This window comes from Marinomonas sp. TI.3.20 (assembly GCF_038155025.1).
Taxonomy (GTDB): Bacteria; Pseudomonadota; Gammaproteobacteria; order Pseudomonadales; family Marinomonadaceae; genus Marinomonas; species Marinomonas flavescens.
Genome location: NZ_JBAKAS010000003.1, coordinates 1 through 115,343 on the forward strand (window position 1 = coordinate 1; position 115,343 = coordinate 115,343).

The 115,343-nt window shown below is 42.1% G+C and carries 111 protein-coding genes (1 of these 111 running past the window's edge); 34 read left to right on the forward strand and 77 right to left on the reverse strand.

Translation table 11 applies throughout. From position 1 onward, the window contains the following. Window positions 1–345: 345 nt before the first annotated feature. From V6259_RS04175 to V6259_RS04205, 7 genes are all read right to left on the reverse strand, one after another. Window positions 346–951, reverse strand: a complete 606-nt coding sequence (locus V6259_RS04175) for a sulfite oxidase heme-binding subunit YedZ (RefSeq protein WP_341583433.1) — start codon at window positions 949–951, stop codon at window positions 346–348. A 1-nt stretch (window position 952) separates the two neighbouring features. Continuing rightward, window positions 953–1,942 carry a protein-methionine-sulfoxide reductase catalytic subunit MsrP gene (msrP, locus tag V6259_RS04180; protein ID WP_341583434.1) on the reverse strand — a complete coding sequence of 330 codons (990 nt, stop codon included), beginning with the start codon at window positions 1,940–1,942 and terminating at the stop codon, window positions 953–955. 115 nt (window positions 1,943–2,057) lie between these two features. After that, complete coding sequence (pssA, locus tag V6259_RS04185) at window positions 2,058–2,798, reverse strand: CDP-diacylglycerol--serine O-phosphatidyltransferase (RefSeq protein WP_445928501.1); 741 nt, start codon at window positions 2,796–2,798, stop codon at window positions 2,058–2,060. A 68-nt stretch (window positions 2,799–2,866) separates the two neighbouring features. Further along, a complete protein-coding gene (hemL, locus tag V6259_RS04190) occupies window positions 2,867–4,150 on the reverse strand; it encodes a glutamate-1-semialdehyde 2,1-aminomutase (protein WP_341583435.1) in 1,284 nt (427 codons plus the stop codon). Window positions 4,151–4,177: 27 nt separating this feature from the next. Next, window positions 4,178–4,600, reverse strand: coding sequence for a protoporphyrinogen oxidase HemJ (hemJ, locus tag V6259_RS04195; RefSeq protein WP_240537047.1), 423 nt, complete (start codon window positions 4,598–4,600; stop codon window positions 4,178–4,180). Window positions 4,601–4,602: 2 nt separating this feature from the next. Further along, the gene (locus tag V6259_RS04200; RefSeq protein ID WP_341583438.1) at window positions 4,603–6,309 is read right to left on the reverse strand and encodes a chloride channel protein; all 1,707 of its coding nucleotides are present in this window, start codon (window positions 6,307–6,309) and stop codon (window positions 4,603–4,605) included. 100 nt (window positions 6,310–6,409) lie between these two features. Next, window positions 6,410–6,871: an Lrp/AsnC family transcriptional regulator gene (locus V6259_RS04205; RefSeq protein ID WP_341583439.1), complete on the reverse strand. Its 462-nt coding sequence runs from the start codon at window positions 6,869–6,871 to the stop codon at window positions 6,410–6,412. Between the two features lie 115 nt (window positions 6,872–6,986). On the opposite strand from V6259_RS04205, the gene yjeH reads away from it, so the two are divergent. The 3 genes from yjeH (at window position 6,987) to V6259_RS04220 (ending at window position 10,052) form a co-directional block, all read left to right on the forward strand. Beyond that, window positions 6,987–8,261 carry an L-methionine/branched-chain amino acid transporter gene (gene yjeH / locus V6259_RS04210; RefSeq protein WP_341583440.1) on the forward strand — a complete coding sequence of 425 codons (1,275 nt, stop codon included), beginning with the start codon at window positions 6,987–6,989 and terminating at the stop codon, window positions 8,259–8,261. A gap of 57 nt (window positions 8,262–8,318) precedes the next feature. Next, window positions 8,319–8,831: an S-ribosylhomocysteine lyase gene (gene luxS / locus V6259_RS04215; protein ID WP_341583441.1), complete on the forward strand. Its 513-nt coding sequence runs from the start codon at window positions 8,319–8,321 to the stop codon at window positions 8,829–8,831. Window positions 8,832–9,170: 339 nt separating this feature from the next. Continuing rightward, a complete protein-coding gene (locus V6259_RS04220; RefSeq protein ID WP_341583442.1) occupies window positions 9,171–10,052 on the forward strand; it encodes a DMT family transporter in 882 nt (293 codons plus the stop codon). Here the strand turns inward: V6259_RS04220 and V6259_RS04225 are convergent. The 3 genes from V6259_RS04225 to V6259_RS04235 form a co-directional block, all read right to left on the reverse strand. Beyond that, window positions 10,049–10,495 carry an Lrp/AsnC family transcriptional regulator gene (locus tag V6259_RS04225; RefSeq protein WP_133011884.1) on the reverse strand — a complete coding sequence of 149 codons (447 nt, stop codon included), beginning with the start codon at window positions 10,493–10,495 and terminating at the stop codon, window positions 10,049–10,051. The two genes, V6259_RS04220 and V6259_RS04225, sit on opposite strands and share 4 nt — an antisense overlap. 90 nt (window positions 10,496–10,585) lie before the next feature. Then, window positions 10,586–11,077, reverse strand: a complete 492-nt coding sequence (gene ilvN, locus V6259_RS04230) for an acetolactate synthase small subunit (protein ID WP_133011885.1) — start codon at window positions 11,075–11,077, stop codon at window positions 10,586–10,588. Window position 11,078: 1 nt separating this feature from the next. After that, on the reverse strand, window positions 11,079–12,791 hold the full coding sequence (locus V6259_RS04235; protein WP_133011886.1) for an acetolactate synthase 3 large subunit: 1,713 nt from the start codon (window positions 12,789–12,791) through the stop codon (window positions 11,079–11,081). Window positions 12,792–13,220: 429 nt separating this feature from the next. Between V6259_RS04235 and V6259_RS04240 the strand changes: the two genes are divergently transcribed. Beyond that, window positions 13,221–13,481, forward strand: coding sequence for a hypothetical protein (locus V6259_RS04240; RefSeq protein ID WP_133011887.1), 261 nt, complete (start codon window positions 13,221–13,223; stop codon window positions 13,479–13,481). Window positions 13,482–13,546: 65 nt separating this feature from the next. Further along, window positions 13,547–14,632 carry a tRNA epoxyqueuosine(34) reductase QueG gene (queG, locus tag V6259_RS04245; protein ID WP_341583443.1) on the forward strand — a complete coding sequence of 362 codons (1,086 nt, stop codon included), beginning with the start codon at window positions 13,547–13,549 and terminating at the stop codon, window positions 14,630–14,632. Window positions 14,633–14,691: 59 nt separating this feature from the next. Here queG and V6259_RS04250 read toward each other — a convergent pair whose 3' ends face one another. Further along, entirely contained in the window at window positions 14,692–15,555 is an 864-nt protein-coding gene (locus V6259_RS04250) for an acyl-CoA thioesterase (RefSeq protein WP_341583444.1), read from the reverse strand. A 193-nt stretch (window positions 15,556–15,748) separates the two neighbouring features. Here V6259_RS04250 and moaA point away from each other — a divergent pair, with 193 nt between their 5' ends. The 3 genes from moaA to V6259_RS04265 are packed head-to-tail and all read left to right on the forward strand — an operon-like array spanning window position 15,749 to window position 18,488. Further along, window positions 15,749–16,738 carry a GTP 3',8-cyclase MoaA gene (gene moaA / locus V6259_RS04255; protein WP_133011890.1) on the forward strand — a complete coding sequence of 330 codons (990 nt, stop codon included), beginning with the start codon at window positions 15,749–15,751 and terminating at the stop codon, window positions 16,736–16,738. 13 nt (window positions 16,739–16,751) lie between these two features. Then, complete coding sequence (gene moaB, locus V6259_RS04260; RefSeq protein ID WP_341583445.1) at window positions 16,752–17,291, forward strand: molybdenum cofactor biosynthesis protein B; 540 nt, start codon at window positions 16,752–16,754, stop codon at window positions 17,289–17,291. 3 nt (window positions 17,292–17,294) lie between these two features. Then, entirely contained in the window at window positions 17,295–18,488 is a 1,194-nt protein-coding gene (locus V6259_RS04265; RefSeq protein ID WP_341583446.1) for a molybdopterin molybdotransferase MoeA, read from the forward strand. A gap of 49 nt (window positions 18,489–18,537) precedes the next feature. On the opposite strand, the gene V6259_RS04270 is transcribed toward V6259_RS04265, so the two are convergent. After that, window positions 18,538–19,431, reverse strand: coding sequence for a LysR family transcriptional regulator (locus tag V6259_RS04270; protein WP_341583447.1), 894 nt, complete (start codon window positions 19,429–19,431; stop codon window positions 18,538–18,540). A gap of 78 nt (window positions 19,432–19,509) precedes the next feature. Continuing rightward, the gene (gene serB, locus V6259_RS04275; RefSeq protein WP_341583448.1) at window positions 19,510–20,427 is read right to left on the reverse strand and encodes a phosphoserine phosphatase SerB; all 918 of its coding nucleotides are present in this window, start codon (window positions 20,425–20,427) and stop codon (window positions 19,510–19,512) included. Between the two features lie 146 nt (window positions 20,428–20,573). On the opposite strand from serB, the gene V6259_RS04280 reads away from it, so the two are divergent. Continuing rightward, window positions 20,574–21,992 carry an AhpA/YtjB family protein gene (locus V6259_RS04280; RefSeq protein WP_341583449.1) on the forward strand — a complete coding sequence of 473 codons (1,419 nt, stop codon included), beginning with the start codon at window positions 20,574–20,576 and terminating at the stop codon, window positions 21,990–21,992. An 85-nt stretch (window positions 21,993–22,077) separates the two neighbouring features. Here the strand turns inward: V6259_RS04280 and rpoS are convergent, their stop codons facing one another. From rpoS to V6259_RS04335, 11 genes are all read right to left on the reverse strand, one after another. Further along, window positions 22,078–23,076 (reverse strand): RNA polymerase sigma factor RpoS, encoded by a 999-nt coding sequence (rpoS, locus tag V6259_RS04285; protein ID WP_341583450.1) that lies wholly within the window; start codon window positions 23,074–23,076, stop codon window positions 22,078–22,080. Window positions 23,077–23,104: 28 nt separating this feature from the next. Further along, window positions 23,105–23,881 (reverse strand): peptidoglycan DD-metalloendopeptidase family protein, encoded by a 777-nt coding sequence (locus V6259_RS04290; RefSeq protein WP_341583451.1) that lies wholly within the window; start codon window positions 23,879–23,881, stop codon window positions 23,105–23,107. A 108-nt stretch (window positions 23,882–23,989) separates the two neighbouring features. Continuing rightward, a complete protein-coding gene (locus tag V6259_RS04295) occupies window positions 23,990–24,910 on the reverse strand; it encodes a DUF368 domain-containing protein (protein ID WP_341583452.1) in 921 nt (306 codons plus the stop codon). Then, window positions 24,903–25,568 carry a protein-L-isoaspartate(D-aspartate) O-methyltransferase gene (locus tag V6259_RS04300; protein WP_341583453.1) on the reverse strand — a complete coding sequence of 222 codons (666 nt, stop codon included), beginning with the start codon at window positions 25,566–25,568 and terminating at the stop codon, window positions 24,903–24,905. Before V6259_RS04300 ends, V6259_RS04295 begins: the two co-directional genes overlap by 8 nt. Then, a complete protein-coding gene (gene surE, locus V6259_RS04305; RefSeq protein ID WP_341583455.1) occupies window positions 25,565–26,311 on the reverse strand; it encodes a 5'/3'-nucleotidase SurE in 747 nt (248 codons plus the stop codon). The genes V6259_RS04300 and surE overlap by 4 nt, the downstream gene beginning before the upstream one ends. Next, a complete protein-coding gene (gene truD / locus V6259_RS04310; protein ID WP_133011901.1) occupies window positions 26,289–27,383 on the reverse strand; it encodes a tRNA pseudouridine(13) synthase TruD in 1,095 nt (364 codons plus the stop codon). Before truD ends, surE begins: the two co-directional genes overlap by 23 nt. Beyond that, window positions 27,380–27,871: a 2-C-methyl-D-erythritol 2,4-cyclodiphosphate synthase gene (ispF, locus tag V6259_RS04315; RefSeq protein ID WP_133011902.1), complete on the reverse strand. Its 492-nt coding sequence runs from the start codon at window positions 27,869–27,871 to the stop codon at window positions 27,380–27,382. The genes truD and ispF overlap by 4 nt, the downstream gene beginning before the upstream one ends. A 21-nt stretch (window positions 27,872–27,892) precedes the next feature. Continuing rightward, on the reverse strand, window positions 27,893–28,585 hold the full coding sequence (gene ispD / locus V6259_RS04320) for a 2-C-methyl-D-erythritol 4-phosphate cytidylyltransferase (protein ID WP_341583456.1): 693 nt from the start codon (window positions 28,583–28,585) through the stop codon (window positions 27,893–27,895). Then, the gene (locus V6259_RS04325) at window positions 28,582–28,857 is read right to left on the reverse strand and encodes a septum formation initiator family protein (RefSeq protein ID WP_133011904.1); all 276 of its coding nucleotides are present in this window, start codon (window positions 28,855–28,857) and stop codon (window positions 28,582–28,584) included. Before V6259_RS04325 ends, ispD begins: the two co-directional genes overlap by 4 nt. A gap of 102 nt (window positions 28,858–28,959) precedes the next feature. Further along, window positions 28,960–30,261 carry a phosphopyruvate hydratase gene (eno, locus tag V6259_RS04330; RefSeq protein ID WP_133011905.1) on the reverse strand — a complete coding sequence of 434 codons (1,302 nt, stop codon included), beginning with the start codon at window positions 30,259–30,261 and terminating at the stop codon, window positions 28,960–28,962. Between the two features lie 52 nt (window positions 30,262–30,313). Continuing rightward, window positions 30,314–31,948, reverse strand: coding sequence for a CTP synthase (locus V6259_RS04335; RefSeq protein WP_133011906.1), 1,635 nt, complete (start codon window positions 31,946–31,948; stop codon window positions 30,314–30,316). A 525-nt stretch (window positions 31,949–32,473) separates the two neighbouring features. On the opposite strand from V6259_RS04335, the gene V6259_RS04340 reads away from it, so the two are divergent. Further along, window positions 32,474–33,154 carry an AAA family ATPase gene (locus V6259_RS04340; RefSeq protein ID WP_133011907.1) on the forward strand — a complete coding sequence of 227 codons (681 nt, stop codon included), beginning with the start codon at window positions 32,474–32,476 and terminating at the stop codon, window positions 33,152–33,154. A 42-nt stretch (window positions 33,155–33,196) separates the two neighbouring features. Here V6259_RS04340 and V6259_RS04345 read toward each other — a convergent pair whose 3' ends face one another. The 22 genes from V6259_RS04345 to rpsB all read right to left on the reverse strand — a co-directional run bounded on the left by V6259_RS04345 (window position 33,197) and on the right by rpsB (window position 57,545). Continuing rightward, window positions 33,197–35,242, reverse strand: a complete 2,046-nt coding sequence (locus V6259_RS04345; protein ID WP_341583457.1) for an FUSC family protein — start codon at window positions 35,240–35,242, stop codon at window positions 33,197–33,199. Window positions 35,243–35,251: 9 nt separating this feature from the next. Continuing rightward, window positions 35,252–36,112 (reverse strand): HlyD family secretion protein, encoded by an 861-nt coding sequence (locus V6259_RS04350; protein ID WP_341583458.1) that lies wholly within the window; start codon window positions 36,110–36,112, stop codon window positions 35,252–35,254. Between the two features lie 5 nt (window positions 36,113–36,117). Beyond that, complete coding sequence (locus tag V6259_RS04355; RefSeq protein ID WP_341583459.1) at window positions 36,118–36,321, reverse strand: DUF1656 domain-containing protein; 204 nt, start codon at window positions 36,319–36,321, stop codon at window positions 36,118–36,120. Between the two features lie 147 nt (window positions 36,322–36,468). After that, entirely contained in the window at window positions 36,469–37,404 is a 936-nt protein-coding gene (locus V6259_RS04360; protein ID WP_341583460.1) for a D-2-hydroxyacid dehydrogenase family protein, read from the reverse strand. Window positions 37,405–37,426: 22 nt separating this feature from the next. Further along, entirely contained in the window at window positions 37,427–38,734 is a 1,308-nt protein-coding gene (tilS, locus tag V6259_RS04365) for a tRNA lysidine(34) synthetase TilS (protein WP_341583461.1), read from the reverse strand. A 117-nt stretch (window positions 38,735–38,851) separates the two neighbouring features. After that, on the reverse strand, window positions 38,852–39,799 hold the full coding sequence (accA, locus tag V6259_RS04370; RefSeq protein WP_341583462.1) for an acetyl-CoA carboxylase carboxyl transferase subunit alpha: 948 nt from the start codon (window positions 39,797–39,799) through the stop codon (window positions 38,852–38,854). A gap of 114 nt (window positions 39,800–39,913) precedes the next feature. Further along, a complete protein-coding gene (dnaE, locus tag V6259_RS04375) occupies window positions 39,914–43,390 on the reverse strand; it encodes a DNA polymerase III subunit alpha (protein ID WP_341583463.1) in 3,477 nt (1,158 codons plus the stop codon). A gap of 4 nt (window positions 43,391–43,394) precedes the next feature. Then, the gene (gene rnhB / locus V6259_RS04380) at window positions 43,395–43,994 is read right to left on the reverse strand and encodes a ribonuclease HII (protein WP_341583464.1); all 600 of its coding nucleotides are present in this window, start codon (window positions 43,992–43,994) and stop codon (window positions 43,395–43,397) included. Next, window positions 43,994–45,142, reverse strand: coding sequence for a lipid-A-disaccharide synthase (gene lpxB / locus V6259_RS04385; protein WP_341583465.1), 1,149 nt, complete (start codon window positions 45,140–45,142; stop codon window positions 43,994–43,996). Before lpxB ends, rnhB begins: the two co-directional genes overlap by 1 nt. Window positions 45,143–45,218: 76 nt before the next feature. After that, window positions 45,219–45,995, reverse strand: a complete 777-nt coding sequence (lpxA, locus tag V6259_RS04390; protein ID WP_207923236.1) for an acyl-ACP--UDP-N-acetylglucosamine O-acyltransferase — start codon at window positions 45,993–45,995, stop codon at window positions 45,219–45,221. After that, entirely contained in the window at window positions 45,995–46,435 is a 441-nt protein-coding gene (fabZ, locus tag V6259_RS04395) for a 3-hydroxyacyl-ACP dehydratase FabZ (protein WP_341583466.1), read from the reverse strand. The genes lpxA and fabZ overlap by 1 nt, the downstream gene beginning before the upstream one ends. Before the next feature lie 6 nt (window positions 46,436–46,441). Continuing rightward, window positions 46,442–47,473, reverse strand: coding sequence for a UDP-3-O-(3-hydroxymyristoyl)glucosamine N-acyltransferase (gene lpxD, locus V6259_RS04400; protein ID WP_341583467.1), 1,032 nt, complete (start codon window positions 47,471–47,473; stop codon window positions 46,442–46,444). A gap of 3 nt (window positions 47,474–47,476) precedes the next feature. Beyond that, window positions 47,477–47,971, reverse strand: a complete 495-nt coding sequence (locus tag V6259_RS04405; RefSeq protein WP_341583468.1) for an OmpH family outer membrane protein — start codon at window positions 47,969–47,971, stop codon at window positions 47,477–47,479. A 34-nt stretch (window positions 47,972–48,005) separates the two neighbouring features. Then, window positions 48,006–50,324 (reverse strand): outer membrane protein assembly factor BamA, encoded by a 2,319-nt coding sequence (gene bamA / locus V6259_RS04410; RefSeq protein WP_341583469.1) that lies wholly within the window; start codon window positions 50,322–50,324, stop codon window positions 48,006–48,008. Between the two features lie 10 nt (window positions 50,325–50,334). Further along, the gene (gene rseP, locus V6259_RS04415) at window positions 50,335–51,681 is read right to left on the reverse strand and encodes an RIP metalloprotease RseP (RefSeq protein WP_341583470.1); all 1,347 of its coding nucleotides are present in this window, start codon (window positions 51,679–51,681) and stop codon (window positions 50,335–50,337) included. Continuing rightward, entirely contained in the window at window positions 51,678–52,853 is a 1,176-nt protein-coding gene (gene ispC / locus V6259_RS04420; protein ID WP_341583471.1) for a 1-deoxy-D-xylulose-5-phosphate reductoisomerase, read from the reverse strand. The genes rseP and ispC overlap by 4 nt, the downstream gene beginning before the upstream one ends. Further along, on the reverse strand, window positions 52,853–53,656 hold the full coding sequence (locus V6259_RS04425) for a phosphatidate cytidylyltransferase (protein ID WP_133011924.1): 804 nt from the start codon (window positions 53,654–53,656) through the stop codon (window positions 52,853–52,855). Before V6259_RS04425 ends, ispC begins: the two co-directional genes overlap by 1 nt. Before the next feature lie 3 nt (window positions 53,657–53,659). Beyond that, window positions 53,660–54,391: an isoprenyl transferase gene (locus V6259_RS04430; protein ID WP_133011925.1), complete on the reverse strand. Its 732-nt coding sequence runs from the start codon at window positions 54,389–54,391 to the stop codon at window positions 53,660–53,662. Window positions 54,392–54,443: 52 nt separating this feature from the next. Next, a complete protein-coding gene (gene frr, locus V6259_RS04435; protein ID WP_133011926.1) occupies window positions 54,444–55,001 on the reverse strand; it encodes a ribosome recycling factor in 558 nt (185 codons plus the stop codon). 7 nt (window positions 55,002–55,008) lie between these two features. Continuing rightward, window positions 55,009–55,731 (reverse strand): UMP kinase, encoded by a 723-nt coding sequence (pyrH, locus tag V6259_RS04440; RefSeq protein ID WP_133011927.1) that lies wholly within the window; start codon window positions 55,729–55,731, stop codon window positions 55,009–55,011. Window positions 55,732–55,861: 130 nt separating this feature from the next. After that, the gene (gene tsf, locus V6259_RS04445; protein ID WP_341583472.1) at window positions 55,862–56,722 is read right to left on the reverse strand and encodes a translation elongation factor Ts; all 861 of its coding nucleotides are present in this window, start codon (window positions 56,720–56,722) and stop codon (window positions 55,862–55,864) included. 85 nt (window positions 56,723–56,807) lie between these two features. Beyond that, complete coding sequence (gene rpsB / locus V6259_RS04450; RefSeq protein WP_133011929.1) at window positions 56,808–57,545, reverse strand: 30S ribosomal protein S2; 738 nt, start codon at window positions 57,543–57,545, stop codon at window positions 56,808–56,810. A gap of 323 nt (window positions 57,546–57,868) precedes the next feature. Here rpsB and map point away from each other — a divergent pair, with 323 nt between their 5' ends. The 5 genes from map to V6259_RS04475 all read left to right on the forward strand — a co-directional run bounded on the left by map (window position 57,869) and on the right by V6259_RS04475 (window position 64,186). Further along, the gene (gene map, locus V6259_RS04455; protein WP_341583473.1) at window positions 57,869–58,726 is read left to right on the forward strand and encodes a type I methionyl aminopeptidase; all 858 of its coding nucleotides are present in this window, start codon (window positions 57,869–57,871) and stop codon (window positions 58,724–58,726) included. Between the two features lie 81 nt (window positions 58,727–58,807). Beyond that, window positions 58,808–61,501, forward strand: a complete 2,694-nt coding sequence (glnD, locus tag V6259_RS04460) for a [protein-PII] uridylyltransferase (protein WP_341583474.1) — start codon at window positions 58,808–58,810, stop codon at window positions 61,499–61,501. An 8-nt stretch (window positions 61,502–61,509) separates the two neighbouring features. After that, entirely contained in the window at window positions 61,510–62,712 is a 1,203-nt protein-coding gene (gene dapC / locus V6259_RS04465; protein ID WP_341583475.1) for a succinyldiaminopimelate transaminase, read from the forward strand. A gap of 29 nt (window positions 62,713–62,741) precedes the next feature. After that, on the forward strand, window positions 62,742–63,779 hold the full coding sequence (gene dapD / locus V6259_RS04470) for a 2,3,4,5-tetrahydropyridine-2,6-dicarboxylate N-succinyltransferase (RefSeq protein WP_341583476.1): 1,038 nt from the start codon (window positions 62,742–62,744) through the stop codon (window positions 63,777–63,779). 59 nt (window positions 63,780–63,838) lie between these two features. Next, entirely contained in the window at window positions 63,839–64,186 is a 348-nt protein-coding gene (locus tag V6259_RS04475; RefSeq protein WP_341583477.1) for an ArsC family reductase, read from the forward strand. On the opposite strand, the gene V6259_RS04480 is transcribed toward V6259_RS04475, so the two are convergent. Next, window positions 64,179–64,379: a hypothetical protein gene (locus tag V6259_RS04480; RefSeq protein ID WP_133011935.1), complete on the reverse strand. Its 201-nt coding sequence runs from the start codon at window positions 64,377–64,379 to the stop codon at window positions 64,179–64,181. The genes V6259_RS04475 and V6259_RS04480 overlap by 8 nt on opposite strands. A 76-nt stretch (window positions 64,380–64,455) precedes the next feature. Here V6259_RS04480 and dapE point away from each other — a divergent pair, with 76 nt between their 5' ends. Genes dapE through panD form a run of 4 tightly spaced genes read left to right on the forward strand, consistent with a single transcriptional unit; the run spans window position 64,456 to window position 66,689 of the window. Beyond that, on the forward strand, window positions 64,456–65,607 hold the full coding sequence (dapE, locus tag V6259_RS04485; protein WP_341583478.1) for a succinyl-diaminopimelate desuccinylase: 1,152 nt from the start codon (window positions 64,456–64,458) through the stop codon (window positions 65,605–65,607). After that, entirely contained in the window at window positions 65,604–65,876 is a 273-nt protein-coding gene (locus tag V6259_RS04490; protein ID WP_133011937.1) for a hypothetical protein, read from the forward strand. Before dapE ends, V6259_RS04490 begins: the two co-directional genes overlap by 4 nt. 3 nt (window positions 65,877–65,879) lie before the next feature. After that, window positions 65,880–66,254: a hypothetical protein gene (locus V6259_RS04495; RefSeq protein ID WP_341583480.1), complete on the forward strand. Its 375-nt coding sequence runs from the start codon at window positions 65,880–65,882 to the stop codon at window positions 66,252–66,254. Window positions 66,255–66,308: 54 nt separating this feature from the next. Continuing rightward, on the forward strand, window positions 66,309–66,689 hold the full coding sequence (panD, locus tag V6259_RS04500; RefSeq protein WP_133011939.1) for an aspartate 1-decarboxylase: 381 nt from the start codon (window positions 66,309–66,311) through the stop codon (window positions 66,687–66,689). A gap of 107 nt (window positions 66,690–66,796) precedes the next feature. Here the strand turns inward: panD and tpx are convergent, their stop codons facing one another. Both tpx and V6259_RS04510 read right to left on the reverse strand, forming a co-directional pair. Then, window positions 66,797–67,294, reverse strand: coding sequence for a thiol peroxidase (tpx, locus tag V6259_RS04505; protein ID WP_341583481.1), 498 nt, complete (start codon window positions 67,292–67,294; stop codon window positions 66,797–66,799). Window positions 67,295–67,325: 31 nt separating this feature from the next. Next, on the reverse strand, window positions 67,326–67,796 hold the full coding sequence (locus tag V6259_RS04510) for a cold-shock protein (protein ID WP_276312845.1): 471 nt from the start codon (window positions 67,794–67,796) through the stop codon (window positions 67,326–67,328). Window positions 67,797–68,074: 278 nt separating this feature from the next. Between V6259_RS04510 and V6259_RS04515 the strand changes: the two genes are divergently transcribed. After that, window positions 68,075–68,296 carry a SlyX family protein gene (locus tag V6259_RS04515; protein WP_240537050.1) on the forward strand — a complete coding sequence of 74 codons (222 nt, stop codon included), beginning with the start codon at window positions 68,075–68,077 and terminating at the stop codon, window positions 68,294–68,296. Between the two features lie 25 nt (window positions 68,297–68,321). On the opposite strand, the gene V6259_RS04520 is transcribed toward V6259_RS04515, so the two are convergent. The 8 genes from V6259_RS04520 to cysM form a co-directional block, all read right to left on the reverse strand. Next, window positions 68,322–69,107 (reverse strand): class I SAM-dependent methyltransferase, encoded by a 786-nt coding sequence (locus V6259_RS04520; protein ID WP_341583483.1) that lies wholly within the window; start codon window positions 69,105–69,107, stop codon window positions 68,322–68,324. A 147-nt stretch (window positions 69,108–69,254) separates the two neighbouring features. Next, window positions 69,255–69,962: a tRNA (adenosine(37)-N6)-threonylcarbamoyltransferase complex dimerization subunit type 1 TsaB gene (tsaB, locus tag V6259_RS04525; protein ID WP_341583484.1), complete on the reverse strand. Its 708-nt coding sequence runs from the start codon at window positions 69,960–69,962 to the stop codon at window positions 69,255–69,257. A 6-nt stretch (window positions 69,963–69,968) separates the two neighbouring features. Further along, window positions 69,969–70,625 carry an adenylate kinase gene (gene adk, locus V6259_RS04530; RefSeq protein WP_341583485.1) on the reverse strand — a complete coding sequence of 219 codons (657 nt, stop codon included), beginning with the start codon at window positions 70,623–70,625 and terminating at the stop codon, window positions 69,969–69,971. Between the two features lie 225 nt (window positions 70,626–70,850). Then, window positions 70,851–73,481, reverse strand: coding sequence for a phosphoenolpyruvate carboxylase (gene ppc / locus V6259_RS04535; RefSeq protein ID WP_341583486.1), 2,631 nt, complete (start codon window positions 73,479–73,481; stop codon window positions 70,851–70,853). A gap of 62 nt (window positions 73,482–73,543) precedes the next feature. Then, window positions 73,544–74,350, reverse strand: a complete 807-nt coding sequence (gene mazG, locus V6259_RS04540; RefSeq protein WP_341583487.1) for a nucleoside triphosphate pyrophosphohydrolase — start codon at window positions 74,348–74,350, stop codon at window positions 73,544–73,546. After that, window positions 74,347–76,596: a GTP diphosphokinase gene (relA, locus tag V6259_RS04545; RefSeq protein ID WP_133011946.1), complete on the reverse strand. Its 2,250-nt coding sequence runs from the start codon at window positions 76,594–76,596 to the stop codon at window positions 74,347–74,349. Before relA ends, mazG begins: the two co-directional genes overlap by 4 nt. Before the next feature lie 16 nt (window positions 76,597–76,612). After that, window positions 76,613–77,929, reverse strand: a complete 1,317-nt coding sequence (gene rlmD / locus V6259_RS04550; RefSeq protein ID WP_341583488.1) for a 23S rRNA (uracil(1939)-C(5))-methyltransferase RlmD — start codon at window positions 77,927–77,929, stop codon at window positions 76,613–76,615. A 102-nt stretch (window positions 77,930–78,031) separates the two neighbouring features. Continuing rightward, window positions 78,032–78,928, reverse strand: coding sequence for a cysteine synthase CysM (cysM, locus tag V6259_RS04555; RefSeq protein WP_133011948.1), 897 nt, complete (start codon window positions 78,926–78,928; stop codon window positions 78,032–78,034). A 135-nt stretch (window positions 78,929–79,063) separates the two neighbouring features. Here cysM and V6259_RS04560 point away from each other — a divergent pair, with 135 nt between their 5' ends. Both V6259_RS04560 and V6259_RS04565 read left to right on the forward strand, forming a co-directional pair. After that, the gene (locus V6259_RS04560; RefSeq protein WP_341583490.1) at window positions 79,064–79,288 is read left to right on the forward strand and encodes a hypothetical protein; all 225 of its coding nucleotides are present in this window, start codon (window positions 79,064–79,066) and stop codon (window positions 79,286–79,288) included. 141 nt (window positions 79,289–79,429) lie between these two features. Then, complete coding sequence (locus tag V6259_RS04565) at window positions 79,430–82,111, forward strand: response regulator (protein ID WP_341583491.1); 2,682 nt, start codon at window positions 79,430–79,432, stop codon at window positions 82,109–82,111. Here the strand turns inward: V6259_RS04565 and acpS are convergent. The 8 genes from acpS to glgC all read right to left on the reverse strand — a co-directional run bounded on the left by acpS (window position 82,089) and on the right by glgC (window position 90,087). After that, window positions 82,089–82,475, reverse strand: coding sequence for a holo-ACP synthase (acpS, locus tag V6259_RS04570; protein WP_133011951.1), 387 nt, complete (start codon window positions 82,473–82,475; stop codon window positions 82,089–82,091). The genes V6259_RS04565 and acpS overlap by 23 nt on opposite strands. A 62-nt stretch (window positions 82,476–82,537) precedes the next feature. Beyond that, the gene (gene recO, locus V6259_RS04575) at window positions 82,538–83,278 is read right to left on the reverse strand and encodes a DNA repair protein RecO (protein ID WP_341583492.1); all 741 of its coding nucleotides are present in this window, start codon (window positions 83,276–83,278) and stop codon (window positions 82,538–82,540) included. Between the two features lie 27 nt (window positions 83,279–83,305). Continuing rightward, the gene (gene era / locus V6259_RS04580; RefSeq protein WP_133011953.1) at window positions 83,306–84,208 is read right to left on the reverse strand and encodes a GTPase Era; all 903 of its coding nucleotides are present in this window, start codon (window positions 84,206–84,208) and stop codon (window positions 83,306–83,308) included. Beyond that, entirely contained in the window at window positions 84,208–84,885 is a 678-nt protein-coding gene (gene rnc, locus V6259_RS04585; RefSeq protein WP_133011954.1) for a ribonuclease III, read from the reverse strand. Before rnc ends, era begins: the two co-directional genes overlap by 1 nt. Window positions 84,886–84,901: 16 nt before the next feature. Beyond that, window positions 84,902–85,726: a signal peptidase I gene (lepB, locus tag V6259_RS04590; RefSeq protein ID WP_133011955.1), complete on the reverse strand. Its 825-nt coding sequence runs from the start codon at window positions 85,724–85,726 to the stop codon at window positions 84,902–84,904. A 53-nt stretch (window positions 85,727–85,779) separates the two neighbouring features. Next, window positions 85,780–87,585: a translation elongation factor 4 gene (gene lepA, locus V6259_RS04595; RefSeq protein ID WP_341583494.1), complete on the reverse strand. Its 1,806-nt coding sequence runs from the start codon at window positions 87,583–87,585 to the stop codon at window positions 85,780–85,782. A gap of 288 nt (window positions 87,586–87,873) precedes the next feature. After that, window positions 87,874–88,506 carry a riboflavin synthase subunit alpha gene (locus V6259_RS04600; protein WP_133011957.1) on the reverse strand — a complete coding sequence of 211 codons (633 nt, stop codon included), beginning with the start codon at window positions 88,504–88,506 and terminating at the stop codon, window positions 87,874–87,876. 324 nt (window positions 88,507–88,830) lie between these two features. Then, complete coding sequence (gene glgC / locus V6259_RS04605; protein WP_133011958.1) at window positions 88,831–90,087, reverse strand: glucose-1-phosphate adenylyltransferase; 1,257 nt, start codon at window positions 90,085–90,087, stop codon at window positions 88,831–88,833. 90 nt (window positions 90,088–90,177) lie between these two features. Between glgC and glgA the strand changes: the two genes are divergently transcribed. Then, window positions 90,178–91,611 carry a glycogen synthase GlgA gene (gene glgA, locus V6259_RS04610; RefSeq protein WP_341583495.1) on the forward strand — a complete coding sequence of 478 codons (1,434 nt, stop codon included), beginning with the start codon at window positions 90,178–90,180 and terminating at the stop codon, window positions 91,609–91,611. A 50-nt stretch (window positions 91,612–91,661) separates the two neighbouring features. Here the strand turns inward: glgA and V6259_RS04615 are convergent, their stop codons facing one another. Together V6259_RS04615 and V6259_RS04620 are read right to left on the reverse strand one after the other, a co-directional pair. Next, entirely contained in the window at window positions 91,662–92,504 is an 843-nt protein-coding gene (locus V6259_RS04615) for a substrate-binding periplasmic protein (protein WP_341583496.1), read from the reverse strand. Between the two features lie 126 nt (window positions 92,505–92,630). Next, complete coding sequence (locus tag V6259_RS04620) at window positions 92,631–94,904, reverse strand: transglycosylase domain-containing protein (RefSeq protein WP_341583497.1); 2,274 nt, start codon at window positions 94,902–94,904, stop codon at window positions 92,631–92,633. Between the two features lie 372 nt (window positions 94,905–95,276). On the opposite strand from V6259_RS04620, the gene V6259_RS04625 reads away from it, so the two are divergent. From V6259_RS04625 to V6259_RS04645, 5 genes are all read left to right on the forward strand, one after another. After that, window positions 95,277–95,636 carry a Rieske (2Fe-2S) protein gene (locus V6259_RS04625; protein WP_341583498.1) on the forward strand — a complete coding sequence of 120 codons (360 nt, stop codon included), beginning with the start codon at window positions 95,277–95,279 and terminating at the stop codon, window positions 95,634–95,636. 445 nt (window positions 95,637–96,081) lie between these two features. Continuing rightward, window positions 96,082–96,870 (forward strand): molybdate ABC transporter substrate-binding protein, encoded by a 789-nt coding sequence (gene modA, locus V6259_RS04630; RefSeq protein WP_341583499.1) that lies wholly within the window; start codon window positions 96,082–96,084, stop codon window positions 96,868–96,870. A 12-nt stretch (window positions 96,871–96,882) separates the two neighbouring features. Then, entirely contained in the window at window positions 96,883–97,578 is a 696-nt protein-coding gene (gene modB, locus V6259_RS04635) for a molybdate ABC transporter permease subunit (protein WP_133011962.1), read from the forward strand. A 1-nt stretch (window position 97,579) separates the two neighbouring features. Continuing rightward, window positions 97,580–98,659 carry a molybdenum ABC transporter ATP-binding protein gene (gene modC, locus V6259_RS04640; RefSeq protein ID WP_341583500.1) on the forward strand — a complete coding sequence of 360 codons (1,080 nt, stop codon included), beginning with the start codon at window positions 97,580–97,582 and terminating at the stop codon, window positions 98,657–98,659. Between the two features lie 215 nt (window positions 98,660–98,874). Then, entirely contained in the window at window positions 98,875–99,327 is a 453-nt protein-coding gene (locus tag V6259_RS04645) for a MarR family winged helix-turn-helix transcriptional regulator (RefSeq protein WP_341583501.1), read from the forward strand. A 14-nt stretch (window positions 99,328–99,341) separates the two neighbouring features. Here the strand turns inward: V6259_RS04645 and V6259_RS04650 are convergent, their stop codons facing one another. Then, window positions 99,342–99,980 carry an HD domain-containing protein gene (locus V6259_RS04650; RefSeq protein ID WP_341583502.1) on the reverse strand — a complete coding sequence of 213 codons (639 nt, stop codon included), beginning with the start codon at window positions 99,978–99,980 and terminating at the stop codon, window positions 99,342–99,344. 152 nt (window positions 99,981–100,132) lie between these two features. On the opposite strand from V6259_RS04650, the gene V6259_RS04655 reads away from it, so the two are divergent. Then, window positions 100,133–101,071, forward strand: coding sequence for a nucleoside recognition domain-containing protein (locus tag V6259_RS04655; protein WP_133011966.1), 939 nt, complete (start codon window positions 100,133–100,135; stop codon window positions 101,069–101,071). Here V6259_RS04655 and V6259_RS04660 read toward each other — a convergent pair. Then, window positions 101,057–101,314, reverse strand: coding sequence for an MFS transporter (locus tag V6259_RS04660; protein ID WP_133011967.1), 258 nt, complete (start codon window positions 101,312–101,314; stop codon window positions 101,057–101,059). The two genes, V6259_RS04655 and V6259_RS04660, sit on opposite strands and share 15 nt — an antisense overlap. 205 nt (window positions 101,315–101,519) lie before the next feature. Then, window positions 101,520–102,131 carry an OmpW family outer membrane protein gene (locus V6259_RS04665; protein WP_341583503.1) on the reverse strand — a complete coding sequence of 204 codons (612 nt, stop codon included), beginning with the start codon at window positions 102,129–102,131 and terminating at the stop codon, window positions 101,520–101,522. Window positions 102,132–102,441: 310 nt separating this feature from the next. Here V6259_RS04665 and V6259_RS04670 point away from each other — a divergent pair, with 310 nt between their 5' ends. Next, window positions 102,442–103,323 carry a carboxylate/amino acid/amine transporter gene (locus V6259_RS04670; RefSeq protein ID WP_341583504.1) on the forward strand — a complete coding sequence of 294 codons (882 nt, stop codon included), beginning with the start codon at window positions 102,442–102,444 and terminating at the stop codon, window positions 103,321–103,323. A gap of 87 nt (window positions 103,324–103,410) precedes the next feature. On the opposite strand, the gene V6259_RS04675 is transcribed toward V6259_RS04670, so the two are convergent. From V6259_RS04675 to V6259_RS04690, 4 genes are all read right to left on the reverse strand, one after another. Beyond that, the gene (locus V6259_RS04675; protein WP_341583505.1) at window positions 103,411–104,145 is read right to left on the reverse strand and encodes a YccT family protein; all 735 of its coding nucleotides are present in this window, start codon (window positions 104,143–104,145) and stop codon (window positions 103,411–103,413) included. Window positions 104,146–104,358: 213 nt separating this feature from the next. Further along, a complete protein-coding gene (locus tag V6259_RS04680) occupies window positions 104,359–104,604 on the reverse strand; it encodes a hypothetical protein (protein WP_341583506.1) in 246 nt (81 codons plus the stop codon). A 175-nt stretch (window positions 104,605–104,779) separates the two neighbouring features. Next, window positions 104,780–106,384, reverse strand: coding sequence for an isocitrate lyase (locus V6259_RS04685; RefSeq protein WP_341583507.1), 1,605 nt, complete (start codon window positions 106,382–106,384; stop codon window positions 104,780–104,782). Window positions 106,385–106,503: 119 nt separating this feature from the next. Beyond that, entirely contained in the window at window positions 106,504–108,717 is a 2,214-nt protein-coding gene (locus V6259_RS04690; RefSeq protein ID WP_445928499.1) for a malate synthase G, read from the reverse strand. 131 nt (window positions 108,718–108,848) lie between these two features. On the opposite strand from V6259_RS04690, the gene V6259_RS04695 reads away from it, so the two are divergent. After that, window positions 108,849–110,372, forward strand: coding sequence for a DUF3612 domain-containing protein (locus tag V6259_RS04695; protein WP_341583508.1), 1,524 nt, complete (start codon window positions 108,849–108,851; stop codon window positions 110,370–110,372). 93 nt (window positions 110,373–110,465) lie between these two features. Here the strand turns inward: V6259_RS04695 and V6259_RS04700 are convergent, their stop codons facing one another. Together V6259_RS04700 and V6259_RS04705 are read right to left on the reverse strand one after the other, a co-directional pair. Beyond that, window positions 110,466–110,666 carry a DeoR family transcriptional regulator gene (locus tag V6259_RS04700; RefSeq protein ID WP_341583509.1) on the reverse strand — a complete coding sequence of 67 codons (201 nt, stop codon included), beginning with the start codon at window positions 110,664–110,666 and terminating at the stop codon, window positions 110,466–110,468. Continuing rightward, complete coding sequence (locus V6259_RS04705; RefSeq protein WP_341583510.1) at window positions 110,666–111,847, reverse strand: MFS transporter; 1,182 nt, start codon at window positions 111,845–111,847, stop codon at window positions 110,666–110,668. The genes V6259_RS04700 and V6259_RS04705 overlap by 1 nt, the downstream gene beginning before the upstream one ends. A 102-nt stretch (window positions 111,848–111,949) precedes the next feature. Between V6259_RS04705 and V6259_RS04710 the strand changes: the two genes are divergently transcribed. From V6259_RS04710 to V6259_RS04720, 3 genes are all read left to right on the forward strand, one after another. Then, window positions 111,950–112,972, forward strand: coding sequence for an AraC family transcriptional regulator (locus V6259_RS04710; protein ID WP_341583511.1), 1,023 nt, complete (start codon window positions 111,950–111,952; stop codon window positions 112,970–112,972). A 180-nt stretch (window positions 112,973–113,152) separates the two neighbouring features. Beyond that, window positions 113,153–114,367 (forward strand): phosphoribosyltransferase family protein, encoded by a 1,215-nt coding sequence (locus tag V6259_RS04715; protein WP_341583512.1) that lies wholly within the window; start codon window positions 113,153–113,155, stop codon window positions 114,365–114,367. Window positions 114,368–114,427: 60 nt separating this feature from the next. Then, window positions 114,428–114,883 carry a MarR family winged helix-turn-helix transcriptional regulator gene (locus V6259_RS04720; protein WP_133011975.1) on the forward strand — a complete coding sequence of 152 codons (456 nt, stop codon included), beginning with the start codon at window positions 114,428–114,430 and terminating at the stop codon, window positions 114,881–114,883. 80 nt (window positions 114,884–114,963) lie between these two features. Here the strand turns inward: V6259_RS04720 and V6259_RS04725 are convergent, their stop codons facing one another. After that, window positions 114,964–115,343, reverse strand: partial view of an alpha/beta fold hydrolase gene (locus V6259_RS04725; RefSeq protein ID WP_133012069.1) — the final stretch only. It continues 388 nt past the right edge of the window; only the last 380 of its 768 coding nucleotides appear in the window; its start codon lies beyond the right edge, outside the window; the stop codon is at window positions 114,964–114,966.

Sequence of the window (115,343 nt, forward strand, 5' to 3'; positions counted from 1 at the left end):
TCAGTTAAAGAACTTGCTCACTCAAATCGTATTACACTAACTATAACTTAATCGATTCGTCACCTAAGCAACAAACCAACATAAAGCGATTGCCGTGTAGACTCTCGTAAGACTTCAATTTTTTTGACCAACTACCTTCCGGTAAACCGAACGGCGATGATCTTCTGAAGACTCCAATGAGCGCCCACACAAATTATCTGATTATCTATTTTAAAGAGCGTCTGACGTATCGGTCGACTTACTTAGCAAGCTAAGTTGCAAACTGTTGTTTGCGTCGTTGTCCGTGTCAGTGGGTGCGTATAATACATCGTAAAAATTCTAGCGCAAGGGCTTTTTTAAAGTTTCTTAGCTTTTTTTGAAAAGACGCTTTATCAGTGGAAATTGATCCCATCGAACAGCCAGCAAAGGAACCAAAAATACCGTGAACCAAAGCGCTGTTGATGCATCACTTTTTACTTGCCACCATAGATGAGCTATCACGGCTAGCGCAGCCAGATAAATAAAGCGATGTAGTTTTTTCCAATTACGCCCTAACCGACGCATCATTTTTTTAGTACTGGTAATAGCCAATAAGAAGAAGATCAAAAGCGCCAGCACACCAGCATAAATATAAGGTTTATCAATGAGATCTGAGCTAATCCAAGACCAACTTAGCCCCGCAAATAATACGAGATAAATAACTAGGTGTAGCAGCGTATAAAAGAAAGCAGTTAGCCCTACAAAACGACGATAACGAGATAATACTTTTAGCGCTTTGATTTTTGCCAATGGCGTCAATGCTAATACTGAGACAACACACACACCAGCCCAAGAACCGCTTAACGGCATCAGTAATTTTCCAGGATCAGGAAAGTATCGCCCCATCAGCAAGGAAACAAACATCCAAACAAACGGCAACGTAAATACCAAGGCAACAATCGGCTTTTCTTTTCGATCCCAAAAAGTAGTCACACTAAAAGAACCTCTTCAAATCCATCCCAGAATATAAGCTGGCAACTTCATCTTCATAACCATTGAACATTTGTGTATCGATCACATTAGGAAACAGCAAGCCACCTGGCAAGCGGCGCTCTTGACCTTGAGACCAACGAGGATGATCTACATTCGGATTCACATTTGCATAGAACCCATACTCACTGGCTGCCAACGAACTCCACGTGGTTTGCGGCATAGTTTCAACAAAGCGTATTTTGACAATCGATTTGATACCTTTAAAACCGTATTTCCATGGTAAAACCAATCTTACGGGAGCACCATTTTGATTGGGCAAAATACTTCCGTACATACCTACAGCAAACATTGCTAAGGAGTTCATCGCCTCATCGATCCTTAACCCTTCCCGATAAGGCCAATCTAAACTGCCACCATTTTGTCCTGGCATTTGCGCAGGATCATAAAGAGTTTCGAAATATACATATTTGGCTTTTGAGGTTGGCTTAAAGCGCTTTAACACATCGCCCAATGACACCCCAACCCAAGGAATAACCATCGACCATGCTTCAACACAACGATGTCGATAAATTCGCTCTTCAAGTGCAGAGCTTTTAATGATGTCGTCTAAATCAAACGTTCCGGTATTTTCTGCTTCTCCCTCAACAGTAATTGTCCAAGGTCGAGTCCTAAAGTTACCCGCACGCTCAGCGGGATCTCCTTTTCCGTAACCAAACTCGTAAAAATTATTATAGGTTGTTGCGACATCGTAAGGCGCTGGAGTTTCATTCTTACCATATGGAGTTTGGATAATTTGACTAAACGCTTCTTTCAGCGGCGCTGGAGGCACTAGAGAATTTCCACTCTGCAGCCCTGCAAATACATTACCAGCGCCTACTCCAAGCACAACACCACCAGAGACTTTCATAAATTGGCGGCGGTTCAGGTAGATAGATTTAGGGGTGACATCTGATTCCGAACAATCAGATCGTTTCTTATTTTTAATCAACATCGCTAAGCTCCTCTAATAATGAAAAATAGACTTCCCTCTTGTGAACTAGTTCCTAAAAACGCAAAAAGGCCCAGTTTATTGCACAAACTGGACCTTTCGATACGCCGACTAGTAACTAACGGAATCTCTCAGACACAATCCCAAGCAACCCCCAAAGCCCATAAAGGCAAAAGACGCCCATCAGCACAATGGCTGGCTCTAGAGCAACGAAGACTAAAACTAACACAGCAATAAGTAACACAACAAAGGGTACCCGGCCTTTTACGTCTAAATCTTTAAAGCTGCGAAACTTAACATTACTCACCATCAACAAACCGGTGATAGGAACCAATAACGCCATCACAGTAGCAAGACTTATTCCTGTTACACCACTGTCATTGGCCGCCCAAATAACACTCGCAACAATCGCTGCCGCTGCAGGGCTAGGTAACCCAGTAAAGTAACGCTTGTCTTCAATACCTATCATGGTATTAAAGCGAGCTAAACGTAATGCTGCACCAACGGCGTAAATGAAAGCAGCAATCCAGCCAACTTTACCTAATGGTGCTAAGGCCCAAGTAAAAGCAACTAAGGCAGGCGCGATACCGAAAGACACCATGTCTGCAAGCGAATCGTATTCCGCACCAAATGCACTTTGTGTTCGTGTTAAACGAGCCACTCGTCCATCTAATCCGTCAAACACCATCGAGATAAAAATCGCTACCGCAGCATGAGTAAAATCACCATTCATTGCAGCGATAATAGAATAGAAACCAGAAAATAAGGCTGCTGTCGTAAACAGGTTCGGCAACAAATATACGCCTCGATGTGGCTGTTTTTGCTCACCATCCACCGCGTCATCCATATCCTCGTCCATCCCTTCTATAGGGCTTTTTTCCGTCTCTTCTACGGGCATATCAAATACCTTTTCAATCTTTTTCTTCATTATAGTAACTTTGCGAATGAACGTTTCGCAGCCTCAATAGTAAAGTCGATATCATCTTCTGTATGCGCTTGAGAAACAAATCCAGCCTCAAAAGCTGCAGGCGCGAAATACACACCCTCTTTCAACATATGATGAAAAAAAGCACCAAAACGTTCAATATCACACTTTTGCACATCGGCGAAACACGTCACTTTCTCTGCATCCGTAAAGAAGAAACCGAACATCCCCCCTTCATTTACCACACAAAAAGGAACACCGACTTCATCTGCAGCGGCCTTTAAACCAGCCACTAAGCGATTGGTTTTTTCCCCTAGCGTTTTATGAAAGCCTGGCTCACTAATTTTATTCAATACCGCAAGACCGGCCACCATAGCTACCGGATTACCAGACAATGTTCCCGCTTGATACACAGGACCTAAAGGAGAAATATGCGACATAATCTCTCGCTTACCACCAAAGGCACCAACAGGCATGCCTGCACCAATAATTTTCCCTAACGTGGTTAAATCTGGTGTAATGGAAAAGCGTTCTTGAGCACCACCTAGCGCCACTCGAAAGCCTGTCATTACCTCATCAAAGATAAGCACAGCGCCGGATTCATCACAAACCTCTCGAAGAGCCTCCAAGAACCCTGCAACGGGTGGAACACAGTTCATATTGCCAGCAATTGGCTCAACAATAATACAAGCAATTTGATCGCCCAACTCTGCAAAGCACTGCTTCACTTCTTCGATATTATTGTATTGCAAGGTAAGCGTAAGCTTTGCTAAATCGGCTGGCACACCTGGTGAATTTGGCACACCCAATGTCAATGCGCCTGAGCCAGCTTTCACCAACAAAGAGTCTGAATGACCATGATAACAACCTTCAAACTTGACGATTTTATCGCGACCGGTATAACCACGCGCCAAACGAATCGCACTCATGGTGGCTTCAGTACCTGAGTTCACCATACGAACCATGTCCATAGAAGGAACCAGTTCACAGACCTTTTCAGCCATGGTGATTTCAACTTCTGTTGGCGCACCAAAGCTTAAACCTAGCTCTAATTGCGCGCGCACGGCATCTAGAACATCTGGATGCGAGTGACCTAAAATCATCGGCCCCCATGATCCGACATAATCTATATAGCGCTTTTTATCTTCATCAAAAAGGTAAGCCCCTTCTCCTTTATGAAAAAAGACAGGAGTTCCACCGACACCATTAAATGCTCTTACTGGGGAGTTAACGCCACCAGGAATACGGTGCTGTGCTCTTGCGTATAAATCTTCTGAACGACTCATAATATATCTCGACTCTACAAATCAAAGTTAAAAAGGTTTAACAATCACTAAAATAACAATAGCGATGAGAATGATGACTGGGAATTCGTTAAACCAACGATAAAAAACATGCCCTCGTGTATTTTGATCTGCGGCGAACTTTTTCAACAAACGCCCACAGGCATGATGGTAACCTAATAAAATAATAACTAAGGTGATTTTAGCGTGAAACCATGCCGCTCCCATATAATAAGAGGGATTGTAAGTTACCAACCAAACACCGAAAACAATTGTCGCAACCGCTGCGGGGGTCATAATACCCCGATATAATTTGCGCTCCATGATTTTAAAACGCTCAATACTCGCTTGGTCTGTGCTGCTTGCATGATAAACAAACAACCTAGGAAGATAAAAAAGTGCTGCAAACCAACACACTAAAGAAATCACATGGAACGCTTTTATCCACAACATAATCAACTATCCTTTAATAAAAATTGATCTAACCGACGACGAGATACTAAACATATTTTACCTGCCCTCTTGAGATCCACCAACACATCCGAACTGCCCGATATTTGAAACCAAGCTAACATATCTTCTAATGAGGCAGGCTCAGAAATAAAAGGGGATTGCTCACAATCTAATGCTTTCAACAAATCCATTAATACCCGATCATCATCGACAACTAGCCATGGTGGAGGACCAAAATTAATAGATTGCAGTGCGTCTAACACAGATTCCCGACGCGCTAACAACCAACGATCCTCAGATTGAAAAGCCACGTATTCTACCATACTTGAACCAAGATCCTTTAGTCGCTCCATAGAAGCATGAGCAGGAACAATGGTCACAGGTTCCGCCACGGATTGTACCGTATGATGTCGCAAGTAACGTTGAAAAGGACTTGGTGACGAAGATAACCCAGAAAAACGTAAACGCTGAACAAACGCAGAATCTTGTTTGAATAACCTCATAATCAAACACGACAAAACAATAACTAACATCGCAGGAACAATAACTTCAGAAGTGTGCGTCATTTCAATAATGGCGATCAGAGCAGTTAGTGGTGCCTGAAAACAAACCGCCATCATCGCTGACATACCTAATAAGATAAACAGCGTCATTTCATGTTCATAGGTCAGAGAGCTATTGAAAAGGAAAGCCACCTGAGCGCCAGCCAAGCCACCTATAACAAAGGTAGGTCCAATCATGCCTCCGGGAATACCTAAACCAATAGACGCAGATGTTAGCAGCGTTTTTACAACGATGATTACAAGCAGTGAACTTACAAGCACCTGCCCTGATAAAAGTGAAACAATCGAGTCATAGCCACCACCCAACGCTTCCGGCACATAAATAGCGGCAATAGAAGTAGCCAGCGCAACCAAAGCAAAGCGCCACCATACGGAAAGACTTCCTTGGCTCCACAATACTTTTTGTACTTTCAGAAAAAGAAAAGCGAGCATTACAATGAAGAGAACTAAAGCGAGGCAGGCCAAGAAAAACTCTGGTGTAAATTGCGCCGTTGATAATTTGGCAATATCAAAAACTTCAATACGGCCCAACAAAAACTCACTCACCAGCATGCCAACAACAGAAGACATAACAACCGGCAGTACAATCCCCATACGGTATTCAATAAAAATCACTTCAAAAGCAAACAAAACCCCTGCCAAAGGCGTTTGAAACGCAGCAGCAATCGCACCAGAAACCCCACAGGCCAACAAAGTTTCAACACCGTACTGAGGTAAACGGGCTTTTTGAGCAAGATAACTTCCGAAAGTAGCCCCAAGATGAACGGCAGGACCTTCTTTACCAATAGACAAACCGCCAACCAAGCTAATCGCAGCAGTAAAGAATTGTGTTACCGCATTTGCAAAAGGCAACACACCTTGATGATAATTCAAACGCTCAACAACAAAAGGAATACCCACATTATTTATTTTAGCGGGCAATACAGTAAAAATGGTCGCAAGAATAAAGCAGGCGACCACAGGGATAGTGGCACGCTGCCACACCGCCAAACTTTCAAATGCTTCACCGCCACCAGCCATAAAAAAATGACTTGATGTAACAATCAACCAATACAGCAAAGCCATTACCAAGGCAGCAAGCAAACCACATACAGCACCGAGTATGGCTAAGACAAACAAATCATCATTTGAGCGCCTTTGCTTCAACCATTTTTCCTTTAAATTTAATTCACTCAGAGCGGAACCTCACTTTCAAAACAATAAATTTTCAGGCTATTTAAGATGTTTTATCATCCATTAATAATTATCAAAAGCGCTCGAGTCGAGAGGATAAGCACATATGAGTGACAATCTTTTCTAGATTTGGCCATTGATCCATAGCACCACGAATTTCACTTAATCTAGACATACTAGGCGCATCAACCAGTAACAGTAGATCGACATCACCGCTAATTGAATGGGCAAGTTTTATCTCTGGAACAGCGTTGATATATGGTTGTATTAATTCACAAGATAACGGTCGAAAGGTAACTGCAAAATACGCACTTACTGCCTGCTCAGTGTTATGAGCAATATGGGCATGGTAACCCGTAATATAGCCTTTCTCTTCCATACGTTTTATTCTGTCCGTTACAGCAGATCTAGAAAGATTCACCTTGCGTGCGATGTCAGAAACAGACTGCCGTGCATCTTCCACTAATAATGCGGCTATTTTTTTATCGTATTTATCCAGTTGCATATTGCCTTCTTCATTACATAAAAACGCCACAGATTGCGCTTACAACAAGCACTTTGACAGCCTAAAACCTCATTGTGCTAGGTATGCACAACAACAGAATATCGTATTCTATCCAAAATTGGCCCACATTATCAGGATTAACTCAATGGAATACCAGCGTACATTAGGACCTATACAAGGCATAGCAATGACAGTCACTACCTTTGTCGGCACTGGGCTAATGTTACTGCCTGCTTTATCTGTTAGCCAATCCAGTAATTTTGCGATTTATGCCTGGCTCATTACCACCGCTATTATACTCCCAGTGGCGTTTGTCTTTGCACTTTTAGGTAGCCGCTTCCCTTCTGCGGGAGGTGCTTCTCATTACATTGGAAGAGCATTTGGGAAGAGCGCTGAAAAGGCCGTTGGCTGGCTCTTTCTTAGTATTTTATTGGTTGGCCCAGCTGTAGCGGTAAAAATAGCAGCCGCTTATCTTGCTGTTGCGCTTAACCTTTCGCAAAATTATGTTTTTATACTCAGCATAATCACAATTTTAGCGACCGCTTTTTACGCATTAGCTGGAATAAAAAATTCCTCGCACTTTCAATTTATTGTCGTCATTGGGCTAATCGTCGTCATTCTCCTTTTATCATGGAAGGGCAACATTGGTGGAGCAACCGAAAATATCGAAATACCTACATCATGGACAGAATGGCAAACGACCTTCCTTGCCGTTGGGACTATTTTTTGGTGCTTCATCGGTATTGAAGTAATGGCTCATATGGGCGCTGAATTCAAAAACCCAGCCCGAGATTTCCCCATCGCATTATTGGGCGGCATAAGCATTGTAATTGCTCTGTATCTCGCACTCGTTCTGTTAATTACTCAACATCATACTTATGGTGATGAGATCACTAATAGCCAATCATTAGCTCTTTTAGTTGGAATCATTTTTGGCGAAAATTCAAAAAGACTATTTGCAGTGGGTGCTTTTATACTCGCTTTTGCCAACACTGGAATGTACCTACTCGGTTTTGCACGCATGGTGCAATCCATGTCTTCACACGGTGCATTACCTCAAACCTTTTCAAGACTATCAAAGCATGGAACGCCAGTGCGCGCTGTCTACCTAGTGACAAGTTTAACACTAGGCTCTATTTTACTCGGCCACTTCTCTGGCTGGTCATTACATTGGTTTATAGAAATGACTAACGGTGCTTTTTTACTCATCTATACACTCACCTGCTTCACTTCCCTAAAACTCCTTCCAAACCAACAGAAATGGTTAGGAGCTACCGCCTTTGCAACCTGCTTACTAATGACTATTTTCGTTGGCATGAGCATGCTTTTTGCTTTCTGTATTTTTACTATTGCCCTTTGCTTTGAGTGCTACAAGAATAAGAAAAACCTCATTCCGAAACATGAAATTCATGTACAATGAGCCGATTAATTCATATATAAAAGACGTTAACGCTTTTATAGTACAAGGAGACAACAGATGCCATTACTAGACAGTTTTCGAGTTGACCACACACGCATGGACGCACCAGCCGTTCGTGTTGCAAAATCCATGGCGACACCAAAAGGTGACGACATCACTGTTTTTGACTTACGTTTTTGCGTACCAAATGAAGAAATTCTTTCAGAAACAGGTATCCATACATTGGAACACTTGTTCGCTGGCTTCATGCGCAATCACCTAAACAGTGACAGTGTAGAAATTATAGACATTTCTCCAATGGGTTGTCGTACGGGGTTTTACATGAGCTTAGTTGGAACACCAACAGAAGACACAGTAGCGGCTTCTTGGAAAGCGGCGATGACTGACGTATTAGCAGTAAAAGCGAAGGAAGACATTCCTGAGCTAAACGAATACCAATGCGGCACATACGAAATGCACTCTCTAGAAGAAGCGAAGAAAATCGCCCAAATGATTCTAGACCGTGATGTGAAAGTAAACTCTAACGAAGAGCTTTACCTGAGCGAAGAATTCTTAAAAGAACACAGCTAATGCCAGGCTTGCTCAAGCAAGTGGATTATTAGCCTAATAAAAACGGAGCATCATGCTCCGTTTTTTATTTCTATCTGCTATTAAATTCGAGATTCTGCTGCCAGAAAGGCGCTTAACACCACACACCTTGCCACGATTTATATACACCCAAGCCTAGAAATTGAATCTAGCACACTTAGAAACAGGCTACTTATTACGCAATCGAATAAAACAATGTAAAAACAAGATATTACTTTAAAATTCAAAGTCAAAAGGCAAAAAAACCATTCTTTCCTGCTGTTGATAAAAACGTAAGGTCCGTAAAATTCCTCCAGCAAACTAAGATACTAAAGGATAGTTATGTCTATTTCTCATCTGTTTTTATGGACCACTGCAGCAATTTGGGGATTCGCTTTTGTCGCTCAAAGCGTCGGAATGCAGAACCTCGGCCCTTATAGCTTTAATGCTGCACGCTTTACTCTAGCCGCGCTGTCGATGCTACCACTGGTTTATATTTTTGACAGGCACAGAGTTTCGGATCTCAGACTCACATTAAAAGCAGCCGCAATGACAGGCTTAGTCTTATTTTGTGGGGCTACATTACAGCAGATAGGCCTACTTTATACGACAACAGCCAACGCGGGATTCATCACTACTATGTATATGCTATTTGTCCCCATTATTGGTTTATTTTTAAAACACACCATTAGCCGTAAAACATGGATAGGCATATTATTATCCTTAGTGGGTTTATACACATTAACGGTGGGCCCTAATTTATCCATACAATATGGCGACTCTCTAGAGTTATTAGGCGCTATTTTCTGGGCGGGACACGTTCTTATTGTAGGTTTCTATTCACGAAAGATTCCGATCGTTAGCTTTTCTGTCGTTCAATTGGTCGTGGTCGCTATATTATCTTGGATAATGTCATTAACGACCGAACAACCCTCCTGGCAAGCGATTGAAAACAGTTGGCTACCCTTGCTTTATGCCGGTATTGCTTCTTCTGCAATCGCTTACACTTTGCAAGCCATTGGTCAGAAAAATGTCGCCCCAAGTTCCGCTGCTCTTATTTTATCCACAGAGGCTGTGTTTGCTGCTCTCGGTGGATGGTTATTTATGGAGGAAACCTTGTCACAAAGAGAGTTAATGGGGTGTGCGCTTGTCTTTTTCGGCATGATCATCAGCCAGTGGCCTCGCAAACCTTCAGTAAATAAAGCCACTCCTGTGGCGAGTTAATCCTGCTGGGCGATATTCAATGGCATGGTTCGGTCAACGGGCTGCGACATTATCATCATGGTATTGGTATCGCTCAAATCAATTAAACGCTCAAGCAAAGCATCGAGTTTAGACATAGACTTCACTCCGACTTTTAGCATAAAAGCGTATGGTCCTGTCACGTTATAGCACTCAATCACCTCATCCACTTCCATAATAAGCGCCTTAAACTCGCGCTCCTTGGTTCGATAAACCTGACAACCTATTAAAGCAGTAATTGGAATACCGGCTTTTTCTAAGTTTACCTGTACACCATACCCAGTTATCACCCCCAGCTCTTCTAACTTTCGTACACGCTCCGCAACAGCGGGTGCTGAGAGATGCACTAATTTCGCCAGCTCGGCATAAGTCAAACGGCCGTTTTGCGAAAGCAATGTAAGTAATTTCCAATTAATTTTATCCAAGCCCATCCCCTTGCCACTATATGTTAATCAGTCTTCCACAAAAAAGGCCACACCTAAGCGCAGCCTTTTTTTATCACTCTATGGCTAATATCACAAAGACAAGGTCTTCTCGCCTCGAGCTACACCAGAAACACCAGTACGAACAACCTCAAGAAGATGAGCACCACCTAACGCTTGAAGGAAGCCATCTAACTTATCGGATTCACCCACAATCTGCACTGTGTAGATAGAAGGCGTCATATCAATGATATTTCCACGGAAAATATCCACTGTACGCTTCACTTCTGCACGTTGAGCGCCTGTTGCACGCACTTTAACAAGCATCAATTCACGTTCGATGTGCTGGCCTTCCGTTAAATCAACCAGCTTAATGACATCAATCAGCTTGTTAAGCTGTTTTGTAATTTGCTCTACCACCTGATCAGAACCAAACGTAGTCAAGGTCAAACGAGACAAAGTTGCATCATCGGTTGCCGCTACGTTTAATGACTCGATGTTAAAGTTTCGCTGTGAAAACAAACCTACAACACGTGACAAAGCACCAGGTTCGTTTTCCATTAATACAGAAATAATATGTCTCATGTTAGGTACGCTCCGTTTTACTCAAGAACATATCGCGCATAGAGCCACGAGGCACTTGCATCGGATAAACGTGCTCTTCTGGATCCACATGACAATTAATGAAGACCAATTGATCTTTCATTGCAAAAGCTTCTTCCATCTTGGCATCAAGCTCATCTTTACTGCGAATTTCAACATATTTGTGACGATATGCATCCATCAACAATTTAAAGTCAGGCAAAGATTCCATATAAGAACTAGAGTAACGACCTTCGTAGTTCATGTCTTGCCACTGACGAACCATACCAAGATAACCGTTATTCAAACACAAGATCTTAACGGGCAAACCGTATTGCAAGCAGGTCGAAAGTTCTTGAATATTCATCTGAATACTACCTTCACCTGTGACACATACAACGGTCTCTTCAGGGAAGCTCAACTTAACACCCATCGCCGCTGGCAAACCAAATCCCATTGTGCCAAGACCACCGGAGTTAACCCAACGGTTAGGCTTATCAAATTTATAGTATTGCGCGGTAAACATTTGATGTTGACCAACATCGGAGGCGACATAAGCATCTCCTTTTGTTGCACGCCAGCACGCTTCAACAGCCGCTTGCGGTTTGATCTTCTCACTAGAAGTGTCGTAATGCCCTGCATGAACAAGACGCCACTCTTCTATTTGTTTCCACCAATTACCTACCGCCTCTACATTAGAACTTGCCCCTTCTATAAGCGACAGCATTTCTTCTAATACTTGATCAACAGGCCCAACAATTGGCACATCAGATCGAATCGTTTTTGAGATAGCGGCTGGATCAATGTCAATATGAACGATTTTTGCACTTGGACAAAATTTATCAGGATCATTCGTTACACGATCATCAAAACGCGCCCCTATCGCTAAAATCAAATCACTATGATGCATTGTCATGTTTGCTTCATAAGCACCGTGCATGCCTAACATACCGACAAATTGACGATCAGTACCAGGGTAAGAACCCAGTCCCATCAAGGTATTAGTCACTGGGAAATTAAGCGACTTAGCCAGTGTTGTCAGCAAATCGGACGCACCGCCTAAGATAACACCACCGCCGGCATATATAACGGGGCGTTTAGCCGCAAGCATTAAATCAACGGCTTTTTTAATTTGACCGCTATGCCCTTTTGCTGGTGGCGTATAAGAACGTAAAGACACTGATTCAGGGTACTTATACTCAAATTTCTCACTCGGCATCGTCATATTTTTTGGAATATCAACGACGACAGGACCCGGACGACCCGTACTGGCAATGTAATAGGCCTTTTTGAGAACCATTGGAATTTCAGAAGGGTGCTTAATCGTAAAGCTGTGTTTCACAATCGGCCGAGAGACACCAATCATATCGGTTTCTTGGAACGCATCTTCACCAATCAGATAGCTCGGCACCTGACCGCAAATCACGACCATAGGAATAGAGTCCATATACGCCGTTGCAATACCCGTTACCGTGTTCGTCGCACCTGGACCAGAAGTCACAAGAACGGTACCTGCTTTACCTGTTGCACGTGCATAGCCATCGGCCATGTGTGTTGCAGCTTGCTCATGCCTAACCAAGATATGCTTTACATCAGATTGACGATGCAAGGCATCGTAAATATGAAGAACGGCACCACCTGGATAACCATAGATATACTCAACCCCCTCATCTTTGAGAAAGCGGGCGATCATTTCACCACCGGATAATAACTCCACCTTGTTACCCTCTATAGTATTTATCTGTCTGCTAGTTTTGTGCAGTCATTGTAACCGCATACGCTAAGCAGATAAAAGTTGATAGAACGAAGTTTGCAAAACTAATGAGGAAACCTGAAACAAAGGAAAACTCAAACGCAATAAATCGCAGTGTTAACACTGCCCGCGTTTTTTCGCGAGGAAAATACAATACAACGAAAATCTAGTCGTATTCTATCTGTGCTTATCAGAATTAAATCTGACTGGTGGGGCTGATGGCCCACATATAAGGACGTATTCGGCATGGGTAGCGCCGAAAATTACTGATCTAGCATTCTCGCAATCAGACCAAAAACTGTCAACCAAAACTCTCAATTTTGTAGGATAAAACTTGCTCTGATGCACACTTCGTGGTGTTATAGCGAGATAATTTGATTAGGAGTTTTACCCATGGCGAATGAGCTCAACCAACAGCGTATTATTGATGAATTTCTACGCTGCTTTCGTAAAATGTTGATGGATCCAGAACTAGCAGGAGAGTTGGTTCGCATCGCAAAAGAAAATATCAGTGAACCCAATGCCTATCAACGCATTGCCGAAGAAGTGTCTAATCAGACTACACTTAAAATCCAAGAAGAGCATACAGAAGCAGATCGCATGTTTATCAAACTGCTAATGGACGTCGTAAAGGGCGATTCACAACTGTACTGATTTATTCTTCAACTAGGTGCCTGTTGCTACAGGTATCTAGTTAGACCATCACTCTGGTAATACTTTTGCTTCCTCCTTCTCTTTCAGATCCTCAGAGCCTAACAGCGCTGGTAAGCGACATAAAATCATGGGCGCTTGATTTTGGCTTTGCGGAAGCGCGCATCGTCGAGCCTGACCTTGAGCAATATCGCGACGACTTCAATAACTGGCTCGCAAAAGACTATCATGCGGGTATGGATTATCTTGCCAACCACGGTGACATCCGCTTTCAGCCTGAAAAACTTCACCCTGGCACCCGCCGAGTCATTTCTTTGCGCATGCATTATTTGCCGCAGTCAGTGGCCACAGTCGAGCGCCTTAAAACCAAAGACAAAGCGTACATCGCACGTTATGCACTGGGTCGTGACTATCACAAACTGATCCGTAAACGCTTAACCCAACTGGCAAAAAAGATAGAAGAACAGGTTGGCGAGCATGGCTACCGTGCCTTTGTCGACAGCGCTCCTGTATTAGAACGCCAAGTAGCCGAACAAGCGGGCATGGGTTGGATTGGCAAAAACACCCTACTACTTACGCCAAAAGCCGGCAGCTGGTTTTTATTAGGTGAAATTTTCACCAACTTACCTCTTCCCGTTGATCCACCGACAACGACGCGTCATTGTGGCAGCTGTGATGCTTGCCTGACTCAGTGCCCAACCGATGCGTTTGTCGAGCCTTGGGTGTTAGACGCAGGTAAATGTATTTCGTATCTCACTATTGAACACAAGGGTGCCATTCCTGTTGAACTAAGATCTAAAATGGGGAACCGTATTTTTGGCTGTGATGATTGCCAGCTGGTTTGCCCATGGACAAAGTTTGCTAAACACACCACGGAACAAGACTTTCAACCAAGACATAATCTAGACTCGGAAGATCTCGTTAGTTTATTTTTGTGGGATGAAGCCACTTTTTTAAGCAATACCGAAGGCTCACCTATACGCCGTACAGGGTATGAAAATTGGCGCAGAAACATCGCCGTAGCACTAGGCAATGCTCCTACAGAAGAGGCTATTATAAAGGCATTGGAAGGTTCTAAAAATTCAACTTCTGAGCTAGTAAACGAACATGTTCGCTGGGCATTAGAGCAACACAATCACTCTAACCCCCTCTAGGATTCGCCATAAACGCGTTAGCAGCACGAAGCGATGCGATTACATTTGAAACAATGTGACTACATTTTTTTGTTATAACGAAGCAATCCTTCTTGCGCAGTAGACGCCACCAGCTCACCAGACAGATTAAATATCTGCCCTCTCACGAAGCCTCGAGAATGGCTTGTTGATGGAGAATCAGCAACGTACAAAAGCCACTCATCTAACCGAAAAGCCCGATGAAACCAGATAGAGTGATCTAAGCTAGCAACATTTAAATAAGGGTTACCAATAGAAATACCATGTGGCATTAATGCCGTTTCTAAAAAACCATAATCTGTCGTATAAGCTAACATAGACTGATGGATCAAAGGTTCATCAGGCAGCACATCAACACTTCGAATCCACATATGTCGCTTCGCAATACCTGGACGAGGTCTGAATGGGTTTTGATTTTCAACAATTCGATATTCTATAGGGCGATCTGCAACGAATAGCTCTCTGACTTTTTGTGGAATCTCTCCAGCATGCTCTTGGTAAAGACTTAACTCTGATTTGAACGACTCAGGCCCCGGCACATTCGGCATCACTTCTTGATGATCAAAACCGCTCTCTTCTATTTGAAAAGAGATAGTCATCACAAGAATACTTTTTCCAAATTGTGAGGCTGTCACGCGACGCACACTAAAACTTCCACCATCACGAACCACCTCTACATCGTATTCAATAGGATGATTAGAATCCCCTGGACGAAGAAAGTAACAATGTAATGAATGTGGGTGTCTTGCCTCAACCGTTTGGGTCGCAGCACTCAAACTTTGACCAACAACTTGACCACCAAATACTTTAGGGAAGCCAATATCTTGACTTCGGCCTATAAATTTAGTGCTTGATAGACGCTCAAGTCTCAAGAGGTCGATTAGGTTGTGTACTACTTTCTTCATTTTTAGGCCTTCTTAAATGTTATATCGACAGTTATGTAAATGAACGATAGACGAATTTAGCTATAATTATGCAGTTATCTAGGAACCTAGTCACTCTATGACTTATAAACTCTCGTAACCCCGTTTAGATTTTGCCAAACGTCCGTTTTTTTGTTTTGATGGACACTCACTTAAAAAGGTAATTTTCTGAGCAATGTCATCTTTAATTGATCCATACGATCGTAAAATCGACTATCTTCGCATTTCTGTTACAGACAAGTGTGACTTTCGTTGCACCTATTGCATGGATGAAGACGTTACCTTTTTACCAAAAAATCAAATTCTGTCTTTAGAAGAAATCGTTCTGGTGGCCAAAACATTCATTTCAATGGGCACCAAGCGAATTAGAATCACTGGTGGTGAACCACTAGTCCGTAAAAATTTGCTATGGGCATTAGAGCAAATTGCAAACGAACCAGGGCTCGAAGAGCTGACTATTACCACGAATGGCTCTCAGCTCTACAAAATGGCAAACGACCTTCTAAACGTAGGTGTCTCTCGAATCAACATCAGCTTAGACACGCTAAAAGCTGACCGATTCTATGCGTTAACTCGACGAGACAAGTTCCAACAAGTCATGGATGGCATTGACAAAGCTGTCGCATTAAATTTTAAAAGACTGAAAATAAACAGTGTTATGCTCAAACATCACAACGATGATGAATTACATCACCTAGCTCAATTTGCACTAGATCGCGAGATGGACATTAGCTTTATTGAAGAAATGCCATTAGGGATAATAACAGACCATGATCGAGCCGCCGCTTATCTTTCAAGCGACGAAGTAATTGAACGCCTTTCATCTACGTTCCTCTTAACTGAAAGCCAACAAGTTACTAGCGGCCCAACTCGTTACTACGATGCACAAGGCTATAGAAATAAAATTGGGGTCATTTCACCTCACAGCCATAATTTTTGCGATACTTGCAATCGAGTGAGATTAACCGCTGAAGGCCGATTACTTCTTTGTCTAGGTAACGAACATTCAAAAGATCTTAAACCTTTTTTACGAGCGCCATTACAGCAGTCATTATCGCTAGAAGAAGGCATTATTGAAGCACTGGCTTTAAAACCTCTTAAGCACCACTTTAATCTTGAAGAAGCTCCTCAAATACTTCGCTTCATGAGCGCGACTGGGGGCTAAATAAGGAACACTAATGAGCAAAATTCCAACACCCTTTAGACCCTTACAAATTAGCGTATTGACCGTATCAGATACTCGATCACTCGCAGAAGACACATCAGGTGATGCTCTAGTCACCAAATTAACCACCGCAGGCCATTTTCTTTATGAACGAGAGCTGGTAAAAGATGATGTTTATGCCATGCGCGCAGTCGTGTCAAAATGGATAGCGGACAATGAAAATCATGTCGTCTTGATCACAGGAGGAACAGGTTTTTACTCTCGTGACAGCACTCCTGAAGCGATGATTCCACTTTTTGATAAGCAAATTGATGGTTTTGGTGAGCTATTTAGACAAATATCCTATGAAGAAATCGGCACCTCCACCATTCAATCTCGAGCGGTAGCTGGACTAGCGAATAACACGTTAATTTTTTGCCTTCCTGGCTCAACAGGTGCTTGCCGTACCGCTTGGAACGGCATATTAAAAGAGCAATTAGATGCCACTCATCGCCCTTGCAACTTCGTCGAACTACTTCTCGGCGCGTATGAACCTAAGTTGCACGAGGTATAAAATATGTCTGAATTACTGCCCTTTGAAGACGCTCTAAAAGCCATTGATAATATTCAGGACATCCTAGTTGGCATCGAAGAAATTGCAGTGAACAATGCATTAGGCCGCATTGTCTCAGAAGACATTATTGCGCGCTCTTTTGTCCCTCCACATGACAACAGTGCAATGGATGGCTATGCTTTTTGCCTCGCTGATTGGAGTAAAGACAAAGTATTTCAGATCAGTCAGCGCATTCCTGCAGGCAGTTCACCCGCACCTTTGCAAAAAGGCACTTGTGCTCGCATTTTTACAGGTGCCAACATCCCAAATGACGCCGATACCGTGATTATGCAAGAGGAAGCAACGCTTCATGAAAAAGGCGTTTCTTTTCAAAAAGCCCCCACAGTAAAAAGTAATATCCGCCCAAAAGGACAGGACATTACGAATGGGGACGTTATCATTAAAAAAGGCACAAAGATCACGCCAATGCACATTGGATTACTCTCAAGCTTAGGTAATACGCAAGTCAGCGTTTTCGAGCTTCTAAAAGTTGGAATCCTAACCACTGGCGATGAACTAATCCTCCCTGGGAACACATTAGAAGAAGGCCAAATATTCAATTCAAATGGGCCCATGCTTGAAGCTTTAGTTAACCAAGCAGGCTACCAAGTGTCGCAATGTCTTCATGCAAAAGATACTCCTGAAGAAACAGAATATGCTATTAACACCCTCTTAACATGCAGCGATGTTATCGTGTCTTCTGGTGGAGTTTCCGTAGGCGAAGAGGATCATGTAAAGGCTATATTGGAAAAACTTGGCAAAGTACATCTTTGGAAAATTGCGATTAAACCTGGAAAACCCTTAGTTCATGCATCACTTGGCAACACGCCATTCTTAGGACTTCCTGGAAACCCGAGCTCTACCTTGGTGACTTTTCACTGGTTTGCACGTCGCCTACTAGCTCGCTGTGCGGGCCAAACTAGGTTATTAGATGTATCTTATCTCGTTGATGCGGGGTTTAGCCGCACTACAACAATCAAACGAGATGAGTTTTTGCGAGTATCTCTTGGAGCGGATGGTCTTGCATACGCTCATCCTCAGCAAAGCTCTGGGGCTCTTATGGCCGCCTGTGAAAGCCAAGGCTACCTTCGTATCAAAGCGCACAGCACAATTGAATACGGTTGCTCCTACCCTTTCTACCCTTTCACTGGCTTCTAACCATTAGTTTTGCAGAAACTCTTTTCATATAGTCTAGCTAGACACGCTTTTATTCACTTTCTTCCTCAATAAAAGCGTGTCTTAATAACCCTCGAAACCATTGATGCGCAGGGTCATGCTGAAACCTTTCATGCCAAATCATAGAATAATCAAAGGAACGACTAGAGAAAGGCAACTCATAAAGTGCCAGCCCTGAAGCGGTCGCCACCATGTCTTCAGCAAACAATCGTGGCACTGTCAGTAACAAATCACTGTCCATCACGACCCTTGCTGCTGGCACAAACGTCGGTAACTGAACAGTAACATGGCGTTTATGACCCAATTTATCTAGCTCTTTATCTACCGCAAAATAAGCTCGTCGACCTAATACGACTTGCACATGATTTGATTGTAGATAATTTTCTAATGTAAGCTTACCTTGAATATTAGGGTGATCTTTTCGAGCTAAGCAAACCATATAATCACTTTTCAAGCGCATTGCCCGAATGCCACCCGGCGGTTCTTTAGACAACACCGCCACCGCTAAATCCACATCCATGTGATCTAATTCATTGGCAGTTTCTTCATCCCACGCTTTCACGTCCAGTATCGCGTTTGGCGCGGCTCGCTGAAAACAATCCAACATTTTTGGCAACACGGTTAAGGTGCCAAAATCCGTTGTAGAAAGGACAAAACGCCGCTTACTAGTAAGCGGTTTAAATTCGCTGGGCTGAATTAAACTTTCCAACCCCTTAAGCATATCTATTAATAGCGGCGTTAATGACTGTGTCTTTTTTGTCGGAGATAGACCATGTGACGTACGAACAAATAAAGGATCATCAAAAATATCCCTAAGCCTGGAAAGCGAACGACTGACAGCCGGCTGCGACACGTCAAGCCGGGCCGCGGCTTTTGTAACGTTCAATTCTTCAATAAGAACTCGAAATATATATAATAAGTTCAAGTCTATATCTGACAATCTTATCTCAGACAAATGCCCACTCCAGCTAGTGAATCTAACGACATTACGTCGTAGTACAGATTACGCAACGATGTCACGAATTTGTACAGAAGAAAGTCCTAACAAATACAAAATACCATCCAATCCTAAATTATTCATTGGACATGGCGACTTCTCTCTTACTAGTGGCTTAGCATGCAAAGCCACGCCTAGTGCTGCTTTATTAAGCATCAGAAGGTCATTAGCACCATCGCCACAAGCAATTGTTTGCCCCCAACTTACTCCGGTATTAGTCACAATTTCAGACAACAAAAGCTGCTTACGCTCAGCATCTACAATTGGTCCAATATGCTTGCCTGTTAAATGTCCAGATTCAATTTCAAGTACGTTTGCATGCACTTCCGTGATTCCATATTGACCCTGTACACGATCTGCAAAATACGTAAAACCACCAGATAGTATAGCCGTATGCCAGCCAAAGTGATGTAAGACTTTCATCAAAGTTTCGATGCCATCCATGTGGACAATACGCTGGTAAACTCCATCCATTAAATCGCTACTTAGGCCGTCTAATAAAGAAAGTCGCTGAACAAAACTCTCAACAAAATCAATTTCTCCGCGCATTGCGCTTGCAGTTACCGCTGAAATTTGTTCACCAATGCCTGCTTCTACGGCTAATTCATCCATCACTTCAGCTTTAATAAGTGTTGAATCCATATCAAATACAGCGACTCCTTTTTGATACAGGTTTGGAGATGTAGACTGATAAATATGGTCGATTTTTGTTTCATCCGAAAGAACCAAAAGAGCTTTTTTCATCGGCTCTAATTGCTTATCAGAAAATGGTTGACTTAATGTCACCCGAACAACATCGTTAGCATCTAACTCATCTGTCAAAGTTTGAAAAACACCTTCTAAAGAATGGTCATTCAACCACGCCCTAAACTGACTAAGGTATGGCGCACTCAAAGAGCCAATTAAAGTAATGCTGGCAGACATAAAAACTCCTAATACATTGATCGCGCTACTATAGCAAATCACTTTGTAGAAACTAAGTATTGCTTGTACTTTAAAGAATTAAGAAAAACACCGATACGATGTGTATACTTTAGCGATTATTTTACGGGTGAGTCTGAAGGACGTAAATGGAGACGAACATTAAAACCAACAAACTAGCGCTTTTTCTAAAGAAAAAGCTCACGGCATCTATTATAACTATCACGGTTTTTATGACCTTGATGATACTTACTGTTAGCCTTATTTGGTTTACCATGACACAAGCCTTGGGCAACTATTTAAACCAACAAACAGATGTATTAGGCAGTAGCTTAGCCACTCAAGCCGCATTCAATGCGACGCAGTCTATTCTAACTAATGATTTATTAAGCCTAAATGTGCTACTTAACCGCCTTGTGGTTGATGATAATATTTTAAGTGCTCGTGTTTATAACAAGAAAGATGAATTACTCGCTGAAGCCGATAGCGGCAATTCTGATGTCTCTAAAACGGTTGACTTAAGGCCCTCAGATAAGCATCGAGTATATAGCTCTAGCATTCGTTTTCGAGATGATGTTGTTGGTCACGTATTGATCACACTTGATCGAACACCGACACAATCAACACTTAAACATCTGAATAATCTATTAATTGGCGTCTCTATCTTTATTTGTGCAGTGACTCTATTGCTCGTTGTCCTTTTAACGCGCTGGCTCTTCTCCCCAATAAATCAAGCAACAGATGTTCTAAAAGACCTAGCCAAAGGACACCTAGACAGTCAGCTTCCAAGCCCTCTATTCAAAGAAGGAAGAAGCCTCTGCCAATCTATTCAAGAGCTTCAAGCGCTTGATTGGCCAAAAATAGAAAAACCACCAATAGAAGAGAAAACGAATCCAGAGATTACAACAAAAACTCAAATAGAAATTGATTTTGATAAGATTTTTGAAGAATCCAATAAGCGCAGCTGCTTATTGTATTTTGACATATTGAATCTAGAGAACTGGCACGACGAAATGACACCGCTGCAGGTTGCTAACTTACTAACGCCAATTTATCGCGCTATTTTTCAATCTAGTGAAGCATTCATGGGGCAAGTTCATCAATATGATAACGACTCTGTGGTCATCTTTTTTAGTGCGCAAACCAGTCAAGACAACTTATATATCAATGCCATAAGTGCCGCTCAGCTATTTCTAGGGCTTGTAGAGCAGTTATTAGACAATGATCTGTATCATGACGCCCCATCATTAAACTTCCACCTTGGACTGCATAAGGGAGGCCCTGAAATCACAGACATGATGCTCAACAACGAATTTGATATACAACGAATTCAAGCACTATTAGAGCAAGCTTCTCATCTTAGCCAATCACAAAGCCAAAATAAGTTAGTCATTAGTGATGCTATTTTCACATTGAATGATATACAAAACCGCGTCTTTACTAGCCTACCAGAGGTCATCGAAATAGAAGGTGAAGAAATACTTGCCTACGAAGTAAAAGGTATTGCGGATAAATATCAAGATAAAGTAAATCAAAAAATATTAGACATGAGTAAAGGCGACATTTAGTAGTTACTGAATTAGCAATAAGACAAAGACAAAAACAACAAAGCCAGCTGATTGCTGGCTTTGTTGTTTATTGGTCAAAAAAGAGCTAACTATCGAATCGAATCACATCATCTAAAGAAAGACCTTGTCTATCCATCATCATTCTTAACTTACGTAAAGCCTCTACCTGAATTTGCCTAACACGCTCACGAGTTAAACCAATTTCAGCACCAACGCCCTCTAATGTACTAGCTTCATGACCACGCAAACCAAAACGACGTATTATCACTTCACATTGTTTCTCATTGAGCTCACATAGCCAGCCTTCAATACTCTGAAGCACATCACCGTCTTGACGATCTTCTTCTGGACCTTGCTGATGAGTGTCTGCCAGTATTTCCACCAAACTTTTGTCACTATCAGCACCACCGATAGGTGAATCAATCGAGCGAACTCGTTCATTCAAACCCAGCATCTTTTGGACATCTGCTACAGGCCGATCAAGCATTTCTGCAATTTCTTCCGCATTTGCCTCATGATCAAGTTTCTTAGTGAGTTCGCGTGCTGCTCTAAGGTAGACGTTAAGTTCTTTAACGACGTGTATCGGTAAACGAATGGTTCGAGTCTGATTCATAATGGCTCGTTCAATAGTCTGACGAATCCACCATGTGGCGTAAGTTGAGAATCGAAAACCGCGCTCTGGATCAAACTTTTCTACCGCTCGAATTAATCCTAAGTTGCCCTCTTCAATAAGGTCTAACAAAGATAAGCCGCGATTCAAATATCGACGTGAAAACTTCACCACCAATCGTAGATTGCTTTCAATCATTCGTTTACGCGCTTTTTCATCACCTTTTAATGCAAGCCTAGCAAAATGCACTTCTTCCTGGGCTGAGAGCAAAGGAGAAAAACCAATTTCACTCAAATACAACTGAGTAACATCTAAAACTTTTCCATTGTCTTCTGCGGCGTATCTCGCATGAACAGCAGACTCGAACTCTTCATTAATGGAGTCTTCAATTTCATTGTCATCAACTATATCCAAATCGTAATTTGACGCATCTGGAATTTGCTTTGCTGTATTATTCATATTAATTGCTTTCATATTCCCTCCTTGTCCCCAGCTATTTTTATTATTTTCGGGGGAGCACTTTGAGCGGATCAATTGGTTGGCCATCGCGACGTACTTCAAAATGAAGCAATGACTTCTCACTTCCCTTACCACCGATTACAGCCAATGCATCTCCTGCACGAACTTTTTGCTGCTCCTTAACCAAAATCCTTTGGTTATATGCGTAAGCGCTTAAATAAACATCGTTATGTTTCACTATTACCAAATTACCATAACCAATTAAACCACTACCGGCATAAACAACAGTTCCATCTGCGGCGGCTTTTACTAAATTGCCTTTTTGACCTTTAATGTCTATACCTTTACTACTAACCCCATCGTTTGAAAAGCCCTTCACCACGGGACCATCAATTGGCCAGTGCCAAGATGAGACTTTTTCAGAATTATTTGACGACGAGTCCGAAGCAATGACTGGTGCAATTTTTTTCTTTTGAAGCTGTATATCAGAAGCCGTTTTTGAAACAACTTTTACTCTAGGCGTAGGTTTTGAAGCGACTGATCTGACTCTTTTTGTAACAGTTTCTCGCTTATTTTTTAACCAAATTTTTTGCTTCGGATAGATAGTATACGGTGAACTTATTCTATTTAATTTAGCCACTTCTCGATAATCAAGACCATAGCTAAATGCGATAGAAAACAATGTCTCACCTCTTTTAACTCGATGATAACCAGAAGAAGGAACTGAGGAAACACTGGCATTATTAGAGTTGTAGGACTGACCATTTTTGTCTGGAAAGTTAATGACCTGATAAGAACAACCAGAAATAAAAAGGCACATCGACGCTACCAACATAAAAAGCCATGATGGAGATAGCGGAAATACCTTTTTAAATGCAAATTTATTGATAACCTACAACCTTAAAAGTCACCTGAAAAGTAAAAATCATTATTTGTATATTTTTCGTAAAGAAACGTAAGAAATAAGAAAAACACTAAAAAAACCTAACAAGATAAACACCAATGGAAGCAATAAATCAGTACTGATTTGATAGTTCATCAACTGCCAAGGAAGAATCAAATGCTCTTCTACTGGTAGCTTTTTATCGCCAATAATGACCCAACTATCCGTCACTTTCCAAGGCCATACTTTGACTAAAGCGCCTAGCATGATGCCTGTTAAAGCAGAAAGTGTAACCTGTTTAGCGTGTTTAAGCAGATAATTAAGTACTTTAGAAAAGCTCAACAACCCAATCAAGGCCCCGCAAGCAAAGATAGCTATAATCAAAAGATCAAAGCTTTTAACAGCCCCTAAAATAAAACCGTACATCCCCATCATCAGCAATAAAAAACTGCCTGAAATGCCTGGTAATATCATTGCGCAAATAGCAATCATCCCAGATACAAACACCATAGGATAAGAAGTGTTTAACTGTGTTGGCACAATTAAAGAAATCGCAGCGCCTACGGCTATTCCGACCACAAGACAAGCAAAATGACGAGATGAGAACGCGTGTATTTGGCTAATTAAAAAATACGCTGAGGCTAAAATCAAACCAAAGAAGAAACTCCACAAATACTCAGGATACGTTGCTAACAAATGGGTAATCAGTCCTGCAATTGCAAAAATACTGGTTAAAATACCCAGTCCAAGTGGTAATAAAAAACGCCCATCAAAATGCCCCCAAAGCCCCTTAAAATCACCTTTTAAAAGCAATTTTATGCTGTCTTTGTTAACGCCACTTAACGCATTAATCAAACGGTCATACAAACCTAAGATAAAAGCAATAGTACCACCAGATACTCCAGGGACAACATCCGCAGCCCCCATCATTACGCCACCCAGATACACTTTTAGCCAATTAGGCATATTCTTTACCTTCTAATAATGGAACAAAGTTCGCAGACGTTGTTCCTAAACATTTCCAATGTTGACCTTTTTTTTGCCAACACCCTATACAAGAGCTAGGCCTATCGATTGGCATAATAAGAATGCCATTTTCTTTAAGACAATCCGTTAACGCAACCGGGACTTTACTCGCCATGGCGGTAATGATAACGGCATCCATGTCGATTTTATGTGGCCAACCCATCTGACCATCACCAAAATAGAACTCGACGTTTTTGATATTCATTCTATTAAGTCGGTCTTTGGCCAATTGATAGAGAGATTCTTGTCGCTCAATGGTATGAACTTTATTAAAAAAATGAGCAAGAATTGCCGTTTGATAACCAGACCCTGTTCCCACTTCCAATACCCGACCACGGCGCGCATAGTTCAATAGCCATTGCGTCATCCGCGCAACAGTCACTGGCTGACTTATAGTTTGATTTCGTCCGATAGGCAAAGGGGTAGCAGAATAAGCAAGGTGAGAAAAAGCAGGCTCAACAAATTCATGACGAGCAATACTTCCCATAAGAGCCAATAACTCTAGATGATCAATACCCTGCTCTTTAAGTTGAGCAACCATCTGTGCGGTTCTAGGCTCGGTATGTTTAACCAACCATTGCAGATCATATGGGCTCATAATGTCAAAGAAACAACCCAATCTTCCAAAGGTTTCTTGGCTTCATGACTGGTCATATCAGTATGAATTGGCGTAATAGATACATAACCTTCATCCACCGCATGAAAGTCTGTTCCAGGTGATGCGTCGTAAGGCTTTGAAAGCGCTCCAATCCAAAAGCTAGGAAGCCCTTTGGGATGCTGCGCACTAATCGCTTCTTGAGCCCGATGCCGATAACCAAGACGCGTGACCTTAATGCCTTTTAACGACTCGTAAGGTACATCAGGTACATTAATGTTTAACAGCACTCCAGGGGCTATAACTAATGAAGGAGAGTCTTGGATTAGTTGCAATATAACCTTAGCCGCCGTTTCAAAATTTGTACTTCCCACTAAAGACACTGCCAACGCAGGCCGACCAAGATGACGAGCCTCCATAGCCGCCGCGACCGTACCAGAATAGATCACGTCATCCCCTAAATTAGCACCATGGTTAATGCCTGAAACCACCATATCAACGTGACCAGCTATCACGCCAGACAATGCCAAATTAACGCAATCGGTCGGAGTACCATCTACGCGATAATGATTATCTGAGATTTTAGTGGGCTGTAATGGTCTAGTTAACGTCAACGAATTACTCGCTCCACTACGATTTCGATCTGGTGCCACCACTAAAATGTCATATTTGGTCTCTAACTGAAGGGCGAGTATGTTAATTCCCTGAGCATCAATACCATCATCATTCGCGATCAATATTCTCATGATATTTCTCTGCTGATTTGTCAATAAAATCTATCATTTCACGCAATATACTGGTCGCAAAACACCCTTTAGAAAGTGAGAACTCTACTATAAGTTGAGCTTTCTCATTTGGTATTTGAAGCAATTCCCAGGCCATATCCATTGGCATTAGTCGCGCCAAGCGACTCTCTCGAGACAAACCAAAATTAACCAAAGCCTCAACAAGCTCATTACTTTGCGACAAACTATTTTTTATTGCTTGTTCTCGCTGCGGACCCGTTCCAGCCTCCCAACCCTCACAAACTAACGGTAACACTGGGTGTAACTTACCTCTCATCGCACCAAGATGCAGAGCCGCTGTCATGTCTTTCACTCGAAATTGGTTATCTTTACCCTGATGCTGAGCAATATCTGCGTCGCAAAGTCGAGCCCACATTCCTGTTTCTACTTGATCACTCAAAGCTTCATTGAAGCACCAAGAACGAATCGCCGATAACCAAAAAGATTCCGTCTTTGAAAGCTTGTTACGACTTTGCCTTCCTTTTAGTACAAGGTTCTTGCCGTTATGCAAATTATTGCCGTTAATCCCAAAGCGCTGAGGACCGTAGTAGTTGGGCACGCCCCCCATTTTAATCAACTCAAGGCGATCTTCTAGTTCACTTAAATCGCCTTCCAACTCCCTAATTCGCAATACAAAACGGTTTGCTACATGGCTACCGGTGCGCAGTTTTTTAGAGTGACGGGATTGTTGTATCACGCGAACACTTTCAGGCTCACGAAATGCTTCCTGAATAGTAGAAAAGTCAGGCGTTTGGTTAAGTACATGAAGGCAAAACCACTGTCTTGTACAAGCATGGCGATCTTTAACGCCACTATAAGTTACCTTGTTGGGTGCAACCCCTGCGATTTGAGCCAAACGCTTAGCAAGGAAATCTGTATTAATTCCTTGTTTTTCAATAAAAACAAAACAAAACTCACCTTGTTCATCTGGCTCAAAACCCAAAACTTCTTCAACATAAAAGTCCTGTACTGTGGTTTTTAAGTCTCCAGTAATCGTTGGTTTTGACCAGGCATAGCGCCAATCGGTGTTCATTCGTTACTCACTTTATAAATTAGTGCTACCGCTTCAACAGCGATACCCTCTTTTCGCCCAGTAAAACCTAACTTTTCTGTTGTCGTTGCTTTTACATTAACCGCATCAATATCGATTGATAAATCTTCAGCGATATTTTGACGCATCGAATCGATATAAGGCCGCATTGTCGGTGCTTGAGCAATAATAGTGATATCCACATTGCCAACCAAAAAACCCAAAATTCGAATTTCTTGATAAGCTCGCTTAAGAAGTTCTCGGCTGTCAGCTCCTGAGAAAGCCGCATCGGTATCAGGGAAATGTTTGCCTATATCACCTAATGCTGCGGCGCCTAATAGGGCATCAGTTAATGCATGTAAAGCGACATCGCCATCAGAATGGGCAATTAAACCTTGGGAGTAAGGGATCTTTTCACCACCTAAAACAATATGGTCACCTTCACCGAATTTATGTACATCAAAACCATGACCGATACGAAACGGCATCATAAGAAGCCTCCCATTTTGTAATTAATTAAGTTGTGAAAATAATGCTTCTGCGATTAATAAGTCTTCCGGTAAGGTGACTTTTATATTGCTACTTTCGCCGACAACAAGATCAGGGTGCCAACCTATAAATTCCATAGCAGAACACTCATCTGTGATCTCAACACCGTGCAAGTGAGCTTTTTGCAGCGCTTCAAGTAAATCATGTGCGGGGAATTTTTGTGGCGTTTGCGCCAGCCAAATATCCTTGCGGTCTAACGTATTCTGAACATTACCTGATGGAGACTGACGTTTAATCGTATCGCGTGCGGGAATCGCTAAAATAGCGCCATGCTTACTAACGTTCGCAATAATACGGTCTAATGCATCTTGCGTTAGAAGAGGCCGAGCGGCGTCATGAACTAACACTGACTGTTGATCTATTCCATGACATTCATTGAGAAAGGCCAACCCTAACTGAACGGTTTCGCTGCGCGTTTCACCCCCGATATAAGTAGAGACTTGGGGATGATTTATCCATTTTGATTCTTGCCAGTAAGCATCATTTAAGCCTAAACCAACAAGAATACCGGCAACCATAGGATGGTTTACAAAAATGGAAATAGTACGATCTAGAATAGACTGTCCAGCCAAAGGGAGGTATTGCTTAGGAAAGCCCGCCTTCATACGCTGGCCAACCCCTGCAGCAGGAATAATAATCCAATGTGGTTCTGTCATTTTCCAACTATCCGATAAAATACTTCACCATCTTTAATATATTGAAGCTCGGTTCGAATATGCTCTTCAACAGCCTCTTCACCCTGCCGGAGATCATCAACCTGAGCCCTTAATGCTTGATTACGGTGTTTAAGTCGAAGGTTCACACTTTCTTGATATTCAATCTGTTTAGCTAATTCCTCTTGGCGCTTTATCCCTTGATCACCATAATATAGATGATATCCCTGATAACAAATGACACAAGCAAACAGAAAAAACATCGATCGCAGCATAACGCCCTCTATCTATTAACGACTCCCTATTATTAAAGGAAATCGACTAAAAAAGTATAAAAAAAGGGAGAACAATGTTCTCCCTTTTTAGATCAGGGCAAATTATGCCTGACCTTTGATCTCAGAAAGACCTTTGTATGGTGCTTTTCCACCTAATTGCTCTTCAATACGTAGCAATTGGTTGTACTTAGCGACACGGTCAGAACGACATAATGAACCAGTTTTAATTTGTCCAGCCGCTGTACCAACCGCAAGATCTGCAATTGTTGCGTCTTCTGTTTCGCCAGAGCGATGAGAAATAACAACGGTAAAACCAGCATCTTTAGCCATTTTAATGGCCGCTAATGTTTCAGTTAAAGAACCAATTTGGTTAAACTTGATTAAGATCGAGTTAGCGATACCGTTGTCGATACCACGCTTAAGAATCTTAGTATTGGTTACAAACAGATCATCACCAACTAATTGGATTTTATCACCCATCAATTTAGTTTGATGTGCAAAGCCATCCCAATCAGACTCATCAAGACCATCTTCAATCGAAACGATTGGATATTGCTTAGTAAGATCTTGTAGGAAAACGTTAAACTCTTCAGAAGTGAATTTTTTACCTTCACCTTTAAGGTCATAGATATTGGCTTCTTTATCGTAAAACTCAGAGGCTGCACAATCCATTGCTAACGTAATATCTTTACCTAGATCATAGCCCGCTGCTGCAACAGCTTCTTTAATTACAGCCAATGCTTCAGCGTTAGACGAAAGGTTTGGCGCAAAACCACCTTCATCACCCACTGCTGTACTTAGACCACGATCACTCAATACTTTTTTCAGAGCATGGAAGATTTCAGCGCCGTAACGTAATGCTTCACGGAAATTTGGTGCACCAACTGGCTGAATCATAAACTCTTGGATATCAACGTTGTTATCAGCGTGCTCACCACCATTGATGATGTTCATCATAGGCACAGGCATAGAATAAACACCTGGCGTACCATTCAAATCAGCAATGTGTTGGTAAAGAGGTACCTTTTTAGAAATTGCCGCCGCTTTAGCTGCTGCCAAAGAAACCGCTAAAATGGCATTCGCCCCAAAAGTAGATTTATTCTCAGTACCATCTAAGTCGATCATCACCTGATCAAGCTCTTTTTGATCTAGTGCGCTTTTCCCTATCAAGGCATCACGAATTGGACCATTTACTGCTGCAACTGCTTTTAGAACACCCTTACCTAAATAACGACTTTTATCGCCATCACGTAATTCTAAAGCTTCTCGAGAACCGGTAGAGGCACCAGAAGGTGCACACGCTGAACCCACTGCACCATCAGCCAAAATAACATCAGCTTCAACAGTAGGATTACCACGAGAATCTAAAACTTCTCTGGCTTTAATATCAACGATCTGACTCATAAAAAACCTCTTAAAATAAATAAAAAATTACAAACAATCTATTTGCTAACCGTTATTTTTCTTTGCCAGCATATTTCAATGCCGCATGGACAAAGGCACTAAATAGCCCATGTCCATATCTAGGCGTAGAAGTAAATTCAGGATGGAACTGACAAGCAACAAACCAAGGATGATCCGCAATTTCAACCATCTCAACCAAGGAGTTATCTGCCGAGCGACCTGAAATGGTCAAACCCGCTTTTTCAAGCGCTGACACATAGAAATTATTTACTTCGTAACGATGACGATGGCGCTCTTCAATGACGTCTTTCCCGTAGGCCTCAAATGCTTTTGTGCCTTGCGTTAAATTACAGTCTTGGGCGCCTAAACGCATTGTTCCACCTAGATCGGATTCCTCTGACCGGATTTCTTTGGAACCCTCTGCATTAGTCCATTCAGTAATCAGACCAACGACTGGGTTCTCTGCTTTAAGATTAAATTCTGTACTGTGTGCACCAGATAAGTTTGCTACATTTCGAGCAAATTCAATAACTGCTACTTGCATACCTAAACAGATACCCAAGTATGGCACCTTGTTTTCACGAGCATATTGAGCAGTGGTAATTTTGCCCTCTACACCACGTTCACCAAAACCACCAGGAACAAGAATAGCATCCATTCCTTTAAGCTGGTCTGTTCCGTTCTCTTCAATACTCTCAGAGTCAATATAATGCAATTTCACTTTTGTTCGAGCATGAATACCCGCATGATCCATGGCTTCGATGAGTGATTTATAAGCATCCAATAATTCCATGTACTTACCGACCATGGCAATATTAACTTGCTTCTCAGGGTTAAGTTTTGCCTGAGTTACTTTGTTCCAAATACTCAAATCTGGGATATCACAATCAAGACCAAAACGCTCTACAATCAAGTTATCCAGACCCTGATCATTTAACATTTGAGGAATACGGTAAATAGTGTCTGCATCTGGAAGAGAAATAACTGCGCGTTCTTCCACGTTAGTAAACAAAGAAATTTTCTTACGTTCAGGCGCTTCAATAGGAACTTCGGAGCGACAAACAAGAATATCTGGCTGAATGCCAATGGAACGCAATTCTTTGACTGAATGCTGTGTCGGTTTGGTTTTTGTTTCACCCGCTGTACGGATGTAAGGGACCAAGGTCAAATGCATAAACAACGCGCGATGAGAACCGACTTCAACTTTCATCTGACGAACGGCTTCTAGGAAAGGCTGTGACTCAATATCACCAACGGTACCGCCAATTTCTACTAAAGCGATATCGGCACCTTGTGCACCGGCAATAACACGTCGTTTGATTTCATCTGTGATGTGGGGAATAACTTGAACAGTACCACCAAGGTACTCGCCACGGCGCTCTTTCTTCAAAACGTGTTGATAAACACGCCCTGTCGTAAAGTTATTACGCTTGCCCATTTTAGTGGAGATAAAACGTTCATAGTGACCTAGATCTAGATCCGTTTCCGCACCATCTTCGGTAACGTAAACTTCACCGTGCTGGAAAGGACTCATGGTACCAGGATCCACATTGATGTATGGATCCAATTTTAGCATGGTGACTTTTAGCCCACGTGATTCGAGTATCGCGGCTAAAGAAGCAGCAGTTAGACCTTTACCAAGTGATGAAACTACGCCGCCTGTGACGAAAATATATCGTGTCGCCATGAGTGTTTAACCCGCCTTAAAAAATGAGAAAATTAGATTTGATGGTGCAGATAAATACACCTTCAGGACGGGAGAAAATAATAACATTGGAAGACGTTTCACTCAATGTAAAACACCCCATTTTGCATCAAAGTAAGTAAAAGGCCGCTCTAATAATTGAAAAGACATAGCAAAAAAAAGAATGTAGGGATCTCTCTTTACAGTCGATGTTTTATACAACACCAGTAACCTCGGGATAACGCTCTTCGTTTCTCGTCTAAAAAAGGCGCAAATCAAAGGTCTAATAATCATTTCATCCAATAGAGACGCATACCCTCTACTTAAAACGACTGGAAAAATTGATTCTGTGTGCAATCAAATAAGAGATGGCTAACTGCTTGAGCTATGACAATGTCATTTTCTTGCTTTCTTGTTAAAAATTACCTACGCAATGAAGACGAACATAAAACGTCGTTCAGTCTACACTTAAGGTAGCGATATACAGCGACCTTAAGAAAGAGCAATGATATTTTATAGGAGCACAACATGATCCCAGATAAACTACATAACTTATATGCGTACTCTAGCGATGTAGAGCAAGCAATAAAAAAAATGGAAAGCATGTTAGTTAAACCTAATCGCTCAATAATTGGTTTAAGTGGCGGACCAGGATCAGGAAAAAGCACTCTTGCTAGATACCTCTACACAAGAATGAAAGAACTATATCCCAACCAAGTAGCTTGCCTTTCCATGGATGGCTTTCACCTAACCAAACAAGCCCTTGCGGAACTACCTAATGCAGAGGAGGCTTTTTCAAGGCGTGGTGCACCATGGACGTTTGATACCGAGAGGTTCATTCAAAAAACAAGAAGCTTAAAAGATATCTATCTTCAACAAGACGTACTTTGGCCAAGCTTTGATCATCGTTTAGGTGACCCAATTGAGAATGATATTATCATCTCGAAAGACACTAAAATAATACTAATTGAAGGGCTTTATCTTCTTCACAAAGACGATGGCTGGCAAGAATCTGCCGGTTTGATGGATCAACATTGGTTTCTTGATACGCCATTAGAACTTGCTTTCGAACGACTTGCTCAAAGACATATGCAGGCATTTGGCTGCACTCGAGATCAAGCCATGAGCAGAATTCAAAACAGCGACTGCATCAACGCCAAAACTGTTTTTGCCTGCAAATCTAACGCTGATTGGCATTTGACTATATAACCAATGAATTTAGGGAAGAGAATTAAAGCAGACAAGCCAAAATCAGTTTGGCTCTTCTGCCATTACTTCCGCACTTCGCTGTAAAGACAAGTTCACTCTTTGAAACATCCCCTGAATCATATCAGTTTGAGAGGTTTTACCTACTTTTCTAATCAGTTCATGATTCAATATTACACAGGCATTGTTAAAGCCTTCATCAAATTGACCTTTTGTTGCCATCATAAAAGCCTTTGCTAGTGCGCTTTGCCACTCGTCAACAGCCCTTAAATCAGCCCCCACAATGCTTTCACAAAGTGAATGCAAGCGAATAGAAACATGCCCCAAATTTAGCCCAGTCAAACCTAAATCGGTTACTACTCGAGTCTTTGAGCGCTGATCGTAATTAATCAAACGCAGTAAGCGGTCTTCCATTCTTCGGTTAAACCAAGCTTCTGCGTTCTCTCTATTCTTAAGTCCAGCTAAGTCTTCTGTTGTCGCTTTAAAAAGGCGACGAATCAGCAACTGATTACTCGGCCCTTCTATAAGCTGAAACAACCAATACAAAATAATCACACCAACAAAAATCGCCATGGCTGCACTTAATGTGTAATCCACAGAAAAAGCCAGAGACATATCCATGCTAGGCCGAACTAGAATCGTAAAGGGAATACAAAAACCCAATCCGTAAGGAAGTGTTTCTCGTTTTGATAAGGCTAGCAAACCTATAAAATAAGGACCCGCAAGCACCAATAACAATAACACTAGCTGTCCCGAACTTTGTGCTAGCAAATTAAGCGCGTAAAAAATAGCCACAGGAACAGCAACCAACACACCAATTAGCATACGACGCAGTACAACGCTCAAAATCATCAGAGGCAAACGAGCCAGCATAATTGAAAAAATAACAGGTAAGATCATAATCATTAAAGCGGCAGGTGAACCAGTATTAAGCCATAAAAAGGCCCCTATTAAAAAATACAAACTGGTTCTAAGACCCGTTACCAAACCCACAAGCGGATCACGATGTGAGTGCATACTCGGCGCTTTTAACAAAGTACTATCACGCTCTTCAAGCGCACGAAATGCGCGCAACAGAATCGCCAAATCCGCCGTTAACTCTAAGCCTGTTTTTAGCATTCTTATTTCAAAGGGGTGATTGCTACCTTCAGGTGGGCGCACCTCTGAAATATTTTTTCTCAGAAGCCTTACTTGCTCATAGCTGTCATTAAAATCATCTGCTTCTGCAATTTTCGAAAAAGCCTTTCTGAATTGATCTAAAAGCTCCGTAATCGCAGGCGTCATCATTTCTGTATGGCGCCGTTGCAGACGACCAAAAATCTGAATCACAGCCAAAAGAGACAATACTTTATGACATATTTGATTGGCAGCACGAGATCGCCCAGGCCCTTCTGGCCCTTCGTATGCCACTGCACTTGAGTCATCGCTAACCAAACTGAGTGTTTGCATAATAGCATCTATGTGCTGATGACGATTTTCATGAGAGCCTGATGGGTCTAATTCGGCAACAAGGTAATTCAACGTTTGATTGATAACTGAGCGAGATTGAATTTGTAGTCCATCTTTAACCTTCACTGGCCAAAAAAGATGGCTGACAATACCGGCACAAATGGCGCCAATAATCATTTCACTTACCCTAGCTTGCGCCACTGCAAACACAGCTTGGCTGTCTGCCGTCGAAGGGGATACCATGACAAGTAAAACAACAATTTCAGCGGTCACACCCGCCATAGCAAAGCCATAGATAAAGTTTGTTTGTCTCACCATCGCTGACAAAGCAGAATTTAAACCAAGCCACAAAGTCACAATACCAACGGCCAAATAAGGGTAATAGATAAATTGACTTAATATCAAAATACCCACTAAACCACCCACAAGCGTACCAGTAATTTGAAAAATAGCTTTTTCAATAACCAAACCGCTTTCAGGGCGCATTTGTAAAAATACAGCAGAAATCAACGCCCAATAAGGCCGATCAAGGTTTAAGAACATAGATAAGGTTAATGCCATGGACATAGCAATAACGCCTTTTAGCGCAAAAATAACAGAGCGCCGTTCAGGCATAAGCAGGGTTTGAAAAACAATACCCACGCCTCTCTCCTATCGTTCAGTAAGATGAATAGAAGCGGTCATACCGGCGCTAAGTCGAACACCACTGGGGAGTGGATCGAGTTTTATATCAACTGGAATGCGTTGTGCCAAACGAACCCAGTTAAAGGTCTGTTGAACTTGAGGAAGCAACTGATTATTACTTTGCGTATTGGTATTAGCAATGGCGCGCCCAATACTCACCACATGCCCTGTAATGGCCTTACCACCACTCATTAGAGTGATCTTCGCTTTCTGCCCAAGGTGAATCAAGGGTATTTTGGTTTCTTCGAAATACCCTGTCACATAAAATGAGTCCGCTTTCACTATCGCCAACACGGAAGAACCTCGGCTAACATAATTGCCTTGGCGTAAATTCAAATTAATAATATCGCCCGCCTCTGGCGCATAGACTTCAGTTCTCTGTAAATTGATTTTGGCTGTCTCAAGCTCAGCTTGAGCCAACTTATAATTTGCCTCTGCGACTTTGGTATTGATTCGAGCGGTTTCTAAATCTTCTTGGCTAATGGCGTTATTCTCGGTTAATTGTCGACGTCGTTCGTATTTATGCTTTGCAAGCTCCCACATATACTTTTCATTCTCAGCGCTGGCCTCACTTTCAGCTAACGCAGCTTGATAACGCTTTTGATCGACTCTAAATAGCAACTGACCTTTTTTGACCGGTTGATCATTATTAACATTAAGCTCCGTTGCCCAACCAGATACATCTGGCGCAATGGTAATAACATCAGCACGAACACGTCCATCTTGAGTCCATGGCGAATTCATATAATCATTCCACACCCAAGCCCCTGCCAATACAGCCGCAAGCACAAACAACAAAGTCACAAGAATACGTAAAAACTTCACCATAAGATTTATCTTCCACCAAATAAATAGACAGTTGCTGCTAGATAACAAAAAAACAATGACACTTCAAACCATGCCACTTTCCATATTCGCTCACGCAAATGAAGCTTATGCAAAATAAAACGAGTACCCGCCACCATCAAAAAGGCGATTGGAAACAAAATAACAAGCGGGCTAAACTCTAACCCACCAAAAGAGACGGCTTGAAGCATAATAATTCTAGTCTTATGTTGCCTAATGGGATTGTGCGATAAAACGTTAGATCAATATTAGAGCCTTAATGATCATTAAACCAAATGATTGTGCAGCTAAGTGCTAAACAAAAAAGAGAAATTAATACAACGCCAAGTTGGCGTTGTTTACCCAGCGAATGCGATCAAGTTCTCAAAGGCAACTCGACAGTAAAGCTCATAACTATTCTTCTCAACATAGCCGATATGAGGTGTTGCCAAAACATTAGGCAATAAAAGCAAAGGGTCTGACTCAGCAACAATTGGTTCTTGCTCAAAAACATCAATCGCAGCAAAACCAGGATGCCCAGAGCGCAAAGCACTTACCAGAGCATTCTGCTCCACCAGCTCTGCCCGACTAATATTAACCAGCAGAGCATCACTTTTCATTCTGCTAAGGTCTTCTCGTGTAACAGCCCCTTTGGTACTGTCATTTAGTCTTAAATGCAAAGATAGTACATCACTCTGTGAGAAAAATACTGCCTTAGATTCTGCCGCCATATAGCCCGCTTCTAACGCTTTTTGACGAGATGAGACGCTACCCCACACTAAAACCTTCATCCCAAAAGCGGTTGCGTATTTAGCCACTCGCTGGCCTATCTTACCAAAGCCCCAAACACCGAAGACCAATCCATCCAATGTACGCCCTAATCCTAGCGAATCGGATGATTGCCATTGGCCCGATTTCAGATGGCTGGCATAAGGAACAATATGACGAGAAGCTGCCATGATTAATGCCCAGCAAAGCTCAGAAGGCGCCACTGGGGAGCCAATGCCTTCAAGCACAGTAACACCATGACGCTGACAAGCTTTGGCATCAAGGTGATTGCTTATCTTTCCCGTTTGGCTAATCACTTTCAATTGTGGCAAGGCGCTTAGAAACGCTTCATCTACCGTCGTTCTTTCACGAATAAGAACCACAGCATCCATATTCTGTAATGCATTACACTTTTCTTCTGGCGTTAATATGTCACTAATAATCGTGACGTCATGTGCCTTCAATAAAGACATGCACTCAAGATTTTTTATGACATTTTGATAATCATCTAAGATCGCAATTTTCATATTTATCTCACCGCTAGACTTATTAATCACATAAAGGGAAAGGCAATGTTTCGTTTAAAAACCAGCTAAATTTGATGCTTTGATAGTTAGGGTGGCGCCATAATGAGCCTATCGCAACTAATTCGTCCTCCAAATAAAGATACGGTAAATGCTCTCGCCACCAACTAGGTACTTTCTGGTCATTGAACCACTTCTTCAGCTTACGAGTGTGTCCATTTTGCATCAAAATCGACACACCTTGAGGCCGTTCTCGCAAAGAGAAATGACCGTCACTTTCAACCAACACCTGATCAAAATCACGCTCAAAAATTTGCCCTAAAGCTAGTAACCCCAATGTCACTTCTTTATCTTTTGGCAGCACATAAATAGCGCCTTGATGGCGCATAATACGTCCAGAAGAAAATTTAAATTCAGGTTGTTTATCTAGGTCACTAAACACCATGAAATCCAAACTTTCCAATTGAGCATGGGATAACGAGACACCTCTTTCTTGTAAGAAATGGCGGAGCCAGAATAAGCGTTTATCCGAGGAAAGAGTACGGAAATTCGACAAAATTAAGCCACCGGCTGGACTACACCAATCCAATAATTGCTTAGCCGCAAAATCAGCCAGCATAGAGTAATCTGTGGCAAGACGTTGCGCCGTAGAAGCAATACTATGTTCCATCTGAGGGAACCGCGTTTCCAATGTAGGTATTATCCGATGACGCAAAAAGTTTCGAGTGAACTTTTCATTTCCATTAGACTCATCTTCTATCCAATGAAGTCCATGCTTTTTTGCATACGCGGTAATAGTATCTTTGGATGTATCTAATAAAGGGCGGATAAGTAGAGCCGACCCTAAATCACGCTCTTGAGGAATACCCGCCAATCCTTTTCCGCCAGTGCCCCGTAATAAACGAAATAAAACCGTTTCGGCTTGATCACCAGAATGATGAGCCATAAGCAAAACATCTTGCGGAGCTAATACCTCTTCAAAAGCACGATAACGAGCCTTGCGCGCCGCATCTTCAATCGAGGCTTGAGATGCTAATAAGACTCTACGAGCGACAAAGCGAACACCTAAATCCTGACAAACAGAGTCACAATGGGTTAGCCAATCGTCTGCATTCATGCTCAATCCATGATGAACATGAATGGCTGCCAATCTACTTTTTTGTTCAGGAGATAAAACACGCGTCAAGGCGTGGAGTAAAACATGAGAGTCAACCCCTCCGCTAAAACCAATCCAAACGACACCAGCACGACTAAACAGTCGTTCAACCCACTCTGGATTAAAGCTCAACGAGTTACTGGATGATAAAGGAGATACAGAAAAATAAAGGCTCATGATTAAAGTGAAAAGCTACTCTCGTCAATATATAAGCTAATAATATACAGCACTAACTCTCTCTATAAACGAAAAAAGCCCCCTAATATTAGGAGGCTTTCAGAAACGCTAGTGAAACTACAAACCGTAAGACATCAGACGATTATAACGACGAGCCAAAAGCTCTTCTTCGGTTAAATCATCCATACGACTCAATGCAGCCAGTAAATTTTCTTTTAGACTGTGTGCAATTTGTTCATGAGCAATATGCGCACCACCCATTGGCTCTTCAATAATGGTATCAACAAGACCAAGTTCTTTAAGTCGTTGAGCAGTAATCCCCATTGCTTTAGCGGCATCTGACGCGCGCTCAGCACTCTTCCATAGTATAGAAGCACAGCCTTCTGGAGAAATAACAGAGTAAGTTCCATATTGAAGCATCATTAATTCATCGCATACACCAATGGCTAACGCACCACCAGAACCACCTTCACCAATAACGGTAGAGATGATTGGCGTTTTAAGACGAGACATAGCGGCAAGGTTAAAGGCAATTGCTTCACTCTGTCCACGCTCTTCTGCGCCAATGCCTGGATAAGCCCCAGGTGTGTCGATTAGAGTAATAATTGGTAATTTAAAACGCTCAGCGGTTTCCATCAGGCGTAATGCCTTACGGTAACCCTCTGGACGCGGCATACCAAAATTACGAAGTACTTTTTCTTTTACTTCACGGCCTTTTTGATGACCAATAATCATCACTGGACGACCTTCTAATCGAGCTATCCCGCCAACAATGGCGCGATCATCTGCATAATGACGGTCACCGTGCATCTCTTCGAAATCTGTAAAGGCGTGCTTGATATAATCAAGGGTATAAGGGCGTTTTGGGTGGCGTGCTAATTGTGACACCTCCCAAGCACCTAGATTACTAAAAAGACTTTTTATAAGCGCTAATTTCTTGTCTTCTAGACGACTGATCTCATCGCTAATGTTGAGTTCATTGTCGTTGCCTACTAGACGCAATTCTTCTATTTTTTGTTCGAGTACAGCAATCGGCTGTTCGAATGGTAGATAATCTAAATTCATGTTTAATTACACTGCTATTTGGTTGCCATCAAATACAAGGCAAAATACATTTTGCCATCTGCTCTGTCGACGCCGCTTCTCGCAACGCTATTTTGTACAAACTATAAAATGAGGCTAAGTATACACTAGCTGAACATTTTGTTTACCGTATTGTTTCTGAAGTTCATGAATTAATTCGTCATTAGGTAAAATTTTCCAATTTGACCCTAGTCGAATATCACCATGAGCTTGGTCTGTATCAAACCCAATAACTACATCACATCCGTTCCCTCGAAATGGTTCCATGTATTTTGCCAATTGCTGGATGGCCTTGGCAGTCACCGTTTCTTCACTCCATGTTATACGCAATGCTTCTACATATCGAACTCGTGCTTGTGGTATATCGAAAATATTACGAGCGATGACTTTTTGGCCACCTCGGAACTCATCAATATTTATCTCCCCTTCAACCACCACGACTTCATCTTTTACAATGACGCCTTTTAAGGCTTCGTAGCTATCGGGAAACACAGTCACTTCTATTCGTGCCGAACGATCATCCAACGTCACAAAGGCGATATTGCCACCTTTTTTACTTTTGGTAATTCGTAAATCCACGATTAACCCTGCCATCACCTGGGTGTCACCACGTTTTGGTTGCAAATCAACGATACGAGAACGCGCGAAACGACGAATTTCTTTTTCATATTCATCGATCGGATGACCCGTAACATAAAGACCTAATGTGTCTTTTTCACCATCCAGACGCTGACGCCCAGACCACTCATGTTGAATACCGATTTCATCGTAAGCATTCTCTGTTGGTTCATCAACCGCGATACCAAACAAATCCATCATACCCGCATCTTTACTTTTTGCGGATTGATCTGCTCTTTTCAAGGCCCCATCAATCGATGCAAACAAGGTTGCTCGATTTGGTCCTATGGTATCAAATGCTCCGGAACGCACTAGCGCCTCCATTACACGCTTATTAACTTTGCGCCCCACTCGCTGACAGAAGTCAAAAATATGCTCAAACGGTCCCTCTTTTCGCGCTTCAACAATTGCTTCAATTGGACCTTCGCCAACGCCTTTTATAGCGCCTAGACCGTAGACAATTTCACCGGCAGGTGTCACGGTAAACTTATAAACAGACATATTTACGTTAGGCAATTCTAACGGTAGTTTCATCGAGCGACATTCTTCGATAAAAATAACGATCTTATCTGTATTCTGCATATCCGCCGATAATACAGCCGCCATAAATGGGGCTGGATAATGTCTTTTTAACCAAGCTGTTTGATAAGACACCAAGGCATACGCTGCCGAGTGAGATTTGTTAAATCCATAGCCGGCAAATTTTTCCATCAAGTCAAAGATGTTACCGGATAATTCTTTGCTAACATTGTTTTTGAACGCGCCTTCCATAAAGATTAAGCGCTGCTCGGCCATAACTTCGGCTTTCTTCTTACCCATCGCTCGACGCAATAAATCGGCGCCACCTAACGAGAATTTCGCCAGCACCTGAGCAATTTGCATAACCTGCTCTTGGTACAAAATAATACCGTACGTTGGCTCCAGAACAGGAACCAGATCTTCATGTTGGTAATCAGGATGCGGGAAAGCCAATTCGGCTCGACCATGCTTACGGTTGATGAAATCGTCCACCATGCCAGAACCCAAAGGTCCCGGACGGAACAAGGCCACTAAGGCGATAATATCCTCAAAACGTGAGGGCAATAACTTCTTGATCAACTCTTTCATACCACGGGATTCCAGCTGGAATACCGCTGTCGTTTCCGCTCGCTGCAACATGTCGTAAACGGATTTTTCTTCCAAATCGATCAAGGCAATATCAAGTGGCGGCTTGCCTGCCAACTCATGGATCTGGTTAATGTTCTTAACCGCCCAATCCACTACCGTCAGCGTTTTCAACCCTAAAAAGTCGAACTTAACCAAGCCCGCTTCTTCTACATCGTTTTTATCGTATTGAGTCACCAAACCTGAGCCATCTTCTTCACAATACAAGGGTGAAAAATCGGTTAGTTTAGTTGGCGCGATTACTACACCACCAGCGTGCTTACCAAAGTTACGCACGACGCCTTCAAGAGAAAACGCCATTTCCATAATTTCGGCAGCATCCTCGTCTCCGGCTAAAAATTCAGGTAAAGCAGGTTCTTCCTCTAACGCTTTTTTAAGCGTCATGCCAATTTCAAAAGGAATCAGTTTAGACAGTTTATCACCTAAACTATAAGGCTTACCTTGCACCCGTGCGACATCACGCACCACCGCTTTGGCCGCCATCGCACCAAACGTAATAATCTGAGAAACCGCATCACGCCCATAGGTTCGAGACACATAATCGATTACCTTATCTCGGTTTTCCATACAAAAGTCGATATCGAAATCCGGCATAGAAACACGTTCAGGGTTCAAGAAACGCTCAAATAGTAAGTCGTATTCAAGAGGGTCCAAATCGGTAATTTTAAGCGCATAAGCAACTAAGGAACCCGCACCAGAACCTCGTCCTGGGCCGACTGGAATATCGTTATCTTTCGCCCATTGGATAAAGTCCATTACGATCAAAAAGTAACCGGGAAATCCCATTTGATTAATGATGTGCAGCTCAAAATCAAGTCGATCCCAGTATTCTTGTCGGCGTTTTTCAATACGCTCACCATACTTATTAACCAAAAAATTAAAGCGATCTTTCAGCCCGTCATAGGAGAGGTTTTTGAAGAACTCATCCATCGTTAGGCCATCAGGAACAGGAAAGTCCGGTAAGAAGTACTTACCAAGCAATACATCGACACTGCAACGTTTGGCAATTTCTACGGTATTCTCTAGCGCCTCTGGAATGTCCTCAAACAAGGCTTCCATTTCTTCTGCGGTTTTAAAATATTGCTCTTCAGAATACCGACGCTTACGACGCGGGTCATCTAAGGTAACGCCATCATGAATACAGACTCGCGCTTCATGAGCTTCAAAGTCTCCACGCTTTAGAAAACGCACATCATTGGTCGCGACAACAGGACACCCTAGTTCGGAAGCAATTGGAATAACGCCATGAATAAAACGCTCTTCCCCTGGTCGGCTTGTTCTCTGAAGCTCAACATAAAAACGATTAGGAAAAACCGACATCCAATAAGCTAATTGCTGTTTCGCTTCATCAGGATGGCCTTTTTCTAGCAAGAGGCCGACATCACCTTGCCGAGCTCCTGAAAGCGCAATAACATCTTCACTGTGTTCTTCAACCCATTGACGCTTAATAATTGGACGACCATCAACTTGCCCCAGTTGATAACCTTTAGAAATCACCTTAATGATATTTTTATAGCCTTCATTTGACATAGCCAACAAAGTCAAACGAGAACGTTCTTCAACAACCTCGTTTGCTTCTAGCATCACATCAGCGCCACAAATAGGCTTAATCCCTTTATCCATTGCGCCTTTATAAAAACGCACAAAACCACACAAATTATTTTCGTCGGTCATGGCTACAGCAGGCATCGAAAGGCTTTCAGTTGTATTTAATAAGCCTTTAACTTTCACTAATCCATCGACTAAAGAAAATTCTGTATGAACCCGTAAATGGATAAACGATGTAGACAAAATATTATCCTTCTAAAATTTTCTTCACAGGGCCGAAACTGCGCCTGTGGATAGGGGTAACGCCAAGCTCTTTTAGCGCGGCAAGATGCTGCACCGTAGGATAGCCTTTATGCTTTTCAAGGCCATAACCTGGATAGACTGCAGCCATTTTTACAATTTCATGATCTCTCGTCACTTTTGCCAAAATAGACGCTGCTGAGATCGCGGCATGACGAGCATCGCCTTTTACAACCGCTTCAGCAGGACAAATCAAATCTTTAGGCACGCGATTTCCATCAATCAATGCATGCTCAGCTGGTACTGACAATTGATTCACAGCGCGACTCATCGCCAACATACTGGCATGGAGAATATTTAACTGCTCAATTTCTTCTACGCTGGCACTAGCGATGGCGTAAGCAAGGGCTTTTTCTTTAATTTCAATAAATAGTGCTTCACGCTTCTTTTCCGATAATTTTTTAGAATCTGCCAAGCCTTTAATAGGCTGCTTAGGATCTAAAATAACCGCAGCAGCAACCACACTGCCAGCTAACGGGCCTCGTCCTGCTTCATCTGCCCCAGCAATAAGATCACCAAAGTAGAGAGTACTTACAAAGGGTTCCATCAATTCAATTTCCCTTCGACAAGATCCACCACTGCTTGAGCGGCCGTTTCACCCGCATTTTTACGCAGCATCAGATGCAGCTCTTTATAGTGCTTTTGAATATTCTGGTCGCCGAGAAATGACTGCCAAGTTTGCAGTAAACGACGGCTTAAATTATCGGAGGTGGCTTGATCCTGAATAAGCTCTGGCACTAACGCATCATTGGCTAACAAATTGGGCAGTGATACATAGGGAACTTTTAGCATTCTTGACATAATGGCGTAAGTTAACGCACTAAATCGATAAGCCACTACCATCGGGCGCTTAACCAGCATCGCCTCTAGAGCGGCGGTTCCAGACGCCAATAAAATAGCATCACTTGCCGCCATGACAATACGTGACTGACCATCAACCACAACAGCCTCGGTATTGGCTTCATGAAGCAAGGCCTCAATCTGCTGCCTACGCTCTTGATTCGCCGCCGGTATTAAAAAAGTAGCATTAGGCTGTTGTTGTTTTATGAGTTTCATTGTTTCAATAAATAATGGGGCTAACTTACCCACTTCACCAGCCCTTGAGCCTGGCAATATAGCAAACACTGGCCCATTCAATTCAGGAAGATGTAACTGAACTCTCGCTTCTTGAGCGTTGCTTTCAAGGGGGATGTCATCAGCCAAGGTATGACCGACACACACAACTGGAATCTTATGTTCATGATAAATTGGCAGTTCAAATGGGAACAGCGCCAACATCAGATCTACAGATTTTTTAATTTTGAAAATACGTTTTTGACGCCAAGCCCAAACAGAAGGACTAACGTAATGAACTGTTTTGATTCCTGACTCTTTTAGTTTTTTTTCTAGAGGGATATTAAAATCTGGAGAGTCTATTCCGATAAATGCCGTTGGTGGGTTTTTAAGGCAAGCCTGATACAGTTGTTTACGTATTCCTAAAAGCTCACGCAGCCGCCCCAACACCTCAACCAATCCCATCACAGAAAGTCGGTCCATAGGCACAATACTTTTCAAGCCTTGAGCTTGCATCAATGGCCCACCAATACCTTCAAAGGTCGCTTCTGGTTGCAAAATTTTAAGATGCGCAATCAGACTAGCACCAAGAATGTCGCCTGATGCCTCTCCCGCTACTATTACATACCGCGTCAACGCCATTCAATTTCTTCCATATAAATAATAAAAACCCCGAATGAATCCGGGGTTTTCTTTCACAATATCTAGCAAGCAATGTTTAACGAACAATGCCGCGCTTAGAGCGCCGGATAGACAAAACAAAGTCAATTACTTCTGGAATGTCATAGATAGCATCATTTTCAAGCTCCTTTAACGCATATTCTAAAGTCATTCCCTTTAGATATACCGTTTTGTATGCCTTACGAAGCGCTTTAATAACAGCTAAGGGAACGCCTCTACGACGCATTCCTTCGAAATTCATTCCATGCGCTTTAGCTGGACTACCAGAGACCATCATAAACTGTGGAACATCTTTCGCTACCATCGAACCCATACCACACATACTGTATGAGTTTACTTGGCAGAACTGGTGAATTCCGGTGTAACCACCCAATATAACAAAATCTCCCACTGTTACATGACCCGCTAAGGCAGCGTAATTTGCGAAGATATTGTTATTGCCAACGACACAGTCGTGACCGGTATGGGTACTTGCCATAAACAAGTTATGATCACCAATCTGAGTTATACCATTATCTTGTATCGTGCCACGATGAATCGTCGCATTCTCACGGATAATATTATAATCCCCTATGATGAGCTTTGTTGGTTCACCTTTATACTTTTTGTCTTGATTTGCCTCACCAACTGAAGCAAATTGATAAATTTCATTATGGCTACCAATGGTCGTATGACCATTAATAACCACATGAGATTTAATAACGCTACCCGCGCCAATCTTTACATTCGGCCCAATAACAGAAAAAGGTCCCACTTCAACGCTGGAATCCAGTTCTGCTTTTGGGTCAACTAAAGCTGTAGGGTGTATCGTCACTATACCTTCCTGTCTGCACACATGATTGTTGCTGAACATGCAAGCTCGCCATCAACGGTTGCTCTACACTCGAATTTCCAGATACCACGTTTCTCGGTGATAATCTTAGCTTCTAATTGTAGTCTATCACCAGGCACAACGGGACGTTTAAATCGCGCTTTATCAGCACCAACAAAGTAATAAATAGAACCATCTTCTGGGGTTTTACCCATGGTTTTAAAACCAAGCACACCTGCAGCCTGTGCCATTGCTTCAATAATCAGAACACCTGGCATAACTGGATAGTTAGGAAAATGTCCGGTGAAGAAGGGTTCATTCACTGTTACGTTTTTATAAGCGACAATAGAATCATTTAGATTAATCTCAATAACTCGATCTACTAGTAAAAATGGGTACCTATGGGGTAAGTATTTACGGATTTCATTTACGTCCATAATCATTTAGCATCAACCTTCTGTTAAAAGCTTATTAACTTGCTGTTCCAGTTTTGAGATTTGTTTTGCCATATCATCGATTCTTCTTAGTCTTGCCGCCGAACGTCGCCATTTATCCGTTGGCTCTAATCCTGTTCCAGAGGAATACGATCCCTCCTTAAGAATTGACTTACTTACCAAACTCATTGCTGTTATATGTACACAGTCTGCTATTTTTAAATGGCCAACTATGCCAACGCCTCCTGCAATAGTACAGAAAGAGCCTATTTTAGTGCTGCCAGCAATCGCCGCACAGCCTGCAATTGCGGTATTATCCCCAATTACAACGTTATGAGCAATTTGAACCTGGTTATCGATTTTAACACCATCACCGATTTTTGTATTCTCAATAGCACCACGGTCAATGGTGGTGTTTGCACCAATTTCTACTCGATTGCCGATTTCCACAGAACCAAGTTGATTGATTTTTTCCCATCCCTTTTTCGTCGGCGCAAAGCCAAAGCCATCAGCGCCAATTACTACACCACTATGAATAATACAATCCGTACCAATTGAAACATCATGATAGAGGGTTACATTAGGATAGATATGGCATTTTCTTCCAATTCGAACACCACGGCCAATAACGCATCCTGCTCCAATCACACAGCCATCTTCAATCACAGCATCAGCATCGATCACCACATTGGGCGCAAGAATAACATTTTCTGCAACAGTAGCGTCTTTAGAGATCACACAACTTACATTTACCCCTTCCCACTGTTGAAGAGTAGGAACGAATAAATGAGATAACGCGGCAAAAGCTAAATAAGGATTTTTTACGATAATGGCATTTTCTACTGCCAATGAAAGCTCATCGTCCTTAACAAGCACAGCGCCTAGTGTCGTAGAAGCCAGTTGACTCTGATATTTTGGATTCGCCAAGAAACCTATTTGGTTTGGCGTCCCGCTTTCAAGCGTCCCTAGCCCTTCAACTCTTAAGTCGGGGTCTCCTTTTACTCTACCCTCAACCTTCTTTGCTAACTGGGCTAGAGTATAATCCATGTTTTACTTACCTTTATTAATACGATCGATCAATTCTTTTGTAATGTCTGTATCGGCCTTGGCATAAACAACGGTCTCTCTATTTAAAACCAAGTCTAACTTACGCTCTTTAATGATTTCTTTTAACGCTACTTCACCTTTTGGGGTTAGCGAGTTAATCAGTGTTTGTTCTAATTGTTTTGCTTGTCGCTGCATGCCAGCCGCCATATTTCGCACTTGCCCCTCACGCTGAGCAAAAGCAATACGACGCTTTTTTAAATCTTCTGGGCTTAATGTAAGTTCGTCACGCTTCAGGTCATTAGCCATCTGCTTCAACTCACCTTGCTCTTTCTTTAGCCTAGCATCCATCGCTGCAACTTGTTTCTTGGGCTCTACTGCTGCTTTTTGACCGACGTTGCTTTGCATTAAAGCGGCGCGAAAATCGACAACAGCGACTTCACTTGCGTGCACACTGCCGATTAACAATAGCCCTACAAGAGCGCCTAATAAGTTTTTCATGTATGTTCTCCTTGTTATGCGTTCTTAAACCAGCTTAAAAAGTGGTTCCTAGCTGGAATTGGAAGAAATCAGTATCATCGCCATCTTTAGCATTCAACGCTTTAGCTATATTAAATGATAACGGCGCGATTGGCGTAATCCAGGTCCAACTAAAACCAACACTATAGCGTAACTCATTAAGATCAACGCCCTCTGTACACTCTGTATTTCCTGAAAGACAGGAATCAGTAAATACATTACCACCATCTAAGAAGATAGAAGTTCGAATTGATTTATGATCTTCAACCATCGGCATCGGGAAAATAATCTCAGCCGTTCCCGTTAATAACGCATTCCCCCCCATAGCCGAACTACTAGAGCTCGAAGTGCTTGGATATGAGTTTTTTGGTCCTAACGAAGAGGAACTGTAACCTCGTACCGAACCTGTACCGCCAGCGTAATAGTTCTCATAGAAAGGTAACTCTGATGTATCACCATAGCCGTTCGCATACCCTACTCTACCTTTTACATGAAAGAGCCAAAGGTTAGAATTCTGAATATTCCAGTATTTCTGAGAGGTTAACCCTACTTTGTAATACTGTTGATCACTAACCGGAGTAGATACTTGTAAACTAGCACTGGTTGAATAACCGTTTGTTGGCAGTACACCACCGATCAAATCACTATCGCTCCACGATATTGAAGCAAGTAAATCATCAAAAGAGTCGCCATTGGTAGAGACAAAACTACTTGTTTCCTGTGATGGGTCATCACTCAAATTAATATTGGTTTCCTGCGCGGTCACACCAAAAGTAATTCGCTGTGTGTCAGAAATTGGGTAACCATAAGTGAGCCCAGCACCAATTTTATCAAGTTGATAATCCTCTATATCAGAATCATCATAATTACTACTTTGATAATAAAGCTTAGCACCACGACTAACACCATCTACCGTAAAGTAAGGGTTAGTATAACTAATTGTATAATCTGAATAGCTACTGGCGCGAGTGGCGTTAAATGCTAACTTATTCCCCGTCCCCAAGAAGTTTGACTTAGAGATACCAAAACCTAGAATCAAACCATCTGAGTCAGAAAAACCAATGCTTGCTTGAATACTGCCAGATGCCTGCTCTTCTACCGTCACATCCAAATCCACTTGATCAGTTGTGCCAGGAACACGACGTGTTTTTATATCGACTTTACTAAAGAAGCCAAGACGTTCAATACGACGTTTGGATGCTTGGATTTTAGAATGCGTCGCTAACGTTCCTTCAAACTGAGTCATCTCACGACGCAACACTTCATCGTGAGTTTCGCTATTACCACTAAAAGTAATACGACGAACATAAACCTTTGGTCCTGGGGTAATTTGATACGTCAAATTAACGGTATGATTATCAAGTTTCTCTGGAAGCAAGTTAACATTTGCAAACAGATAACCGTGATCACCAAGCTCTGCTGAGATGTTATCGATAATAGTCGTCACTTGACTACGAGAGAAAACATCTCCTTTTTTCTGATCGATTTTCTTCCAAACTAAATCTTCGGAAATTGGAAGACTACCGTTTAGTGATACATTGTTAATAGTGTAAGGTTTGCCTTCGTCCACATTAATGACAACATAGACGTCTTTCTTATCAGGAGACAGACTTACCTGGCTTGACTCCACTTTAAAATCTAAATAACCGCGGTCTAGATAAAAACTTTTTAAAGTGTCTAAATCGCCCTGTAATTTCGCCTTACTGTATTCATCAGCAGAGCTAAAGGGGTTCCAAGAGGCTCCTTTTTCACCTGACTGAAAGTCTTTTGTTAGCGTTTCATCAGTGAAGGCTTTATTACCAACAATGTTAATGTGGACAATTTTTGCCGTCTTACCTTCGTCGATTTTGATCGATACACGAATCCTGTTACGCGGCATTTTTTTAGTAGTAACATCTACTTTTGCACCGTATCGACCCAACGCATAGTACTGACGCTGTAATTCTTGTTGAATTTTATTCAAAGTTTCGGGCTTATAGATTTCACCCACCTCTAGGCCAGATAGCTTCAAGCCTCGCTTAAGGTCTTCGGTTTTAATTAGATCATTACCTTCGATCGTTAAATCACCGATAGAAGGCCTTTCATCTACTTTAAACGTTAAGACATCTTTGTCTTCATAGACATCAATGTTACTAAAATAGCCCGTTCCAAAAAGCGAATTAATGGCCTGATAGACTTTATCAGAATTATAAGACTGCCCTTGTTCAAAACCAATAATGTCAAATGCTCTTGATGACGGCATTTGAACTAAGCCATCAATACGGACATCTTCTATATTTTTAGCGACACTTTGCATGCTTATCAAAGCCAACAATACTGCTGAAACGACCTTCACATATACCTCACTACAAACGGGCAATATCGTTAAAAATGGCTATCGCCATCAACGTAAACAATAAAAAAGCACCAACACGATAAGCCATGCTCTGTATTTTTTCAGAGACAGGTTTTCGACGAATAGCTTCGATGCCAAAAAACATTAAATGCCCACCATCTAACATAGGAATGGGCAATAGATTCAACACACCCAAACTCACACTTAGATAGGCCATAAACTTCAGAAACGATTGCAAGCCAGAGTCAGCTGATGCACTAGCAACCTTGGCAATCGTAATAGGGCCTGACAAATTATCAATAGAAATTAAACCCTGAAACATTTTCCCAATAGATGACACTGTTAGCGCCGTCATTTTCCAAGTTTGCTGCGCGCCATAAGTCAGCGACTCAATCGGGCCAAAATGACGAGTATTCCATAAGCCCGCCTCCATCACTGGTGGCACAACGGCTAATCCAGCATAACCTACAAGGTCGCCATTTCGCTCTATCGACCCAGGAAGTAACATTAAAACAACATTCTTACTTGAACGCATAACATCAATAGAAACAAGACTTCCAGGATGATTCTGGATAAGAGTAACAAACTGCCCCCAATCATCAATAGGTTTACCGTTACCCTCTATTATTTTATCGCCGACCTGAAAACCTGCCTTTTCTGCCGCTCCGTTTTTTACCACTTGGGCGATAACAGGAACGACCTTAGGCTGCCAAGGAGTTAACCCAAATTCACCAATTAAATTGTTAGAATCTTTGCCTGCCATCCAACGATTTAATGTCAACGTATCCGTTTCTTTTTCTTTACTTAATAAATCTTGATAGCGCACGGTAATGGTTCCGCTAGCACCAATCAAGTCTGCTAACACTAAATTTACATCTTCCCATGAACTTACTACTGAATTGTTGATGGATAAAAGCTCATCTCCAGGCTGAATATTCGTTTGAGCAATGGGTGATTGAGGCTGAATATGCCCTACTTTTGGCGTTAAAGATTGAATCCCCATAAGAGCCACAATGGCATAAATAACAATGGCAAGAATAAAATTAGCGATAGGACCTGCAGCCACAATGGCGAAACGCTGCCATACAGATTTGTTATTGAATGCCTCTGACTTTAAATGCGCAGGTACATTACCTTCACGCTCATCTAGCATGCGAACATACCCGCCCAAAGGAATCATCGCGAGGGTAAATTCAGTCCCTGTCTTAGCAACAAAGCGGTAAATAGGCTTTCCAAAACCAATCGAGAAACGCAGGACTTTAACGCCGCATTTTCGAGCAATAAAATAATGCCCAAACTCGTGAAAAGTAATCAGCACACCTAGTGAAATAACGATCGATAAGATATTTTGAATCATATCCAAACTCGTGCCTCGATAATGTTTTTTGCTACTCGACGAGCATTTTCATCCGCTTCAAAAACGACCTCAAGTGACGCGACAGGATGACTCTCAAGTTGATTCAGTACTTCGCCATTAATCGTCGCGATATCAAGAAAACCTATTTTTCTTTGAAGAAAGGCCGCAACAGCGACTTCATTTGCAGCATTCAAGGCTGCCATCGCAGTACCACCACAATACCAAGCATCTGACGCCAATTTTAGGTTTGGAAAACGCTCAAGATCAGGTGATTCAAAATTCAATTGACCAATACCAACCAAATCCAAAGAAGGCACTGACGTTTCAATTCTATCGGGCCATGTCATTCCATAGGCAATCGGTATTCTCATATCAGGGTTGCCCATCTGAGCAATCACAGAACCATCCACATAAGACACCATGGAGTGAATAATACTTTCTGGATGCACTACAACGTCAATATCCGCAGGAGTAACTCCAAATAACCAGCAAGCCTCAATAAGCTCTAAACCTTTATTCATCAAAGAGGCAGAGTCGATAGAAATTTTTTGCCCCATTGACCAATTAGGGTGCTTGCAAGCCTGCTCAGGAGAAACGTGACGCATATCGTCTAAAGTCCAAGAACGAAATGGTCCACCTGATGCGGTTAGAAGGATTTTTTTGACATCCTTTTTAGTTGCGCCTAAGACACTTTGGGGCAAGCTTTGAAAAATGGCATTATGTTCGCTATCAATGGGTAACAGCATCACGTCATGCTTCGCGACCTCATCCATAAATAACTTGCCTGCGGTAACAAGAGATTCTTTATTTGCTAAAAGGATACGTTTTTTTGCGCGAATACCTGCCAATGTTGGTTTAAGGCCTGCAAAACCCATTATCGCTGCCATCACCTGATCAACTTGAGGGTCAGCAGCAATACTATCAAGCGCATCACTCCCCCACTCAAAGGAAATAGGTAACCCATGGCATTTTGCTGCTAATTCATCACGCGCCTTCTCAGAGCCCATCACAACTCTTGCAGGACGAAAACGTCGGCAAATATCCGCCATCTTATCAACACTAGAATGGGCCGAAGCGCAGACTAGCTGAAATTTATCTGGGTGTTGTTTGATAATATCAAGCGTGCTTTGTCCGATAGACCCCGTAGCACCTAGCAAACAAATACCTTGCATCACAACCACCCAAAAACGCTAAGCAAAAGAACAAATACCGGGGCAGCCGCGGTCAAACTATCGACGCGATCCATAACCCCACCATGACCTGGAATCAAGCGGCTAGAATCTTTCAGTGATTCATGACGCTTAAACAAACTTTCCGTAAGGTCGCCCAATACTGAAACAAATACGGTCACCAAACCAATACTCGCCAACACACTCCACTGAACAAGCGAAAACTGGACGATATAAGAAAAAAGGCCTATTCCAATTTGAGTAAATATTAAACCACCAACAACACCTTCCCAAGATTTTCCGGGACTAACATGCGGTGCTAATTTATTTTTGCCAAAAGCCTTGCCTGAAAAGTAAGCACCTGAATCTGCGCCCCAAATCAACCCCATCAATAGCAAGACCCAAACAACAAAGTTAGTAGATTGCTTTAGAACAACCAAAGAAGACCAAGTAGTTATGAGAATAAGTAAGCCAAATAACAAACGGCTGGACTGATAACGCCACCCTTTCAGAGACGGATAACTCATCACCCAATAAAGAGCCAGCAACCACAGAACAGGAGCGATATACAGAATCGTTTTTTGAAAGTTTTGCTGGTAAGTGACGTAGCACAACACCCCAACGACTAACGCAAAAACAATTCGTAAAACGAATGATTTAACGCCTGACAATCTAGCCCATTCCCAGCCAGCCAGTAGCACAACACCACCCATGGCCAACATAAAGCCCGTTTCTTCTAAAACAAAAACGGCACAAATAAACAGAACGACCATAACAATGGCACTAAGAATACGAGGGAGTAACATGAATTATCGACCACCATAGCGACGTTGGCGTTTTTGATAAATATTAATAGCTTCATCAAAATGCAATTGATCAAAATCCGGCCATAATACCGAAAGAAAGACAAACTCAGAATAAGCGGTTTGCCACAATAAAAAGTTACTAATTCGTTCTTCTCCAGAAGTGCGAATCAATAAATCAGGTGCAGGAAGATCAGCGAGCTGCATGTGTTGAGCAACCATTTCCTCATCTATATCGTCTGCTGAAATATTTCCCATTGCTACTTCATTGGCTAACTTTTTAGTTGCCTGAGTGATGTCCCAACGCCCACCGTAATTTGCGGCTATGACAAGAACCATGCCTGTATTTTTAGCCGTCAGCCGTTCTGTCTCTTTTATTTGTCCCTGAAGTTTATTACCGAATCCCGTCAGGTCACCAATAATTCGCAGACAGACTTGATGCTCATTGAGACGTTTCACCTCTTTTTTAAGAGAGCGCATAAACAATCCCATTAATGCATCAACTTCGAGCTGTGGTCGCTTCCAATTCTCACTCGAAAAAGCAAATAACGTAAGCACTTTAACGCCTGCTTTGGCTGCAATTTCGACGGTTCGACGAACAGCAGAAGCCCCTGCAGTATGCCCAGCAATACTAGGAAGGAATCTTTTTTTTGCCCATCGATTATTACCATCCATAATAATGGCAATGTGGCGAGGAATAATATCAGGATTATTCTCTGATTCTGTCAATGCTGACATATTTCTACCTTAGAGAACAAAAAAAGCGAGCTACTGCGCTCGCCCCTTTTATTTAGATTGCCATCAAGTCTTTTTCTTTTGCAGCAAGACGTTCTTCAACTAGAGCAACGTGCTTATCTGTAATTTTTTGCACTTGATCTTGTCCACGACGTTCGTCGTCTTCAGATATTTCTTTTTCTTTTACTAAGTCTTTTAAATTACCATTGGCATCACGACGGATATTACGAATCGATATACGACCATTTTCAGCTTCGCTTTTAGCTTGCTTGAAATAGTTACGACGCGTTTCTTCCGTTAACATTGGCATTGGAATTCGAATCAAACTTCCGTTGGTCGCTGGATTCAGACCTAGGTCAGACTTCATTATTGCTTTTTCAATTTCAGGAACCAAATTACTTTCCCAAGGAGAAACCCCCAAAGTACGCGCATCTTCAACTGTGATGTTCGCAATCTGGCTCAATGGTGTTTCAGAACCGTAATAATTCACTTTAACTGAATCTAAAATACTCGGATGGGCACGCCCAGTACGAATTTTTTTAAACGCAGTTTCTACAGAAGATACTGCTTTACCCATGCGGTCTTCAGCATCTTTAAGAATTTCGTTGATCATAGCTTCCTCACTTAATCAGTGTGCCTTCATCGCCACCAACCATGATGTTAATCAGGGCTCCTGACTTATTCATATTAAATACGCGAACAGGCATTGAATGATCACGGGCTAGACAAATTGCCGTTAAGTCCATGACTCCTAGCTGCTTTTCTAATACTTCATCGTAACCCAATGTATCATATTTGATCGCATCAGGGTCTTTCATTGGATCAGCAGAATAGACTCCGTCTACTTTTGTCGCCTTCAATACAACATCAGCATCAATTTCAATACCACGTAAACAAGCGGCAGAGTCAGTTGTAAAGAACGGATTACCGGTACCCGCTGAGAATATCATCACATCGCCTTCTTTAAGCAAACGCATCGCTCGGCGACGATCATAGGGCTCAACAATCCCCGTCATTGTAATGGCTGACATGACTCGTGTCCGAATGTTTGCGCGCTCTAGAGCATCGCGCATAGCCAATGCATTCATTACCGTCGCCAACATACCCATATGATCACCCGTAACGCGATCCATACCGGCTTGACTTAATGCTTGCCCACGAAAGAGATTACCACCACCGATAACAATCCCAACTTCTACACCAATGCCTCGTAATTGACCAATCTCAAGCGCAATTCTATTTAACACTTTTGGGTCGATTCCAAATGACTCATCACCCATTAGGGCTTCACCACTTAGCTTAAGCAAAATTCTTTTGTAGTTTGGACTCTTTTCTTTTGGCATCTCAATCTCCGACTAGGGTTGTGCCTGAGGCAACAGATAAGTTCTACTTGAATAACCTTCTTATAATACAGCTTTCATAAAAAGGGGCAGTAAAACTGCCCCTTTTTATGAAAAGACATCACAGCAAAGGTTAACCTTTAAGCTGAGCTGCTACTTCTGCTGCAAAATCTACTTCCGCAACTTCAATACCTTCACCTACTTCTAGACGAATGAATGAAGATACTTTTGCGCCAGCGTCTTTTACAAGTTGACCCACTTTGATTTCTGGGTTCTTAACAAAAGGCTGTTCAAGAAGGCTATTTTCAGCCAAGAATTTCTTCATGCGGCCTACAATCATTTTATCAACGATTTCAGCAGGTTTGCCGGCCATATCAGGCTGGGCACGAACAATCTCTTCTTCTTTTGCCAATACATCAGCTGGCATGTCATCACCTTGCACAACGCGAGGAGAAACAGCAGCAACATGCATTGAAACGTCTTTAGCCAATTCAGCGTCGCCGCCTTCAAGCTGAGTCAATACGGCGATTTGACCATTACCATGTAGATAACCGCCAACCAAGCCGCCTTCAACAATAACAGCGCGACGAGGCGTGATATTTTCACCAATTTTTTGAACTAGTGCTTCACGTGCTAGGCCAATTTCGCCAGCAAGCAAGACAGCCATGTCTGTTTCTTTCGTTGCAAAAACAACATCAGCTACTTTATTAGCGAAAGAGATAAACCCTTCGTCACGTGATGCGAAATCAGTTTCAGAGTTGATTTCAACTAACACACCGTAAGAAGAATCATCAGAAACACGCATAATGATTGTGCCTTCAGCAGCAGTACGACCCGCTTTTTTAGCCGCTTTCATGCCGCTAGACTTACGTAGTTCTTCAATTGCTACTTCGATATCAGCATTTGCTGCTGCAAGTGCTTTCTTACATTCCATCATACCCAAGCCAGTGCGCTCGCGTAATTCTTTAACCAATGCTACAGGTACTGCGGCCATTTCAAAATCCTCTCAATACAATTCAAATTTAAAAAAGGGGGCGAGAAGCCCCCCTTTTGAAACCGGAACAAACTAAACAGTTAGCTTACGCTTCTGTAGCCGCTTCGTTTACTTCAACAAACTCATCAGCAGTACCAGCAGTCTCAGAACGACCTTCTAGAACAGCATCAGCGAATGCAGAAACGTACAATTGAACAGCACGAATCGCATCGTCGTTTGCAGGAATAACGTAATCAATACCATCAGGGTTACTGTTTGTATCAACAATACCGATAACTGGAATACCAAGTTTGTTTGCTTCTTTGATCGCAATACGTTCATGATCAACATCAACAACAAACAAGACGTCAGGAAGACCGCCCATATCTTTAATACCACCCATAGAAAGCTCAAGTTTTTCAAGCTCACGAGTACGCATCAAGGCTTCTTTCTTAGTTAGTTTTTCGAAAGTACCATCAGACATTTGGCTTTCAAGTTCACGAAGGCGCTTGATAGAAGCACGGATCGTTTTGTAGTTTGTCAACATACCACCTAACCAACGGTGATTTACGTATGGCATACTAGAACGAGTAGCTTGTTCTTTAATTGTTTTAGATGCAGCACGCTTAGTACCCACAAACAAAACCTTGTTTTTGTTCTCAGCCATTTTCTTAACAAGCTCTAGAGCTTCGTTAAGAGCTGGAACAGTATGCTCAAGGTTAATGATATGGATTTTGTTACGAGCGCCAAAAATGAAAGGCTTCATTTTTGGGTTCCAGTAACGAGTTTGGTGACCAAAGTGTGAACCGACCTGTAGAAGGTCTCGCATAGAAACTGTAGGCATTTTACTATCCTTTAATTTGGGTTATTTAAGCTTATCAACCAAGCGCGTCAGCCAGACAAGGTTTAAAGCAACCATTGGCACCCCAGACACACTCACTCAACGTGATAAGTTCGTTAGTTTAATATTGGTTTTGCTTTCATTTGAGCCCAAGCCCAACAAGCCGGCGATTTATACCATATTCTAGAATAAACCAAAAGACCTAGGTGATGTTTTTAAGGATAAAACCTCCTGGTTTTTTTCATCTTCAAAGGGGCGATTCTCCCTAACAAGTCATGTAGAATAAGAGCAAATTTACTACACCAAATATTGAAAGACACTTTATTATGAGCAACGATATTTTAAAAAGAGTAGAAGAGTTAACTAAAAATGGCCGCAGCGAAGTCCCTAGCTGGACACCTCGACCAGCCGCCACACGTTTCACTGACATCAGCGATATTGAAGGCATGCGCACAGCTGGAAAACTAGCCGCTGACGTACTGATTATGCTGGAGGAATTCGTCGTTCCTGGCGTCACCACAGACCAACTCGATATTATTTCTCACAATTACACAGTTGATGTTCAAGGTGCTATTCCTGCGCCGTTAAATTACCACGGCTTTCCTAAGTCTTGCTGCACCTCTGTTAACGATGTTATTTGTCACGGTATTCCTAATGACAAACCTCTAAAAAAAGGTGATGTAGTTAACATCGACATTACCATCATTAAAGACGGTTATTACGGTGACACTAGCCGCATGTTTTTTGCAGGAGAAGTTGCCCCACACGTAGAACGCCTATGCAAGGTTACCCAAGAAAGCTTATACCTTGCTATCGATATGGTAAAACCAGGCGTACGCCTTGGTGATATAGGCGCGGCCATTTCCGCTTATGTACACAAACACCACTACACAGTCGTCGAAGAGTATTGCGGCCATGGTGTCGGAACCACATTCCACGGAGAACCTCAGGTTGCTCACTACGGCACCCCTGGTACTGGCGTTATCTTAGAAGAAGGCATGACACTAACCATTGAGCCTATGGTTAATGCCGGCAAAAAACAGGTGAAACATACTGGCCCTGACAACTGGATAGCGAAAACGAAAGATGGTCGCTTATCCGCTCAGTATGAGCACACCCTTTTAATTACAGCAACAGGCGTTGAAATACTCACTAAACGACCTGAGGAAACACGCTTTTTCTAATAAGAAGCGTTATTTCACAGCATTTGAATGTTTTTGGGTTAATTATTAACTTCTTGATCACGCACGCTTCGAGGCACACGTATGGACTTCCCTGCTTTTCCAGATGCTCCGCCATTACTAACAGCGGATGAAAAACACGAACTAGCGCAACCATCTTGCCCGATCCAGCGATACAAAGCCGTTCTTGAAGAAAAAACTGCCGCTTACAATGACCTTTTTCATGCTCTTTATCCAATAGAGAAACTGGTTAAAGGCCTATCTGTTGTTTACGACGAAGCCCTTCAAGCTGCATGGATAGCTAAAGGACTCGATACCGAAACCTCTGTCAGCCTAGTTGCTGTCGGTGGATACGGACGTGGCGAACTACACCCAAAATCTGATATCGACCTCCTTATTCTCGTCGATGACAATGCCGCTCCAGAAAAAGACAAAATTGAAGCCTTCATCACCCTACTTTGGGACATCAATCTTGATGTTGGGCATAGCGTTCGCACCATTAGCGAATGCGTAGAAATGGCCGAAAAAGACATTACGGTTATCACCAACCTAATTGAGTCAAGAACACTATTCGGCTCTGAAGATTTATTGGCCAACGTTAAACTAAATACTGACACTGCTCATATGTGGGATGGCCACACCTTCTACAAAGCAAAACTAAAAGAGCAAAAACAACGTCACGCAAAATATCAAAATACAGCCTATAATCTAGAGCCCAACTTAAAAGAGTGCCCTGGCGGACTACGCGACATGCAAGTAATTGATTGGGTAGCCAAACGGCACTTACACACCCATAGACTAAGCGCGCTAATAGACAAATCCTTTTTATCTGAAGACGAATACATTCAACTAAAAGGAGCGGTAGGAAACCTTTGGCGTATTCGCTGGGCCCTTCACATGATCGCCGGTAGAAAAGAGGACAGACTTCTTTTTGACCATCAAAGAACGCTTACTAAAGTGTTTGGATTTGAAGATGACGATCTCAAGCGAAACGTAGAACGCTTCATGCAAGGTTATTACCAAAGCGTTGCAGCCATCCAGCAATTGAACGATCTATTACTGCAGCATTTTGAAGAATCATTTTTACTGAACGATGCCGAAGACGCAATTGAAGTCATCAATGATCGCTTTCAAATCTGCAACGGCCAATTGGAAGCAAGGTCCACATATCTCTTCCAAGACACTCCCTCAGCCATGTTGGAAATATATGTACTCATTGGCAATAATAAGAATATCAAAGGCATTCGAGCAAACACTATGCGACAGCTTCGAGATAGCCTAGATCTTATTGACGACACCTTTCGTAATGACAGAAAAAATACCGACTTATTCTTAGACATCATTGCCAGCCGTTACAGCCTAACCAGCATTCTACGATCGATGAAGCACATTGGTCTGCTGGGACGATATTTACCAGAATTTGGTGCCATCATCGGACAAATGCAACACGACCTTTTTCATATTTATACAGTAGATGCACACACCTTACATCTAGTCGAAAATTTACGCCGCCTTTGGTCTCCTGAGTTTAAACAACAGTTTCCCATTTCATCACAAGCCATACGACATCTACCTAAAGTCGAACTTCTTTATATAGCGGGACTGTATCACGACATAGCAAAAGGCCGTGGTGGAGACCACTCCGAACTAGGCTGTGTTGACGCTCAAGCTTTTTGCGAACGTCACGGACTACCCAAAAAAGACACCGAACTGGTTGTTTGGTTGGTTAGAAACCATTTATTTATGTCAGTAACTGCGCAACGTAAAGACATATCAGACCCTGAAATCATCTGGGAGTTTGCCAGCTACGTAAAAGACCAAGAACACCTAGATTATTTATTTATATTAACCGTAGCTGACATCAACGCCACCAATCCGACAATGTGGAATAGTTGGCGAGCCTCCTTGATGAGACAACTTTATTTAGAAACAAAACGCGCTTTACGACGCGGCTTGGACTACCCCATCGACGCCGACATGCAAAGCGACGAACATAAACAACGCGCACTAGAAGCTCTCATCGAAAGAAATGTCGATTTCACTGACGCTGAAGAAATCTGGGAAAAAATAGAAGAAGAATATTTCATTCGCTCTAATGGTGACGAAATAGCATGGAATACTGAAGCTATATTACATCATCGCCCGAGTATTAAACCGCTTGTGGCCATTGCTCCACTAGGAGGCCGTAACTTCTCTGGTGCCAGCAAGGTATTTATTTACACCCTAAACAGCCGGCATTTATTTGCCGTTACCGCGACCATCTTTGAACAGCTTGGCTTAACCATTCTTGATGCAAAAATAAGCAATACAACAGACAATTACACGCTTGATACCTTTGTTGTTATGGATATTAACGACAACGACACAAATCTACACCTAGACAAAGAAAGAATCACTTTAATCCAAGAGACACTAACAGAACAATTAAATAACCCTTCACAATACGAGAGTTTGGTACAACGTTACACACCACGAATACTAAAAATATTTAACTCACCATCAACCGCACACTTCGTTAGCCAACCAGAAGAAGTGTGGTCCGCTCTTGAAGTAACAGCGCCTGATCGCCCTGGTCTTTTAGCACTTATTGGGCAATTTTTTGTAACAAACAAAATAATGCTGCACAAAGCAAAAGTTGCAACGCTAGGCGAACGAATAGAAGATACTTTCTATATTACAGAAGAAGATGGTGATCTTATTACGGATCTAGATCGTATGGATGCCATTTGTATATCATTAAAAGAAAAAATTGATCATTTTTCAAAAGCCACGGATTAAGCAGCCCGATGAACCCTTTTATACATTCTTTGCACCCATATCCCTTCCAGAAGCTTGCAGAGCTACTAGAAGGGCACACTCCTAATCCGGATAAAACACTTATTCGGTTAACGATTGGAGAGCCGCAACACCAATCTCCAAGCTTTGTTCTGGAAAAACTAGCAGACAAGCTTGATGGTGTAAGCAAATACCCAAGTACGAAAGGGGAATTACCACTTCGTAACGCCATCGCAGAGTGGACAAAGCAACGCTTTCATTTAGCAGCGCTCGATGCTGACACTCAGGTCCTTCCTGTCACTGGAACCCGTGAAGCACTTTTTGCTATTACACAAACCCTTGTTGGCGAAAAAGAAAAACCTCTGGTTGTTAGCCCTAATCCTTTTTATCAGATTTACGAAGGGGCCGGTATATTGGCTGGCGCAGAACTCCACTTTCTGCCTTGTAGTCCTGAAACATCGTATCGAGTCGATTATCAAAATGTAAGCGATGACATATGGCAACGCTGTGAACTGCTTTTTGTGTGTTCACCAAACAACCCTTGTGGCAGCGTTACCAGCCTAGAGGATTACGCCTACCTTATCGCAAAAGCAAAACAGTATAATTTCACCATCGTGGCAGACGAATGCTACTCAGAAATCTATTTTGACAACAAAGCACCATTAGGCCTACTGGAAGCTTGCCAACAATTAGGCAATACCTCTTACGATCACTGCCTGATATTTCAATCTCTATCAAAGCGCTCTAACCTACCAGGCTTACGTTCCGGCTTTGTCGCCGGCGATGCCAGCTTACTTAAGCCATTCTTGCTATATAGAACCTACCAAGGCTGTGCGATGCCCATACACCACCAAGAGGCTTCCATTTCCGCTTGGAATGATGAAGAGCATGTTGCTAAGAACCGTGAAATCTACACTCGTAAATTTGACAGCGTATTAGACATATTGTCACCTGTAATGAAGGTAACTAAGCCAGAAGCAGGGTTTTACCTATGGCCAGAATTGGATATGAACGACGAAGCTTTTTGTATCGCACTTTACGAACAAGCCTCTGTATTGGTTCTCCCTGGAAGCTATCTAGGCCGTGACGTAAACGGTAAAAACCCAGGTAGCAAACATGTACGTATGGCACTCGTTGCAGAAGAATCACAGTGCGTTGAAGCCGCGAAACGTATCCACGACTTTCTAACAGACAACAAATTAACAAACAAATAACCCCTTTTAAAAACTCACTGGAGAACATAATGAGTGATCAAATTTTCGCGTTCGGTCTTGGTATCGGCACCCAAAACAAAGAAGGAAACTGGCTAGAAGTTTTTTACTCGCTACCAAGTAAAAACGTAGAAAAAAGCACCTTAGATGCCTTACTTGAAAGCACCAACTATGAAGGTGGTAATAGCACTCTTGTCTTGGATGAAGGCGATCTTAACCGCCTCCACATGAGCCTTCTAAAAGCTGGCAATATTGAGCAAGCTGAATTGGCATCCAAATTAAAAGCGTCGACTCAACCAATCGTGCTATGCGTACTAGCAACTGACGAAGCACCGACGAATCCCGCTGAAGTGTACTTAAAGCTTCAGCTAATCTCACATCGCCTAGCTACGCCACACAGCACAGTACTAGATGGCATGTTTGGTTTGCTCATCAATACAGCTTGGACTAGCGAAGGGCCTATTGATGTTCGTGAGCTAGCAGACCGTCAGTTAAACGCTCGAATGCAAGGCCGCACAATTGAGGTATTCAGCGTTGATAAATTCCCTAAAATGCTCAACTTCATCGTTCCTACTGGAATTCGAGTTGGCGATGCTGCTCGCATCCGTCTGGGCGCTCATTTAGGCGAAGGCACCACCGTTATGCATGAAGGCTTTGTAAACTTCAATGCAGGTACATTGGGTGTAAGCATGGTGGAAGGTCGAATTTCTGCAGGCGTCGTGGTTGGCAATGGCTCTGATTTAGGAGGCGGCTGCTCAACCATGGGCACACTGTCAGGTGGTGGCAACATCGTCATTGGCGTTGGCGAAAAATGCTTGATTGGCGCCAACTCAGGCATTGGTATTGGCCTTGGTGATCGCTGCACCGTAGAATCTGGGCTTTACATCACAGCAGGATCGAAAGTAGCCGTGCTTGATGAAAGTAATAATGTTGTGTCTGTCGTAAAAGCGCGCGACCTTTCCGGCCAATCAGATTTACTATTCCGCCGCAATTCAGAAACTGGCGCTATTGAATGTAAAACAAATAAAACAGCCATCGAACTAAACGCAGCATTACACGCTCACAATTGATCTAACAAATAGGCCATACTGTCACTATATTGATAATATGGCCTTTTTTTGGAGTAAATATGATTACCCTGTATGGCATTAAAAACTGCGACACAATGAAAAAAGCGTTTCGCTGGCTAGATGAAAATCACATTGAATACCAATTTATCGATTACAAAAAAGTCGGCGTAGATAAGGCATTAGCAGAGCAGTGGCTGGATCAATTAGGCTGGGAAAGCATCATCAATAAACGTGGAACCACGTGGCGTAAGCTTGATGACAATAAAAAAGAAACAATGAATAATGCAACGGCGCTAGAAACAATCATTGAACAACCGTCAATGATTAAGCGCCCACTACTCATTAAAGACAATGACATTCTCTTAGGTTTTAGCGCTGCACAATACCACGACAGTTTGCTTAATTAACGGTTGATGGATAAGACAATGGCAACTCTTTATTCGACTTTCTGACGATCGGTATCACACTAGGGGTATAGCCTGAATTTGATACGTCTGAGCGTATAACGGGAACAAAATAGGTTTCTTGAGAAATAGGCTCTTGCCATAAACTACAAGCACTTAACGACATTCCCAATAAAATAATGACACTTAATTTCATAACCCACCTTTATCAAATCCCCTGAATACAGACAGGATAATTTATAAAGCGGTGAAAACCAACACAAAGGTAAAAAATGACTGATTTATCCCCTACCCTAGAACTGGCTATCGATCTCATTTCACGCCCTTCAGTAACACCAGAAGACGCAGGCTGCCAAGAGGTAATGATTCAACGCCTAGAACACCTTGGTTTTCAAATAGAAACAATGCCTTTTGGCGAAGTGAAAAACTTCTATGCAAAACATGGCACCTCTGGCCCTAATCTTTGCTTCGCAGGACACACAGATGTCGTACCAACAGGTCCAGAAGAAGAATGGAAAGTAGCGCCTTTTTCTCCAGAAATCATCGATGGCGTACTTTATGGACGCGGTGCTGCGGACATGAAAGGCAGCCTTGCTGCTATGATTACAGCCGTAGAAAACTTTATCACTAAAAACCCAAATCACGATGGGCAAATTTCTTTTCTAATCACCAGTGACGAAGAAGGGCCTTTTGTTGACGGCACCACTCGCGTTGTCGACACGCTAATAGAAAGAAAAGAAACCGTAGACTGGTGCATTGTGGGCGAACCTTCTAGTACCAACACGCTAGGCGACATTATCAAAAATGGTCGTCGAGGTTCATTTAGCGGCAACTTAACAATACATGGTAAACAAGGGCACGTAGCCTACCCGCACCTAGTCCAAAACCCGATTCATCTTGCTGCGCCCGTTTTAGCTGAGCTTACGAACACACATTGGGATAGCGGTAACGATTTCTTCCCACCCACTAGCTTTCAAATTTCGAACATAAACTCAGGGACAGGCGCGACCAATGTTGTGCCTGGTAAACTTAATACGCAATTTAACTTCCGTTTTTCCTCTGAACTCGACTTCGACACATTAAAGGCTCGTGTTATTGAAATACTGGATAAACATGAATTACGCTACGATGTAGAATGGACGTATAATGGCTTACCTTTTCTGACTCGCCCGGGTGAACTTGTTGAAGCAATCTCTGCTGCAATACAAAGTACTGTTGGCATAACACCAGAACTATCAACCTCTGGCGGCACTTCAGATGGGCGTTTTATTGCAAAAATGGGCACACAAGTTGTTGAGCTTGGTCCTATTAACGCAACCATTCACCAGATCAACGAGTGTGTCGAAGCCGAAAGCCTTAACCAACTAAGTCGCATCTATGAAGGCATTTTAATCAACTTATTCACCAAGACTAAGCATCCATGAAAACAAAAAGTCGCCTACATAAACTTGCAATGAAACTGGGCAATAACCCGCGACTTGCATTGATTAAAATGATTCAAGGCGGCCTTCTGTTTGCATTTGGTGTTCTTATGATCATGGTGTCCAACCAGGTTCTGAGCGACTCGATTCCACAAGAACTTATTGCTTTAGTAGGTTTGATTATTGCGGGAATTGGCGTTCTCTGGACCTTGGTCGGATATTTATCGATGAGCGTATTAAGACTGTATAACATGATCAATAAAAAGGATTAAACGATGCAACCAGATATCGAAATATATGTATTATCTTGCCCAACTGATAATATTATCTCTTGGCTTAGTCAGAAGTTTACTCTACTTGAACAGACACATCCGTCATCTTTATGCACTAAAATGAAACTTGAATTTGATGGTCATACCATCCCTGTTACTATTTTAGAGCAAGCCTCAGGCAAACGCTTTACTTCAATCTGGTTTGACTCCAGCAACACCCCATGGCAAGACGACACTCTCTGCGCCAAAGACGCTTACAGCAATCTAAACTGCGAAGTGCGCTGCAACTATCAAAGCTGGGAAGAAGAGGGAGAACAAGACCTAGACCAATGGTGGAAAATTAACAGCTTCGGTGAAGGGCCATTTATTTGGACCTAACACTCTAGCACTCTCATTAACAAAACGACCACATTAGATTAAGAGAATCGATCCATGCAAATTACACTTCTTAAAGGCAAACTTCATATGGCAAGCGTCTCCCAAGCAGAGCTTTGGTATGACGGTTCATGCGCCATTGATAAAGACCTTGTAGAGCTAGCTGGCTTTCGCGAATTTGAAAAAATAGATATTTATAATGTCGACAACGGAGAACGCTTTCACACTTACGTCATTCTAGCGGAAGCAGGATCTGGCACTATTTCCATGAACGGCGCCGCCGCCAGAAAAGTTCAAGTAGGCGATCGCGTCATCATTGCAACTTATGGCCAATTCGAAGAAAGTGAAGCGGATGAGTTCAAACCTAAACTAGTCTATTTAAACAAAGACAACACGGTTGAGCGCACCACCAACACAATTCCTGTTCAAAAAGACTAACCGTTTCTTTTTCAAGATAACTCTTTTCTTTAAAACAATAAAAAGCCAGTTAAGCATCGCTTGACTGGCTTTTTTTGTACTTGAGCTAGAGTCTTCTTAGAACAGAATTAACCTAAAACAGCCAAAGCGGCGTCATAGTTTGGCTCATCTGCAATTTCAGCAACTTGCTCTGTATGAAGCACTTTACCATTTTCATCCAACACAACAACCGCACGAGACAACAGACCCACAAGAGGCCCTGTTGAAAACGTCAAACCGTAGTCGTCGCCAAAAGAAGAACGGAAGCTTGAGCCAGTATCAACATGATCGATACCTTCAGCACCACAAAAACGTGCGGCAGCAAATGGTAGGTCCGCAGAAACACACAGAACATTAACACCTTTTAAAGACGCTGCAGACTCATTAAATTTACGTACTGATGTCGCACATGTAGGCGTATCAATAGAAGGAAAAATATTTAAAACTAATTTAGCGCCTTGGTAATCGTTTAATGACACCAAAGACAAATCAGTTTTCACCAATTCGAATGCAGGCGCTTGTGTTCCAACAGCTGGAAGTTCACCAACTGTTTCGATTTGATTACCTTTAAGTGTTACTGATGACATGATTTTTCCCTTAACTATCTATAAAAATATACTAGCCACGAACAATAGAAACGTTCTCAGCCTGTTTACCCTTTTCCCCTTCTGTTACATAGAAGCGAACAAGTTGGCCTTCAACTAGAAAACGGCGACCACGACCGCGAATTGCACGGTAATGAACAAATACGTCATCACCATTTTCCATTGTTAAGAAGCCAAAACCCTTAGATGAGTTAAACCACTTAACCGTACCTTGCTCGCGATCATCGTCTTCATCTTCTTCAGATTGAGAACTAGAACCGAAACCATTTTTCTGACTCACTACAGCGCCAACATAAACAGACACTAAAATAGACGCAAAATAAACCAAGTAATTAGTATCTAGAGCTTCACCTAATACAGTAGCAATTAGTAATGGAACAACTAAAGCAATTACCAAACTTACAACAAGTGCGCGTACTGAAAATAAAGGCGAACCAACAGAAGATTCCTTGTGACTCGTAACATTGTCCTGATGATCATTCATAACTGTGTCTCTTGTTAAATTAATATATTTTATGATTCGAGAGAATGCATTACCTAGGTAAAAACACTTTCGTTAAATTAGTACAAATGTAAAAAATTAAGTTTTTTACTACACTCTTACGAAATTGCCATGTGAAGCGGAAGAAGATCATAGTAAAATACTCTTTTATTCAAGAGCAAGTTCCGCGCCATTTCCTATTCTAATGTGCAAAGAATCTGCATGCAACATATAGAAAGGCTCCGAAATTAAGAGCTTAGCACATTAAGGTTACCATACTGATGCCATCGATGAATACCTTAGATACAGAGCTTCGTATAGATGAACTCGAATACAAACTTCAATTTCAAGAAGACATGATAGATAGCTTAAATCAGTCCTTAATTTTGCAGCAAAGAGACTTATTGTTAATGCAAGAAAGAATAAAAATTCTCGCTAAGCAACTAGAATCAAACCGTCAACAACAAAACATTGTTGAAGGTGAAGCACCACCTCATTACTAATATCTAAATCCAGATATAATCACGATCAATTTACGTCTAATGATTTTAGAACATAAATATCAAAACGCCCCGATTTACCTTCTAATTTATAGGTTGGCTCCGTACTATTTAAGTAGGGAGCCCCTTTAGGTCGCTTAACAACAACACGATACTCTGCGATATCCAGTGCTTTTGGCAATAAAAGATCTGCATCATCGTCCCTTCCCACCAAATCACGAAAGAACGCCATTTCTTTCTTTGCAGCAGCAGAAGACTTATCTGTATGAGGGTACATAGGGTCCAAGAAAACCACATCAAAGCGCTGATTACTCAGCGTGGTAATATCCCCTTTCATTAATGACATACGAGCAGCAATATCATTCACTTCAAAATGCAAAGAAGCCCTATACAAGCCATCTTCTAACATTGCTCTAACAAAACCCACTCGCTCACACAACCCAACATGACAACCCAGACTTGCCAAAACAAACGAATCTCGGCCAAGCCCAGCTGTTGCATCTAAGACCGATAAATTACTGCGCTTATTTAAGCCAACTGCTTTGGCAATATCTTGCCCCTTGCCGCCGCCAAAACGTCTTCGATGATCAACCGCACCTGAGGTAAAGTCCACAGAAACGGGCTTGGGAGCCCCCTTACCTGTTTTTGCTAGCATCAAGTGCTCATGATATTTAATCAGTAAATAATCAAATTGATTAACAAACTTAAGCTCTGTCTTCAATGATAAATAAGGTAAACCCAAAGACTGAGCCAAGGCTTTTGAGCTCATGTCATTAAAAGAATTATCTGAGGCAACAGCAAGAGAACTTAACAAAAGGGTTTATTCCAATTAGAGTATAAATAAGACGAGCAACAAAGAGAGTACAGAGAAACACAATAAGAAGAGACAATCAAAGACGAGTGATAAAGGTTAAAAGAGACATTTTTCAATGATCAAAGTGACTCTTTTTACCCACAACAACTATCTTTTTCCGACTTTAGGCGCCTGTTTCTCCCAGGTAATTTCATCTCTCAAATAAGTTGGCATTGCCTCATATGAGGAGACAGTTTTCCCTTGAGAGAATAACTCTAGCGCCAATTCCGCGATACAAGCCGCTCGCGGGGCCATATCGACAAACACATGTTCAGGCTTTTTCGGCAGTAAATTAGACAAGATATCTTCATACAGCCAACCAGAGCCAACACCTTGATACTCTTCTTCAAACTCGACAAGTGCATCCGGTTTAACCACACGCTCATCAAAAAGACTCTTTACAAGATAATGGCCTTCTACTTTATTGACATAATATCCCGCAACGTAAATTTCGCCCATTCGCGCATCAAGTGCTGACAACCAATAGTTATGCCCTGTTTTTTGGAAACCTTCTAGTGCCTGAGCAGCTAAGGTAGAAACAGGAACCACAGGGAGGTCTGCGCCATACGCTAACCCCTGAACCACTCCCGCACTAATACGAAGACCCGTAAACGAGCCAGGGCCTCGACCAAAGGCAATCGCATCAAGATCGGACAATGCTAATCCCGCCTGCTGAAGCACTTGCTCCACCATAGGCAAGATCAAATCATTATGTTGTCGCGGTGCCATGCGAAAATCCTCAAGCACCACTCCATCAATATTTAACGCGACAGAACAGGCAGGAGTTGAAGTATCTAAAGCTAATATTGCGGTCATTAATAATTAAGCCTTCAAGGAAGCCAGTAAACTTTGTTTGATCTCGTTCAAATCACCCACACCGTTTACCTTAATAAATTTAGGTGCAGTGGCGCTGTCGGCTTTTAGCCATTCTTGGTAGTAGCCAATTAGTGGCGCAGTCTGTTCGTGATAAACACCAAGACGCTTACGTACGGTTTCTTCCACATCATCGACGCGTTGCACTAATTCTTCACCAGTGACATCATCTTTTCCTTCCACTTTAGGCGGATTATAAACAAGATGATAAGTACGCCCAGAAGCTTCATGAACACGACGACCACTCATACGCTTAACAATCTCTTCATCCGCAACATCGATTTCAACAACATAATCAATGTTCACACCAGCATCTTTAAGTGCGTCAGCCTGAGGAAGTGTACGAGGAAAGCCATCAAACAAAGCACCTTTAACACAGTCTTCCTGCGTCAGACGCTCTTTGACTAAACCGATAATAATGTCATCAGAAACTAATTGCCCAGCATCCATTACCGCTTTCGCTTTCAAGCCCATTTCGCTACCCGCTTTCACAGCAGCTCGAAGCATATCACCGGTAGAAATTTGTGGAATACCAAATTCTTCTGTAATAAATTGCGCTTGAGTACCCTTGCCTGCGCCGGGCGCACCTAATAATATTACTCGCATAAAAAGTCTCCAAAAGTCAGTCTATAAACTGAAAAACAAGTCCATCTGCCGTACTTAAAACACACACAAAAAAGGCGCGGAAACACAGCGTAGAAACAGATAGCCTGCAAAGTAAAAAATAAATGGTCGCCAAGCATACCCAAGCAACCCTTTAAGATGCAAATTTACTGTCTTATTTTCGCTATTTCCGCACCTATATTGAGCATATTTTAACCGTTATTCGATTTAGCCCGTATTTTGCATACCACTTGCAATACCTGCCATGGTAATCATAAGGGCCTTATTGACCTCGTGATTCTCTGTGTTTTTTCTACTACGGTACAATAATTCAGCCTGTAAATAATGCAGCGGATCTATGTATGGATTACGTACATCAATCGATTGGCGAATTGTTTTATTATCTTCAATTAGGCGATTTTGCTGCTTGAGCTCTTTGACTAAACGACTCACTTGAGCCAGTTTATTACGCAACAATCGACCTAAGCCCCGTAAATCTTCACCCACCAGACGCTTTTCATAATACTCTGAAATTTCCGGCTCAGCCTTAGCCAGAACCATATCAAGCATATCGAGATAAGCGCCAAAAAATGGCCATTTTTTATGCATTTCCCTAAGCTTTTCTAGATTACCAGATTCGATGGCTTGCTCTAGTGCCGTTTCCGCACCCAACCAAGCTGGTAGCATCAATCGAATCTGCATCCAAGCAAAGATCCAAGGAATCGCTCTTAAGCTTTCTACGCCACCGTCAGAACGCCTACGCGCTGGTCTGGACCCCAATGGTAACTTGGCCAGCTCCTGTTCTGGTGTCGTCGCTCTAAAGTAAGGAACAAAGTCTTCATGCCCAAGGACAATAGAACGATATTGATTCATACCGACTTCCGACATTTCATCCATGATAGCTCGCCATTCTTCTTTTGGCTCTGCCGCTGGCATTAATGTCGCTTCCATTACGGCTGAACAATACAGTTCAAGAGAGCGTACTGCGATGTCAGGAATACCAAATTTAAAACGAATCATTTCGCCCTGCTCAGTCACACGAATAGAGCCGTTAACAGAACCCGGTGGCTGAGACAGAATAGCAACATGAGCCGGGCCGCCGCCACGACCTACAGTACCGCCACGACCATGAAATAATGTCAGGTGGACGCCATGTTTCTGACACAAACGAGTTAATGCTTCTTGCGCTCTGTATTGACCCCACGTCGCCGCAATTTGGCCTGCGTCTTTTGCTGAATCCGAATAGCCAATCATGACTTCTTGGCGTCCATCAATATAAGACTTATACCAAGGAAGAGAGAATAACTGTTCAATAATGGGCTCTGCATTATCAAGATCCGCTAACGTTTCAAAAAGCGGAACAATACGCATAGGAAAAGCAACACCAGACTCTTTAAGCAGCAAGGCTACCGCAAGAACATCAGATGGCGCACTTGCCATAGAAATAACATAAGAACCAAAAGAACTCTTATCGCCTTTAGCAATCATTAAAAAGGTATCTAGTACTTCTTTCACTTCCTCTGAAGGCGACCAACTTGATGGTAAAAGCGGACGTTTAGAGTTTAACTCTGTCAGTAAGAAAGCTTGACGTGATGCTTCATCCCATTCGGAATAATCCCCTACGCCATAAAAACGTGTAATCGCAGATAAGGCATCTATATGACGAGAGGCATCTTGTCGAACATCTAAGCGCACCAATGTCATACCAAACGTCGCAGTACGTCGAATTAAATCCAACAAGGAACCATTCGCGATCACTTTCATACCGCAGTCAATCAAAGACTGATAGCACAGCACAAGATCATCATATAGCTCTTTACTGTTTAACATGACCCCCTCATCAGAAGGAGTTTTACCATCTAACTGCGCTTTCGCCCAATTTTTGGTGGCCATGATTTTATTTTCTAAATTGCGCAATATGTCACGGTAAGGTTGAGCACTTTCTCCCACTCGTTCACGTAACTCTGGGCTGCACTGTGTCATAGAAAATTCTGAACGTAGCACGTTCAAATCTTTGATATAAAGATCTGCAGCCATCCATCGAGCCAATAAAGTCACTTCTTTTGTGACTTTATGAGTAACATTTGGATTACCATCTCTGTCTCCACCCATCCAAGTCGCGAAGCGAATAGGAGATAGATCTAGAGGTAAATGTACCCCTTTTGAATATTGTCCAAATTGATCGTCCAATTGTCTAAAAAAGCGAGGTACCGCTTCCCACAAAGACTGTTCAATAACAGCAAAGCCCCATTTTGCCTCATCTACAGGCGTTGGGCGCTCTTCACGAATTTCATCTGTATGCCACGCTTGGGTAATGATTTCTTGAAGACGGCGGACATGCTTTGTTTCTTCAAGAGGAAGTATATTGTCTTTATCAAGAGACTCTAATTCGGTTGAAATATTGTCGTACTTACGAATCAATGAACGACGCACGACTTCGGTTGGATGCGCGGTTAAAACCAACTCGATAGATTGATCTTTCAGCGCGGCTAACATTTTATCTGCGGTAACGTTTTTTGCAGATAGGCGAGAAAGCAGATCACCAACCGGGTTTTGATAAACCCCCAAACTCTCATTAGTACGACGTCGGTGTACTCTATGATATTGCTCGGCAATATTGGATAGATTAAGAAACTGATTAAAAGCACGAGCAACCGGAACGATATCTTTATCATCCAGCGCTTCAAGTGCTGCTATCAAGGCTGTCGAATCCCCTGTTTGACGACCTTCTTTTGACAACAACCTAATATTTTCAACTGTCGCTAAGAAATCATCACCTAAATGATTACTCATGGCCTCCCCAAGACAGTCACCTAATAGCCGGACATTTTCACGCAATGATGCCTGATTATCGCTCACTTAAACCTCTCCTTAACCCCTAAAAAACGTCTATAATTATTATGTTTTAGTAACCGAGATTGCTATAACCCTTCGCGCTTTGCTTGTACCCAATATTGATCCAATTCCTCTAAGGAACAGTGTGATATTTCTTTGTTTTGCTCTGACAACAACGCTTCAATACGAGCAAACCGACGGCGGAATTTAACATTTGTTCGATTAAGCGCAATGTCTGGCGATACCTTGACATGACGAGCCAAATTACTCATAGCAAACAAGATGTCACCCATCTCCGCCTCTATATGATCTTGATCCATCTCTTTCATTGCGGATTCTAATTCGTCTAATTCTTCACGAATCTTATCGAAAACCGGCGCTGTATTATCCCAATCAAAACCCACTTTCGCCGCTTTTTTCTGCAATTTATCCGCTTGCATCATAGCAGGCATAGAAACAGGCACATCATCCAGTAAGCTTTGTTGCTTTTGATGTGCTTTTTCCTGTGCTTTGATTTTTTGCCACTGACCCGCTAACTCTTGCTCAGTAAAAGCAGAAGATTGCCCAAAGCTTGTTAAACAACCATCTGGAAAGACGTGCGGGTGTCTGCGCAACATTTTTTCAACAATCCCGCTAACAATATCATCAAAGTCAAAACGCCCTTCTTCTCGCTCTATTTGCGCATAAAAAACAATTTGAAAAAGTAGATCTCCAAGCTCTTCTTTTAAGTGCTCGTGATCGCCTCGTTCAATAGCATCGAGCACCTCATAAGTTTCTTCTAAGGTATAGGGCGCTATGGTGTTCACCGTTTGCCGTTGATCCCAAGGGCAACCTTTTTGACTATCTCTAAGGCAAGCCATCAAGGTCAACAGTTGATCAATTGGCGGCTTCAAAAGTCTTTTTCTCTAAATACGTTTAACACATTTGGCAATTGATCTATACGATGCAATAACTTACTCAACACGCCCAACTCACCTACCTCAATCGTAAATCGAATGACCGCAGTATGGCTGTCTTGTGTAGATAAAGTATTCATCGACAATAAATTAACCTTCTCATTGGCTAATAAGCTGGTAATGTCATTAAGCAAGCCTGTCCGGTCATAAGCTTCCACCTGAATATTAACGGGATAAAGATTATCCAGCTCTTCTCCCCAGCTCACTTCCACCATACGTTCAGGCTCATCTAAGCTCATTTGGACAACATTGATACAGTCTTCCTTGTGAATCGAGACTCCACGCCCTTGAGTGATGTAACCAACAATACTGTCACCGGGAATAGGCGAGCAACATTTCGCCATTTGCGTCAGAAGTTTGCCTACTCCGAGTATATGAATATCATTATCTGATGATTTATGACGACTCTTTTTAAGACGAATTGGGCGAAGCGTGGGTGCTTTTCCATCTAGCCCATATAAATCATCAATCGCATGAAGCACACGAGATAACTGAATATCTCCTGCACCCAAAGCAACATAAACCTCATCCGTGGTAGAGAAATTAAACTTCGCCGAGAGTTTTAATAAATCAACTTTATTCTCTTCAATGCCTAACTTTTTAAACTGCTTATCTAAAAGGCTCTTACCGGCATCTAAATTTTTCTCACGATCTTCTTTTCGAAACCAATTTTGAATTTTTGCACGGGCTCGGTTTGTTTGCACATAACCAAAAGTAGGATGTAGCCAATCACGGCTGGGTCTTCCTTCGTTCGAAGTAAGAATCTCAACCTTATCTCCCGTTTTTAAATGGGTCACAAGAGAGATGATTTTCCCGTTCACTTTAGCGCCGCGACAACGATGGCCTATTTCGGTATGAACACGGTAAGCAAAATCGATCGGTGTCGCATTGACAGGCAGATCGACCACATGACCATCTGGTGTAAACACATAAATACGATCTTGTTCAATGTCGCTACGGACCTGCTCTGATAGCGACTCCAGATCACCTTGAACCTCATGGAAGTCCAAAATAGTTCTCAGCCACTGTAGTTTTTCTTCATAACTAGTACTGTTTGAACTCAGATCTGTGCCTTTATATTTCCAGTGAGCACATACCCCCAACTCAGCATCCTCATGCATTTTGTGAGTACGAATCTGTATTTCAAGCGCCCTACCTTGAGGTCCAATCACGGCCGTATGTAAAGACTGATAACCATTGGTTTTAGGGTTACTAATATAGTCGTCAAATTCTTGAGGAATCGGTCGCCATAGGTTATGAACGACCCCAAGAACACCATAACATTCCATGGTTTCATCAACCAAAATACGCACAGCACGAACGTCGTAAACCTCATCAAAACCAATATTTTTGCGCTTCATTTTGCGCCAAATACTGTAGATGTGCTTGGCTCGGCCCATTAGATCTGCGTGAATATTAATATTCTCAAGACGCGCCCTGAGAATATTAATCACGTCTTCAATATACTGCTGACGATCTAAACGTTTTTCATCCAACCAAGTGGCAATGCGCTTGTAATCAGAAGGGTAAAGGTAACGGAAAGAAAGATCCTCCAGCTCCCATTTAATGTGACCAATGCCTAGGCGATGAGCAAGCGGGGCATAAACACTTTGCACTTCTAGGGCAACAGCAACGCGCCTCGCTTCATCTTGGTGCTTAGCTTCCTTAATGGCACAGGCCCGCTCAGCAAGCTTAATCAAAACAACTCGCACATCATCTATGATAGAAACTAACATTTTGCGCAGCGATTCTAATTGATTTTCACTGCTGCCTAAGACTTCTGTGGCAGTGTCAGCGGTGAGGTTTTTTGACACCTCACCCATGCGAATAACCCCTTCGATCAACGAAGCGACTTTGCGACCAAACATATCGACAACACGAGAAAGTGGCAACTGATCTTCGCGCACGACACGATATAATGCCGCAGCTAAAAGAGAGTCTTGATCTGCTCGAAAACCTGATAATATCTCAACCATCTCAAGGCCGGCGCGGAAAGTACTCGCTTGCGGCCCCCAATAAGAATGTCGAGGGGATTGGAGTTCTGCCTGTCGAGCAAGTTCGCAAGCCATGCGCAAAGGAATTTTGGCGCTTTCATCTACTTTATCAGCAAACTGCTCCATCCAACGGTTAATATCAACTGTACCATCTTCTAAAATAGGATGGTCTTTTCTGACTGTTACCATTTACTTGCCCTTCAATTTACTTCTTTTTTTGCAGCAACATCATTGTCTCTACATGAGACGTTTGAGGAAACATCTCCATCAAACTAACTCGCAATACTTTATATCCTTTCGCAACCAAATACTCAGCATCCCGCGCTAAAGTAGAAGCACTGCAAGAAACATACAATATTTGCATTGGTTTGATCTTAACTATGCTATCTAGGAACTCTAGAGCCCCCGCACGAGGTGGATCAAGTAGTACTTTTGTGACATCTATTTTTGACAAATTCACCGAATCTGACTGGGTTAAATCTGCGGCTAAGAATGTAATATTATCTAATTGATTTAGCTGAGCATTTTTCCGGCCAGCTTCAACCATATTTTCTTGTACTTCAATCCCTACAACCTGCTTAGCTCGCTTTGCTAACGGCAAAGAGAAATTACCAACACCACAGAACAAATCTAAGACAACATCATTGTCATTAGGCTCTAGCCATGCCATCGCTTGAGCAACCATTTTCTGATTCATCATCTCGTTGACTTGAATAAAATCTTGAGGATGATAATTAAAGGTTAATCCATCCAATTCATAGTGTCGTAATGCACCATCTTCAACCGCGGCTTTAGATTCACCTGGTTGCTGCCAATAAAGCGCAACATCTTGTTCGCCAGCCCATACTTGCCAATGCGCCTTCAGGTCATCTGAAATCACGTCAGTTAAACGAAACACCACGGCTGCGCCTTTGGCGTCTTCTAACAACTCGATATGCCCTAGCTGATGGACTAATGAGCTGCCTGCCAGAGAAACTTTTAACTCTGCGTAAACCATCTGGAGCTTTTCAGTGAGAACAATACATTGATCAATTTGAATAATATTCTTAGAAGCCTTACCTCTGAATCCCATCTGAAAGCTCTCTTTATGAGACTGAATGGAAATTCTTGCACGACGACGATATTTCGTAGGAGCATCGGCTAAATATTCAATATTCACCTTTGACGCTACATTACGTAATTGCCCTTCTAGCCAATTTTTTTTAGCTTCAAATTGTTGTGGCTCAGCAAGATGCTGAAAGCTACATCCGCCACATTTAGAAAAGTGGACACATTCGGGAGTTACTCGATAAGGGCTAGGCTGAGTAATTTGAACTAAATTAGCCTCATCGAATCGGCGTCCCTCTTTAAAAACCTGCGCTTCTACTATTTCACCAGGCAAAGCACCGTCGATGAATGTTACTTTTCCAGCAAGGCGAGCGACGCCTTTTGCTTCATTGGTTAAAGCATCCACCTGATATGATTGAACAGGTCCTAGGGAATGCGTCTTAGGCGAGCGGCGTGACGGTGTTCTTCTTCTCAATGGAGACTCTCTAATTAGAATGGGATTCAATAAATATTGCTATTCTAGCGCATCTATTTATCGATCCCTACTATTTATCACCCCATATCAAAGACAACAAATTTACGCGGGATTAAACACACCAGTTGAAAGGTAGCGATCACCTCGATCACAAACAATCGCCACAATTACCGCATTATTGACTGTTTTTGACAACTCTAGCGCGGCAAAAACCGAGCCACCCGAAGACACACCACAAAAAATACCTTCTTGTGTCGCCAAACGGCGCATTGTTGTCTCTGCATCGTCTTGACCCACATCCATCACAGTATCGACACGCGTTTCATCGAAAATAGCAGGGAGATATTCTTTCGGCCAACGGCGTATCCCAGGAATACTGGAGCCTTCTTGTGGCTGTAAGCCAACAATCTCAATCTCTGGATTTTGCTCTTTTAAATAATGCGACACGCCCATAATAGTACCTGTGGTCCCCATTGAGCTCACAAAGTGCGTCACTGTGCCTTGAGTTTGTTGCCAAATTTCAGGTCCAGTGCTCACATAATGCGCATTAGGATTGTCTTGGTTGCCAAACTGATTAAGTACCTTCCCAAGACCTTGAGCCTGCATTTCCATAGCCAGATCACGAGCACGCTCTATGCCCTCTTCTTTGGTTACTAAATGCAGTTCTGCACCATAAGCCGTCATTGCTGACTTACGCTCTTGGCTCATGTTATCTGCCATAATAAGGTGCATTTTGTAACCTTTAATGGCTGCAGTCATCGCCAATGCAATCCCCGTATTGCCACTGGTAGCCTCAATCAGACTATCTCCTGGCTGGATTTCACCGCGCAACTCTGCTTGCACTATCATGTTTAACGCAGGACGATCTTTTACCGAACCTGCGGGATTCTGCCCTTCTAGCTTCAGCAAAATAGTGTTGCTGGCATTAGGGTTGATACGCTGTAAGCGTACTAATGGGGTTTGTCCTATAATAGACTCTATCGTTGGATATTGGCTCATAAAAAACTTCATTGACATTAATAACGTAGGAAATCAAACTTAACATTTAGGTATATTTAAAAACACTATAACTAAAGAATAAAATAAGAATTCGTTATAAACTTAGTTGAGAATTCACGTTTTGGAGAAAATGCTATGCGCAACACCTTATATATAGGTACCTTAGTCTCCCTAATATTCATCGGTGGATGCGATATGTTCGCAAGCCCTGCAGCCGACATACCAGACAATGAGCTAAGAAGTAAATGGCGCGAATGCAAGTACATTAAAAATCCATCCAAAACCAAAGTGTTGGCTTGCGAGAACTACCAACGCGAGTGTGATCGACGTAAAAACAAGGGTAATTTGGCTTGTTACTAAAACAAACCTTAGGTGCGATATAAAGTGAAGCACCTCAGATTTCCAACCAACATCCCACCTAGTCATCGGCTTTTTTGGATGCTGTTTGCCCCTATATTTATCATTTCATTATTATCCTGTGTATTTATATTTGCTTATAGAATGAATGACTTAAACACACAAATGGACAAAAAAGCCCTTAGCATTACCAACCAGCTCGCCGTTACCAGTGAATACGCCATCATAATTTCAAACAAAAAACTGATGACGCAACTTCTAGAAAATGCGTTAAGTTACGACAACATCCACAATATCACTATTTTCAACAGCGATAAAAAAATCATTTCAGAAATTGGCCCTTCCGCATATATACCAATACCACAACTGCCCTCCGTTGCTTACATAAAAAAATCAAATGACTTTCTTGCTAATGTACGACCGATTTACCATACCCCACCCCCTATAGACAGTACATTCACGACGCAACCCGATACCTTTAACTCACAAACTCAGCGTCATATTATTGGTTGGATCAAAGTAGAGACAAGTACCTATCAATTAGATATTGCAAAATACCAGCTGTTCTTTTTACTTGTTTTTCTGTTGGCTATTTTTAACGCATTAATCGCATTAATTGCTTGGCGTGTTGCAATATCTTTCACTCAACCAATAGAAAAACTTTCATTGGCACTCAAAAAACTCACAAAAAGCCAGTATCCTTCAGCCAAATCCATCAAACTACCAACCCACTATTCAGAGATACAAAAAAACGTATTAGAGCTGGCTGAACGACTCGAAAACCACCAAGAAGAACTCACCGCTGGCATCGAACAATCCACTGAAGACATGCGCAGAAATATGGATAGCATGGAAGAAAAAAGTGCTCAGCTATACATTGCAAACAAAGAAGTAATGGAATCCAGTCGACTTAAATCTCAATTTCTCGCGAACATTAGTCATGAAGTCAGAACACCACTTAATGCCATCTTGGGCTATACAAAAATCCTCCAAAAGAACATCAAAGACAGCCAGAACAAAATCTATGTGGATACCATAGAACAATCCACTAACAATCTATTGGCCATTATTGGTGATATTTTAGATTTCTCAAAAATTGAAGCGGGAAAACTTAGCCTTGATCACAGCCAAGTCAACATTAGGGAGCTAGTCGATGATGTTTATCAAACCCTAAGCGCAAACCTATTAACCTCCGACAAACAGATAGACCTAGTAACAGACTTCTCTCCTGACGTGCCACAAATTATGGTGGGTGATAGCATCCGTATTCGCCAAGTACTCACCAATCTAATTAGCAATGCGCTGAAGTTTACCAATAAAGGATCGATCAATACCAAAGTCATATTATCCAATCAAATCGAGGATCAGATCACCCTATCTTTTCAAGTAATTGATACTGGCATCGGTATTCCTGAGGATAAAATAAGCAAATTATTTAAACCCTTCTCACAAGTTGATACCAGCACAACTCGTAGAGTTGCTGGCACAGGACTAGGGCTTGTAATTACTAAAAAACTAGTAGAGCAAATGGGCGGTAATATCGGCATTAGCAGCACAGCAGATATAGGCTCAACCTTTTACTTTACCTTAAAATTAAAACGCTCAACCAAGCCCCAGCCCATACAAGAAAATCTTGGAAAACACATTCTATTTTTAGAGCCTAGCAGCACTTATCGAAACTATCTAAGTCACTACTTTGATGAAATTGGCGTAGAAAACGCCCCCTGTTCAGGGGTAGAACAAGTCATTTCAAAACTTAATAAACACCATCTCAATGTGGATGCTATTCTCATTAATGTCATTCCAAACGACCAGAGTACCAATGAAGCTCAAGAGTTAGCGTCATATGCCATTAAGCAATTCAACATCCCGTGTATTTTGATGATTCAACCACCTGGACAAATAAACCATTACCCAGCACTTAAAGCATTTGCCAACGAAGTACTGCTCAAACCGATCTGCCATAAGCACTTATTCAATGCTCTTAAAAATATCCAACCACCCAATACGTTAGTTCCGATTGAGCAGATAAGCGATACCTTAGCCATTGAGAAACAAGCGGTAGCGCTCACTAAATTAACGGGATTAAAAATACTTGCGGTAGACGACACGCCCGTTAATTTACAGCTATTAACTCATTGGTTAACGCCTAACGGACTGGATGTTTTCTTAGCTTATAGCGGTAAAAAAGCCATTGAGATGGCACAAGAAGAACAGTTTGACCTCATCCTAATGGACATTCAAATGCCCGAAATGGATGGCTTGGAAACCACACAACATTTACGCGAACTTGAAGCCTATAAAGACATACCGATAGTGGCATTAACCGCTCACGCGCTTGGCTCAGAACAAGATAAAATATTAGCATCTGGCATGAATGCTTACTTAACAAAGCCAGTTGATGAAAATATTCTTCTCAACACCATCGAAACCTGGTGCCTAAAGAAAGAGGGTATTAAAGAGCACCTAGATGCCCAGATTCTCAGCGCATTTGACTTAAAAAAAGCACTTTATATCGTAGATCAAAAAAGCGACATTGCTAAAGAAATGTTTGACATGCTAACCGACTCGTTAGAAAACGAAAAGAAACTCCTTCGACACCATTTTGAGAACCAAGACATCGAAAAAATGATTCATATCGTACATCGAATCAACGGTGCATCGAAATACACAGGCACTACGGAATTAACGCGTCATGCAGGCTTTTTAGAAACACACCTGAAGGAATTAGGAATGGAAGATACTGACGGCGTTTTAGAGGACTTCTTAGAAAGTATTGATGCGCTACTCAATATTCGCAACCTTATTGCTTGGCCTCAAGAATAACAAACGCTTGAGCATAGGCCTTTTCATCTGTCAGACTTAAATGCCATGAGATTGGCATATTAAAACGAGATTCAATTTTTTCATCAACACTAAGTATTGGTTGACCTGACGGTAGGTTACTAATTTGAAAATGTTGAAAGCTAATGCCATTCCCTATACCTGTCCCTAGAGCTTTCACCGCCGCTTCTTTGGCCGCAAACCGCTTAGCAACAAAAGAATTGCGCTTCTGCTCATTCGTTATTTTCGCCCATTGTTCTTTTTCATTTGATGTAAGAATACGATCAATAAAACGCTCACCCAGCTTGGCAATAGAATCAGAAATTCGGGCCACATCAACTAAATCCGTACCAATACCAATAATCAAAATAGCTCCTCAGAATAAATAATCTTTATCATTTTCAAACAATAGCCACCAAAGACGACAAACTAAAATACGCTTCGAAAAATAGGCACTCCGTTCAACCGTTCACCTTGAAATTCTTGCTTAGGAAGTAATCGTCTGGCACTGACAGGCTTACCATTTAATAAGCCATCCAACCAAGAGCGATGCAACGTTTTAGCCAAACTCAACACATGCTTATTGGTCCACGCCCCTGCGTAGTAATCAAGTGCCACTTTCCCTTCGACATACAGCAGAGGTGCCTGTTTAGGCAACTCACCAAAATAAGGCCTTAGACCAAATTTCTGATGAAATTGATACACTTGCTTTGCATCTAGCGGCTCTCCACGACTCGTTGACGCCATGTTTATAGAAACACCTAGCTCTGCAAACAACCCGACTTCGAAGCGCCTTAAGATAGGGGCAATAGCGACACCTGCATGCAAACTACTAATTAGCCATTGATAAAGTTCATAGATCTCAGGAAGCGGTAAATTAAGCGGCAATAAGCGCTCTAAAATCTCATGAATATACAAAGCGGCATAAAGAGGCACACCATCTAGATAAAAGCCAGCTTGAACAGACTCCATACTTTTAATGGTTTTCAGCTCACCACGGCCCACACACTCAATTTCAAAACACAAAAAAGGCCCAGGTATTACCCGAGCCTCTTTTTTAGGTAAGCGCCACACTCCTCGCAATAATCCTTGCTCAAGTGTTAGCAAATCCACAAGGATTTTGCCATCTTGAAAAGGACGAGTATGAATAACATAGGCACTAACACGCATGCTGTTTAGCCTTTTTTGATAACCAAATTACTCTTCTTGATAGCCTAAACTAGCCAATGCACGTTCATCGTCAGACCAGCCAGAACGCACTTTGATCCAAAGATTCAACATAACTTTATGCTGAAATAAATTCTCCATATCAATACGCGCTTCTTTACCTATCAATTTTATCTTATCACCACGCTCACCAATAATGATGCGCTTTTGGCCATTTCGCTCAACCAAAATCAGCGCGCTTATATGAATAGCCGTCTCTTCATACACAAATTCTTCAATCTGCACAGCCACTTCATAAGGAACTTCTTGGCCCAATTGACGGGTGATTTTTTCACGCACAATTTCAGCGGCTAAAAATCGAGAACTACGGTTAGTAATTTGGTCTTCAGGATAGAACGCGGTGCCTTCAGGAAGATAACTTTCTACTAACCGCTCAAGACGATCTAAATTTTTATTACGTAATGCAGAAATTGGCACTATTTGCGCAAAATTCATTCGCTCTGATAAATTCGCTAAACGCGGCAAGATGTCATCTTTATTTTCAATTTGGTCAACCTTGTTGGCCACTAAAACAACAGGACAACGAGCGTGTTTTACTTTTTGTAAAACCGACTCATCTTCTTCTGTCCAGCGATCAGCGTCCACAACAAATAAAATCACATCCACATCTTTCAACGCGGCTGATGCGGTTTTATTCATAAAGCGGTTAATCGCTTTTGTTTCACCTATATGTAACCCAGGCGTATCAACATAAATAGCTTGAAGATGCCCTTCTGTTTTTACGCCTAAAATTTGATCACGCGTTGTCTGAGGCTTACGAGAAGTAATCGAAAGCTTTTGTCCTAAAATATGGTTCAACAATGTTGATTTACCAACATTTGGGCGTCCTACTATAGCAACATAGCCACAGTGAGTTATTTCAACATCAGACATTATTTCTTTTCCAATTGTTTAAGGGCTTTAGCCGCCGCATTTTGTTCTGCAATTCGACGACTATTACCTTTGCCTTCGATTGGCTTATCAGATAATTCTATCTGACAATGCACAAAGAAGGTTTGATCATGTGGCTCGCCAACAATTTGCACAACGTCATAGATAGGAAGTGCGTGTTTTCTAGCCTGAAGAAACTCTTGTAAACGTGTTTTTGCATCTTTAGTCACAATTTTTAATGACGTAGCATCTAAACGTTCTTTATACCAAGCTAATATGTGTTCACGACAAACATCCATGCCGGCATCCAAATACATACCACCAATGATGCCTTCAACCGCGTCTTCTAAAATAGAGTCTCGACGAAATCCACCGCTTTTCAACTCACCGGCACCCAGTTTAAGGTAATCACCTAACTGAAACTCACGTGCCAATTCAGCTAAGGTATCGCCCTTTACTAAAGACGCCCTAAGTCGGCTCAGCTCTCCCTCTTTTGCTTTAGGGAACCGATGGAACAAGTCTTCCGCGATCACATAATTAAGAATAGAATCGCCTAGAAATTCTAGACGTTCATTATTTTTACCCGCAAAACTGCGGTGTGTTAGCGCTAATTCAAGCAGTCCAAGGTCAGCGAAAAAGTAACCTATACGCCGACACAACTTCTGATACAGTGCACTCAAAATTTCTCCAAAATACTTATTCAATCAAACCATTATATTTAAAACTTGGAATACTCAAAAACTTATTCCAATGAAGCCATACATAAAAAGCACGACCTTTTAGATTTGCTTCTGGTACAAAGCCCCATACTCGGCTGTCTGCACTATTATCTCGATTATCACCCATAACAAAATAATGACCTTTCGGCACAATCCAATCACCCTCAAGAGGGTTCGGGTAATAATTGTTATAAATTTCGTGCTTTTTACCACCTAAATCTTCATTAAAAACACGAACAGGCTCTTGATTTGGATTTAAAGATGTTGGTAGTTCTGCCAGTAAATCCTTACTAACCTGTTTGCCGTTAATGGTTAAGATTTTATTATGATAGCTCACCACATCACCTGGTAGGCCAACTAAACGCTTAATATAGTTTAGACTAGGATCACGAGGGTATTTAAATACCACTACATCACCACGTTTCGGCTCTGTCGTTTCGATGATTTTTGTATTAAGCACGGGCAAACGAATGCCGTAGTCAAACTTATTCACCAAAATGAAATCGCCAATTTTTAACGTTGGCAACATAGAGCCAGATGGAATCTGAAACGGCTCAACAACAAAAGAACGCAAAAAGAAGATAACCGCAATAATGACAAAATAGGATTTAACCTCAGCCACATACTTTGGTGTATTCGCCAATAATTGCGCATCATTTTTGTTCAAAGCAGTACGTACTTCTGGTGGCATTTCGGCCAATATTGCCTTACGTTTTGGCAAAAACACAATACGGTCAAACAGCCAAAAGGCGCCAGTTACTAAAAAAGCAATGGTTAATATTAACTCGAAATCAAAACCCATACATCTGTCTCCATAAAAGCGTGCATAACACGCCAAGCCTAATGTCGTGACAATTAGCTATCGATTTGTAATACAGCAAGAAACGCAGACTGTGGCACTTCGACATTACCAACCTGTTTCATGCGCTTTTTACCGTCTTTCTGTTTCTGTAACAATTTTTTCTTACGACTTACATCACCGCCATAACACTTAGCAATTACGTTTTTACGCAATGCTTTGACCGTAGTACGAGAAATAACTTTCGCACCAACAGCCCCTTGTATTGCCACATCAAACATTTGACGAGGAATCAGTTCTTTCATTTTTTCACACAGAGCGCGACCTTTATATTGGACGTTATCTTTATGCATAATGAGAGCTAATGCATCAACGCGCTCACCATTAATAAGGACATCCAAACGAACCAATGGCGCTGGGCTAAAATGGGAAAAACTATAATCTAGAGAGGCAAAACCACGACTACAAGATTTCAATTTATCAAAGAAATCCATTACCACTTCATTCATTGGCAATTCATAGCGTAATTGAACTTGCTTACCTACATATAACATGTCTTTTTGAATACCACGTTTTTCAACGCATAAGGTAATCACGTTGCCCAAAAATTCTTGAGGAACAAGAATGTTCGCTTCGACAATCGGCTCGCGCATTTCCTTAATAGTACCGGGATCAGGCATTTTTGAAGGGCTATCCACATTAAGTACTTCACCATTATTCAATTCAACTTCAAACACCACTGTCGGTGCCGTTGTAATCAAATCTAGATCGTACTCACGCTCTAAACGCTCTTGGATAATTTCCATGTGCAGCATACCGAGGAAGCCACAACGAAACCCAAAACCCAACGCATCGGAGCTTTCAGGTTCAAAAAATAATGATGCATCGTTTAGCGTTAATTTATCCAACGCGACTCGAAAATCCTCATAATCATCAGAACTAACGGGAAACAATCCTGCATAGACTTGCGGTTTTACTTTTTTGAAACCCGCAAGCTGAGGAACATTGGGTGTTGTTGAATGCGTTATCGTGTCACCTACTGGCGCACCATGAATGTCTTTAATACCTGCTACGACATAACCTACTTCACCGGCTTTTAGTACCCCTGTTTCTTTACGTTTAGGAGTAAAAATACCAGCCATATCAACAAGGTGAGTTTGTTTTGTAGATTTAATGAAGATTTTGTCTTTTTTACGCAGAGTCCCTTCTTTAATACGAACAAGGGAAACAACACCGAGGTAATTATCGAACCAAGAGTCAATAATCAACGCTTGAAGAGGCGCGTCAATATCACCCTCTGGTGGTGGTATAGTGGCCACAAGACGCTCAAGAACATCATCGACACCAACACCTGTTTTAGCGGAACACGTCACCGCATCAACTGCATCAATGCCAATAATCTCTTCTATTTCTTCACAAACCCGCTCTGGTTCGGCTTGAGGCAAATCAATTTTATTAAGCACAGGCATAACTTCAAGGCCTTGCTCTATCGCGGTATAACAGTTAGCAACCGACTGAGCTTCTACACCTTGTGCCGCATCAACCACCAATAAAGCCCCTTCACACGCGGCTAAAGAGCGTGAGACTTCATACGAAAAGTCAACGTGTCCCGGTGTATCGATAAAGTTAAGCTGGTAGGTTTTGCCATCTTTCGCATGATAGTCCAAGGTAACACTCTGAGCCTTGATCGTGATGCCACGTTCACGTTCTATATCCATAGAATCAAGAACTTGTGCTGACATTTCACGTTCACTCAAGCCTTCACAGGTTTGAATAAAGCGATCTGCCAAGGTCGATTTACCATGGTCGATATGGGCGATAATACTAAAATTGCGTATGTGCTTGAGATTATTTGAAGACACTATTTACTCACACTTTAAAAGCGACATTTGGTTGGATAACGGTTCATAATCGACGGTTCCAGCAGTTTTTTTACTGGTCATAACCAGCTATGCTCGCAACAGGCTCGCTAAAAGCCCATACCGAATGATTTATCAACAGATTCTCAGAATAGAAATTGGCGAGCATTCTACCGAAAATCAACCAACTACTCCATTTATTTAAAAGTATGACTACTTTCTGTTACCGCGATAAAACAACCCATATTAGATAGTCTAACGCGTATATTAAATTCCCCATGAGTTACATGACTAAGGCAACACCACACCACGTTCCTTTAAAATTCGCTCAACCGTATCAACGGTTGCTTGAGTATGTGTATCAACTTCCAAATTCACTTTATCACCCACGGACAGTTGACCAAACGTCGTCAAGCGCAATGTTTCTGGAATCAACGACACTTCGATCCAATCGTCTCCTACATTGCTAATGGTTAAACTAGAGCCATTTAAACCAACATAACCCTTATCAAACAAATAACGTCTTGCATCGACTTCTTGCTGACGATCCGTTGTAAAACGAATGTGAACACTTTCAGCAACCTGCTCTATACGGGATACTGTCACTGACGTCATTATATGGCCTGACATAAGATGACCACCTATTTCATCACCCACTTTTGCAGCACGCTCAAAATTAACAGAATCGCCTGCACCCAATAAGCCAATATTGGTTAATGCCAATGTAGTATCAATAACATCAAACGTCAGTACATCATGAGCCAATGCAGATACCGTGAGACAGACCCCATTGATTGCAACACTGGCACCTAGCTGTTGATTCTGCATAGAGCCAACAGGAAAGAGAATGTTGAGACGTTTATTACGACCTACCGTTTCAGATGACTTAACCGATGCCACACCTTGGACAATGCCAGTAAACATGAAAATTCCTTTATCAAATCTAAAAGTTTTTATACTCAAAATAGCAATAAGTGGATAACTTGTGAGCATATGAAGAAGAAATGAACACCTTAGCTCAAAGTGGCGCCATTACTAGGTTAACGAAAGTTATCACACAGTCACTAATAGGGTTATCCACAGCATGCGGGGATAACCTAGAACTCTTTAGAAAATGCGACCAAAAAACGAATTTTCAAGGTCTAAAGCGCAGGTGATCACTTAATTGTTCTTATTTAACCATTCATTTGACAAAAAAAAGCCGCTTCAAAGGCGGCTTAAATTAAGCTCATCAAGTAAAATGAAACGCTATCCTTTAGATAATGCTTCAATCATATCCTGAGTGACTAAAGTGATTCCGTCAGAATTACGATAAAAACGTGAAGCATCTGCTACCGCATCTTCACCGATAACCGTTCCTTCAGGAATTTGACAGTCGGAATCAACCACGACACGATTGAGGCGACAATGACGGCCGATATCACAACGCGGCAAAATAACTGATTTATTCACATGTGAATAAGAATTTACCCGCACATTATTAAATAGAATAGATTGTTCGACAGTAGAACCTGACACAATACAACCAGCTGATACAACTGAGTTTAACGCCGTACCAATACGCTCTTCATAATTGTAATTAAACTTCGCTGCAGGGCGCTGATATTGGGCTGTACGAATAGGCCAATCTTCATCATAAAGATCCAACTCAGGGACCAATTTAGTCAAATCCATATTGGATTCCCAATAAGCAGTCAAGGTTCCTACATCACGCCAATAAGGCTTGTTTGGATAGCTTACATTCTGCACAACACTATTTGAAAAATGATGCGCTTTAATCTTGCTATGCCCAACAAAGAGAGGAATAAGATCCTTCCCAAAATCATGGCTTGATGCGGAATCAATTGCATCAGACCTTAAATGCTTGCAAAGAAACTTGGTGCTGAAAATATAAATCCCCATACTAGCAAGAGACACATTTGGATTACCTGGCATAGTGGGTGGTGCCGAAGGCTTCTCTTCAAAAGCAATAATATTGTCCTGTTCATCAATATGCATAATGCCAAATTGATCCGCTTCATGAATAGGCACTTCGATGCAGGCAACAGTGACGTCCGCACCGCTCTCAATATGCTCTTTAAGCATGATGCTATAATCTTGTTTGTAAACATGATCCCCAGCTAACACAAGAACATATTCACTTTCTAAACCGTCGATCATCGTTAAATTTTGATACACCGCATCCGCAGTACCTTGATACCAATTACCGCCTGTTTGTTGCTGAGCCGGCCAAAGTTCAATAAATTCATTAAAATCAGAACGTAAGAAGTTCCAGCCTCGTTGGATATGCTGGTTTAAAGTATGAGAACGATACTGAGTCAAGACAGCAATACGACGCATGCCTGAGTTGATACAATTAGAGAGAGGAAAGTCGACAATTTTATACTTCCCAGCAATGGGGACAGCAGGTTTGGAACGGTTGTCCGTTAACTGCTTCAATCTTGAGCCCCTTCCGCCAGCCAAGATGATTGACAGGGTTTTCATACAAGCGGTATTTAAATCCATAATTTACCCTTAATTAGTTATCTGCTAACGCTACACCGAATTATTTTTAGGTATACTATCCTTACCATGCTGAATCAATAAGATAACAAGATGATGAGAATCCTTTTTGCTGCATCCGAAATATACCCGCTAATCAAAACAGGTGGACTTGCTGACGTGGCTGGTGCTTTGCCCGCCGCTCTGAGAGCAAAAGGACATGATGTAAAACTTATCATGCCTGCCTACAAAGGAATATTAGAAAAAGTCGAACCTATTCATAACAGCACCAACTTGGGAGATCCATTTGGTGTTGGCGACTTAATCCTGCTCGAAACACGTACCACAGAAGACGACATTCCTATTTTCTTAGTGCAATGTCAAACACTGTTTGAACGTGATGGTGGACCTTATGTAGACCAAAATGGTGTCGACTACCCCGATAACCATATACGATTTGGGGCTTTTTCTTGGGCTATTGCAATGCTCGCTCAACACGGTAACTTACTAGGCTGGCAAGCCGATGTACTCCACCTTAATGATTGGCAAACTGGCTTTGCAGCAGCCTATCTTGAGAGCTGGAAAATGAATCACATTCCTATTGTCACTACCGTACATAATTTACGTTATAACGGCAGTTTTGATATGAATCAATTTCCTGACATGCGATTGTCAGGAGAATTGCTTGATATTCATGGCATTGAGTTCTATGGCCGCTTTTCTGGATTAAAGGCGGGGTTGGTATATGCAGACTCAATTACGACAGTAAGCCCAACTTACGCCAAAGAAATTCTTACCAGTGAGTATGGTGACGGACTAGATGGCACACTAAGAGCCATGAGGTATAAACTCCACGGCATCTTAAATGGTGTAGATTATGAGTTATGGTCGCCTGAAAAAGATCCATTAATCAAACAAAACTATTCCATCGATTCTATCGAGAAGAAACTTGATAATAAACTCGCACTGCTAAAAGAAAACGGTTTGTCAGAAGATCCGACCAAACTTGTTTTTGGCATTGTTAGTCGCTTAACCGAACAAAAAGGTTTGGACCTAATTCTAAGTGCCATTCCAAGCATGTTAGAAAAAGGCGTTAGGCTAATTGTATTAGGCTCCGGAGATAAAGTGTTAGAAGAGGCTTATAACGAACTCCAACGTCAATACCCACATCAAGTGGCCATCAGAATCGGGTACGATGAAGCTTACTCCCATCGCTTACAAGCAGGCATTGACTCCCTACTCATTCCATCTCGATTTGAGCCCTGTGGTTTAACTCAACTTTACGCTCTTAAATATGGCACTTTGCCGCTAGTAAGAAAAACAGGTGGCTTAGCAGATACCGTATTTGAGCAAGGCGATTTGCATAATGGTTTTGTTTTTGATCACGCTGACGCGAACTCTCTTTACGAGGCAATGGAGCGCTGCTTAGCTTGCTTTGATGATATTAATGCATGGCAACAGAAACAGAAAAATGCAATGAGTTATGATTTTAGTTGGGAGAAAACCACGGAAAAATGGGCTCAACTGTACCGAAATTTAATACAATAAACAGTGAAGAAATAAAAAATATCGAGCGAAAAAGAACATTAGCTCGATATTTATTTCTTGAGTAAAGCTATGTCTGTTGTCTGAAATGCACGCCATTCTTTAATGCCATCAAACAATGCTTTTTCGGCGATACCTTGTTTGTGCATCTGACTCAATGCCATAGCGATTTTTTGTTTAATAGCCACCGTATTACAAGATGATGCTTTTGACAAAGTCAGATACAAGCCTTCACTGCTTATTGAAGGGGATTCGTAAGTGATTTGCTTTTGTAAACCAAGCATAGTGACATAGGCAATGCCTGGATTTTTTTCATAGAGAACATAATCCACACTGTCCGCCATCAGCATTTGAAAAGCATTAGACAAACTAGCAACAGACAAGATATTCAAATCTTGCCGTGCATAACTGTCAAAAGCCTGCCCAAAGCTGTTACTTATAACAGTCACTCCCCATTTCCCTTGTAAATCTTTCTTAGAGTGAAAAGGAAAGGTTTCTCCCTTACGCTGCCAAACGACACTCGTTGTATGCAGCATAACAGGATAAAAATAGTCCATATAGCTCGCCCGACTATTGGTGTAAAAGGCGCCAGCTATCATATCAACTCGCCCGTTTTTCACTGCTGATAAGGCCTTAGACCAAGGCCCTACGCTTTTCAAAGTGATTGGGATATTAATGCGACGACTCAACTCATCAATAATGATTTTATTAGCACCAAGGAGCTGGTCATCTTTGTTATTGCCGCGCCAAAGAAAAGGGGGATATTCAGGATTGCCTGTGGCTGTCAGTGAAGAACATTCACCACCCGGTTCTTCACTTATTTCAGATGCGAAGGAAAAACCACTGAAAAAAACACTATTCATTAAACAAAAAAGTACCGTTTTCTGTAGCCACATAAAGCGAGAGCTCCTTAAAACATACAACAACATAAGACACGCTTTAGGAAACAATCGCCTACGAAGTTTAACCTGTAAAAGTAACGCTTTTTTCTATAAAGACAAAACATCATTAATTTATCAACATTAAAATGGCCATAGACAAGACGATGAAGACGTTGGTTGCGTTCCTAGAACGAACGCCAATGACTCTTTGTCGTCACAACGATCTGCGGCGATTTCAAATTCGTCTTTTAACACATTATAACGCGCAGCACCTGTTGGCAAAGTTTCTGGTAACGAACGAGGATTGGTGTGCGCGGTAAAATCTATCCACACCTTCTGAGCCCCCGTCGCACCAGTTATATTCATTGGCTTATTGTCATCTAAACCGAGCCAAACTGTACTGGCATAATCCCCTGTAATACCCTCAAACCAGCTATCGCGTAGGTCATTAGTCGTTCCTGTTTTCGCAGCGAACTTAAGATCTGGAAAACGACGCTGAGCCGCTCTTGCGGTGCCCATTTCCGGCACTTTAGTCATACCATCTAAGGTGACGGCTAATAGTGCATCAGTAAAAGGAACACGAGTTGATAGATCAAAACGTTTCAGAAGCCTATTTTTTTGATCCATAACCGCCAGAACCACTCCCAACTCACTGCTTTTCCCTTGAGAAGCAATAGGTTGATACATTCTAGCGACTTCAAAAGGAGACAATTCTAACGCCCCTAATGCCATCGCAGGATGCATAGTAAAAGGTCGTTTAACACCTAATTGACGTAAAGTATCTCCCACACGGTCAAACCCTACCTGTTGCGCTAGGTTTATGGTCGCTAAGTTATAAGACCTCGCCATCGCTTCATACAGATGGACCATTCCATGGGTTTTACGATCATAGTTTTCTGGTGCCCAAATCTTTCCAGCAATATCAAACCTTAGGGCTTTATCATCAATCTTCGACCACCACGTATATTTTCCAGTAGCCAAAGCAGACATATAAAGAGGAGGTTTAACCAAAGAACCAATTGGACGAACAGCACCAAGCGCCCGGTTAAACCCCGAATAATACTTATCACTCGAGCCAACAATTGCTCGTACTTGCCCGTTAATTCGATCGGTGACTACCATAGCACCTTGAAGCCCTTTTAGGTGGCGACTACGACTAATGGCTAATACTTGACGGCGCATCGCTTCGCTGGCGGCCTGTTGCGCTCTGATATCAACACCGGTGTAAATACGTAAATTTTTAGTGGCCAGTGTCTTTTGATCAAAATCACGAGAAAGCTGCATGGAAACTAGGTCAAGATAATCACCATAAACAGAACGTTCTTTATGTTTATCAGCAAGGCGAATGGGCTGTTTTCTCAAGACATTATAATCGCCTTGAGTAAGACGCCCTTGATCCTTCAAAATAGCTAACACCGTATTACGACGTGACAATGCGCGCTTAGGATGGCGCTCTGGATTATAAATGGACGGTCCTTTAACCATACCTACTAACAGCGCTAACTCATCAATATTCAACTCTTTCAAAGGGCGACCAAAGAAATGCTGACTCGCTGCCGCAAAACCATGAAGTCCTTCATTACCAACTTGAGCTAGATACACCTCGTTCATATAAGCGGTAATAATGGCCGATTTTGAATAATGGTATTCCAACAGTAAACTCATCACGACTTCGGTTAACTTGCGAGTATAGGTCCGTTCCGAACTCAAAAACATGTTCTTAACAAGCTGCTGCGTTAACGTCGAACCTCCTTGGCGACGAGATCCGTGGGTGAAATTAACCCACGCCGCGCGCGCAATACCGGTAGGCGAAATGCCCCAGTGAGAATAGAAATCTCTGTCTTCGACTGTGGTTAAAATCTCAATAAGAGGTTTAGGAATATCGTCATAGGAAAGGATTTCACGACGCTCAGTATTACCGCCATAAAGAAAACCAATACGTTGCGGCTCAATGCTGGCCTCTTCAACCGAGTCACCACTCAAAGAGTGAATCGCAAGCTTGCCATCTTCAAAGGAAAAAATACGTCGTTCACTAGGGTGATAACCTGAATAATCAACATAAGAGCGTAAGTTAGCGCTTACCTTAGTTTGGCTACGAGCGGCCCAACCTACTTTCTGGCTATTACGACCGAATCGATAGCCGGTTTCTTTAAGCAGGGTTTCAAGGTCTTCTTTTTTCCAAGGTGCGCCATTTTTAAGATAAATAGGCGCACTGTATACTTCTGAGGGCACTTGCCATTTCTGCCCTTCAAAGCGAGAAGTTACTTTTTGATCAAGCCACCAAACCCAGCCTGCAAAAGGTAAGCTTCCTAGCAAAGCGAGGATCAATCCCCACTTGAAAATAAAGCGCCAAAATTTACCAAAAAAGGAACGTTTAGGTTTGCTTTTTGATGTTTTTTTCGTTTTTGAAGTCATAGACTTACGCGGAGATTTAGAAGGTGTTTTATTAGCCATTAAGCAAGTATAAGGAGCTTATCAGTACCTAGCAACGATCATTCAAAAACTAATATTTTTTCTCTCTCAGATCGACAAAAAACAAGCGATTGGGCGGCTTTATATTGACAAGTCCTATGGTAATCTGACATTTTCAGTCTTCCCTATTACTAGGGTGAAAGAAACACTGAATACATGAAAATAAAAAATGGTGATAAAAGACTATTAAATGGCTCAATATTTACCTGTGAAGAAGTGTTCATTTGAAAGATCTACAAAATTCAAACTGGCTCACTGGAAAAATTAGCGTCATTAAATCCAGTTAATTCTTTGTCTAAAAAGTGTGGTGATCCTGTGTTTTATAAACATCTTATTCCAAACGCGAAATATTTAACCGAAGGCAACTCGTTACATTTCCAAGCTAAACACGCTGATTTTGTCATTGTGAAACAGCAAGGTACTTTGCTTGCTTATGAAAATCGCTGCCCTCACCAAAAACGCTCTTTAAGCAGTGATTCAGAACGCTTTTTTGATGACGATGGCGATTATTTAAAATGCCGCCATCATGGTGCTCTTTTCACCCCATCAGATGGTCAGTGCATCGCTGGACCTTGTCAGGGAAAAACATTAAAACGTGCCACAATTGGTCTTGAAGAAGGCGATTTTTATTTGCTTATAGCGGAAAATATCGAATCCAATAGCGCGATTGCTTAGGGTGACGTAAAGCCACAACACAAATGATCATATTGAGAAAATGAGTAAACACTTATCCTTGTGGCTTCTGAATATCAGCACGCGATAATTGTACTTAGAGAACACAATGTAACGGTATTCATAGCATCATTGTCCATTTTTCATTCGTGTCGACGGGCTCGCCTATGACAAACACATTGCTCACGAATACGCTTACTTATTGAGCGATGATAACGAAACGTGCCGCAGTTTGGTTTATGCGTAAAAACGCCTTATTCTCAAGTCATATCCCAGTAAAGTAACACGACAACTGCACTACCAATAGGGATAATGCTCTTCTTTAGCCAAGAATAAGACATCTCATTATCATCTTCGGTTTACTCTTTCCAGAACAGATTAAGATATGTTTGAAAGAAATATCCAATTTAACATCAACCTATATTTATTTTAATTCTGAGAGTGAATTATGATGTTTTTTGATTTAAGAAAACGAGAAAGAATACCCCTTTATTCATTCATAAAAATAGCCACTATCAGTTTTTTCATGTTTTGCTCTGGGATCATTTTTGCAGAGCCTCTACGTATTGCTGTCGCCTCCAACTTCACGTCGCCAATGCAAAAGCTCGCCCCTTTGTTTGAAAAAGAAACAGGGCAAAAAATTCAGCTGTCTTTTGGCTCATCCGGCAAGTTTTATGCTCAGATTCAACACGGAGCTCCATTTGATGTCTTTCTTTCTGCGGATCAAGCAAAGCCCAACAAACTCATTCAAATGGGCCTAGCATTAAAAGAAAGCCAAACTGTTTACGCAAAAGGTACGCTTGCGCTCTGGTCTGCCAAACTGAAGTCCGTAGAGCCTATAGCGAACGTGTTAAAAAATGCGCGTAAAATAGCCATCGCCAATCCAAAATTAGCGCCTTACGGCAAGGCGGCAGAAGAAACACTTAAAAAATTAAACCTTTGGTCACCACTAAAAGATAAATTAGTACAAGGTGAAAATATTGGGCAGACCTATCAATTCGTTTACACTAAAAATGCCGATGTAGGCTTTGTGGCATTATCTCAAGTACTGTCTGGTGACATAAAAGGCAGCTTTTGGACAGTACCCAGCTCTTTTCATGCTGATATTAAGCAGTCTGCTGTGGTCATAAAAAAATCAAAGCAAAAGAAAATGGCTACTGCTTTTCTAGCATTTTTAATGCGCCCTGATATTCAGAAAAAAATTGCCAGCTTTGGCTACCAAACATCCATTAAATAAGGCTTTTCCTATATGTCACTGAGCCCTGGAGACATAACGGCAATTTGGTTAACACTCAAGCTGTCTGCTTTAGTAACCTGCTTGTTACTCATTATCAGCACACCCATTGCTTGGTGGTTAGCAAGAACCCAGTCTTGGTTAAAAGCGCCTATTAATGCCATTGTTGCCATGCCCTTAGTATTACCACCAACAGTGCTAGGGTTTTACTTACTCATTTTTTTAGGCCCTGACGGAACGTTAGGCTCACTGCTTAATGAATTAGGCATGTCCCCTTTACCTTTTAGCTTTAAAGGACTTGTTGTCGCCTCAATGATTTACTCTTTGCCTTTTGTCGTGCAGCCCATTCAAAATTCGTTTGCCGCCATGGGCAATCGTCCTCTAGAAGTGGCGGCCACACTACGTGCTTCGCCATGGAATAGGTTTGTTTATGTGGCTTTACCACTGGCTAAACCTGGCTATCTAAGCGCGGCAATACTAGGGTTTGCTCACACTGTAGGAGAGTTCGGTGTGGTATTAATGATAGGGGGGAATATTCAAGGTGAAACGCGCGTGTTATCGGTACAAATATACGATCATGTTGAAGCGCTGGAATATGGCCAGGCTCATTTTCTTTCTTTAATTATGGTCGCCTTTGCTTTCTGTGTCTTAGCGCTGCTTTATGCTTTGCAAAAACGCGGAAAAAATACCGTCATCGAAAGTGCTTTCTAAAATGACTGATTTAAAAATACGCTTAACCAAAAACAACACAGCTCATTTTTCTTTAAATACCGACTTACGTCTACCAAACCACGGCGTAACCGCCATTTTTGGCCGTTCAGGATCGGGGAAAACAACACTATTACGCTGCATTGCTGGACTAGAAAAAAGTGAGTTTGGTGAAGTCAGCCTCAATGGGGATGTTTGGCAAAATACAATGACTTGGCTGCCTCCTCATAAAAGGCCGATTGGTTATGTTTTTCAAGAAGCCAGTTTATTCTCTCACTTAAGCGCAAAAGAAAACCTAGAATTTGCGATAAAAAGAGCCAATACAAAACAAACCATTATTGACTATGAAGAAATAGTCACTTTAATGGGGATAAAACCATTACTAGCAAAATACCCTAATCAATTATCCGGTGGCGAACGACAACGCATTGCCATTGCGCGCGCATTATTAATTCAACCCAAAGTATTACTCATGGATGAACCGCTTTCAGCGCTTGATGAAAGTCTAAAACAAGACATACTTCCTTATTTAGAAGCGCTCTGTCGGCGCGTTCAAATCCCTATTTTATACATCAGCCACTCTATTGACGAAATTATTCGCCTCGCTGATTACCTTGTCATCCTAGATAACGGAAAAGTGATAGATCAAGGCAGAACGCAAAAAATTCTTGGAAAATTACCCACACATCTTCTACAAAGCCAAGACGCTAGTGTGCTCATTTCAGGAACCATTACTGAGAAACACAAAGAATGGGGACTCTCTAAAGTGAGTTTTTCCCATCACCATATGATGATAAAGAGTAGTGAAGAGAAAATAGGCGATACGATGCGATTAAGAGTCAAATCTAGAGATGTCAGTATTTCGCTTTCAAACGAAGATAATTCGAGTATTTTAAATCGCTTAGCGGTAGTGATCGATGATCTAGTAAAAGACGACCAAGATCCCAGCATGATGATGGTGAGAATGTTAGCAGGAGATACACCAATTCTGGCAAATATCACGGCGTTATCCGCGGATAAACTTAACCTTAAAAAGGGACAAAATGTCATCGCTCAAATAAAGTCGGCTGCCGTTTTAAGATAATCTATATCTTTTTTGTTGCCTCCCCTCTTCAAAATTTCAGTTCTTTTGAAAACTCATTCTAACTAAATCAATAAAAGCAATTTCAAAACCTTATGAACTTTCTTTGGTACAAACAGTCTTTGTAAGATTAGTATTAAATTGAAAAAACCAAACACATTGATTAAGTCTACTTTTATTAATAAAGCTCACTTAATCGATATGAAAAGAATGAGATTATGCCTAACAACGAATCAGACTTACAGCTTACCCTTATCAATATCATTTATGGTTTAAAAACCTCTATGAAAGAAACCATGAGCCTAAAGGAGATTCCTTTGTCTCCTCTGTGCTTCATGATTCTTAAAGGCATTCATGAAAATGAAAAATGCACGGCTCATGCGCTTTCTGAAATGACACATAAAGACAAGGGACAAATGGCGCGTTTGATTAAAGAGCTAATGCTGCACAAGGTTATTTATAAAGAAGCCAATCCATTAGACAAGCGCAGTCAATATTTGCGTTTAACTGAGGAAGGTCTTCAGTATTATCTCGAATTGAAAGCCGCAGACAATATCGCTATTAACCAGATACTATCTGGCATTAGCGATAAGGAACTAGAGCGATTTTTGAAACTAGGCGAAAAAATGGTAAAAAATATTGCCACTTTGAACACTAAGCCAAAAGCCTGAATGCGATGGTTACATCATATTTCCTTTGCTAGCTGATGTAAAAAATCTCGCATCTTACTTTCACGAAGCTCCCCTTCTTTGCGAGCCGCTGCAGTATTCAGTGTCGCACTAATATGAAATAACTTTTTAAAGAAATGATCTATTGTAAACTCGACGTCATTTGGCTGGCGTTGAGTACAAAAAGGGTCCTCTAAAGCATATAAACTACGCCCTAACGCCCCGCTAACTTGCATACAACGCGCAATACCTATCGCACCTAATGCATCAAGACGATCCGCATCCTGCACTATTTTCGCTTCAAGCGTTTTAGGATCTATATTCGCACTAAAACTATGGGCACAAATAGCATGATGGATCGGCGCATAATATTGCTCAGGATAGCCAATTTCAGTTAAGAATTTGACCGCCTTATCGCCTGCCATAGACGATGCTTTGGCTCTATCTGGGTGGCTTTTTGGCAATGAAAAACAGTCATGTAGCCATGCGGCTGGTACCACTATTGCCAACTCAGCAGACTCATCTCTCGCCAATTGCTTCGCTACTTTTACAACCCGTTCAATATGATGAATATCGTGAGCCACATCCGCAATGCTTTCTTGCTCAATAAACAAGCGACATTGGTTTTCATATTTTATTAGCCAAGAATCCGTCATGAAACGCCCTCTTTACAGTTTCTATCGCGTATCATACAAGTATTCAAAAGCGGTTTTAATAACAAATTAACCAAAGCAAACCTTCTAATTACAATAATTTTTCTATACATTGCCGCTTACCTACCGTTTTGTACCAATCACTGGAGTATTTGGTGGATCAGTTTATTTCCCTCATTTTAGTATCGGGTAAAGCTGGGCTTAATATGGCTCTGTATATTTTAATGCCTATGATGGTCATCATGTTAGCAATCATGAAGCTGCTTGATGCTAAAGGCATTTTAAGCTGGGTATGCGATAAACTGGCGCCAATGTCACGTTTATTTGGCATTCCAGGACTCGGTGTTTTTGCAGCCCTTAAAATTACCTTTGTCAGTTTTGCCGCTCCCATTGCAACCCTCTCCTTAATGGATAAAAACGGTACTAACGAACGACATTTGGCAGCCACACTAGCCATGGTACTCGCCATGTCTCAAGCTAATGCTGCCTTTCCATTAGCGGCTGTAGGGTTAAATATCGGTGTATTAATCGGTACTTCTTTTATTGGTGGATTAGCCGCTTCATCTGTTACTTATTATCTGTTCACAAAAAATTGGTCCACTTCCGAAATAACAAATGAAGATGATGCTCCAACAGCAAGTTATGAGGGAAAAAAGAGTATTTTACAAATTCTGTCCGATGGCGGGCAAGAAGGCATGCGTCTCGCTCTCGGCATGGTTCCTATGTTAATTATTGCGATCTTTTTTGTTAACGTACTCAAAGCGTTGCATGTCATCGATTATTTAGCACCAATATTAGCTCCTGCCTTAAGTTTGATTCATTTACCCGAAGCCAGTGTTCTGCCACTAATAACCAAATTCATTGCTGGCGGCACCGCTTATGTTGGCATCACAATCGATCTTGTAAAACAGGGCGCTATTAGCGTAACTGAGCTAAACCGGATGGCTGGATTTGCCACAAACCCATTAGATGTTGCAGGTATTGCTATTTTCGCTGCGGCAGGAAAACGTATCAACAAGGTGATGCGCGTTGCAATATATGGCGGCTTAATTGGTATGTTTGTCCGTGGGGTTTTGCACTTAATTATCTTTTAAGGTATTAAACAACCGACGGCGACCATAATTATCACCTAATCGCCCTCCCATCGCTAAACAGACAGCAAAACTGACACCATAAACTGCAACCATCAGCTCTAATTCTATATGGCTAGCATTCAATGCTGAAGCAATTGAGCCTAATGCAACATTTACTATTGAAAAGTCGATCAATGGCAGAAGCTGTCCAGCCATTAAAATAGCCAGCCCTGCTGCGCTCAACGAAGCTCTTGTCTTATTCATAATTACCCTAGAATTAATGATTCTTTGATATCGTCATGGAAGGTTTTTTAGACTGTCATCAAAAAGTAGCTGTTTAACTATAAAAAACACTAATAATATCATCAAAGTTTAAGAGCTTATGAGTTCTACATAAGATTCTAGAAATAAAAAAGCCTTGATGCTGCGGCAACATCAAGGCTTTAAAAAAAGAACCTATACTAGGGTGTTAAAAAGTATAACCAACACCTACCATAACTGACACTGGATCAATTTCTGTATGAATTGTGCCCACTGCAGTTCGAACATCAGTATCAATGTCCATATACCAAACAGACGCATTCGCAAACCAGTTCTTAGCAATTTTTGCATCTACACCCGCTTGTGCAGCCCAACCTAAAGAATCATCAACGCTAACATTTGTGCCTGCTAAGGCACCCTTGCCTTTCTCGTCAAAGAAGAAAGTGTAGTTAACACCCGCTCCAACATAAGGGCGAATTTTACTGTCGGCTTTACCAAAATAATATTGCGCCATCAAAGAAGGTGGTAACTGAGAAACTTCTGCGACCTTGCCATAGCCTTTTGTAGAGACATCATGAGTAAATGGCGTCGCTAACAGCAATTCAACCCCCATATTGTCAGTCGCCATGTAAGTCAAGGTAGCTGCTAATTGGGTATCATTACTAATTTTTAACTCGTCACCATTCACCTTATCACTGCTTTCATTCGGCATAACAATAGCGGCACCGCCCCGCACGAAAAAATCGCCTGCATTATGAGCAAGAGCAACGGAAGAACAAAGTGCAGAAACAAGAGCAACAGGGATAAGTGCTTTCATCATCAGATTCCTTTTTTTAGTCAAATGAAATATCAATGACGAGCAAGGTACCAAGTCTGATGCAGTAAAATGTTAATCTAGATCAAGGTTTGCCTAGCGCAAGCCAACAAGCACGACACAACCCCAATCTATGTCAATAAAAGCACACAATTTTGAATGCACTCTGCATTTGATTTTCGGTCAATTTACTTTACGAACATTCAGTTAGTGAATTACTTGATTAGTAAACCATAGATTTTATTTTGGTAAACAGATTTACCCAAATGATCGAACTGGTTAGACTTAGCGCAACTTTTGTTTGGAATCAAATCTTATGCCAATACTTATTGCCGTCACCCTTCTATGGGCATTCTCATTCAGCTTAATTGGCGTTTATCTCGCTGGACAAGTTGACCCCTGGTTTTCGGTGCTAATGCGCGTAGCGCTCGCCACAATGGTTTTTTTACCGTTCTTGAAAATTCGTCAGATTGAGCCAAGAATTGCCTTTAAACTGATGATTTGTGGAGCCTTGCAACTCGGCATAATGTACGGATTTTACTACCAATCCTTCCTCTATTTATCGGTACCGGAAGTGCTTTTATTCACGGTTATGACACCAATATACGTTACATTACTGAATGGATTGTTAGACAAACGCTTCAATATTGGTTTTCTTTTTAGTGCTTTATTAGCCGTACTAGGTGCTATTGCCATTCGCTATCAAGGTATTAACGAAGGCTTTATTAAGGGCTTACTCATTGTACAAGGTGCGAACCTTTGTTTTGCTGCTGGTCAAGTGGGCTATAAACGTATCATGGCAAAAGAGCGCCCTGATATACCACAGCGAACAATATTTGGTTGGTTTTTCATCGGTGCTCTTATTGTTGTTATTCCTTGCTTCCTAGCCTTAGGCAACATAGATAAATTACCGACAACCCCATTGCAATGGGGTATTTTGACCTACCTTGGTATTATTGCTTCAGGTTTAGGGTACTTTGCTTGGAATAGAGGAGCGACGTTAGTCAACATAGGAACACTTGCTATTGCGAATAATTTATTGATTCCTGCTGGCATACTAGTGAACGTTCTCTTTTGGAATCGTGATGCCGACATACTTCGACTTGCGATCGGTGGTGGTATTATCCTATTAGCGCTTTGGGTAAATGATAAGTTCAATCAAAAACTGGCCAATAAATCAGAAGTTCAAACCGCTTAAGTAAAAAATAATAGACAAAAAAAACCTGCAAATTGCAGGTTTTTTTGTTTCTAAATTTGTCTTTCTGTTTTTAATCAATAAACAATATTATTGAACTAACCAAACTTGGAAGGCTTTACGTTCTACTGGTGTCGCTTTATTGAACCAGAAGGTCAGCATCTCAAATTGTGTATTTTTAGCTTTCGGCTGATGCGTGTTATCTACCATCCAAATACGGAAGTCTTTGCGAGTTGCTTCATCTGATTTATTAAACCAGAATTGTAACATCTGAAATTCATTGGCTTCAGTAACGGATTTTGGCGCAGGAGCAGGCGCATACGTTGCCGCAGAATTAGCCGCAGCGGCAACACCGACACCAGTGAAAGTTTTAATCTCTTCTAGATAATCACGAGTAGGTTGAAAGCCAGATTTAAAAGGCAAGATTCTCTCTTTGTAATCTACCTTACTGCCGTCTTTCGTATTAACAATGGTAAACGTCGGTTTATCAGCGTAATTAGACGCTTTTTCATCAGTGCGAATATACGGTGCTTTGAGCTCAAGATTCACATCTTTTTTCATATCTAAATCAATAATAATTGGTTCAGATTTAAACAAATCTAAATTACCACTATTACGAACACTCTGGTGGTAACGTACGACAATTTGATGATGCCCTGGCTTTAGATCAACTTTAAAATCTGAACCAAAATCTCCCCCATCTTTCAGGTCAACATACATGATTTCGTATGAAACAGGGACTTTAAATTCCGCAGCAACAGCATGGGTGGTGATAGCTCCAAGTAGAATTGAGCTAGCTAGAATAGTGGTGTTCTTAAAGCGCATAGTTGGCTCCCTAAAGGCACGGCTTATGTTTTATCACGAGCCTATTTTTAATAATATTGTTATTCGAATACTGTCGAACCCGTTTATATTTCATCAATCTACCATAAAGCCAAAAAGAGTTTAGTATTATCTTCATTTTGCTTAATAACTTGCTGAATTTTGTCTTTTTTCTCATCCTAAACAAGAACATCACTATAGAGATTAATTATTACTCTATGGCCTAATTGGCCCACCGCCGCGATGATCTCCACCACTGTATTTACTATCATTCTTACCTGAGCTGTCTATCGGTCCATTACTTTTTTTAGCACTTAGAGATCCAGTTAATGGCCCCGTTGGCCCACCACCACGGTGATCTCCACCTTCATAACCATTATTTGAAAATAATGAGCACCCTGACAGACTCAAGATGGTAACCATAATAGCAATCTGTTTTAGTTTGTTCGTTATTCGTGTCACTGGCTTACTCCTATTGACCTTATTAGGTTAATGCTAAGTAGCTTAAAAAGAAAAGGCAAACAAAGCCTGCCTTACTTAACACTTTATTTTGCGCATAAAAAAAGGCCAGCAATCACAATATTGCTGGCCTTACAAAGACACACTTAAGGAAAATAGCTAAGGGAATAAACTAACCTTAAGAAGATACGGCGAACTGATTCATCGTATTATCTTTACCTGACGCTTTCAGTGCTTGCGCCCCAGAGAAGTACTCTTTATGGTCATCACCCATATTAGAGCCAGACATGTCCTGATGTTTTACGCAGGCCAAGCCTTGGCGGATCTCTTTACGCTGCACTTCTTTCACATATCCCAACATGCCTTGATCGCCAAAGTAGTCTTTCGCTAAATTGTCGGTAGACAATGCCGCAGTATGGTAAGTCGGCAAGGTAATTAAATGGTGGAAAATACCCGCTTGCTGCGCCGCGTCTTTCTGGAAACAACGAATACGTTCATCCGCTTCTATCGCGAGCTCTGTCGTATCGTATTGAGAAGACATCAACTGATCACGCTGGTAATCCGCGGTGTTTTTACCTTCTTCCAACCAGGCATCAAATACTTGCTGACGGAAGTTTAACGTCCAGTTAAACGAAGGACTGTTGTTGTAAACCAGTTTCGCATTAGGCACCACATCACGGATACGATTGACCAGTTCTGCGATTTGGCCAATGTGCGGCTTCTCTGTTTCGATCCACAACAAATCTGCACCATTTTGCAATGAAGTAATACAATCCAATACCACTCGATCTGCGCCCGTATCCGCTTTAAAGCGCACTAAACCATTTGGCAAACGGGTTGGTTTGATTAAACGATCGCCTTGTTTAATGGCCATATCACCAGACTGCATGTCTGCAAGCGAGGTCACTTCATCGCCATCTAGGTAGGCGTTGTATTGATCCGCTAAATCGCCTGGCTCACGAGATACTGGGATTTTTTGCGTCAAACCAGCGCCTAAAGAATCAGTACGCGCCACGATGACACCATCGTCCACTCCCAGCTCCATAAACGCATAACGTACCGCGTTAATTTTCGCTAAGAAATCTTCATGTGGCACTGTTACCTTACCGTCTTGGTGGCCACATTGTTTGGCGTCAGATACTTGGTTCTCGATCTGAATACAACAAGCGCCCGCTTCGATCATTTTTTTCGCTAACAAATACGTCGCTTCTTCATTACCAAACCCTGCATCGATGTCCGCAATGATCGGGACAACATGAGTTTCAAAGTTATCAATTTGCGTTTGCGCCGCTTGCTCTCGCACTTGATCGCCAGCTTCTCGGGCGTCGTCCAGGTCTTTAAATAGATGCTGTAGCTCACGTGCATCCGCTTGTTTCAGGAAGGTATAAAGCTCTTCGATCAAGGCTGGTACAGAGGTTTTCTCATGCATAGACTGATCTGGTAAAGGGCCAAATTCAGAACGCATTGCCGCCACCATCCAACCTGATAGGTACAGGTAACGGCTGCGTGTGGTACCAAAATGCTTCTTAATAGAGATCATTTTCTGTTGGCCGATAAAACCGTGCCAGCAACCTAAAGACTGGGTGTAATTCCCTGCATCGTTATCGTAGCTTGCCATGTCTTCACGCATGATTTTAGCCGTGTATTTGGCGATGTCTAAACCACTGGTAAAACGATTCTGCAATTGCATTCTGGCCACGTTTTCAGGGTTAATCGCCCCCCATGTACCTTGTTGCTGAATAGTCTGTGCTGCCTGCTGAGTTTTGTTTTTGTAAGTTTGCATGGTTAAGCCCTCTTATTTTAGGTTAGGTTTTTAATTTCTTTGGCAACAGCCAATATTTGTTAAATCATCAAATTCAGATACGTTGTCTTTTGCTCTCTATGGTCTTGCTTGCCTTACCTTTACTCTTTAGCAGCGGCTTTCGCTCGTACTCGGTAGGTATGCAAGAGAGGCTCTGTGTAGCCATTTGGCTGTTCGGTCCCTTTAAAGATCAAATCCTTCGCCGCATTAAAGGCGAAACTTGAATGCTCGTTGGCCGTCATTCCGGCTGGGGCCATTGGCTGATAATCTGGCGTATTTTTGTTTTGCTCATCGACCACTTTTGCCATTCGCTCCATCACCGCCATCAACTGGTTTTTATTGCAAATGCCGTGCAGCAACCAGTTCGCCAAATGTTGGCTAGAGATACGCAAGGTGGCACGGTCTTCCATTAGGGCCGTGTTGTTAATATCAGGCACTTTTGAGCAGCCAATACCCGCTTCTACCCAGCGCACCACATACCCCAATAGACCTTGAACATTGTTCTCAATTTCACGCTCGATGATGTCGGCCGATAAAGCTTGGCCAGGTTGAATAACCGGAATCCGCAGTAAATCAGTAAACGTAACGGGCGCGCGCTGCTTGATCTTCTCTTGCTCTGCAAACACATCCACTTGGTGATAATGCAAAGCATGTAAAGTCGCCGCCGTTGGTGAAGGTACCCAAGCGGTATTGGCTCCGGCTTTCGGGTGCGCAATTTTGGTTTTCATCATCGCGGACATCTCATCTGGCATTGCCCACATGCCTTTGCCTATCTGCGCTCGACCTTGCAAACCACATTGCAACCCCATGTCGACATTACGATCTTCATAAGCACCAATCCACGCTTGGGCTTTAATCTGATCTTTGGGTAAAAATGCCCCCGCCTGCATGCTGGTGTGGATCTCATCGCCGGTACGGTCCAAGAACCCGGTATTAATGAACACCACCCGTTCTTGCGCCATGCGAATGCATTCTTTTAAATTCAGTGTGGTGCGACGCTCTTCATCCATAATGCCGATCTTTAGTGTGTTCTTCGCCAAGCCCAATAGCTGCTCAACACGAGAGAATAGCTCACAGCTAAACGCCACTTCTTCTGGTCCATGCATCTTCGGTTTTACGATATAAATACTGCCTGTACGGCTATTACTAAGGCCCTTTTCTCGCTCTAAATCCAATGCACCGATCAAGGCGGTAACCACCGCATCTATGATGCCTTCAGGTACAAAATCGCCATTTGAGTCTTGGATCAAATCCGATTCCATCAAGTGACCAACATTGCGGATCAGCATTAAGGAGCGAGCAGATACACAATATGTTTCGTTTTCTAAATCGGTGAAAATACGATCTGGATTCATTCGACGCGTATGAGTTTCACCATCTTTCTCAAAGCGAGTCTCCAATGTGCCTTGCATCAAACCTAACCAGTTTTGATAAATTTCTAATTTATCTTCGGCGTCTACTGCGGCCACAGAATCTTCACAATCCATAATGGTGGTCAGTGCAGACTCGATGATGATGTCATCGATATTAGCTTTATCGTGTATGCCATTTTTGCCATTACGATCGAATTTGATCTCCACATGCAGGCCGTTATTTTTTAGCAAAATCGACTCTGGCTCGGCTTTTTGACCATTCAGCGCAACAAACTGACATGGCGTTTTTAAGCCGGTTTGATGACCATCAGCAAAGAACGCCAAGATATGGTGGTAGTACACAACATAACTTGTTACATCATGATGAGAGCCTTCATCAAGAGGGAAAGTGTTATCTAAAAAATCTTTAGCCTTGGCGATAACCTGTTGACCTCGTTGGGTATTATGACCACCAGCCAAATCTTGCTCACTATGGGCAATCACATCAGTACCGTAAAAGGCGTCGTACACACTCCCCCAGCGAGCGTTTACTGCGTTCAGTGCGAAACGGGCATTTTTCAGTGGCACCACCAATTGAGGACCCGCCAACTGAGCTATTTCTTCATCAACATTGTCAGTACTCACAGTAAAATCATCACCGGCTTGTACGAGATAACCAATCTCCCTAAGAAAAGATTCATACTCAGCCACATCCATTGGCTGACCTTGTTGCTCTTTATGCCATTGATCAATTTGTTGCTGCAGGCGAGCTCGCGTTGTTAACAATTGGCGATTTACGGGCGCTAGATCGTCGATCAACAAAGTCAATTCATGCCAAAATGTCTCAGCATCTAAGCCACGAAGCGGCAGGACATCGTTATCAAGAAAGCGACGGAAATCATCATTTACCAATAGGCTTAGCCCATGTTGCATTTCATTATTTTTATTTTGTGATTGCTTCATCTTACTTTCCTTTTCTCATCTACCTGTCTTATCGGGATATTGCTAACGAGTTCCAATTGCTTGATTTTTAGTCTACGACAAACTAAATTAGAATTTCACAATAAGAATTACACAGTGTAAATTTTACAAAAATGAAAAATAAAAATAGCCTTATCCGTAAAGCCCATTTTTTGGGTACCAAGATCCGCAACCTCAGAAAACGCAACCGTTTGACGATGGAAGACCTGTCTGCCAGATGCGTAAAAGTGAACGCGGAATACGCGCCGTCTGTCTCTTATTTGTCTATGATAGAGAGGGGGAAACGCGTTCCCAGTGAAGACGTCCTGGAGATTATTGCCAGTGTTTTCCAGAAAAACATTGAATGGTTTCTAGACGACATTCCTGAAGAAGACGCGATTGTTCCGCAAAAAGGCTCTGGTGGCGGCCTTAATGGTATGGCCCTTGAGCCGAATTTCTTATTTTCAAAAGAAATTCTGCAAATTGCCATTCCTGAAATGCTTTCCCAAACCGGTACTAGTGGTCGTCAATTCGCTCACCTTTTGATCCGCGCTCACCAAGAACACCACCAAAATCATTTTCCTGATTTAGAACGCGCTGCTGAAGAAGTTGGCCAAAAACGCCTGCCTCTCAGCCTTGATGAGATAGTGGCGATTACTAAGCAGATGGGCTTACAAATCAAGTGGTTCCGCAAAACACCATTGTCAGTACTAGAAAGCATGGGGATCAACGAACAACATGTGGTGACCTCGTTCTTTGAGCCACCTAATCAGATCTACATTAATCAGATCATGAAATCACAACCCCAGCGGCTAAAGTACAATCTTGCGGTGCACATTGGCCATGCAGTGCTACATGACAAAGATGGCATGAGAAACGTATTGGTTACAGGGCGCAATGAAATATCCCCGCTACAAGCACCTCATTCACGAGCGCAAACTTCGGGTATGGACGCGCAAGATATTCTCTACGCTTGGCGGGATTTTGAATGCAGTTTTTTTGCGGGTGCACTGCTGTGCCCAAAAGTACCTTTCCGGCAGTTGCTTGACCGAAATGGTTACGAAATCAATACAGCAAAACTGGCTGGCGTCTCAGAGTCTGTTGCCATGCGTCGAATGACAGCGGTATCGCCTTATCCACACTGGCATTATTTTGACGCCTTCGCTCCAGGAAAACTCAAAGCCGTATACCGTGGTAATGGCATTCCCTTACCATGGGGAAACATGAGTTTGGTAGAAGACCCTTGCCAGAATTGGGCGGTATTTCGCATGATTACTGCGCCAACTACGGGCACATCGGCGCAAATTTCTATCCTAAATGTCGGCGACGAACCTCGCATTTATGCCTGCGAATCCATTAAGGTGGAAGACCTAACTGGCAGCAGCCATGTGTTATGTTCTGGTATTGATTTAAACCCTGCAATTGAAGCTCAAGGCAAAGACGCCATTGCGATTGCTCAAGAACTAAAACACGCTTGCTTCAGTGGTGGCGGCACATCGGCTATCCCTAGCGCGATGAAAAAAGACCTCATGAGCGTAGCAAAAATACTCAACATCAATTGGGTAGAACGCGGCATCGAGAACGACGCTAGGCTTATTTGCCCCCGCGGTTCAGTTTGCCCAAGAACCCCAAGCTGCTATAAACCTTGTGGTGGCTAAGTGCTTGAGCGCCGCGTTTAGTGCACCCAATTAACTTCGCGTTTAGTGCAACCCATTAACTTTTTTAACTTTAAGTAACAGCAAATAGACGAGTTATTCGCTTGTTACTAAGGTTAGGTTCTCTTGAGTTTGCGTCAATAAACCCAATTGCTCTAGAGCGATTAGATCTTTTTGTATCACCTTGTTAGGAAGCATAAAACGCTGCCCTAGCATGCTCGTCGTAAGTGAGTCATCCAGAGCCAACAGCAGTAGTATTTTTTGTTGTCGTTGCGTGTTTTCATCCACTCTATTCATCACAGCCCCTTATTCAGTACGACAGGCACGATTCGATACGCTCTCAATCGCTCGGTAGTAAACAAGATAATTGCGCCTAGAAGCAGTAAAATAATGGGGAAAGAAACAAAGCCAACCAAATTGGCGACCACGCCTAACAAAGGAGGAACCGCCATAATTCCCATGTAAGCCACCGCCATTGATAAACTAATTATGGCTTGCGATGCCGCTGAACCAAAGCGCTTAGGGGTCATATGTATGGTATTAGGGTAAATAGGCGCACAGCCTAGACCAATTAAAATTAAACCGAACTTCGCCCACATTGCTGATAAGGTCAACACCAGCATGATGCAGCCCAATAAGATCCCAATTACCCCCAAGCGAACCAAGGTTTCTTCTGGCATTTTTTCCGTTATCGCACCACACAAAAAGCGCCCTAAGGTAATACCCATGTAGTACATAGCCACCCAAAATGCCGCATCGCCCGCAGTAATACTGCGCTGCGTGGTTAAGAAGCTGGCAGCCCACAGCCCAGTGCCGGATTCTATCGCGCAATAACAAAAAAACATCATCAACTGGAGCCACACGCCATTCTTTTTTAGCACCGCCATATTGCCCACAAAAGGCGGACTGACATCGGCTTCACTCGCGGTTTTGAAGAGCATTTTTTTCCACAAGGGTAAGGCGCTAAACAGCACAATAACCAAGGAAAATTGCGTAATGGCAATGATTTCATAGCCATCTCGCCAGCCATTTTGAAAGGTTAAATAGTGCGCCATAATAAGTGGACCAGTCATCGCCCCTACGCCCCAAAACGAATGCAAGTAGTTCATATGCTTCGCCTTAAAATGCACCGCAACAAAATTATTTAGCGCAGCGTCCACCGCGCCACCGCCGACTCCCAGCGGTATCGCCAACAGCGCCAAAACCCACGAGTGTTCCGCAAGACTAAAACCTATTAAAGCGATCGCCGTCAGTAATACGCTGAGCGCAACAAGTTTTCCTATTCCCATATAATGGATCATTCGTGTTGCCAACAGGCTCGACATCACAGTACCGGCACTGATAATCAGCGCCACAACCCCGGCAAATTCAGGCGACGCATTCAACACTTCCCCCATCACAGGCCATGAAGCGCCCAATACCGCATCCGGCAACCCCAGGCTAATAAACGCCAAATAAATCACACACAGCAACAACATATAAACTCGACTCAATTCTATTTTTTAAAACAATACCGCCTGATCTCTTTTGTTTATAGGTATATACTCGCTAAAAATACAACGATTCTACCAAGATCCTTTATGCAAATTTATAAAATTGAAACTGAAGACAATGGCCGTGAACGGACGATTCATGGCAGCTATGATTTTCCGTGCGCTTCTTACGATGAACGCTTTTCAGAATTTTTTGGCGGGGAAGTTGCTTGGCATTGGCACGATGAGATTGAAATTGTCTTGGTAGCAGAAGGCGCGACCAAGGTAGAAAGTATTGAGTCGTGTGAAATTCTTCACGCTGGCGAAATGATTTTGGTGAACGCCAATACCTTGCATAAATTAACCAATCATGGGGAGGAAGACTGTCGCATACTTAATGTGGTCTTTAATCCACAATGGCTTGGTGGTTCTAATCTCGGACTTGTTTATAAAAAACACATGTTGCCGATCATTAACAATAAATCGCTCCTGCTTTATAAATTCCACACATACTGTCAGGACGCCGAAAGCTCGCCTAACAGCGACTCGAATACCGGTCAAACATGGCATCAGCAGGCGATTGACGAATTAGCTTCTGCTTTTGATGTCTGGGAGTCTCAACGCACGGATCGTGAGTTTTATATGACCATAGCGCTGCTGAAATTTTGGCATTTATTTTCCAGCCAAGCCCTCATGCAATCACATGACAGTGGCTCAGCACAGTTGTCCTCAGCGCAAGGACTTATGCTGCAACCATCAGAATCGACTGCACACCGCCCTCTCACGACACAAGCAAAAGAAAAGCGAGTACAGTCTTTGCTTCAATTTATTCACCGCCATTATAAGGAGCGTCTATCTATTGCAGACATCAGTTACGCGGCAAACATCAGCGAAAGTGAGTGCTATCGGACCTTTCGAGACGCTTTAAAATCTACCCCAAACCACTACTTACTAGAGCACAGATTGCGCCAATCTCTACCGCTGCTTACAGAAACCAACCAGTCAATCGCCAACGTTGCTTATGAAGTCGGTTTCAACTGCTCTGCTTACTTTGCTAAAAAATTCAAAATTGCCTTTCAAATGACACCCAAACAGTTTAGGAAAAAACACCAAAAGACGAAGACAGAATGACTTCTGAACGCGAGCGGGAGTGAAAAATTGGAGACGATTCGAGTCTTTTTTGAGAATAAGAATCAGTTATTAATTATCTCGTCACTAATATACGATTTATCTCCATCGACCCTATCGCAATAAGCCGACAAGTATTAAAATTGGCTTCATCCCCATACCCCCTCTAGTTAAGGATCTTTCATGACTTTGTCGACCGGTCAGCCAGCTAACGTTGTAGTCGTTAGTAACTCTTCCGATAATCCATTTGCTATTGATATCGCCTATGCTATGGGCCAATACGATGACATTGCTGACTTGATCAGCATGAAGCAATTCATGAACTCTGAGTTTTGCCCGCGATTCATTTCTGACGAGACAGATTTTGAAAATATAGGCCGTAAACTAAAAGGCAAGTCTGTCATTATTGTCAGTACTGGCAGCCATGTGAAAACTCGCCAAGAGCTTGCGATGTCGAATTTCATTATCGCCAGAGCAGCGAAAGAAAACGGCGCCGCCCGTGTCATCCTAGTAGAACCTGATCTTTTCTACAGCGCACAAGATCGTGGTCCTCACAAAAGCTTAGGCGAAACCAGTTTTGATCGTGATGTAAAAGACATTAAGAAGTTCGATGGCCAACCCTTCACTGCTAAGCTTTACGCGCAAATGCTCAAACTGTCTGGCGTCGACACCGTCATGACGATCCATAATCACTCTGATTCAGTACAAAAGATATTCAACGAAGTTTTTGAAGGCGATTTCCATAATCTAATCCCTTATGAAATTTACGCTCACTACTTGCTGAACTCAGACATTTTGCACTACGGCAAAGATGGCGAAGGCTTAGTACTTTGTGCTCCTGATAAAGGCGCCCGAGACTTTGTTAAAGAAATGTACAACACGCTTGGTTTGAGTAAAGCAAAATTCATCATGCTCGACAAAGAGCGCACTGATGAACGCAAAGTAGAAATAACACTGCACAAAGAAAGTGAGCACACCTTTGATGGACTAGATGGCGCCAGCATTATCTTGTTTGATGACATGGTTCGCACCGGTTCTACCGTGGTTAAATCTTGTCAGTTTTTACAACAAATTAATCCACAACGTATGGTATTCGCTGTTTCGCATTTTTATGCCAGCGATGAAGGCCGCGAACGTATGGCGCATCCTGCGTTAGGTGAAATTCTAACGCTAAATACGCTACCCACTATTTTGAACCGTGACGAGCAAGGTCGTTTGCGCAAAAAAATGGTCGTGCTAAAAGTGGAAAAATGGCTCGCACAAGAGTTGTGCAGTATTCTTGACTTACCTCAAGCGCCAGAAGCAAATCCCTATAAAATAGATATGTCGTCTAAAAACCCTCGTTTCAAACGCAAAATTTGGTTCAGTGAAGAACTGACTGAACTAAAACCAAAATAGATCAGTTTTACCACTCTGCTACCTTCCCTTCGCAGAGTGGTTATTACTTAAGGTTTTTTTATGGATTCGTACGTCACAGATAAAGAAGGTCTCCTCAAGCTTGAAGATCAGCTTTGTTTTGCTCTGTACTCAGCCTCAAGGGCCATTACGAAGCAATACAAAGTCTTATTGAAAGAAATAGGCGTCACCTACCCTCAATATTTAGCACTTATGGTGTTATGGCAAAAGGATGGCATTTTGATTCAAGAACTGGCCAGTGCTCTTGAGCTAGAATCTGCGACGACAACCCCATTGGTACAAAGGCTAGAAAAACTTGAGTTAGTTAAGAGACAAAGAAGCGCGGAAGATGAAAGGCGTGTTCATATTTTTTTAACCGACAAAGGACGTCAACAGCATCAAAAAGCATTAGAGATTCCTCATGCACTAGGCTGCGCAACAGGCTTAAATGAAGAGAGAGCCACTCTGCTGATTAATGAAATGAAAAGCATTAAAAGCTTTATCGATGGATCAAGATAACCTGTCTGTTGAAAGCAAAAAAAGGTAAAAACGAACCTGTCGTTTTTACCTTTTTTTATGCTTTTATTATTGCTTGTACGCTATTTAATGTGAGCAGCGCTTAAGATAACATCTGCCACTTCTCGCGGTTTTACGAGCATAGAAACATGGCTTGTTGGTAGTTCAACCGTAGTCGCCTGTATCTTTTTAGCCTGTCCTCGTAGCACATCAGGTGCAATCATCTGATCGTTACTTGATACGATAAACCAACTTGGTTTGGTTTCCCACGCAGCTTTTGTAATACGCTGATCTAGCGTTCTTTTATGTAACTTACCTTGACCAATGGCAATCAGGCGAGCTTCTTCCACAGGTAAATCAGATGCAAAGTAATTGATTACCGTTTCTTCTGATAACTCTAAAAATCCTTCTTTATCTACTTGAGGATGAGAAAAGCCAGGTACCGTAGGTATTTTTTGAACTG

Coding starts and splice junctions, on each gene's coding strand:
- msrP (WP_341583434.1), bottom strand. CDS start 1,942: ATGTTGATTAAAAATAAGAAACGATCTGATTGTTCGGAATCAGATGTC.
- pssA (WP_445928501.1), bottom strand. CDS start 2,798: ATGGACGAGGATATGGATGACGCGGTGGATGGTGAGCAAAAACAGCCA.
- hemL (WP_341583435.1), bottom strand. CDS start 4,150: ATGAGTCGTTCAGAAGATTTATACGCAAGAGCACAGCACCGTATTCCT.
- hemJ (WP_240537047.1), bottom strand. CDS start 4,600: ATGTTGTGGATAAAAGCGTTCCATGTGATTTCTTTAGTGTGTTGGTTT.
- yjeH (WP_341583440.1), top strand. CDS start 6,987: ATGGAATACCAGCGTACATTAGGACCTATACAAGGCATAGCAATGACA.
- luxS (WP_341583441.1), top strand. CDS start 8,319: ATGCCATTACTAGACAGTTTTCGAGTTGACCACACACGCATGGACGCA.
- V6259_RS04220 (WP_341583442.1), top strand. CDS start 9,171: ATGTCTATTTCTCATCTGTTTTTATGGACCACTGCAGCAATTTGGGGA.
- ilvN (WP_133011885.1), bottom strand. CDS start 11,077: ATGAGACATATTATTTCTGTATTAATGGAAAACGAACCTGGTGCTTTG.
- V6259_RS04240 (WP_133011887.1), top strand. CDS start 13,221: ATGGCGAATGAGCTCAACCAACAGCGTATTATTGATGAATTTCTACGC.
- V6259_RS04250 (WP_341583444.1), bottom strand. CDS start 15,555: ATGAAGAAAGTAGTACACAACCTAATCGACCTCTTGAGACTTGAGCGT.
- moaA (WP_133011890.1), top strand. CDS start 15,749: ATGTCATCTTTAATTGATCCATACGATCGTAAAATCGACTATCTTCGC.
- moaB (WP_341583445.1), top strand. CDS start 16,752: ATGAGCAAAATTCCAACACCCTTTAGACCCTTACAAATTAGCGTATTG.
- V6259_RS04265 (WP_341583446.1), top strand. CDS start 17,295: ATGTCTGAATTACTGCCCTTTGAAGACGCTCTAAAAGCCATTGATAAT.
- serB (WP_341583448.1), bottom strand. CDS start 20,427: ATGTCTGCCAGCATTACTTTAATTGGCTCTTTGAGTGCGCCATACCTT.
- V6259_RS04280 (WP_341583449.1), top strand. CDS start 20,574: ATGGAGACGAACATTAAAACCAACAAACTAGCGCTTTTTCTAAAGAAA.
- rpoS (WP_341583450.1), bottom strand. CDS start 23,076: ATGAAAGCAATTAATATGAATAATACAGCAAAGCAAATTCCAGATGCG.
- V6259_RS04290 (WP_341583451.1), bottom strand. CDS start 23,881: ATGTGCCTTTTTATTTCTGGTTGTTCTTATCAGGTCATTAACTTTCCA.
- V6259_RS04295 (WP_341583452.1), bottom strand. CDS start 24,910: ATGCCTAATTGGCTAAAAGTGTATCTGGGTGGCGTAATGATGGGGGCT.
- V6259_RS04300 (WP_341583453.1), bottom strand. CDS start 25,568: ATGAGCCCATATGATCTGCAATGGTTGGTTAAACATACCGAGCCTAGA.
- surE (WP_341583455.1), bottom strand. CDS start 26,311: ATGAGAATATTGATCGCGAATGATGATGGTATTGATGCTCAGGGAATT.
- truD (WP_133011901.1), bottom strand. CDS start 27,383: ATGAACACCGATTGGCGCTATGCCTGGTCAAAACCAACGATTACTGGA.
- ispF (WP_133011902.1), bottom strand. CDS start 27,871: ATGATGCCGTTTCGTATCGGTCATGGTTTTGATGTACATAAATTCGGT.
- ispD (WP_341583456.1), bottom strand. CDS start 28,585: ATGACAGAACCACATTGGATTATTATTCCTGCTGCAGGGGTTGGCCAG.
- V6259_RS04325 (WP_133011904.1), bottom strand. CDS start 28,857: ATGCTGCGATCGATGTTTTTTCTGTTTGCTTGTGTCATTTGTTATCAG.
- eno (WP_133011905.1), bottom strand. CDS start 30,261: ATGAGTCAGATCGTTGATATTAAAGCCAGAGAAGTTTTAGATTCTCGT.
- V6259_RS04335 (WP_133011906.1), bottom strand. CDS start 31,948: ATGGCGACACGATATATTTTCGTCACAGGCGGCGTAGTTTCATCACTT.
- V6259_RS04340 (WP_133011907.1), top strand. CDS start 32,474: ATGATCCCAGATAAACTACATAACTTATATGCGTACTCTAGCGATGTA.
- V6259_RS04350 (WP_341583458.1), bottom strand. CDS start 36,112: ATGGTGAAGTTTTTACGTATTCTTGTGACTTTGTTGTTTGTGCTTGCG.
- V6259_RS04355 (WP_341583459.1), bottom strand. CDS start 36,321: ATGCTTCAAGCCGTCTCTTTTGGTGGGTTAGAGTTTAGCCCGCTTGTT.
- V6259_RS04360 (WP_341583460.1), bottom strand. CDS start 37,404: ATGAAAATTGCGATCTTAGATGATTATCAAAATGTCATAAAAAATCTT.
- tilS (WP_341583461.1), bottom strand. CDS start 38,734: ATGAGCCTTTATTTTTCTGTATCTCCTTTATCATCCAGTAACTCGTTG.
- accA (WP_341583462.1), bottom strand. CDS start 39,799: ATGAATTTAGATTATCTACCATTCGAACAGCCGATTGCTGTACTCGAA.
- rnhB (WP_341583464.1), bottom strand. CDS start 43,994: ATGGAACCCTTTGTAAGTACTCTCTACTTTGGTGATCTTATTGCTGGG.
- lpxB (WP_341583465.1), bottom strand. CDS start 45,142: ATGGCGTTGACGCGGTATGTAATAGTAGCGGGAGAGGCATCAGGCGAC.
- fabZ (WP_341583466.1), bottom strand. CDS start 46,435: ATGATTATGGACGTAAATGAAATCCGTAAATACTTACCCCATAGGTAC.
- lpxD (WP_341583467.1), bottom strand. CDS start 47,473: ATGGATTATACTCTAGCCCAGTTAGCAAAGAAGGTTGAGGGTAGAGTA.
- V6259_RS04405 (WP_341583468.1), bottom strand. CDS start 47,971: ATGAAAAACTTATTAGGCGCTCTTGTAGGGCTATTGTTAATCGGCAGT.
- rseP (WP_341583470.1), bottom strand. CDS start 51,681: ATGATTCAAAATATCTTATCGATCGTTATTTCACTAGGTGTGCTGATT.
- ispC (WP_341583471.1), bottom strand. CDS start 52,853: ATGCAAGGTATTTGTTTGCTAGGTGCTACGGGGTCTATCGGACAAAGC.
- V6259_RS04425 (WP_133011924.1), bottom strand. CDS start 53,656: ATGTTACTCCCTCGTATTCTTAGTGCCATTGTTATGGTCGTTCTGTTT.
- V6259_RS04430 (WP_133011925.1), bottom strand. CDS start 54,391: ATGTCAGCATTGACAGAATCAGAGAATAATCCTGATATTATTCCTCGC.
- frr (WP_133011926.1), bottom strand. CDS start 55,001: ATGATCAACGAAATTCTTAAAGATGCTGAAGACCGCATGGGTAAAGCA.
- pyrH (WP_133011927.1), bottom strand. CDS start 55,731: ATGCCAAAAGAAAAGAGTCCAAACTACAAAAGAATTTTGCTTAAGCTA.
- tsf (WP_341583472.1), bottom strand. CDS start 56,722: ATGGCCGCAGTACCTGTAGCATTGGTTAAAGAATTACGCGAGCGCACT.
- rpsB (WP_133011929.1), bottom strand. CDS start 57,545: ATGCCTACAGTTTCTATGCGAGACCTTCTACAGGTCGGTTCACACTTT.
- map (WP_341583473.1), top strand. CDS start 57,869: ATGAGCAACGATATTTTAAAAAGAGTAGAAGAGTTAACTAAAAATGGC.
- glnD (WP_341583474.1), top strand. CDS start 58,808: ATGGACTTCCCTGCTTTTCCAGATGCTCCGCCATTACTAACAGCGGAT.
- dapC (WP_341583475.1), top strand. CDS start 61,510: ATGAACCCTTTTATACATTCTTTGCACCCATATCCCTTCCAGAAGCTT.
- dapD (WP_341583476.1), top strand. CDS start 62,742: ATGAGTGATCAAATTTTCGCGTTCGGTCTTGGTATCGGCACCCAAAAC.
- V6259_RS04475 (WP_341583477.1), top strand. CDS start 63,839: ATGATTACCCTGTATGGCATTAAAAACTGCGACACAATGAAAAAAGCG.
- V6259_RS04480 (WP_133011935.1), bottom strand. CDS start 64,379: ATGAAATTAAGTGTCATTATTTTATTGGGAATGTCGTTAAGTGCTTGT.
- dapE (WP_341583478.1), top strand. CDS start 64,456: ATGACTGATTTATCCCCTACCCTAGAACTGGCTATCGATCTCATTTCA.
- V6259_RS04490 (WP_133011937.1), top strand. CDS start 65,604: ATGAAAACAAAAAGTCGCCTACATAAACTTGCAATGAAACTGGGCAAT.
- V6259_RS04495 (WP_341583480.1), top strand. CDS start 65,880: ATGCAACCAGATATCGAAATATATGTATTATCTTGCCCAACTGATAAT.
- panD (WP_133011939.1), top strand. CDS start 66,309: ATGCAAATTACACTTCTTAAAGGCAAACTTCATATGGCAAGCGTCTCC.
- tpx (WP_341583481.1), bottom strand. CDS start 67,294: ATGTCATCAGTAACACTTAAAGGTAATCAAATCGAAACAGTTGGTGAA.
- V6259_RS04510 (WP_276312845.1), bottom strand. CDS start 67,796: ATGAATGATCATCAGGACAATGTTACGAGTCACAAGGAATCTTCTGTT.
- V6259_RS04515 (WP_240537050.1), top strand. CDS start 68,075: ATGCCATCGATGAATACCTTAGATACAGAGCTTCGTATAGATGAACTC.
- tsaB (WP_341583484.1), bottom strand. CDS start 69,962: ATGACCGCAATATTAGCTTTAGATACTTCAACTCCTGCCTGTTCTGTC.
- adk (WP_341583485.1), bottom strand. CDS start 70,625: ATGCGAGTAATATTATTAGGTGCGCCCGGCGCAGGCAAGGGTACTCAA.
- relA (WP_133011946.1), bottom strand. CDS start 76,596: ATGGTAACAGTCAGAAAAGACCATCCTATTTTAGAAGATGGTACAGTT.
- cysM (WP_133011948.1), bottom strand. CDS start 78,928: ATGAGCCAATATCCAACGATAGAGTCTATTATAGGACAAACCCCATTA.
- V6259_RS04560 (WP_341583490.1), top strand. CDS start 79,064: ATGCGCAACACCTTATATATAGGTACCTTAGTCTCCCTAATATTCATC.
- V6259_RS04565 (WP_341583491.1), top strand. CDS start 79,430: ATGAATGACTTAAACACACAAATGGACAAAAAAGCCCTTAGCATTACC.
- recO (WP_341583492.1), bottom strand. CDS start 83,278: ATGCGTGTTAGTGCCTATGTTATTCATACTCGTCCTTTTCAAGATGGC.
- era (WP_133011953.1), bottom strand. CDS start 84,208: ATGTCTGATGTTGAAATAACTCACTGTGGCTATGTTGCTATAGTAGGA.
- lepB (WP_133011955.1), bottom strand. CDS start 85,726: ATGGGTTTTGATTTCGAGTTAATATTAACCATTGCTTTTTTAGTAACT.
- V6259_RS04600 (WP_133011957.1), bottom strand. CDS start 88,506: ATGTTTACTGGCATTGTCCAAGGTGTGGCATCGGTTAAGTCATCTGAA.
- glgC (WP_133011958.1), bottom strand. CDS start 90,087: ATGGATTTAAATACCGCTTGTATGAAAACCCTGTCAATCATCTTGGCT.
- glgA (WP_341583495.1), top strand. CDS start 90,178: ATGATGAGAATCCTTTTTGCTGCATCCGAAATATACCCGCTAATCAAA.
- V6259_RS04615 (WP_341583496.1), bottom strand. CDS start 92,504: ATGTGGCTACAGAAAACGGTACTTTTTTGTTTAATGAATAGTGTTTTT.
- V6259_RS04620 (WP_341583497.1), bottom strand. CDS start 94,904: ATGACTTCAAAAACGAAAAAAACATCAAAAAGCAAACCTAAACGTTCC.
- modA (WP_341583499.1), top strand. CDS start 96,082: ATGATGTTTTTTGATTTAAGAAAACGAGAAAGAATACCCCTTTATTCA.
- modB (WP_133011962.1), top strand. CDS start 96,883: ATGTCACTGAGCCCTGGAGACATAACGGCAATTTGGTTAACACTCAAG.
- modC (WP_341583500.1), top strand. CDS start 97,580: ATGACTGATTTAAAAATACGCTTAACCAAAAACAACACAGCTCATTTT.
- V6259_RS04645 (WP_341583501.1), top strand. CDS start 98,875: ATGCCTAACAACGAATCAGACTTACAGCTTACCCTTATCAATATCATT.
- V6259_RS04650 (WP_341583502.1), bottom strand. CDS start 99,980: ATGACGGATTCTTGGCTAATAAAATATGAAAACCAATGTCGCTTGTTT.
- V6259_RS04660 (WP_133011967.1), bottom strand. CDS start 101,314: ATGAATAAGACAAGAGCTTCGTTGAGCGCAGCAGGGCTGGCTATTTTA.
- V6259_RS04665 (WP_341583503.1), bottom strand. CDS start 102,131: ATGATGAAAGCACTTATCCCTGTTGCTCTTGTTTCTGCACTTTGTTCT.
- V6259_RS04670 (WP_341583504.1), top strand. CDS start 102,442: ATGCCAATACTTATTGCCGTCACCCTTCTATGGGCATTCTCATTCAGC.
- V6259_RS04675 (WP_341583505.1), bottom strand. CDS start 104,145: ATGCGCTTTAAGAACACCACTATTCTAGCTAGCTCAATTCTACTTGGA.
- V6259_RS04685 (WP_341583507.1), bottom strand. CDS start 106,384: ATGCAAACTTACAAAAACAAAACTCAGCAGGCAGCACAGACTATTCAG.
- V6259_RS04690 (WP_445928499.1), bottom strand. CDS start 108,717: ATGAAGCAATCACAAAATAAAAATAATGAAATGCAACATGGGCTAAGC.
- V6259_RS04695 (WP_341583508.1), top strand. CDS start 108,849: ATGAAAAATAAAAATAGCCTTATCCGTAAAGCCCATTTTTTGGGTACC.
- V6259_RS04700 (WP_341583509.1), bottom strand. CDS start 110,666: ATGAATAGAGTGGATGAAAACACGCAACGACAACAAAAAATACTACTG.
- V6259_RS04705 (WP_341583510.1), bottom strand. CDS start 111,847: ATGTTGTTGCTGTGTGTGATTTATTTGGCGTTTATTAGCCTGGGGTTG.
- V6259_RS04710 (WP_341583511.1), top strand. CDS start 111,950: ATGCAAATTTATAAAATTGAAACTGAAGACAATGGCCGTGAACGGACG.
- V6259_RS04715 (WP_341583512.1), top strand. CDS start 113,153: ATGACTTTGTCGACCGGTCAGCCAGCTAACGTTGTAGTCGTTAGTAAC.
- V6259_RS04720 (WP_133011975.1), top strand. CDS start 114,428: ATGGATTCGTACGTCACAGATAAAGAAGGTCTCCTCAAGCTTGAAGAT.